99 protein-coding genes (1 of these 99 only partly in view) are annotated in these 115,343 nt (G+C 63.6%); 53 read left to right on the forward strand and 46 right to left on the reverse strand.

Annotation, left to right across the window (positions count from 1 at the left end):
* On the forward strand, window positions 1–368 hold the final stretch of the coding sequence (locus IGS61_RS09720) for a hypothetical protein (protein ID WP_230539399.1). The gene continues 985 nt to the left of window position 1, outside the view; only the last 368 of its 1,353 coding nucleotides appear in the window; its start codon lies off the left edge, out of view; it ends in the stop codon at window positions 366–368.
* A 70-nt stretch (window positions 369–438) separates the two neighbouring features.
* Here IGS61_RS09720 and IGS61_RS09725 read toward each other — a convergent pair whose 3' ends face one another.
* From IGS61_RS09725 to IGS61_RS09740, 4 genes are all read right to left on the reverse strand, one after another.
* Window positions 439–2,721, reverse strand: a complete 2,283-nt coding sequence (locus IGS61_RS09725) for a TonB-dependent receptor (protein WP_230539639.1) — start codon at window positions 2,719–2,721, stop codon at window positions 439–441.
* Window positions 2,722–3,159: 438 nt separating this feature from the next.
* A complete protein-coding gene (locus IGS61_RS09730; protein ID WP_230539400.1) occupies window positions 3,160–4,884 on the reverse strand; it encodes a methyl-accepting chemotaxis protein in 1,725 nt (574 codons plus the stop codon).
* A gap of 292 nt (window positions 4,885–5,176) precedes the next feature.
* Complete coding sequence (locus IGS61_RS09735) at window positions 5,177–5,578, reverse strand: nuclear transport factor 2 family protein (protein ID WP_230539401.1); 402 nt, start codon at window positions 5,576–5,578, stop codon at window positions 5,177–5,179.
* On the reverse strand, window positions 5,578–5,790 hold the full coding sequence (locus IGS61_RS09740; RefSeq protein WP_010399127.1) for a hypothetical protein: 213 nt from the start codon (window positions 5,788–5,790) through the stop codon (window positions 5,578–5,580). Before IGS61_RS09740 ends, IGS61_RS09735 begins: the two co-directional genes overlap by 1 nt.
* A 225-nt stretch (window positions 5,791–6,015) precedes the next feature.
* Here IGS61_RS09740 and IGS61_RS09745 point away from each other — a divergent pair, with 225 nt between their 5' ends.
* Entirely contained in the window at window positions 6,016–7,353 is a 1,338-nt protein-coding gene (locus IGS61_RS09745) for a hypothetical protein (protein ID WP_230539402.1), read from the forward strand.
* A 30-nt stretch (window positions 7,354–7,383) separates the two neighbouring features.
* Here the strand turns inward: IGS61_RS09745 and IGS61_RS09750 are convergent, their stop codons facing one another.
* Window positions 7,384–7,887, reverse strand: coding sequence for a DUF2939 domain-containing protein (locus IGS61_RS09750; protein WP_230539403.1), 504 nt, complete (start codon window positions 7,885–7,887; stop codon window positions 7,384–7,386).
* A gap of 124 nt (window positions 7,888–8,011) precedes the next feature.
* On the reverse strand, window positions 8,012–8,458 hold the full coding sequence (locus tag IGS61_RS09755; protein WP_230539404.1) for a DUF2939 domain-containing protein: 447 nt from the start codon (window positions 8,456–8,458) through the stop codon (window positions 8,012–8,014).
* 112 nt (window positions 8,459–8,570) lie between these two features.
* On the opposite strand from IGS61_RS09755, the gene IGS61_RS09760 reads away from it, so the two are divergent.
* Window positions 8,571–9,410: a hypothetical protein gene (locus tag IGS61_RS09760; RefSeq protein ID WP_230539405.1), complete on the forward strand. Its 840-nt coding sequence runs from the start codon at window positions 8,571–8,573 to the stop codon at window positions 9,408–9,410.
* A gap of 14 nt (window positions 9,411–9,424) precedes the next feature.
* Window positions 9,425–11,638, forward strand: coding sequence for an acylase (locus IGS61_RS09765; protein ID WP_230539406.1), 2,214 nt, complete (start codon window positions 9,425–9,427; stop codon window positions 11,636–11,638).
* A gap of 79 nt (window positions 11,639–11,717) precedes the next feature.
* Here the strand turns inward: IGS61_RS09765 and IGS61_RS09770 are convergent, their stop codons facing one another.
* Both IGS61_RS09770 and IGS61_RS09775 read right to left on the reverse strand, forming a co-directional pair.
* A complete protein-coding gene (locus tag IGS61_RS09770; RefSeq protein ID WP_230539407.1) occupies window positions 11,718–12,899 on the reverse strand; it encodes a trans-sulfuration enzyme family protein in 1,182 nt (393 codons plus the stop codon).
* Window positions 12,896–14,287: a pyridoxal-phosphate dependent enzyme gene (locus IGS61_RS09775; protein WP_442908048.1), complete on the reverse strand. Its 1,392-nt coding sequence runs from the start codon at window positions 14,285–14,287 to the stop codon at window positions 12,896–12,898. The genes IGS61_RS09770 and IGS61_RS09775 overlap by 4 nt, the downstream gene beginning before the upstream one ends.
* A gap of 282 nt (window positions 14,288–14,569) precedes the next feature.
* On the opposite strand from IGS61_RS09775, the gene IGS61_RS09780 reads away from it, so the two are divergent.
* On the forward strand, window positions 14,570–15,118 hold the full coding sequence (locus tag IGS61_RS09780; RefSeq protein WP_086144846.1) for a thymidine kinase: 549 nt from the start codon (window positions 14,570–14,572) through the stop codon (window positions 15,116–15,118).
* A gap of 23 nt (window positions 15,119–15,141) precedes the next feature.
* Here the strand turns inward: IGS61_RS09780 and IGS61_RS09785 are convergent, their stop codons facing one another.
* On the reverse strand, window positions 15,142–15,414 hold the full coding sequence (locus tag IGS61_RS09785; RefSeq protein ID WP_230539408.1) for a putative signal transducing protein: 273 nt from the start codon (window positions 15,412–15,414) through the stop codon (window positions 15,142–15,144).
* A gap of 63 nt (window positions 15,415–15,477) precedes the next feature.
* The gene (locus IGS61_RS09790) at window positions 15,478–17,448 is read right to left on the reverse strand and encodes a methyl-accepting chemotaxis protein (protein ID WP_230539409.1); all 1,971 of its coding nucleotides are present in this window, start codon (window positions 17,446–17,448) and stop codon (window positions 15,478–15,480) included.
* A gap of 518 nt (window positions 17,449–17,966) precedes the next feature.
* Between IGS61_RS09790 and IGS61_RS09795 the strand changes: the two genes are divergently transcribed.
* The 4 genes from IGS61_RS09795 to IGS61_RS09810 all read left to right on the forward strand — a co-directional run bounded on the left by IGS61_RS09795 (window position 17,967) and on the right by IGS61_RS09810 (window position 27,084).
* Window positions 17,967–20,234 (forward strand): carboxy terminal-processing peptidase, encoded by a 2,268-nt coding sequence (locus tag IGS61_RS09795; protein WP_230539410.1) that lies wholly within the window; start codon window positions 17,967–17,969, stop codon window positions 20,232–20,234.
* A 939-nt stretch (window positions 20,235–21,173) separates the two neighbouring features.
* Window positions 21,174–21,830, forward strand: coding sequence for a hypothetical protein (locus IGS61_RS09800; RefSeq protein WP_230539411.1), 657 nt, complete (start codon window positions 21,174–21,176; stop codon window positions 21,828–21,830).
* Window positions 21,831–22,184: 354 nt separating this feature from the next.
* Complete coding sequence (locus tag IGS61_RS09805) at window positions 22,185–22,916, forward strand: DUF1353 domain-containing protein (RefSeq protein ID WP_230539412.1); 732 nt, start codon at window positions 22,185–22,187, stop codon at window positions 22,914–22,916.
* A gap of 550 nt (window positions 22,917–23,466) precedes the next feature.
* Window positions 23,467–27,084, forward strand: coding sequence for an nSTAND1 domain-containing NTPase (locus IGS61_RS09810; RefSeq protein ID WP_230539413.1), 3,618 nt, complete (start codon window positions 23,467–23,469; stop codon window positions 27,082–27,084).
* A 96-nt stretch (window positions 27,085–27,180) separates the two neighbouring features.
* Here the strand turns inward: IGS61_RS09810 and IGS61_RS09815 are convergent, their stop codons facing one another.
* Window positions 27,181–28,104: a LysR family transcriptional regulator gene (locus IGS61_RS09815; protein WP_230539414.1), complete on the reverse strand. Its 924-nt coding sequence runs from the start codon at window positions 28,102–28,104 to the stop codon at window positions 27,181–27,183.
* Between the two features lie 120 nt (window positions 28,105–28,224).
* Here IGS61_RS09815 and IGS61_RS09820 point away from each other — a divergent pair, with 120 nt between their 5' ends.
* Entirely contained in the window at window positions 28,225–29,439 is a 1,215-nt protein-coding gene (locus IGS61_RS09820; RefSeq protein ID WP_230539415.1) for an MFS transporter, read from the forward strand.
* A gap of 164 nt (window positions 29,440–29,603) precedes the next feature.
* On the opposite strand, the gene IGS61_RS09825 is transcribed toward IGS61_RS09820, so the two are convergent.
* Complete coding sequence (locus IGS61_RS09825) at window positions 29,604–30,287, reverse strand: pentapeptide repeat-containing protein (RefSeq protein ID WP_442908049.1); 684 nt, start codon at window positions 30,285–30,287, stop codon at window positions 29,604–29,606.
* Between the two features lie 308 nt (window positions 30,288–30,595).
* Between IGS61_RS09825 and alaC the strand changes: the two genes are divergently transcribed.
* The 11 genes from alaC to IGS61_RS09880 all read left to right on the forward strand — a co-directional run bounded on the left by alaC (window position 30,596) and on the right by IGS61_RS09880 (window position 42,720).
* Entirely contained in the window at window positions 30,596–31,813 is a 1,218-nt protein-coding gene (alaC, locus tag IGS61_RS09830) for an alanine transaminase (protein ID WP_230539416.1), read from the forward strand.
* 263 nt (window positions 31,814–32,076) lie between these two features.
* Window positions 32,077–32,979: an HNH endonuclease gene (locus IGS61_RS09835; protein WP_219136559.1), complete on the forward strand. Its 903-nt coding sequence runs from the start codon at window positions 32,077–32,079 to the stop codon at window positions 32,977–32,979.
* A 399-nt stretch (window positions 32,980–33,378) separates the two neighbouring features.
* Complete coding sequence (metE, locus tag IGS61_RS09840) at window positions 33,379–35,667, forward strand: 5-methyltetrahydropteroyltriglutamate--homocysteine S-methyltransferase (protein ID WP_230539417.1); 2,289 nt, start codon at window positions 33,379–33,381, stop codon at window positions 35,665–35,667.
* Window positions 35,668–35,904: 237 nt separating this feature from the next.
* Window positions 35,905–36,399, forward strand: coding sequence for a hypothetical protein (locus tag IGS61_RS09845; protein ID WP_230539642.1), 495 nt, complete (start codon window positions 35,905–35,907; stop codon window positions 36,397–36,399).
* 243 nt (window positions 36,400–36,642) lie between these two features.
* Window positions 36,643–38,232, forward strand: coding sequence for an aspartate:alanine exchanger family transporter (locus IGS61_RS09850; RefSeq protein WP_230539418.1), 1,590 nt, complete (start codon window positions 36,643–36,645; stop codon window positions 38,230–38,232).
* Window positions 38,233–38,430: 198 nt separating this feature from the next.
* On the forward strand, window positions 38,431–38,646 hold the full coding sequence (locus IGS61_RS09855) for a hypothetical protein (RefSeq protein WP_230539419.1): 216 nt from the start codon (window positions 38,431–38,433) through the stop codon (window positions 38,644–38,646).
* A 169-nt stretch (window positions 38,647–38,815) separates the two neighbouring features.
* Complete coding sequence (locus IGS61_RS09860; protein ID WP_230539420.1) at window positions 38,816–39,196, forward strand: hypothetical protein; 381 nt, start codon at window positions 38,816–38,818, stop codon at window positions 39,194–39,196.
* A gap of 237 nt (window positions 39,197–39,433) precedes the next feature.
* On the forward strand, window positions 39,434–40,624 hold the full coding sequence (locus IGS61_RS09865; protein ID WP_230539421.1) for an acyl-CoA dehydrogenase family protein: 1,191 nt from the start codon (window positions 39,434–39,436) through the stop codon (window positions 40,622–40,624).
* A 17-nt stretch (window positions 40,625–40,641) separates the two neighbouring features.
* Window positions 40,642–41,787, forward strand: a complete 1,146-nt coding sequence (locus tag IGS61_RS09870; RefSeq protein WP_230539422.1) for an acyl-CoA dehydrogenase family protein — start codon at window positions 40,642–40,644, stop codon at window positions 41,785–41,787.
* Window positions 41,784–42,272 (forward strand): MaoC family dehydratase, encoded by a 489-nt coding sequence (locus tag IGS61_RS09875; protein ID WP_230539423.1) that lies wholly within the window; start codon window positions 41,784–41,786, stop codon window positions 42,270–42,272. The genes IGS61_RS09870 and IGS61_RS09875 overlap by 4 nt, the downstream gene beginning before the upstream one ends.
* Entirely contained in the window at window positions 42,265–42,720 is a 456-nt protein-coding gene (locus tag IGS61_RS09880) for a MaoC family dehydratase (RefSeq protein WP_230539424.1), read from the forward strand. Before IGS61_RS09875 ends, IGS61_RS09880 begins: the two co-directional genes overlap by 8 nt.
* A gap of 10 nt (window positions 42,721–42,730) precedes the next feature.
* Here the strand turns inward: IGS61_RS09880 and IGS61_RS09885 are convergent, their stop codons facing one another.
* The 17 genes from IGS61_RS09885 to IGS61_RS09965 all read right to left on the reverse strand — a co-directional run bounded on the left by IGS61_RS09885 (window position 42,731) and on the right by IGS61_RS09965 (window position 63,558).
* The gene (locus IGS61_RS09885) at window positions 42,731–43,657 is read right to left on the reverse strand and encodes a diguanylate cyclase domain-containing protein (protein WP_230539425.1); all 927 of its coding nucleotides are present in this window, start codon (window positions 43,655–43,657) and stop codon (window positions 42,731–42,733) included.
* On the reverse strand, window positions 43,654–48,150 hold the full coding sequence (locus IGS61_RS09890; protein ID WP_230539426.1) for a PAS domain-containing protein: 4,497 nt from the start codon (window positions 48,148–48,150) through the stop codon (window positions 43,654–43,656). The genes IGS61_RS09885 and IGS61_RS09890 overlap by 4 nt, the downstream gene beginning before the upstream one ends.
* A 232-nt stretch (window positions 48,151–48,382) precedes the next feature.
* Window positions 48,383–48,748, reverse strand: coding sequence for a YgiW/YdeI family stress tolerance OB fold protein (locus tag IGS61_RS09895; RefSeq protein ID WP_230539427.1), 366 nt, complete (start codon window positions 48,746–48,748; stop codon window positions 48,383–48,385).
* Window positions 48,749–48,775: 27 nt separating this feature from the next.
* Window positions 48,776–49,348, reverse strand: a complete 573-nt coding sequence (locus IGS61_RS09900) for a prepilin-type N-terminal cleavage/methylation domain-containing protein (RefSeq protein WP_230539428.1) — start codon at window positions 49,346–49,348, stop codon at window positions 48,776–48,778.
* Between the two features lie 88 nt (window positions 49,349–49,436).
* A complete protein-coding gene (locus tag IGS61_RS09905) occupies window positions 49,437–50,159 on the reverse strand; it encodes a hypothetical protein (RefSeq protein ID WP_230539429.1) in 723 nt (240 codons plus the stop codon).
* Window positions 50,159–50,926, reverse strand: coding sequence for an ABC transporter permease subunit (locus IGS61_RS09910; RefSeq protein WP_230539430.1), 768 nt, complete (start codon window positions 50,924–50,926; stop codon window positions 50,159–50,161). The genes IGS61_RS09905 and IGS61_RS09910 overlap by 1 nt, the downstream gene beginning before the upstream one ends.
* A 5-nt stretch (window positions 50,927–50,931) precedes the next feature.
* On the reverse strand, window positions 50,932–51,648 hold the full coding sequence (locus IGS61_RS09915) for a type II secretion system protein (RefSeq protein ID WP_230539431.1): 717 nt from the start codon (window positions 51,646–51,648) through the stop codon (window positions 50,932–50,934).
* Complete coding sequence (locus tag IGS61_RS09920; protein WP_230539432.1) at window positions 51,645–52,379, reverse strand: hypothetical protein; 735 nt, start codon at window positions 52,377–52,379, stop codon at window positions 51,645–51,647. Before IGS61_RS09920 ends, IGS61_RS09915 begins: the two co-directional genes overlap by 4 nt.
* Complete coding sequence (locus tag IGS61_RS09925; protein ID WP_230539433.1) at window positions 52,376–52,789, reverse strand: hypothetical protein; 414 nt, start codon at window positions 52,787–52,789, stop codon at window positions 52,376–52,378. Before IGS61_RS09925 ends, IGS61_RS09920 begins: the two co-directional genes overlap by 4 nt.
* On the reverse strand, window positions 52,786–53,463 hold the full coding sequence (locus IGS61_RS09930) for a hypothetical protein (protein WP_230539434.1): 678 nt from the start codon (window positions 53,461–53,463) through the stop codon (window positions 52,786–52,788). The genes IGS61_RS09925 and IGS61_RS09930 overlap by 4 nt, the downstream gene beginning before the upstream one ends.
* On the reverse strand, window positions 53,460–55,019 hold the full coding sequence (locus tag IGS61_RS09935) for a hypothetical protein (RefSeq protein ID WP_230539435.1): 1,560 nt from the start codon (window positions 55,017–55,019) through the stop codon (window positions 53,460–53,462). The genes IGS61_RS09930 and IGS61_RS09935 overlap by 4 nt, the downstream gene beginning before the upstream one ends.
* A 7-nt stretch (window positions 55,020–55,026) precedes the next feature.
* Window positions 55,027–56,232, reverse strand: a complete 1,206-nt coding sequence (locus IGS61_RS09940; protein WP_230539436.1) for a type II secretion system F family protein — start codon at window positions 56,230–56,232, stop codon at window positions 55,027–55,029.
* On the reverse strand, window positions 56,232–57,935 hold the full coding sequence (locus IGS61_RS09945; protein ID WP_230539437.1) for a GspE/PulE family protein: 1,704 nt from the start codon (window positions 57,933–57,935) through the stop codon (window positions 56,232–56,234). The genes IGS61_RS09940 and IGS61_RS09945 overlap by 1 nt, the downstream gene beginning before the upstream one ends.
* A 7-nt stretch (window positions 57,936–57,942) precedes the next feature.
* Window positions 57,943–59,352 carry a tetratricopeptide repeat protein gene (locus tag IGS61_RS09950; protein WP_230539438.1) on the reverse strand — a complete coding sequence of 470 codons (1,410 nt, stop codon included), beginning with the start codon at window positions 59,350–59,352 and terminating at the stop codon, window positions 57,943–57,945.
* The gene (locus IGS61_RS09955; protein ID WP_230539439.1) at window positions 59,349–61,304 is read right to left on the reverse strand and encodes a type II secretion system protein GspD; all 1,956 of its coding nucleotides are present in this window, start codon (window positions 61,302–61,304) and stop codon (window positions 59,349–59,351) included. The genes IGS61_RS09950 and IGS61_RS09955 overlap by 4 nt, the downstream gene beginning before the upstream one ends.
* A gap of 107 nt (window positions 61,305–61,411) precedes the next feature.
* The gene (locus IGS61_RS09960; RefSeq protein WP_230539440.1) at window positions 61,412–62,833 is read right to left on the reverse strand and encodes an ExeA family protein; all 1,422 of its coding nucleotides are present in this window, start codon (window positions 62,831–62,833) and stop codon (window positions 61,412–61,414) included.
* Entirely contained in the window at window positions 62,830–63,558 is a 729-nt protein-coding gene (locus IGS61_RS09965; RefSeq protein WP_230539441.1) for an ABC transporter ATP-binding protein, read from the reverse strand. Before IGS61_RS09965 ends, IGS61_RS09960 begins: the two co-directional genes overlap by 4 nt.
* 209 nt (window positions 63,559–63,767) lie before the next feature.
* Here IGS61_RS09965 and IGS61_RS09970 point away from each other — a divergent pair, with 209 nt between their 5' ends.
* From IGS61_RS09970 to IGS61_RS10045, 16 genes are all read left to right on the forward strand, one after another.
* Window positions 63,768–65,471, forward strand: coding sequence for a GspE/PulE family protein (locus tag IGS61_RS09970; RefSeq protein WP_230539442.1), 1,704 nt, complete (start codon window positions 63,768–63,770; stop codon window positions 65,469–65,471).
* Between the two features lies 1 nt (window position 65,472).
* Window positions 65,473–66,708: a type II secretion system F family protein gene (locus IGS61_RS09975; protein WP_230539443.1), complete on the forward strand. Its 1,236-nt coding sequence runs from the start codon at window positions 65,473–65,475 to the stop codon at window positions 66,706–66,708.
* Window positions 66,708–67,214 carry a type II secretion system protein gene (locus IGS61_RS09980; protein ID WP_230539444.1) on the forward strand — a complete coding sequence of 169 codons (507 nt, stop codon included), beginning with the start codon at window positions 66,708–66,710 and terminating at the stop codon, window positions 67,212–67,214. The genes IGS61_RS09975 and IGS61_RS09980 overlap by 1 nt, the downstream gene beginning before the upstream one ends.
* A 59-nt stretch (window positions 67,215–67,273) precedes the next feature.
* On the forward strand, window positions 67,274–67,732 hold the full coding sequence (locus tag IGS61_RS27945) for a type II secretion system protein (RefSeq protein WP_329958049.1): 459 nt from the start codon (window positions 67,274–67,276) through the stop codon (window positions 67,730–67,732).
* Between the two features lie 49 nt (window positions 67,733–67,781).
* On the forward strand, window positions 67,782–68,441 hold the full coding sequence (locus IGS61_RS09990) for a pilus assembly FimT family protein (RefSeq protein ID WP_230539445.1): 660 nt from the start codon (window positions 67,782–67,784) through the stop codon (window positions 68,439–68,441).
* A complete protein-coding gene (locus IGS61_RS09995) occupies window positions 68,431–68,988 on the forward strand; it encodes a type IV pilus modification PilV family protein (protein WP_230539446.1) in 558 nt (185 codons plus the stop codon). The genes IGS61_RS09990 and IGS61_RS09995 overlap by 11 nt, the downstream gene beginning before the upstream one ends.
* Entirely contained in the window at window positions 68,985–69,887 is a 903-nt protein-coding gene (locus IGS61_RS10000) for a prepilin-type N-terminal cleavage/methylation domain-containing protein (RefSeq protein ID WP_230539447.1), read from the forward strand. Before IGS61_RS09995 ends, IGS61_RS10000 begins: the two co-directional genes overlap by 4 nt.
* On the forward strand, window positions 69,884–70,336 hold the full coding sequence (locus IGS61_RS10005; RefSeq protein ID WP_230539448.1) for an agglutinin biogenesis protein MshP: 453 nt from the start codon (window positions 69,884–69,886) through the stop codon (window positions 70,334–70,336). Before IGS61_RS10000 ends, IGS61_RS10005 begins: the two co-directional genes overlap by 4 nt.
* Window positions 70,337–70,467: 131 nt before the next feature.
* On the forward strand, window positions 70,468–71,427 hold the full coding sequence (locus tag IGS61_RS10010) for an agglutinin biogenesis protein MshI (protein ID WP_230539449.1): 960 nt from the start codon (window positions 70,468–70,470) through the stop codon (window positions 71,425–71,427).
* Complete coding sequence (locus tag IGS61_RS10015) at window positions 71,424–72,092, forward strand: MSHA biogenesis protein MshI (RefSeq protein WP_230539450.1); 669 nt, start codon at window positions 71,424–71,426, stop codon at window positions 72,090–72,092. The genes IGS61_RS10010 and IGS61_RS10015 overlap by 4 nt, the downstream gene beginning before the upstream one ends.
* Window positions 72,092–72,775, forward strand: a complete 684-nt coding sequence (gspM, locus tag IGS61_RS10020; protein ID WP_230539451.1) for a type II secretion system protein GspM — start codon at window positions 72,092–72,094, stop codon at window positions 72,773–72,775. The genes IGS61_RS10015 and gspM overlap by 1 nt, the downstream gene beginning before the upstream one ends.
* The gene (locus IGS61_RS10025) at window positions 72,760–73,137 is read left to right on the forward strand and encodes an MSHA biogenesis protein MshK (protein WP_230539452.1); all 378 of its coding nucleotides are present in this window, start codon (window positions 72,760–72,762) and stop codon (window positions 73,135–73,137) included. Before gspM ends, IGS61_RS10025 begins: the two co-directional genes overlap by 16 nt.
* 38 nt (window positions 73,138–73,175) lie before the next feature.
* Window positions 73,176–74,960: a pilus (MSHA type) biogenesis protein MshL gene (gene mshL / locus IGS61_RS10030; protein WP_230539453.1), complete on the forward strand. Its 1,785-nt coding sequence runs from the start codon at window positions 73,176–73,178 to the stop codon at window positions 74,958–74,960.
* Window positions 74,961–75,863 (forward strand): ExeA family protein, encoded by a 903-nt coding sequence (locus tag IGS61_RS10035; protein ID WP_230539454.1) that lies wholly within the window; start codon window positions 74,961–74,963, stop codon window positions 75,861–75,863.
* A gap of 17 nt (window positions 75,864–75,880) precedes the next feature.
* Complete coding sequence (locus IGS61_RS10040; protein ID WP_230539455.1) at window positions 75,881–76,936, forward strand: tetratricopeptide repeat protein; 1,056 nt, start codon at window positions 75,881–75,883, stop codon at window positions 76,934–76,936.
* Between the two features lie 25 nt (window positions 76,937–76,961).
* Window positions 76,962–77,864 carry an alpha/beta hydrolase gene (locus tag IGS61_RS10045; RefSeq protein WP_230539456.1) on the forward strand — a complete coding sequence of 301 codons (903 nt, stop codon included), beginning with the start codon at window positions 76,962–76,964 and terminating at the stop codon, window positions 77,862–77,864.
* Between the two features lie 7 nt (window positions 77,865–77,871).
* On the opposite strand, the gene IGS61_RS10050 is transcribed toward IGS61_RS10045, so the two are convergent.
* Together IGS61_RS10050 and IGS61_RS10055 are read right to left on the reverse strand one after the other, a co-directional pair.
* Window positions 77,872–78,906 carry a serine hydrolase domain-containing protein gene (locus IGS61_RS10050; protein ID WP_230539457.1) on the reverse strand — a complete coding sequence of 345 codons (1,035 nt, stop codon included), beginning with the start codon at window positions 78,904–78,906 and terminating at the stop codon, window positions 77,872–77,874.
* 29 nt (window positions 78,907–78,935) lie between these two features.
* Entirely contained in the window at window positions 78,936–79,787 is an 852-nt protein-coding gene (locus tag IGS61_RS10055) for a helix-turn-helix transcriptional regulator (protein WP_230539458.1), read from the reverse strand.
* Between the two features lie 309 nt (window positions 79,788–80,096).
* Here IGS61_RS10055 and IGS61_RS10060 point away from each other — a divergent pair, with 309 nt between their 5' ends.
* On the forward strand, window positions 80,097–80,768 hold the full coding sequence (locus IGS61_RS10060; protein ID WP_230539459.1) for a DUF2625 family protein: 672 nt from the start codon (window positions 80,097–80,099) through the stop codon (window positions 80,766–80,768).
* A gap of 236 nt (window positions 80,769–81,004) precedes the next feature.
* Window positions 81,005–81,463, forward strand: a complete 459-nt coding sequence (locus IGS61_RS10065; RefSeq protein ID WP_230539460.1) for a nuclear transport factor 2 family protein — start codon at window positions 81,005–81,007, stop codon at window positions 81,461–81,463.
* 27 nt (window positions 81,464–81,490) lie between these two features.
* Here the strand turns inward: IGS61_RS10065 and IGS61_RS10070 are convergent, their stop codons facing one another.
* From IGS61_RS10070 to IGS61_RS10080, 3 genes are all read right to left on the reverse strand, one after another.
* Window positions 81,491–82,594 (reverse strand): HD-GYP domain-containing protein, encoded by a 1,104-nt coding sequence (locus IGS61_RS10070; RefSeq protein WP_230539461.1) that lies wholly within the window; start codon window positions 82,592–82,594, stop codon window positions 81,491–81,493.
* 47 nt (window positions 82,595–82,641) lie between these two features.
* Window positions 82,642–83,820 carry a pyridoxal phosphate-dependent aminotransferase gene (locus IGS61_RS10075; protein ID WP_230539462.1) on the reverse strand — a complete coding sequence of 393 codons (1,179 nt, stop codon included), beginning with the start codon at window positions 83,818–83,820 and terminating at the stop codon, window positions 82,642–82,644.
* Between the two features lie 83 nt (window positions 83,821–83,903).
* The gene (locus IGS61_RS10080) at window positions 83,904–84,338 is read right to left on the reverse strand and encodes a putative toxin-antitoxin system toxin component, PIN family (RefSeq protein ID WP_034755336.1); all 435 of its coding nucleotides are present in this window, start codon (window positions 84,336–84,338) and stop codon (window positions 83,904–83,906) included.
* A gap of 30 nt (window positions 84,339–84,368) precedes the next feature.
* Here IGS61_RS10080 and yaaA point away from each other — a divergent pair, with 30 nt between their 5' ends.
* On the forward strand, window positions 84,369–85,139 hold the full coding sequence (gene yaaA / locus IGS61_RS10085) for a peroxide stress protein YaaA (protein ID WP_099410140.1): 771 nt from the start codon (window positions 84,369–84,371) through the stop codon (window positions 85,137–85,139).
* A 35-nt stretch (window positions 85,140–85,174) separates the two neighbouring features.
* Here yaaA and IGS61_RS10090 read toward each other — a convergent pair whose 3' ends face one another.
* Entirely contained in the window at window positions 85,175–85,978 is an 804-nt protein-coding gene (locus IGS61_RS10090) for an outer membrane protein assembly factor BamD (RefSeq protein ID WP_070220227.1), read from the reverse strand.
* An 89-nt stretch (window positions 85,979–86,067) separates the two neighbouring features.
* On the opposite strand from IGS61_RS10090, the gene IGS61_RS10095 reads away from it, so the two are divergent.
* Window positions 86,068–87,093 carry an RluA family pseudouridine synthase gene (locus IGS61_RS10095; RefSeq protein WP_070220225.1) on the forward strand — a complete coding sequence of 342 codons (1,026 nt, stop codon included), beginning with the start codon at window positions 86,068–86,070 and terminating at the stop codon, window positions 87,091–87,093.
* On the forward strand, window positions 87,093–87,875 hold the full coding sequence (gene pgeF, locus IGS61_RS10100; protein WP_230539463.1) for a peptidoglycan editing factor PgeF: 783 nt from the start codon (window positions 87,093–87,095) through the stop codon (window positions 87,873–87,875). Before IGS61_RS10095 ends, pgeF begins: the two co-directional genes overlap by 1 nt.
* 16 nt (window positions 87,876–87,891) lie before the next feature.
* On the opposite strand, the gene IGS61_RS10105 is transcribed toward pgeF, so the two are convergent.
* Complete coding sequence (locus tag IGS61_RS10105; protein WP_227741988.1) at window positions 87,892–88,125, reverse strand: hypothetical protein; 234 nt, start codon at window positions 88,123–88,125, stop codon at window positions 87,892–87,894.
* Window positions 88,126–88,263: 138 nt separating this feature from the next.
* Here IGS61_RS10105 and phaC point away from each other — a divergent pair, with 138 nt between their 5' ends.
* The 4 genes from phaC to IGS61_RS10125 all read left to right on the forward strand — a co-directional run bounded on the left by phaC (window position 88,264) and on the right by IGS61_RS10125 (window position 93,617).
* A complete protein-coding gene (gene phaC / locus IGS61_RS10110) occupies window positions 88,264–90,000 on the forward strand; it encodes a class I poly(R)-hydroxyalkanoic acid synthase (protein WP_230539464.1) in 1,737 nt (578 codons plus the stop codon).
* Between the two features lie 224 nt (window positions 90,001–90,224).
* A complete protein-coding gene (gene phaR / locus IGS61_RS10115; RefSeq protein ID WP_219116002.1) occupies window positions 90,225–90,788 on the forward strand; it encodes a polyhydroxyalkanoate synthesis repressor PhaR in 564 nt (187 codons plus the stop codon).
* 194 nt (window positions 90,789–90,982) lie between these two features.
* The gene (rimO, locus tag IGS61_RS10120) at window positions 90,983–92,338 is read left to right on the forward strand and encodes a 30S ribosomal protein S12 methylthiotransferase RimO (RefSeq protein ID WP_230539643.1); all 1,356 of its coding nucleotides are present in this window, start codon (window positions 90,983–90,985) and stop codon (window positions 92,336–92,338) included.
* 112 nt (window positions 92,339–92,450) lie between these two features.
* Entirely contained in the window at window positions 92,451–93,617 is a 1,167-nt protein-coding gene (locus tag IGS61_RS10125; RefSeq protein ID WP_230539465.1) for a cystathionine beta-lyase, read from the forward strand.
* A gap of 38 nt (window positions 93,618–93,655) precedes the next feature.
* On the opposite strand, the gene IGS61_RS10130 is transcribed toward IGS61_RS10125, so the two are convergent.
* Complete coding sequence (locus IGS61_RS10130) at window positions 93,656–94,018, reverse strand: DUF4870 family protein (protein WP_230539466.1); 363 nt, start codon at window positions 94,016–94,018, stop codon at window positions 93,656–93,658.
* Between the two features lie 86 nt (window positions 94,019–94,104).
* Here IGS61_RS10130 and IGS61_RS10135 point away from each other — a divergent pair, with 86 nt between their 5' ends.
* Complete coding sequence (locus IGS61_RS10135) at window positions 94,105–95,982, forward strand: serine hydrolase domain-containing protein (protein WP_230539467.1); 1,878 nt, start codon at window positions 94,105–94,107, stop codon at window positions 95,980–95,982.
* 4 nt (window positions 95,983–95,986) lie between these two features.
* Here IGS61_RS10135 and IGS61_RS10140 read toward each other — a convergent pair whose 3' ends face one another.
* The 7 genes from IGS61_RS10140 to IGS61_RS10170 all read right to left on the reverse strand — a co-directional run bounded on the left by IGS61_RS10140 (window position 95,987) and on the right by IGS61_RS10170 (window position 104,204).
* On the reverse strand, window positions 95,987–96,253 hold the full coding sequence (locus IGS61_RS10140) for a hypothetical protein (protein WP_230539468.1): 267 nt from the start codon (window positions 96,251–96,253) through the stop codon (window positions 95,987–95,989).
* Complete coding sequence (locus IGS61_RS10145) at window positions 96,250–97,104, reverse strand: DUF692 domain-containing protein (protein ID WP_230539469.1); 855 nt, start codon at window positions 97,102–97,104, stop codon at window positions 96,250–96,252. Before IGS61_RS10145 ends, IGS61_RS10140 begins: the two co-directional genes overlap by 4 nt.
* The gene (locus IGS61_RS10150; RefSeq protein WP_230539470.1) at window positions 97,094–98,014 is read right to left on the reverse strand and encodes a TIGR04222 domain-containing membrane protein; all 921 of its coding nucleotides are present in this window, start codon (window positions 98,012–98,014) and stop codon (window positions 97,094–97,096) included. Before IGS61_RS10150 ends, IGS61_RS10145 begins: the two co-directional genes overlap by 11 nt.
* Window positions 98,011–98,739, reverse strand: coding sequence for a nucleotidyltransferase domain-containing protein (locus IGS61_RS10155; protein ID WP_230539471.1), 729 nt, complete (start codon window positions 98,737–98,739; stop codon window positions 98,011–98,013). The genes IGS61_RS10150 and IGS61_RS10155 overlap by 4 nt, the downstream gene beginning before the upstream one ends.
* A gap of 91 nt (window positions 98,740–98,830) precedes the next feature.
* The gene (gene serB / locus IGS61_RS10160) at window positions 98,831–99,673 is read right to left on the reverse strand and encodes a phosphoserine phosphatase SerB (RefSeq protein ID WP_230539644.1); all 843 of its coding nucleotides are present in this window, start codon (window positions 99,671–99,673) and stop codon (window positions 98,831–98,833) included.
* Window positions 99,674–99,728: 55 nt separating this feature from the next.
* Entirely contained in the window at window positions 99,729–103,172 is a 3,444-nt protein-coding gene (mfd, locus tag IGS61_RS10165) for a transcription-repair coupling factor (RefSeq protein WP_230539472.1), read from the reverse strand.
* A gap of 87 nt (window positions 103,173–103,259) precedes the next feature.
* A complete protein-coding gene (locus IGS61_RS10170; protein ID WP_230539473.1) occupies window positions 103,260–104,204 on the reverse strand; it encodes a 5'-nucleotidase in 945 nt (314 codons plus the stop codon).
* Between the two features lie 341 nt (window positions 104,205–104,545).
* On the opposite strand from IGS61_RS10170, the gene IGS61_RS10175 reads away from it, so the two are divergent.
* From IGS61_RS10175 to IGS61_RS10195, 4 genes are all read left to right on the forward strand, one after another.
* Window positions 104,546–106,309, forward strand: coding sequence for a methyl-accepting chemotaxis protein (locus IGS61_RS10175; RefSeq protein ID WP_230539474.1), 1,764 nt, complete (start codon window positions 104,546–104,548; stop codon window positions 106,307–106,309).
* A 344-nt stretch (window positions 106,310–106,653) separates the two neighbouring features.
* The gene (locus tag IGS61_RS27950; protein ID WP_329958050.1) at window positions 106,654–108,252 is read left to right on the forward strand and encodes a methyl-accepting chemotaxis protein; all 1,599 of its coding nucleotides are present in this window, start codon (window positions 106,654–106,656) and stop codon (window positions 108,250–108,252) included.
* Window positions 108,252–109,289 (forward strand): putative bifunctional diguanylate cyclase/phosphodiesterase, encoded by a 1,038-nt coding sequence (locus IGS61_RS10190; RefSeq protein ID WP_230539475.1) that lies wholly within the window; start codon window positions 108,252–108,254, stop codon window positions 109,287–109,289. The genes IGS61_RS27950 and IGS61_RS10190 overlap by 1 nt, the downstream gene beginning before the upstream one ends.
* 114 nt (window positions 109,290–109,403) lie before the next feature.
* Window positions 109,404–112,118 (forward strand): ATP-binding protein, encoded by a 2,715-nt coding sequence (locus tag IGS61_RS10195; protein ID WP_230539476.1) that lies wholly within the window; start codon window positions 109,404–109,406, stop codon window positions 112,116–112,118.
* 3 nt (window positions 112,119–112,121) lie between these two features.
* On the opposite strand, the gene IGS61_RS10200 is transcribed toward IGS61_RS10195, so the two are convergent.
* Together IGS61_RS10200 and IGS61_RS10205 are read right to left on the reverse strand one after the other, a co-directional pair.
* On the reverse strand, window positions 112,122–113,042 hold the full coding sequence (locus IGS61_RS10200; RefSeq protein WP_230539477.1) for a lipase secretion chaperone: 921 nt from the start codon (window positions 113,040–113,042) through the stop codon (window positions 112,122–112,124).
* A gap of 11 nt (window positions 113,043–113,053) precedes the next feature.
* Window positions 113,054–113,968, reverse strand: a complete 915-nt coding sequence (locus tag IGS61_RS10205) for a lipase family alpha/beta hydrolase (protein ID WP_230539478.1) — start codon at window positions 113,966–113,968, stop codon at window positions 113,054–113,056.
* A gap of 358 nt (window positions 113,969–114,326) precedes the next feature.
* Here IGS61_RS10205 and IGS61_RS10210 point away from each other — a divergent pair, with 358 nt between their 5' ends.
* Entirely contained in the window at window positions 114,327–114,980 is a 654-nt protein-coding gene (locus tag IGS61_RS10210) for a TetR/AcrR family transcriptional regulator (RefSeq protein WP_230539479.1), read from the forward strand.
* Window positions 114,981–115,154: 174 nt separating this feature from the next.
* Window positions 115,155–115,310: a hypothetical protein gene (locus tag IGS61_RS10215; protein ID WP_230539480.1), complete on the forward strand. Its 156-nt coding sequence runs from the start codon at window positions 115,155–115,157 to the stop codon at window positions 115,308–115,310.
* The last annotated feature ends 33 nt before the right edge of the window (window positions 115,311–115,343 follow it).

The following is a 115,343-nucleotide window of genomic DNA, read 5'->3' on the forward strand; positions in this document are numbered from 1 at the left end:
CAGCGACGGTGGTGGCGGCGGAAAAATCCGCAGACAGGATGGCGCAATGCCTGGCCGATGAAATGTTCTTTTTATTGGCGCATGAGCTTTCCCATGGCATGTTGAAGATCGGTTCGGAGGCGATAGCCGATTGCTCGGCGCGCGCGCTTGGCGCTTCGGTGGGACGGGAGAATCTGGGCCTGTTTGCCAGCCTGATTTTTCCGGTAGCCAATAGCCAGGATTTTTATCGGCTATTGGGCTTGAGCGCGGCTGGGCGCGAAGCGCTGCTATGTCGCGAACGGTCGCTGCAACAAACAAAGGTCTCGTTGATGACGCCCTTTGCGACTTCATTTCTGGCCTGCCTGGCCATGCATGACCCCTGCCCGTGAACAGGAGGGATGCCGGTCGGCTTGCATCGAGCGGCATCTTCGTTGCTTGGTATTCGCCAGCGTTTACCTATCAAAACACCGCCTTGAACTGCACCCCATACGTGCGCGGTTCGTTGATGATGCCCGTCAGGTTGTCGAAATCGATCGCGCCCAGCGACTGGATCTGGTTGGTGATGTTGCGGCCATACGCGGAGAGTTCGTATTTGTCCCATTTGTAGCCGACGCGCAAGCCGCCTTCCAGCAGTTCCTTGGCCTTGTATTCCTTCGCTTCATACAGGAAGAAGTTGTAGCTGGTGCGGTAGGCCCAGTCCGTGTAGGCGTAGAACTCGCCGTTGGCGAGGGGAATGCTGTATTTCAGGGTGAAGTTGGTTTGCCATTCCGGCGCGCGCGGCAGCGGGTTGCCGTCGATGTAGGCCGTGCCCTTGAACGGGCCCAGCGGGTCGGTGACGGTGCAGCCGCTGGCCGGGTTGTTTTGCGCGTTGCCGCAGCTTTGCACGAACAGCTTCTTGTCCTGGATTTCCGTGTGGTTGTAGCTGCCGCCCAGGGTCATGCTGAGCGAGTCGCTGAGGTTCGCCTGGAAGTCCAGCTCCACACCGCGGCCCGTGGCCTTGTCGGCGTTGATCAGCTGGTTCATGTTGACGGCGCCGCTGCCGGCCGTCAGCTGCTTGTCCTTCACGCGGTACTGGAACACTGCCAGGCTCAGGCGCGCGCGCTTGTCGAACAGGTCTTGCTTGATGCCCGCCTCGACGGACAGCGCTTTCTCGGCGCCGGCAAACGAGGGGCGGTCGGCCAGGCCGTTCAAGCGGCCCTGCATCGACGGCGCGCGGTAGCCGGTGGCGATGCGCGCGTAGGCATTCGTTGCCGGCGTGAGCACATAGGTGCCGCTCAAGTCCCAGCTGACGTTGTGCGAGGTGTCGTGCAAGTCGAAGGGACCGGCCGTGGTCGCTTCCACGCGCTTGGCCGAGAAATCCTTTTTGTCGCTCGTGTAGCGCAGGCCGGCGCGCAGTTTCAGGGCGTCCGAGACCGTGTAGTTGAGCGAGCCGAACGCCGCGTACGACTTCGAGCTCTGGTTTTGCGTGGCGTAGTTCGGGCTTTGCGGGTTGCCGGGCGCCAGGCTGTTGAAGCCGAAGCTGTCGATCTGGATATCTTCCTTGAAGTAGAACAGGCCGCCTATCCATTGCAGCGGGCCGCGGGCAGACGATTCGGCGCGGAATTCCTGCGAAATCTGCTTGTGGTTGGGGATCGCGTCGGCCGTTTCCACGACGAAAGGAATGAAGCCGGGGCCCATCGGCGGCGCGTACACGGCGCCATAGCCGCCGTCGACGTCGGCGCGGCTGTAGAAATCGAGTTTTTCGTAGCCGGTGATCGAATGCAGGGTGACGCCGGGCAAGTCCCATTTCAGGCGCATGCTGCCGCCCTTGGTTTTCAGGTGCTGGCGGTTGATGCCGTCGGTGGGGTAGTTGTCATAATCAAAGCCGTCGACCAGGTCGTTCGTGCCCTGCTTCAGGATATTGGCGCGGAACAGCGTGGCCGTGCCGTCGAGGTTGCGCGCATGCACGTTGAACAGGGCCGTGAAGTCGCGCGTGGGCTTGACCAGCACCTGCAGGCGGGCGGCGCTGTCTTCATAGCCTTCGAAGTCGCGGGTGCCGGTGGGGCGCGGGTTGTGCACGCGGTCGTCGCGGCGCTGCGTCTGGCCGGAAAAGCGCAGGGCGACCGTGTCGCTGACGGGCACGTTGTAGGCGCCTTCCAGGTTCTTCATGCCATCCTTGCCGAAACCGCCGCTCAGGTAGCCTTCCGTCTTGAAGACGGGCTTGGCGGAATCGAACTTGATCACGCCGGCCGGCGAGTTGCGGCCGAACAGGGTGCCTTGCGGGCCGCGCAGCACTTCGACCTGATCGACGTCAAACACGGGAAAACCTTTCAACATGGCGTTTTCCTGCACCACGTCATCCATCACCAGGCCCACCGGCTGCGAGGCGTTCAGGTCGAAGTCGGTATTGCCCAGGCCGCGAATGTAGAAGCGGGGGAAGGTGCGGCCGTAATCCGATTCGACGGACACGCTGGGCGAGCGGCTGTTGAGGAAGCGGATGTCGGCGCCGCCGGCCGTCAGGGTGTCGAGCTTGTCGCCCTTCAGGGTGGCGATGGACATGGGCACGTCCTTGATGTTTTCCGCGCGCCGCTGGGCAGTCACGATCACCGTTTCCAGCTGGCCAGGGCCGGCCTGCGCCGCTGGTGCGGCCGGCGCCGGCACGCTGTCCTGCGCCAATGCCTGCAGGGGAAAGGCGGCAGCGATTGCCACGGCTATCAGGGTGTGGCGTATGGTGCTGGCGTGTGTGCTGGCATGCGGTGTCATCATGAAACGGCTCCTGTCGGTCAAGGTTGTTCGAAAGGTCCAGGCAGGCGCAAGTCCGCTAGACGAAAAATCATGCTAGCACGGAAAGTTTTGGTATTCATGCCATTTTCCAGGCCAGACTATTTATATGCGTTTCGACTCAATACGTGAATAAAATCGTATTTGTCGTCAATATCGGGCGGGTGCATAGTGGAGTGCCGGCAGGCCTGCGCGGGCGCAAATGGGGCGGGACATGGTGATGGGGTTTCCTGCGGCCGCGCAAAAAAGCCGCGTGCATTCTGTCGTAGTGCCGGGCTCGGAACGCAGGAAATACAACAGTTGCTGCGGATTTTTGCTGTGAAGGCTTGTTGTTGCAACGCGACAGGGGGAGACCCGCTGTGGCTCTCCCCCTGTGCGTGTGACGCGGGGCATGCGTGGCCGCATGCCCGATCTGCTCAATTAAAACTCTTCCCAGTCGCCGGCCGTCACGGCTTCTGCCTGCACCGCGCGCTGTTTCGCGGGCGCGGCCTGGCGCTTCACGGGGCTGCTGGCGGGTGCCGGTACCAGGCGCAGCGGCTTGTGGCTGGCGCGCACTGGCGCTGGGGCGGGTGCCGCGACCTGGCCGTCGTGCGTCTTGAAGATGCTCACGGTTTGCACCAGGTGGCTGGCCTGGTCGCGCAGCGATTCGGCCGCCGCCGCCGCTTCTTCCACCAGCGAGGCGTTTTGCTGCGTGACGCTGTCCATCTGCGCCACCGCCTGATTGATCTGCTCGATCCCGGTGGACTGTTCCTGGCTGGCCATCGTGATGTCAGCGATGATGTTGCTGACGCGGGCGACACTGGCGACCACTTCCGACATAGTCGTGCCCGCCTGTGCCGCCAGCCTGGCGCCCGCGTCGACGCGGCTGACGGAGTCGTCGATCAGGGTCTTGATTTCCTTGGCCGCGCTGGCGCTGCGCTGCGCCAGGCCGCGCACTTCGGTCGCCACGACGGCGAAGCCGCGGCCCTGTTCGCCGGCACGCGCCGCTTCCACGGCGGCATTCAGGGCCAGGATGTTGGTCTGGAAGGCGATGCCGTCGATGACGCTGATGATGTCGACAATCTTGCGCGACGATTCGCTGATCAGGTCCATGGTGCCCATCACTTGCCCCACCACGGCGCCGCCCTTGCTGGCGACGTCCGATGCGGTCGTGGCCAGCAGATTGGCTTCGCGGGCATTTTCCGCATTCTTGCGCACGGTGCTGGTGAGTTCTTCCATCGAGGAAGCGGTTTCTTCCAGTGAACTGGCTTGTTGTTCCGTGCGCAGCGACAGGTCGCTGTTGCCGGTAGAAATTTCCGCGGCGGCAAGGGCAACCGTGTCGGAATCCTGGCGCACGGACGAGACTACCGAGGTCAGCGACACTTGCATGCGCTGCAGGGCCGACAGCACGCTGGCCGTATCGTTTGGCGCAACGATAAGCTTGCCTGTCAGGTCGCCAGCGGCCAGCAGGCTGACGGCGTCGCACAGCTGCTTCGGTTCGGCGCCCAGCGCCTTGAGCAGGCTGCGCGTGATGAGCCAGCCCGCCAGGGCCGCCAGTACGATGGAGAGCAAGCTGGCGCCGATGAGGATATTTCTGTTGAGAATGTATTCTTCGTTATCTTGCTGCAGGATGAGGGCGGAACGCTGATCCGTCAGGGCGAAATACTCATCGCTGGCGGCAACGAGGGCGGCCAGCAACGGACGGCATTCCTCGTTCATCTTGGCAATGGCTTGTTCGTTTTTCTTTTGCAGCGCCAGGTCCACGATGGCCAGTGCCACGGGGGCATAGCGTTTTTCGATGCCGTCGATCTTGTTGATGACGCCGCGCACATCGTCCGATACCTCGGGCTGCTGTGCCAGCTGCAGCAGATGCTGCATGTTCTTGACGACATCGGCGTGGGCCTGCAAGACGTGTTTACGTTCGATCTCCAGGTCTTCCGGCTTGGTGACGAGCACGAGGTTCCTGGCCGCCACGGCACGCATGTCGATCGCGTCACGCACGCGGTGCGCCGTATTGGCGCGGGCGGTGATGCCGTTGACATACTGGTCAAAACTGGCGTTGAAGTTGGAAAGGTTCCGCACGGACAGGATCGATATGCCGATGAGGAAAAAGACCAGCAGGCCGAAAGCCAGAGTGAGCTGGGTGCGAACGGTGAATTTATCCATGATGTCTCTCCCAAGATACGTGTTGACGATTAGAAAGGGGGCTTGCGTGGGCAGGTGGCAAGCGGGCCGTACCTACGCAGTGCTTCTCTATCCAGAACACGGATTCGTGGTGTGAGGATCGTTTTACTTAAAAACCGATTTCAATAATTTATTTGTTTTATTTATTAAAATCATTGTGGCACAGAAAATTCAGTAAATCAATGAGATTTTGCGTGCCAAAAAACAACTTTTCGGCATGGATGGCTGCTCCGGGCGCTGCTTGAGCGGCCCGGAAAGCGTCTGGCGGGGGGGATCAGCCGGGAACGGGCGTGCCCTGGTGGAAAAGCATTTGCCAGCGGCCGTCGCGCCATTTCCACAGCGAACTGCGCAAGCTGGCGCTGGCGGGCAGGGCGCCGCAGGCGTGCCGCAGCGAGCGGTAGGTAGCCAGCGCAACATCCTCGGCCAGCAAGCGGGCTTGAAAATCGTGGATGCTGCGTGGGCAAAAATCTTCTGCTGGCAAGTCCGCCAGGGTTGCCGCACGCGTCCAGAGATTGCCCGAGCTGCCGAATTCGACGAACTCGTCGGCCAGCAGGGCCGCCAGCCTGGCGCTGTCGGCGCGCACCGCCTGGCTTTGCAGCGCCGCTTCCAGCGCCTGCAGGTGCGCTGCCAGGCTGTCCTGCGTATTATCCTGCGCGTCGGCCATTGCCGAGGTCATCAGATGGGAAACGCGCCCGCGCCCGATACATTCAGGCAGGCGACCTTGTCGCTGGAAAAATACTTGATTTGTCCCAGGCCGATGGCGTAGCAGCCGTCGCTGAGCGGGGAAATCGGGCCGGTAAGTTTTTCACCGCTGATCAAGGTCACCACCCAGGGCGTGGTGGCCGGTTTGCCTGCGTGGGCCAGTGCGTGTTGTACCAGGTCTGACATGGAGCCTCCGATGGAAATCAAAGCCTGATGATAGCAGTGGCGCGCAGCCTTGGGCGCTGCCGTGATGGCCGGCCGCCATTGTTAATTTGCATAATGGCAATAAAGTGATATAGTTGACAAGCAATCCGGGCGAAGCAACCTGGTCAGCAATGTTTATTGATCCTTTTCTGCCGTGCCGCGTTGGTTCCGCCGGACGCCGCGCGCAGTCCTTTTGAAAGCCGTACCATGTCCAGCCAGTATCACGACGCATCGCCCCGCTTTTCCATGCCTCCGCCGCCGGTCACCCAGACGCCGCTGGAATTCATGCCCACGCACGACCTGTCCTTCTGGGACAGCGACGTGTCGCCAGGCTGCACGGTGTCGCTCGATGCCGCCATGTCGTTCAAGGACGGTTATCCGTCCCTGCGCGTGGATTTGCCGGCAGGGTTGCCTGCCGGTACGGTCGTGCGCGTGGGCACCTCGGGCGCCGAGGGCAAAGGCCAGCCGCGCATTCCCTTCGGCTGGGACTTGCGGCGCTTTTCCTTTGCCTTGCGCTCGACCAATGCCGCCATCATGCAGATCGGCGGCATGATTTACCTGGGCGATAGCGAATGGAGTAATTACTGGTATGGCGCCCTGAATGCCTTGCATTACGGCGGCTCGGCCGGCGCGGACACGGTGATGTTCATCGACAACGAGTGGTGGGTGCCCAAGCTGGACGCGCCGCTCGATTGCGAAGGCGTGCCGACGGCAGCGACCCTGTCGCGCGGCAAATTTACGGTGCAGCTGTCGGCGGCCACCACGCAGCCGGAAACGATCTGGCTGGGCATGTTTGCGGCATTGCCGAAGCGTAAAATGCCCACCGTGATCCTGTCCTTTGACGACGGCTTCGCTTCCTGGGATACGTATCTGATGGAGCGGCTGAAGTACTATGGCTTGCCCGCCTCGTTTGCCATCGTCACGTCCCTGCTGGATACGCCCGATTACATGTCGGCAGAACGCATGAAGCTGCGCTTCAACGACCCGTCGCGCCTGTTCGACTTCATCCTGCACCAGAGCGTGCACGACAATGTTGTGGTGCAGGGTTCCGCCAACTATGTGACGGCGCTGCAGGTGGGCCGCGACCAGATGCGCACGGCCGGCATCGGCGGCGATGGGCCATCGCACCATGCCTGGATCGAATCGCTGTGGACCGATACGGCCATCGATGCCATGCGCGCCGCCGGCTTCCTGTCGGCCCGCGCCGCCGGCTATACGGCGGAGAGCGGCTTTGACCAGGTATTTTTCACCGGCAAGGACAAGGCCGCTTTCATCCTGAACACGGCTGCCGTGAGCCTGACGAACGATGTCACCTTTGCGCAAGTGCAAGCGGCCATCGAGGCGGCGGCGGCCGACGGGAGCTTTGTGTTTGTCAACGGCCACGATATCGTCAGGACGCCCGAGTCGACGTATCAGACTTCGTATGCCGTTATCGATGAGTTGCTGGCCTGGCTGGCGGGGCAGGTGGCGGCCGGCGCGCTGCAAGTGGTGTCGCATAGCCGCTGGTTTGCCGATACGACGGGCAGGGTGACGGACCGGCGCTGATCGCCCCGGGAGCAAGGCCTGCCCCGCGCCTTACGCGTCGGCCAGCAAGTTCTTGGGCAGGGCGACCGATACCAGCTTCCAGCGCCACAGGCCGTCGCGCGCCAGGGTCAGCTCGCCGATGTGGCTTTTGCTGTGGGCGCGCTGCACCACGACGCTGTTCCACGAGGTGTAGCGCAGTTTATAGTCGGGCTTGGTATTGCGCTTGCGGCCGCTGATGTCGCTGACCTTGGCGATGGGCTTTTCGTAGCGGTCATTGAGCTTCATCAAGGCGACGATGCCTTCGGGCATCAGCATGGTATCGAGCAAGGGGTCGATGACGTCGGGGCTGATGTCGTCGGCCACTTCCGGCGCCGAGAACAGGGTGTGCAGTTGCTGCCCCAGGCTGCCGCGCAGCTGGGCCAGGTCGATCTGCGCAGCCAGCGCCTGCGTATCCTCGTCCATGGTGGCCGCGCGGATCTTGTTCATGGTGAAATACGGGCTGCCATAGAAGACGCCGGCCAGCGCGACCAGTACCGCTACAGCGAGAAGCATCATTCTTTTCATCTGCAATCTCTCGGATGCCTGGCGACCCGGTGCGCCTGAAGTGTTGGCATTCTACATAATATTTCCCAAAATCAACATAGCGGTTTAGGTAAGTGTTGTTTTAGATCAAGTTTCTTTAAAGTAATTCCGGCGGCAAGATAATGTCCGTCAGTTTCCAGTCCCAGATGCCATGCCGGCGCAGCAAAAACTGGCTGGCGGCGGGGCCGGCGCCGCTGCGCCGCAGCACCACTTCATTCCACGAACGGTACGCCATGCCGAAGTCGTGGCGCTTGCCGTCCGCTCCCTGCTTGCCGTGCAAGATCAATACCGTGATGCCGGGCGGCGAGACGATGGTGTCGAGCATTTCCTTGAAATCGTCTTCATTGGCCGTTTCGCCGCCCGCGCGCAGCTGGCGCGCCACGCTGGCGCGGATGGCGGGCAGGTCGGCCTGCTGCGCCAGCGTTTCCAGGCGCACGGATTTCGCCGCGATGCTGATGCGGTACATGGCGATGTAGGGGCTGACCCAGGTGAAGCCGATGGCGGCGACGCTAAAAATGATCGCGGTGGCGTACTTTCTTTTCATGGTCCGTGTTTTTGTATGAGCTGTGCCGCCGTGATTTTACCCGGCCAGGCACGGCGGATGGTGTAGCATTCGTGCCGGCGCGGACCATCGCGCCGCAATATTGAGGACAACCATGAATATCACTATCAATCAGGTGCTGCAGTCGTACATCGATCCGCTCACCGCCAGCGAGTACGCGGCGCTCGAGCGCAGCCTGCTGGCCGAAGGCTGCCGCGACGCGCTGGTGCTGTGGAACGACGTGCTGATCGACGGGCATAACCGCTACGCCATCTGCCGCCAGCACGGCATCGAATTCAAGACCATCCAGAACACCAGTTTTAGTTCGCTCGACGACGTCATGCTGTGGATGATCGACAATCACCTGGCGCGCCGCAGCGTGTCGGACTTCCAGCGCGGCGTGCTGGCCTTGCGCAAGAAGGAAATCGTCGCCGCGCGCAGCCCGGCGCCCGTCAGCGCCCAGGATGCGCCCGATGGCGAAAACGCGCCGAAACCGCCAATGAGCACGCGCGAGGAAGTGGCCAAGGCGGCCAGATTGAGCAGCAACCAGATCAGCCAGATCGAGAAGATCCAGAAAGCGGCCTCGCCGGAACTGGTGGAAGCCGTCCGTTCGGGCACGATCTCCATCAATGCGGCGGCCACCGTGGCGTCGCTGCCGCCGGAAGAACAGGTGGCGGCCGTCGCCGGCGGCAAGAAGTTGTTACGCCAGGCGGCCAAGGAAATCCGCGAACAGCGCGCCGCCACGCGCACGCCGCGCGAGCCGAAAGCGCCTCACGTTTCGCAGGACACGCCGGAAACGGGCAACGAACCGTGGGCCGAGAATGCAGCCCAGGCGCCGTCCGAAGCGGAGCGCCTGCGCAGCGAGATCGCCAGTTTGAAGCAGAAAGTGGCGCAGCTGCAGGCGGAAAATGTGGAACTCAACCAGCGGATTGCCACCCTCATCGACGCATCCTGATATTGGAGTAGTGCATGCCAGTTCGCCGTGCCCTGTTCGCCGCCATCGCCTGCGGCATCGTTGCCAGTGCTCCCGCGCTGGCGGCGCCCGCCGTTGCCGCCACGGACATGGCCCGCTGGCGGGCGCAGGCCGCCAACGTCAGCATCGCGCGCGACACCTGGGGCGTGCCCCACGTGACGGGCAAGACGGATGCCGATGCCGTCTTCGGCCTGATGTATGCGCAAGCCGAGGACGATTTCCCCCGCGTGGAATTGAACTATATCAATGCCATGGGGCGGCTGGCGGAGGTGGAGGGCGAGCGGGAACTGTACCGCGACCTGCGCATGAAGCTCTTCATCGATCCGCTTGAGCTACAGGCGCAGTACCGCGCCAGCCCGCCGTGGCTGCGCAAATTGATGGATGCGTTTGCCGACGGCCTGAATTTTTACCTGGCCACGCATCCGCACGTCAAACCGCGGCTGATCGCGCGTTTCGAACCGTGGATGGCCCTCAGTTTCAGCGAGGGCAGCATCGGCGGCGATATCGAATCCGTCAACCTGGCGCAGCTTGAAGCGTTTTATGGCCAGCAAACCGCGCCTGTGGCGCTGGCCAGCGTGGAAACCGGGTTGGCGTCAGGTCTGGAGCCGGAGCCCAGCGGCTCGAACGGCTTCGCCATCGCGCCCGCCATCACGAAAAATGGCCATGCGCTGCTGATGATCAACCCGCACACCTCGTTCTACTTCCGTCCCGAAGTGCAGGTCACCAGCGGCGAAGGCCTGAACGCCTACGGCGCCGTCACCTGGGGCCAGTTCTTCGTCTACCAGGGCTTCAATGAACGCCTGGGCTGGATGCATACCTCGGGCGGCGGCGACGTGATCGACGAATACCTGGAAAGCATCGTCGACCGGGACGGTGCCTGGTTCTACCGCTATGACGGCGGGCTGCGCCCCTTGAAAGCCATGCCGCTTACCGTGCCGTACAAGCTGGCGAACGGCGCCATGGGTTCGAAAACCATCACCGTCTATTACAGCCACCACGGCCCCATCGTGCGCGCGCAGGATGGTAAATGGGTGGCAGTACGGCTGATGAATGAACCCTTGAAGGCGCTCATGCAGTCGTACACGCGCACCAAGGCGCGCGATTATGCGGCGTTTTACAAGACCATGGAATTGCGCACGAATTCGTCGAACAACACCGTGTATGCGGACGCGGACGGCAATATCGCCTATTTTCACGGCAATTTCATCCCCGTGCGCGACCCGCGCTTCAACTGGAAGCAGCCCGTCGACGGCAGCGACCCGGCCACGGAATGGAAAGGGCTGCACACGGTGGCGCAAACCATCACCCTGTTCAATCCGAAGAATGGCTGGATCCAGAACACGAACAACTGGCCGTATTCGGCGGCCGGGGTCCACAGCCCGCGCCAGCAGGACTATCCCGCCTACATGTCGGTCTACGGCGAAAACGCGCGCGGCCTGCATGCCGTCAAGGTTTTTCAGAATAAAACAGGGTTCACGCTCGACAGCCTGATCGCCGCCTCCTACGACAGCGAACTGACGGCGTTCGAAGCGCTGCTGCCGCCGCTGTTCGCCGCCTACGATGCGCTGCCGGCGGGCGGCGCGCAAAGGCTGGCGCTGGCCGACAAGATCGCCTTGCTGCGGGCCTGGGACTGGCGCTATTCGCTGACGTCCACCGCCACCTCCCTGGCCGTGTTCTGGGGCCAGGAACTGGCCGAACTGGCGGGCAAGCAGGCGAGGGAGCAGGGCGTGCCCGTGGTCGACTTCATGGCGACGGACAAGGTGCATGGCGAACAGCGCCTGGCGGCGCTGGCGACGGCGGCCGATAAACTGCAGCGCGATTTCGGCAACTGGCAAACGCCGTGGGGCGAGATCAACCGCTTCCAGCGCCTGACGGGCGACATCGTGCAGCCGTTTGACGATGCGCAGCCCAGCTTGCCCGTGCCTTACGCGTCGGGCAACTGGGGCGCGCTGGCCGCGTATGGCCAGAGCAGCAAGAGCCGCACGAAGCGCATCTACGGCGAACGTGGCAACAGCTTCGTGGCAGTCGTGGAATTCGGTCCGCGCGTCAGGGCGAAAAGCATCCTCGCGGGCGGCCAGAGCGGCGACCCGAAGTCGCCCCACTTCCAGGACCAGGCGGCCATGTATGCGAGGGGCGAGTTCAAGGAGGTGCTGTTCTATCCGGAACAGGTGGAACGGCACCTGGAGCGCAGGTATCGGCCGGGGGAGTGAGGAAACCCCACAGCAAAAGCCGGGGTCGTACCCTCAGGGTACGACCCCAGTAGTTCTGGTCTTGGGTTGATTTGAAATATCAGATTGCGTCGAGCGCCGTGCGCAAGTCATGGCGCAAATCCTCGATATCCTCGATCCCCACCGACAGGCGGATCAAGCCATCGCCGATCCCCAGTGTTGCCCGCTGTTCGGCAGGGATGCTGGCATGCGTCATCAGGGCAGGGTGTTCGATCAGGCTTTCCACGCCGCCCAGGCTTTCTGCCAGGGCGAATACTTCGCAGCGCTCCAGGAAGCGGCGCGCACCCGCCAGGTCCGTGTCGAGGTCGATGGAAATGATGCCGCCGAAACCATCCATCTGGCGCTGCGCCAGCGCGTGCTGCGGGTGCGACGCCAGGCCCGGATAAAACACCTGTTTGACTTCCTTTTGCTGTTCCAGCCACTGCGCCAGCGACAGGGCGCTTGCGCAATGGCGCTGCATGCGGATGGCCAGCGTTTTCACGCCGCGCAAGGCTAAAAAGCTGTCGAATGGCCCTGCGATCGCCCCCACCGAGTTTTGCAAAAAGCCCAGCTGCTCGCGCCATTCCGCCTGGCGTTCTTCCGCGCCCACGATGGCGATGCCGCCGATGATGTCCGAGTGGCCGTTCAAATACTTGGTGGTCGAGTGCACGACGATGTCGAAACCATGTTCCAGGGGGCGCTGCACCAGCGGGCTGGCGAAGGTGTTGTCGGCCACGGCGATGATGCCCCGTTCGCGGCAGATGTCGGCAATCGCGCGCAAATCGGCCAGTTTCAGCATCGGGTTGGTCGGCGTTTCGACCCATACCATTTTCGTCTCGGGGCGCAGCGCGGCCAGCAGGTTTTCCGGATTCGTCAGGTCGACATACGTGAAGTCATGGCCGGCCGAGCGGCGGCGCACTCTTTCAAACAGTCGATATGTGCCGCCGTACATGTCGTCGCCGGCGACGATATGGCTGCCCGCGTCCAGCAATTCCAGCACGGACGAGATGGCGGCCAGGCCCGAGGCGAACGCGAACGCGGCGCTGCCGCCTTCCAGGTCGGCCACGCAGCGCTCGAGCGCCCAGCGCGTGGGATTTTGCGAGCGGCCGTAATCGAGGCCTTTGTGCACGCCGGGGCTGTCCTGCACGAAGGTCGAGGTGGCGTAAATGGGCGGCATGATGGCGCCCGTCGACGGGTCGGGCGACTGGCCGGCGTGGATGACGCGGGTGGCCAGATGGCTCTTGCGGGTGGTTTCTTTACTCAAGATAAAGTCCTGCGTAGGTGGTTGAGAAGGTCGAAGCGGGTGATCAGGCCATAGAAGCCGGTATCGTCGGCGACGACGGCCGTCAAGCCCCGGTCCAGCGTGGCGCGCAGGGCGGGCAAGCCGCTGGACGGCGCCAGCGTTTCGATCTGCGTCGTCATGGTGGCGCCCACCAGGCCCGTGAAATGGGCGGCGTCGCTCGACACATGCAGCAGCAGGTCCGATTCGTCGATAATGCCGACCAGCTGGCCGTTATCGATGACGGGCAGCTGGGCCAGGTCGCTGGCGCGCATGCGGTTGAACGCCGTGAGCAGGGTGTCGCCGGGCGCCACGCTGACGACGTCGCCTTCGTCGTAGCGGCGCCCGATCAGGTCGCGCAAGTCGCCCGAGAGTGCCCGCTGCAACAGACCCTGGTCGCGCATCCAGCCATCGTTGTAGACTTTAGATAAATAGCGCGTCCCCGTGTCGCAGACGAACGTGACGACGCGCTTCGGGCTAGTCTGTTCGCGGCAGTATTTGAGGGCGGCGGCCAGCAGGGTGCCGGTGGACGAACCGCCGAGGATGCCTTCGGCGCGCAAGAGGGCGCGCGCGGAATCGAAACTTTCCTGGTCGCTGATCGTGTAGGCCTTCGTGACGCTGTCCATGTCGGCAATCGACGGAATAAAATCTTCGCCGATGCCTTCCACGGCCCACGAGCCGCTCGTGTCGCTGACCTTGCCCGTGTCGATGTATTCGGTGAGGATGGAGCCTTGCGGGTCGGCCAGCACGAATTCCAGCTTCGGCTGCGCCTTGCGGAAGTAGCGCGTCAGGCCCGTCAGGGTGCCGGACGAACCGACGCCGACGACGATGGCGTCGACGTCATGCCCGCTTTGCTCCCAGATTTCGGGCGCCGTCGTCGTTTCGTGGGCCAGCGGGTTGGCGGGATTGTTGAACTGGTCGGCAAAGAAGGCGCCCGGCAGTTCGCGCGCCAGGCGCGCCGCGTAATCCTGGTAGTACTCGGGGTGGCCCTTGCCCACGTCCGAGCGCGTGGTGTGCACTTCGGCGCCCAGCGCCTTCAGATGCAGCACTTTTTCCGTCGACATCTTGTCGGGCACGACGAGAATCACGCGGTAGCCCTTGATGCGGCCCACCAGGGCCAGGCCGATGCCGGTATTGCCGGCCGTGGCCTCGACGATGGTGCCGCCCGGCTGCAGGCTGCCGTCGGCTTCTGCCGCCTCGATGATGGACAGGCCGATGCGGTCCTTGATGGAACCGCCGGGATTTTGCGATTCCAGTTTCAGGAACAGCTGGCACAGGCCCGTGTCGAGCCTGGTGACTTCGACCAGCGGGGTGTTGCCGATCAGCTTGTATAGCGCTGGCGGCTGGGAGGGGGATGGCATTCGATCATTCATGGTGGCTCCTGTCAGAGAAACAGCCGCTCAGGATCGTGTCCCGAGCCGCCTTCCGTGCCGCGCAGTGTAGGCGGGGGGACGAGTGCGGCGAACGAATGTTTTAATGCTTGCATATACGGCATTTGCATATGGGGAGAGGCTTGCATCGTCCCAGTATGCGCCGTTTTTTTGCGTCATGCCGCGCTGTCGGCGCATGTATTAAGCTGCCGCAATGCCGGCAAGGCGATTTATAATCACGCCTCGAAAATAGTATTGAAAATCAACCAGACAGGGCAGGCGGCAGTGGCAAAACTTTATTTCCGGTATTCCGCGATGAACGCGGGCAAGTCGACGGCCTTGTTGCAGGTCGCGCACAACTACGAAGAGCAGGGCCAGCAGGTGCGCCTGTACACGGCCGCCATCGACAGCCGCTACGGCGTGGGCCGGGTCACTTCGCGCCTGGGTCCGCAGCGCCAGGTCGATATCTTCCATGCCGACACGAATTTCCTCACCGATATTCCTCAGGTGGCGTGCCTGCTGGTTGATGAAGCGCAATTCCTCAGCACGGCACAAGTGCAACAATTGCACCAACTGGCGCAAGTGAAGGGCGTGCCCGTCATCTGCTACGGCTTGCGCACGGATTTCAAGGGCGAACCGTTCCCCGGCTCGGCCTACCTGCTGGCGCTGGCCGACGATATCGAAGAGTTGAAGAATATTTGTACGTGCGGCAAGAAGGCCACGATGAACATCCGCGTGGACGAACAGGGCCGCCGCATCAAGGAAGGCGAGCAGATCAGCATAGGCGGCAACGAGAGTTACCGCCAGGCTTGCGGGCGCTGTTTCTACTCGTAAGCTTATTCGTTATTCGTTATTCGTTATTCGGCGGCGGGCATTCCCACGTCCGCATCATCCGCCAGCGCCAGATCACCCCGCTCGAAGGCGGCGAGGATTTCATTGGCGCGCGGCACGTCGTGTTCGCGCACCATGACGCGGGCGCCGCCGATGGCGGCTGCCAGCAGCATGTCGGCCTGCATGTGCTGGTCGTCCGTCAGCAGCACGTCGATGCCGGCCGCTGCCAGGCAGCCGCGGATGACGTGCGCATCCGTGGGGATCATCAGGCGGGCAATTAAAACATAGTCGTCGTGCATCGTGTCTCCTGGCAAGGTGGATTCATCCCCATCTTAGCACCAGGCTGTTGTTTGTCGTTTGAATTACAGCTTGAACACGCCCACCACCTGGTTCAGCTCCTGCGCCTGCTCCTGCAAGGCGTCGGCGGCCGCGGCCGCTTCTTCCACCAGGGCCGCATTCTGCTGGGTTACCTGGTCCATCTGGGCGATGGCCTGGTTGACTTGCTCGATGCCGCTGCGCTGCTCGTCGCTCGCCTGCGCGATTTCCGCCATGATGGTGCTCACTTGCTGCACGCTGGCCACCACCGTGTCCATGGTGGCGCTGGCCTGGCTCACTTGCGCGTGGCCCAGGTCCACCGTGCCGGCGGATGCCTGGATCAGATCCTTGATGTCTTTCGCGGCGGCCGTCGAGCGCTGCGCCAGGGTGCGCACCTCGGTGGCGACGACGGCGAAGCCGCGTCCCTGTTCGCCGGCCCGGGCCGCTTCCACGGCCGCGTTCAAGGCCAGGATGTTGGTCTGGAAGGCGATGCCGTCGATGACGCCGATGATGTCGGCGATCTTGCCCGACGAGCTGCGGATGGCGTCCATGGTGCTGGCCACCTGCGCCACGGCCGCGCCGCCTTCGGCTGCCAGGCTGGCCGAGTCGTGCGCCAGCCGGCTTGCCTGCTGCGCGTGATCGACGTTCTGGCGCACGGTGGAACTGAGTTCTTCCATCGAGGCGGCCGTTTCTTCCAGCGAACTGGCTTGCTGTTCCGTCCGGCTCGACAAATCCAGGTTGCCGCTGGCGATTTCACCGGACGCCGTGGCGATTTGCCCGGCGCTGCCGCGCACCTTGCCGACCACTTGCGACAGGTTGTCGCTGATGCGGTTCATGGCGCGCAGCAGGCGGCCGATTTCGTCCAGGCTGCTGGTGTCGAGGTGCACCGTCAGGTCGCCGGCGGCAATTTGCGCGGCGGCCGTTTCGGCGGCGGCCAGCGGGCGCGAGACGAGGGTGCGCACCAGCCAGTACAGCAGCAGGGCGAAGACGAGCAGGGCGATGAAGCCGGAAATGGCCAGCTGGTTGCGCAGCTGGCGCGCCTCCAGGGTGATTTCGTCCGTGAACGTGCCGCCCGCGATGATCCATTGCCAATCCTTGAATTGACGGTAGTACAGCTGCTTTTCGCGCGCGCTGGCAGCCGTTTCGCCGGGCGCCGTCCACGTGTAGCGCATGGCGCCGTCTTTCTGCGCCAGCATTTCCTGGATGAACAGGCGGCCGTCGCTGGCCTTGAACTCGAGCGCGCTCTTGCCTTCGCTGTTCGGGTGCAGCACCATGTGGCCGTAATTGGCGCCGGGCGCCGTGTCGAGGATATAGATGTAGCCCGTCTGGCCGATCTTGACCTGGCGAATCTTGTCTTTCAACATGGCCAGATTCTTGCTGATATCGAGGCCGATGAACAGCACGCCTACCACCTTGCCAGCCGCATCGCGCACGGGGTCGTATTGCGTGATGTATTGCTTGCCAAACAAGGTTGCCATGCCGACGAAACGCTGGCCCGCGCGCAGGGGAGCATAGCTGGGGTGGTTGTGGTCGAGCTGGGTGCCGATGGCCCGTTCGCCATCCTGCTTTTTCAGCGACGTGCTGATGCGCACGAATTCATCGCCGTTGGCGGCAAAGATGGTGGCGATCACGCCCGTCTGCGCCGTGTAGCGGTCGACCACGGCCGTGTCGAGGTTGAGTACCTTGCCGCCATTGGCCAGGGCCGGCGTGGCCTTGCCGGCCACGGCTACCATGGCGCCCGTGTCGACCGTGAACGGGCCGGGGAATTCGGCCGCGAACAGGCGCGCGAAGCTGGCCGCCTCGTTGACCATGGCGGTATGAAACACTTCCGTGGTCGTCATGACGCTATTGAGTTCGCTGGTGACGGCCGCTTCGGCCCGCTGTTCCAGCACGCGCGAGGTGTTGATACTCATCAAGGCAGTCAGGCTGGCCAGGATCAGGCTGACCAGGGCAAACGTGAAGACGGTAATCTTGCCGCCGACACTCCAGTGGCGGGGGGAGAAAGAAATTGTAGGCATAGTGTGAGTCAGGCAAAGGGTAAACAGCTCGGCCATTCCTGGTCATGACATGACACGCGGGGAGGGGATCTGGTGGGGAATGCTGTTGAAACGGAGGCGCGCCGGCCTGTGGCCGCGCGCAGGCAAGCTGGATTTCAGGGCGCGATGATAGCATGTTGCTTGCCATTTGTTACTAAGTGTTTCCCAAAGGAATCATTTTTTCGCATAAAAACATCATCCAGATCAAGACTTGCCGCTTTAGCCTATTGACTTTTTGTGTTCCATTGGGCTTGTTGCTATTTGTTGCTGGCGAACGATGCGATTTTTGTCACGAATGTTTCAGTTTGTAATGAATGAGACGCAGCCTTTAATCCGCGTTTAAGCTTCCAGGAAGAAACTGATCTTCCATGGGAGACTGCCAGGCCGTATCCTGTAGAATAATATGCAGACCAGTCGTGTATTCCCCTTACTGTCTTGCTGGCTGGCGCATGAATAGCTGCGCCGCCTGGAATTGATTCAACTAATTTTCGGAGAAGCCGATGAAGAAGCAAATGATGCTGGTCACCCTGGTGCTTGCCCTGTCAGCCCACGCTGGCGCAGCCCAGACGGACAAGAGCGCCGCTCCTCCGCTCACCATGAAGCCGCTGGCCCAGCAAACGCAGGCCGCCTTGTGGGCATCGCGCGTCCTGACGCGCGTCCATTACAAGGCCATGCCGCTCGACGACGCCATGTCCGAGAAAATCTTTGACCGCTATTTCAAATCCCTGGACGCGGAGAAACTGTTCTTCGTGCAAGCCGACATCGACCGCTTCGCCCCCTTGCGCACCAAGCTGGACGACGCCATCGTCAACGAAGACCTGACGGCGCCGTTCGCCATCTACAACCTGTACCAGCAGCGCTTCGACGAGCGCATGGCATATGCGCGTGAGTTGCTGAAAACCAAATTCGACTTTACCGCCGACGAGAGCTACCAGATCGACCGCGAAAAGGCCGCCTGGCCGAAGAACGACGAGGAAGTGCGCGACCTGTGGCGCAAGCGCGTCAAGAACGACTGGCTGCGCCTGAAACTGGCGGGCAAGGAAGACAAGGCCATCCGCGAGACGCTGGACAAGCGCTATGAAAGCTACACGACCCGTTCGCGCAAGCTCAACAGCGAAGACGTGTTCCAGATCTTCATGAACGCCTACGCCATGTCGATCGAACCGCACACCAATTACCTGGGCCCGCGCGCTTCGGACAACTTCGACATCGCCATGCGGCTGTCGCTCGAAGGCATCGGCGCCGTGCTGCAGACGCGCGACGAATACACGGTGGTGCGCGAAGTCGTGCCGGGCAGCCCGGCCGGCTTGTCGGGCAAGCTGAAAGTGGGTGACCGCATCGTCGGCGTGGGGCAGGGCGAAAGCGGCCCCATCACCGAAGTACTGGGCATGCGCATCGACGACGTGGTGCAGCTGATCCGCGGCGCCAAGGATTCCGTCGTGCGCCTGGACATCCTGCCGGCCGACGCCGGCCCGGACGCCAAGCACGTCGTCTTGCCGCTGGTGCGCAAGAAAATCAGCATGGAAGAGCAGGCGGCGAAGAAATCGGTCATCGAAGTGCGCGACAACGGCGTCAAGCGCCGCATCGGCGTCATTTCCCTGCCGACCTTCTACCAGGACTTCGAAGCGCGCCGCCGTGGCGACAAGGATTTTAAAAGCGCCACGCGCGACGTCAGCCGTTTGCTGGCCGAGCTGAAGAAGGACAAGGTCGACAACGTCCTGATCGACTTGCGCAACAACGGCGGCGGTTCGCTGAACGAAGCCGTCGAACTGACGGGCCTGTTCATCGACAAGGGCCCGGTCGTGATGCAGCGCAATGCCGAAGGCAAGGTCGACGTGGAAAGCGATACCAATGCCGGCCTGGCCTGGGATGGCCCGATGGGCGTGCTGATCAACCGCGGCTCCGCTTCCGCTTCCGAAATTTTCGCCGCCGCCGTGCAGGATTATGGCCGTGGCGTCATCATCGGCGAAGGCAGCTTCGGCAAGGGCACCGTGCAGACGCTGTTTAACCTCGACCGTTTCGGCGGCAGCGAGAAAGCCCGTTTCGGCGAGCTGAAAATGACCATCGCCCAGTTTTTCCGCATCAATGGCGGCACCACGCAGTTGCGCGGCGTCACCCCCGACATCAAGCTGCCGGCCATGTCGGACACGGAAAACTTCGGTGAATCGAGCTATGACAATGCCTTGCCATGGGTGGCCATCAAGCCGGCGCCGTACATACCGACGGGCGACCTGAAGGATATCGTGCCGTTGCTGGACAAGAAGCATGAAGCGCGCGTGGCCAAGGACAAGGATTTCCAGTACTTGCTCGATGACATCGCTCTCGTCGTCAAGCAGCGCAAGGAAAACCAGATTTCGCTCAATGAAACCGTGCGCCGCAAGGAGCGCGATGCCCAGGAAGCGCGCGCCAAGGCCCGTGAAAAACGCCTGATCGCGCAAATTTCGAATCCGGCCGACGACTTGGTGGTGATTCCCGATCCGAAAGACGTGCTGAAGGGCGCGAAAGCGGCCAGCAAGACGGCCAAGCAGATCGCCGCCGTGAAGGGCGCCTTGCGCACCGACGATGGCTTGCAGGGCGACGAGCGCGCGCTGAGCGCCGAGCTGGACGCCGAAACGGCCGCCAAGAGCGCCAAGGACGTGCTGCTGAACGAAGCGGCGCGCATCCTGGCCGACGAAGTGGCGCTGATCAAGGCCGATACCCGTCTGGCATCGAAGGTCTTGCCATATGCCGCCGATGTGAAGGCGACGCCGGTGGCGGCAGCGAAGTAAGGCTTGTTGTTAGGTGAAAAACCGGCTCCTGGCGGAGCAATGCCGTTCAGTTAAGACTGAACGGCATTTTTATTTTCTGATTGTAAACCGTCCAATTCACTGTTAACCTGCGTCGCCATGTGTCATTTTCAGAAGACGACTGCACGTAACGTCAGGAGTCGGCGCACTCGTTGCTTGCAGGGCGAGGTATAGAGCCGCCATCTTGAGCAGTGCAGCAGCCCCGCGAATGTTCGGACATCTGGCCGATCGCATCATGGCAACTTGCCGGTTGAGCGGCTGAATTTGCGGCGGTTGCTGCTGCGTCGCGCAGTGTATGTGACTTCTGAGCCCCTCCGGTCTTTCGCGGCATTTCATGCATAGGACTTCTGACGTGTTACGTTCAGGAATCATATGCACACACGGCGGCCAGCCCAATGAACTGGTGCAGTCTTCTTCTTTAAACGACAGTTCCGGACACATCTCGACTAAGTTTTTCGCCAAAAGTCGAGGATTCGTGCAAGAATAGAAAATCTTGCCGATTTACTACTCGACGCAAAACGTATCGTTTGCGTCGGTACCAGCTCTCGATGGTGAGGTGGCCACTCTGGCTAGTGTCAAGTCAGAAACAGAGGTGGCTATTTCTTTTGGTTATCCTAAAGTCCCTCAGAGACTGACTGCTTGATCAGGGTTTTCGTTGAGGGAAAGTCTCTTAAAAATATTGACGGCGGAGACTTAATCCTTGGTCCAAGGGGCGAGTATTTATTTGCGTGGAAAAATCATTGGGGTGCAAGTGCCACAAGGGTTGCTCCCGATCGGAATTTTGGTGGCGAGCTGAAGATTGTCGCAAAATCCGGCTAACCCACCATTCAACCGGACCTGCGCAAAAACCGCGCAGGTCAGTGAGTTCAACCGTTAGCCGTCAAAGGCTGCATCCCGTTTTCACCACGAAAGGAAGAAACCATGACCGAACCCGAAAATCTCTCGCAAGTCGCTGCACATGTGCTAGTCCATAGCGGCAACGGCGACATTGTCTTCGATCAAGTGATTCAACCTCAATCCGAATTCAAGGTCAGTTTTTTCTTGCGAGATGGCAGTCCTGCGGTAGGGGTCCTGGACGTGATCCATCAAAATCCGACAGTGAGGGGGAAGGGAACGGCAAAAATAACGTGGAACGAATCTTTGGAATGGGGGCCAAGTCCCACGTCAACAGATGACTCTTGGCAAAAAGTCGTAACCATCAGCAATCTATCTCGATCACCGCAAGACGTAACTATTCGTCTTTTTGCTTTACAGCAACGGACGCCAGTTGCCGGATCAGTCTACGGCGACTCAATGGAAATTCAATTGGACCCAGCAGTCGATCAGGTAATTAGCTTTACAGTCAAGCCAAATTCAAAACTTGTTCTTTATCCAAACCCCGTATACAACAAGCAATTTGTAAGCCAGTTCATTCTGGTAGAACCCCAGGCGAAGAAGCACAGTGCTGTCGTGGGCACTATTAGCTGGGCGGAAGAATGGCACAAATTCGATAACGGAGGATGGGCCAGAGCAGAAGTCTTTTCCAATAGCACTGATCAGCCCCAAGATATAGTTGTAACATTTCGCATTACGCCTTAACGGTTGAGGGATCTTAAGAAACACACTTATAGAATAAATTTTTTATGATTTTTGGTTATATATAAGCGTGTTTCTTCGGCGCGATTTGCGGTACTCGGGCCGATTACTTCCTTAAGTCCTCGCTCAAGCCGGTACCGGCTCGAACGTTGGATGTCACCAAGATTCACTTCTATGCCACCCTCTGGGAAACACGGTGCTGGGCTTTTATGCTTATTCCGGGATTGCGGTTCCGGCCCGGCGTGTGAAAATTGGGAAATGAGCACGAAAACCCGACCCGGCACCGTAGACGCGCGCGTAGATTTTGCCCTAACGATTGCTGGATGAATGGAACGGCCCGAGAAAACAGGTAAGCCAATGAAGCAGAGATTCCTGATGGCAGTGTGCCTCGCGGCCATGTTCGTGACCAACGCGCGCGCCGAATTTGTCGGAAAGCTTGAGTTCAGTCCGCTGGGGTGCAAAAGCACCGGCGAATGCAAACTTGTTTTCGATTTCGGTTACATCGACCCCAGGGGCGTCGGTTGGCAGGCCAAGGCAGGCCTGCCAACCGATGGAGCGTCGATTCCGTCCTGGGCACAGCCCATCATCGGCGGCGCGTGGGAGGAGCAGTTCCTGCGGGCCGCCGTTATCCACGACCATTACTGCATCAGAACGGTAAGGACCCGGTCGTCGACCCACCGCATGTTTTACGATGCATTGATCGAGAGCGGCGTTAACCGATTCAAGGCTCTCGCAATGTACTACGCCGTAACGGTCGGCTCACACATGTGGATCAATCTGATGGAGGGCAATAGCTGTTCAGGCCTCAAGAATTGCGTTCAGAACATCAATGTGCCACAGACTATTCCCGGCTCGAGCATCAGAAAGAATGAAACCAACGAACTGCAAGCCTATCGGCCCGCGCGCTTCTCGGATCCTGCGGTGTCACGGGACATATCGGAAGCACAAATCATCATCGAAGGAGGGGCGATCAATTCGCCCGAAGATGTCGAGCGACTCGCGAAAAATCGTAACCCCAATGATTTCTTCCTGACCCATGGCGACAGTGTCAGCTACCAGGGGCCGACCAGCACCTTCCCCGACCGCTGAAACAAGCCGATCATCGTCAGCCTGACCTTGTGCGTCGAGCTGGCGTGGCGGTTGATGGTCATGCCAACATCGCTTCACCCCATGATGCCGCCGCCGAACCCCCAATATAACGTTCGGGTGCTAAAGAAAAATCCTTAACTGAACAGCATTACTCCTGGCTGAGCCGTTTTTTTTTGCCCTGATCAGTTATCTGTTTTGCGTATTTCTATCATTCCAACAATCAATTGGATTGATATGCCGCGATGCAGCATAATGCACTTGTCTCCTCTATTCTCCTCCAAGAAAATAGATTCAGCCCGCTCTCGCAGCGGGCTTTTTTTGTTCTTTTGCTATCCGGCAGAGGACGCTACTTAACAGCATAGGTTCATGATCGAGTCGCTAGATCCAGATCAAAACTGCCTGCATTAACCTTTCAGATTGCAGTCATTCGATTACAGTCAAGTGATCAGGTGATCCGGTGATCAGCGGCCACCCATTGACGGAGAGGGGCAAGGTTGCCCAGGAACCAGCACATATCCGACCGACAGCAGCTATTCGGTAGGGAGGGGCAATGGCCGAAGAGAGCGCGGAAAAGAAGCATGATGATGCGGTGCGCGAGTGGCTGTCGCGGTGGACTGAGCGTGTTGGTTTCTTGCTTCCCATACTGACGGCCTGGTTCGGAACCTTCCTTTCTGAGCGCCAGGCCAAGTTCTTCGCCTATCCCGGGGCGGCCACTCTTGCTGTTGCCTATGTTATCTTTCTTTATTGGCGAAGTCGTCATCGGCCGCCACTACTCCCGCCAGCGCCTCCGCAAACGCTGGATACTTCAATCTTGCGCTCCTTCCTGCCATTCGAACAAGGCGACACGCTGATCGGTCGTCGCAGCGACTGCACGGATGCAATGGCAATTTTGCAAGGCGCCGACTTTCGCTTTGGCGTGATATGGGGCGAATCGGGCTGTGGCAAGACCTCATTCTTGCGCGCTGGCCTGGTCGCGGAGTTGCACCGGCGTGGTCATGTTCCCATTTATCTGGGAAGGCCGACTGACGATCCCTGCACGGCGATCGAACGCGCGTTCAGCCAGTACGGCGGCACTGCGCGCTTGTTCGTCATCATTGACCAGTTTGAAGAATACTTTCTCACGCACCCCAGTCATAGTGCGAGCGGCGCGTTGGGAAACTGTATGCGGAAACTGCTCGACGAGCACCCGCACTGCTCACTGGTGATTGCCATCCGGCGCGATTTCTTTGCGCGATTGCAGAACTTCGCTCCCGACATTCCCGATCCAACGTCGCCGCGCACGACGTTCGAGTTGGCCAATTTGAGAACGCATTCTGCACGTCAAGTTCTGGCGCAAGCAGCTGCCGACGAGGCGGTCCAGTTCGAGGCTGCGCTTGTCGACGCCATTATCGAAGATCTGGAGAATAACGGCGAGGTTTGGCCCGTTGAGCTTCAACTGATCGGCACGCGTCTCAAGCGTGCGCACGTTCGGGAGAAGGCCGTGTATGTCGCGCTTGGACGCAAGGCTGGCGTGATTGGCACCTTTATCCGTGATGAGCTTGCGCGTCTTCCCAAGCCTGTTTTAGGCGAGATCGTATTGCGCAAACTCTGTGCTCCTGGCGGTATCGCAAAATCGCCTGTCGATATTACTTTAGATGCAATCGTCGAGGATGTCCGCGCGCGCGATGCTGCTTTTCTGGCTGGAACCGAACTCGCAACGTGCCTGAAGAAGTTACTGGAAGCGCGGCTCGTCATCCAGACCAGGCCCGATACGTTCAACTTGACCCATGATGCGCTGGCGCCCCTGATTCAGCGAGGAACCTCAGGCCTGCAAGGGGCGACCGAGGCGGCAGAGCGTTCCATGTCCTTCTATCTTGGCGCATTTCGCAACGATAATATGGTACGGATTCCGATCCGGACGCTTCTGCAAATCCGCCGCCACGCCACGCGCCAGACCCTCTCGGATAACTTTGTGAGGGAACTGATGGCCCGAAGCTGGCTCAGCGGGGCTTTTGCACTGAGCTGGCCAGCCGCCATGGCAGTCCTGATATTGGTGGCGGGCGGCTATGTCTTCGCTTTCAGTAGCTGGTCGATAGGTACTGTACCCGTGGCCTTTGCGTCGGCTCCGCCGGCGGTGGCCATACGCTTCAGCAATCCTTTCACGCGATTTCTGTCTGGAACGGATAAGGTTGCGGTGGAAACGTCGTTTGGTATAGATCAGATTGACCCAGCGAACACGATTGCCGTCACTCAGGTTATGCGCGGGGAAATTTGGGGTTTAGGCGGCACGCAGGAAGCAGTAAAACACCTCGCCGACGTCTTGGATCCAATCGAGAAAATCCGTTTTCTGCGTCTTGCTGGAAAACCGAAAGAGGCAGCGGCGGCGTTCGCCACCTTCAGCCGCAGGAAACAAAGCGCTCTTCGTTTGAAAGCGGCCTCCGATGCGATCGGATTAGCTGGCAGGACTAATGATGAAATGGGCACGGACGAAGTTGTGCAAGTGCTTTCCCGAATTCTGGGCGCCACACCGTCGGCGCCTGACTTGCAAAGCCGGCTGGCTGCAACTGCCGGCTTGTTGCGTATTGCCGAGACCCGGACTGGTGTTGCTGATCGAATGACGCTGAATTTGCAGCAATCTTTGAGGATTCTCAGACAGCAAAGCATCCGTCAGACTTTGGCTGAGATGCTCAAGCAGCAAAACATTCGTATTAATTGGACTGACTATGATGCGGAAACTTATCTCATTGAAGCGGCGATTAAGCAACTGCTGCTGAACGGCATATCGCAACCCACGGAAGGAGATCTTAAAATACTTGAAATGATCCTCAATGATTCAGAACTCGACCTTTTAGCGCGGAACAGAGCATTCAGTCTTCTGGAAAGTTATGCCGCTCGCAATGAAAATCTTGCCTTGCCAGCATTGAAATACTTGCTAAAGTTATCGATACGGCCGACCCATGGATTGCAATGGTTGAGGGCGGAAGCAGTAGACATCATACAGATCCTTCTTCGTAGCCACCCTCACGCGGCGCAGCACACATCAATAACAGAACTGCTGACGTCTGCGCAGTTAGATTTTTTAGAAATCAATAACCTTGAGTCTAATCCCCTTGGGTACTCCGTGATCGCTCTTAGCTTGTTCGGGGGCGAAGACAGGATCGCCTTCTCCACAAAATTGATGGAAATGCTGGAGGGGCGACTTGATAATCCAGGAGCAAGCATTCATACTCGTGAAATCGCGTTGGTCGCATGGTCCAATCTGGCGGCGGCCAAGCCTGGTCTTCAAGCTTCGCCAACGACGCGCCTGGTGGCCGATCTGTTGCATGAGACTGCGGCAACCGGTAGGAATCAGATTCAAGCTGAACCGCAGCCTATTATCTACGCTGCTGCCAAGCTCGCGGCATCGGGGCAACTTGATGCTGAATGCGCACAGCTTGCATTGAACTTATTGGGACGCATCCTGAATGATGATGATGCTTTCTATCTAGCTTTGCCTGACTATCCTCTTGATGTGGAACTGAAGGATCTGCTAGGCGCCGGCGCTCAATTGGCCCCTCAGACTATGGACGCCATTGTCAAAGCAATCGGATCGTCGTCCGACAGATTAAGGTTCGGCACCTATAATTTTCCCATTGCCAGATCGATCAGATCGTTGTGGGGGAGCGGAAGGCAATCTGCAGCGGCGCAGATATTGATCGCTATCGCCAGGACGCATCCCCAGGAGGTGCTGAGTCGGCAATCTACAGTTGACAAAGCAGTACTCGAGCAAAAGTTCGACCGTTCGGTTCGTCTTCAGGTTCTTGCTGCCTTCGGCCGGGCAGATGCCGCCACCGGTAGCAATGCAGAGCGCTTGGAGCGATGCAAGGCCCAGCTCGTATCGGGGGATAAGGCGGATGTTTGGCGAAGAGGCGCCTTTTGCGCGTTCTTCATTGCCCTCGATCATCCGATCGCGCGCACCCAATTGAATACTTATCTCGTGGGTATGTCCAAAGGCGGTGTCGGCGAACGCATGGCGGCGCGGATGGCGCTGGAGATGCTGGCCACTGCGCAGCGCGTCACAGAGGCAAAGAACAATCCAGCCCTTTTGCCTATGACGCGGGCAAGGCTACGATACGACCTGGGCGATCAGGAGGCGCATGTGGCAATCGCGGCACGGGCAGGCTTGCTGGCGCTCGATGGCACTCTCTAGGTACCTGTTCATCATTGGTGATCATTTCGAGATCAGCACACAGGCGCAATGCCCTCGTTTTGTCCTCGATTCGGCTGGCATGTATCGAGCAGGCTTTTATACCCGGCCTGCCGCCTGCACATCCGCATTTCCCGCCAGCAAGGCCGTGATCCAGCCGGCAAACGCCTGCAGCTTGGGCGTGGCCAGGCGGCCTTGCGGCGTCAGCAGCGACATCGGCATGGGCGTGGGCGGGTGGTCGGCCAGCACGGCGACCAGCGCGCCGCTGTCGAGGTGCTGGCGCACCTGGTACACGGCTGCCTGTGCCAGTCCCAGCCCCTGCAGCGCGCAAGCAACGCTGGCGTCCGCGTCGTTGACGGCGATGGGGCCGGCCATCTGTACGCGCAGCACTTCCTTGCCTTGCTGGAAATCCCACTCGAAGGCGCGGCCCGTGCGGCCCGAGTAATGCATGATGCCCTGGTGCGCGGCCAGGTCGGCCAGGGTGTGCGGCGTGCCGTGCCGCGCCAGGTAGGCGGGCGAGGCGCACGTAACGAAGCGCATCAGGCCGACCTGTTTGCCGATGAAGGCGGAATCTTGCAAGGTGCCCACGCGCAAGGCGCAATCGATGCCTTCCTGCGTCAGGTCGACCAGGCGGTCCGTCAGGCTCAGCTGCAATTGCACGTCCGGCCAGGCGGCGTGGAATTGCGCGATATGGGGGATGATCAGGCGCCGTCCCACCGTATTGGGTAGATTGATGCGCAGCAAGCCGCGCGGCTTTGTCGCGTCGGGGCCGCGAAACGCCAGTTCCGCCGTATCGACGGCTTTCAAAATATCAATGCAATGGCGAAAGTAATCTGCCCCTTCCGGCGTCAGCGACAAGCGGCGCGTGGTTCGTTGCAGCAATTGCGTGCCCAGGTAGGCTTCCAGCTTTTGCAGGGTGGCCGTCAGCGCGGCACGGGGCAAATTCAAGGTTTCGGCCGCCTTGGAAAAGCTGTTGGCTTCGACGATGCGCACGAAGGTCTGCATGGCCTTGATCTTGTCCATAGGATAGCTTCCATTCTCATTGTTCATTTTATGTGAAAAGTATAAGTGGATTATGCCCTGATTATCTTGGGCCCGGTTTTGCCTAGAATGGCAACATCCCTATCGAACCGAGGAAACAACATGAACAAGGCCTCATCTTCCGCTCCCCACGACATTGCGCCCGCCATGGTGCTGCTGCTGGCCATCGCTTCCGGCCTGATCGTGGCCAATCTGTACTACGCGCAAACCCTCGTCGGGCCCATCAGCGCCTCGACGGGCTTGTCGGCCAAGGCGGCCGGGCTGATCGTTACCCTGACGCAAGTCGGCTATACCCTGGGCCTGCTGTTTGTCGTGCCGCTGGGCGACCTGCTGGAAAACCGCCGCCTGATCGTCACGGCCTTGCTGGTGACGGCCACGGCCCTCGTGGCGGCGGCCCTCTCCACGGGCGCCATCGTCTTCCTCGCCGCCGCGCTGGCCATCGGCCTCGGTTCCGTGGCGGCGCAAGTGATCGTGCCGTTTGCCGCCCACCTGTCGCAGGAAGCGACGCGGGGGCAAACGGTGGGCAAGGTCGTCAGCGGCTTGCTGCTGGGCATCATGCTGGCCCGCCCCGTGGCCTCGCTGGTGGCCGCGCACGCCAGCTGGCACGTGGTGTTTGGCGGCGCCGCCGTGCTGATGGTGCTGCTGGCGCTGGTGCTGCGCCGCGCCTTGCCCATGCGTCAGCCCGTGTCCAGCATGAAATATCCTGCCCTGATGGCGTCATTGTGGCACTTGCTGCTGGGCACGCCCGTGCTGCGCCGCCGCGCCGCCTATCACGCGGGCCTGTTTGGCGCCTTCAGCCTGTTCTGGACCGTCACGCCGCTGGTGCTGGCCAGCCCCGCGTTCGGCCTGTCGCAAACGGGCATCGCGATCTTTGCCTTGGTGGGCATGGCGGGCGCCGTCGCTTCGCCCATCGCCGGCCGCTTGGCCGATGCGGGCCACAGCTTGCCGGCCACGGCCGCCGCGCTGGCGCTGGGCATCGCCGCGTTTGCCTTGCCGATGTTCGCGCCGGAGTCGAAACACGTGGCGCTGGGCTTGCTGGTGGCGGCGTCCATCGTGCTCGACATGGGCGTGGCGGCGAATCTTGTGCTGGGCCAGCGCGCCATCTTCAGCCTGGGCGCGGAAGTGCGGGGCCGCCTGAACGGCCTGTATTTCGCGCTGTTCTTCGCGGGCGGCGCGGCCGGCTCGGCCGTCGGCGCCTGGGTATATGCCAGCTATGGCTGGCAAGCAACATTGTTGACCGGTATGGCGTTTCCGGGCCTGGCCCTGCTGGTGTGGCTGGGCGAATTTTTACCGCTGGCCACGCGCCGCACGGCTTGAAACCCTGATGGGGCCTCATTATCACTGATGGATATTTCTATCATCATGAAGATAAAGTGGCGTGATATGCCGCGATGCCGCAAGATGCACTTGTCTCCTCTATCTCCTCCAAGGAAATAGATTCAGCCCGCTTCCATAGCGGGCTTTTTTTTTGTCTTTGCAGATTAAATCACCACCAGATCGAGCGCGCGCATGAAGTTGGCTGCCTGCGCATGCGTGATGACGGCGCCTTTCAGCAAGGATGCTTCGCTCAGCTTGAAACCGTCGATATCGGCGCCGCGCAAGTCCGCGCCCTGGAACTTCGCCAGCTTGATGGTGGCGTTGCGCAGGCTGCCGCCTTCGAAGACGGCCTCGCGGAAGTCGCAGCCGGCCAGGTAGGCGTCGGAAAAGTCCAGCTGTTTCAGTATTGCCTTGCGGAACGAGAAGCCGCGCAGGTCGGCGCCTACCAGCAGGCTGTCTTCGAACGTCAAGCCCAGGTGGGCCGCTTCCTCGAACGAGGCGCCCGTCAGCTTGCAGCCACGGTAGGTGGCCGATGCGAGCTTGGCGCGCCGCCATTTCGTGTTGTTCAGGTCGCAGCCTTCGAAAATGGCGTCGACGGCGTCGACGGATTCGAAATCGGCGCTGCCGGCGCGGCAGCGGCGCCAGGTGCTGCGCGCGAGTTTGCTGGCGAACAAGCTGGTGTCGGCAAAGGTGCAGCGTTCAAACGTACAGCCCTGCAAGTCGAGGCGCGACAGGTCTTCGCCATCGAAGGCGCAATCGATGAAGTGGCGCACCGGCAGGGCCAGTTGCTGCTCGATGCCGGCGCGGTCCAGGGTCATGCCAGTTACTGCGGTGTCGTGTGTTGCCATCCGTTTTATATTCCTAATCAAAGCAGGGGAGGGATGGCGCGGCGGGAAAATGCACGAACCAGAACACCTCCCCGGCTGGTGTAACAGCCAAGGGTCAGCGCCGTGGGTCCGCGTGGGCGGGAGCATGCCGGACGGTGCCGGGCACTTACCGGGTTACCAACCGGTGCGCTCATTTTCGATCAGCCTGCATTGTAACGACTCTGCAGCACCCTTGCCAGTGCTGGATAAACCGGGTTAGTATCGTTGCAGGCGCACCCATTGCGCCAACGTCGCTCGGACGGATCCGGGCGCTTACGTATAGAGATATCATGACCGACAGCCAAGCTCCGCGCAGCTTTTCTCGCATCAATCGCCTTCCCCCCTACGTTTTCAACATCACCGCCGAGCTCAAGATGGCCGCGCGCCGCCGTGGCGAGGACATCATCGACATGTCGATGGGCAATCCCGATGGCGCCACGCCGGCCCACATCGTGGACAAGCTGGTCGAGACGGTAAAACGCCCCGACACGCACGGCTATTCCGCCTCCAAGGGTATTCCCCGCCTGCGCCGCGCGATTGCACATTGGTACAAGAAGCGCTACGAGGTCGACATCGACCCGGACAGTGAAGCGATCGTCACCATCGGCTCGAAAGAGGGCCTGGCCCACCTGATGCTGGCAACGCTCGACCGTGGCGATACGGTGCTGGTGCCCAATCCCAGCTACCCGATCCACATCTGGGGCGCCGTGATCGCGGGCGCCGACATCCGCTCCGTGCGCATGGGGCCGGGCGTGGATTTCTTTGCCGAACTGGAACGGGCCATCCGCGAAAGCTACCCGAAACCGAAGATGATGGTGCTGGGTTTCCCGTCCAACCCCACGGCGCAATGCGTGGAGCTGGAATTCTTCGAGCGGGTCGTCGCGCTGGCGAAGCAGCACAATATTTTAGTCGTCCATGACCTGGCCTACGCCGACATCACCTTCGATGGCTGGAAGGCGCCGTCCATCATGCAAGTACCCGGCGCGCGCGACGTGGCCGTGGAATTTTTCACCATGTCGAAAAGCTACAACATGGCGGGCTGGCGCATCGGTTTCATGGTGGGCAACGCGGAACTGGTGGCGGCCCTGGCGCGCATCAAGAGCTACCACGACTATGGCAGTTTTACCCCGGTGCAAGTGGCGGCCATTGCCGCGCTGGAAGGCGACCAGAGCTGCGTGACGGAAATCTGCGCGCAGTATCAGCGCCGCCGCGACGTGCTGGTGAAAGGCTTGCATGAAGCGGGCTGGATGGTGGAAAAGCCGAAGGCCTCGATGTATATCTGGGCGCATATCCCCGAGGCCTATCGTCACCTGGGCTCGCTGGAATTTGCCAAGCTGTTGCTGCAAAAAGCCAAGGTCAGCGTGTCGCCCGGCATCGGCTTCGGCGAATACGGCGATGAATACGTGCGCTTCGCCCTGATCGAAAACGAGGCGCGGGTACGGCAAGCCTTGCGTGGCATCAAGAATATGTTGCGTTCCGGCGACGGGAAAGCGGAAGCGGCAGCATAAAAGTTGCCCCATGGAATTCTTCGTTGCCCTTAATATCACTGCTGCGTATTTCTGACATCACGAATATAAAGTGGTTTTATATGCTGCGACGCGGCATCATGCATCTGTCTCCTCTATCTCCTCCAAGGAAATAGATTCAGCCCGCTCCCGCAGCGGGCTTTTTTTTGCCTGGAAATGCATATTTGTTGTCTGAAGAGTATTTTGTGGACCTTGAATGGCAATGCATGTTTCAATGCGCGGCTATCCTCCTATGAAAGTCCGACATGGCACATGAAAATCTCAGCAAAGGACAGCAAAAAGTTCCTGAGGCGGACACGTTTTTCATCAATAGCGATGCAACGTCAAATAATGAGTTCAGTTTTCATAATGAATGGTTAGTCAGGGGCGTTGCGGTGACCAGTGGCGGCCCCGAGTTTCTGGAAAAGATCAAGCGGCCCAAGCGCGGTGACACCCTGCTGTTATGGGTAAACAAGATCGGTATTGTTGCTGCTGGCACGGTGCTCGATGACGCGCCAGTCATTGTGTATCGCGGCGGGGGAGTGGTCAGTCCGAATGAGCCAGAAGAGTATCACCGCATGATGCGCTGGTATGCGGATCTGCGCAGTACGCCTGTTTCCTCGGCCGAAGTCGTCGTTTTTCACGGCACCAATCCCCGCCAAGCTTTCGGGGCCTTGAACAAAGGGAAGGAAGCCATCCTCGCGTTGATCGCCAGCAGGGTGGAGCAAAATGATATCCATGATTTGCTTTCGAGGGGGAAGGGGCGATCAACGGAGATAGAAATACTGTGCCAGGCCCGGCTCGGCCAAGGCAGGTATCGGGACGAATTGCTCGCATTGTGGGATAGGAAATGTGCTGTCACGGGTTGCGATCTTGAGCCGGTTCTGCGTGCTTCGCATGCGCTGTCCTGGCAAGGAGCCACTGATCAGCAGCGGCTTGATCCCCATAACGGCTTGCCGCTGATCGCGACCCTGGATGCCTTGTTCGATCGGGGCCTGATCAGCTTTGCAGATGATGGCGCCATGCTGTGCTCCCCCTCGCTACTGGGGCGGCATCGCGAACTCATCGGTTTGCCTGCTCCGTTGCGCATCGTTTTGAAGGAAGAGCAGAAATATTATCTGCGCATGCATCGGCAACGCTTTGCGTTTTGTTCGCCGCCCCAGGATTGAACAATCATCGCTACGCTGCCCTGTATTTCTCTGTCGATGGCGCGGCATTTTTCGGTGTCCGTTTGAGATATGGATAATTCATATCTCCACTATCACAACATGTAATTGGATTGATATGCTGCAATGCGGCATCATGCATCTGTCTCCTCTATCTTCCTCCAAGAAAATAGATTCAGCCCGCTCCCGTAGCGGGCTTTTTTTTGCCTGTCGCCGTCACACAGTGTAGGTAGCCGATGCCGTCGTCCGTTTCAGCGGGTCAGGCGTGACCCGCGCAAGACGGCCAGATGCATTCGAGCATGATTTCACATGATCAGAATTCATGGATGTATAAAATATTATCATTATTTTTAATGGATGGAACCTTCTATGATGTGTGCATACTTCATAAGGAGCACCGCCATGACCGTCACGACACACAATCTGGGCTACCCGCGCATCGGCGCCAAACGCGAACTGAAATTCGCCCTGGAAGACTACTGGAAGGGCCAAAGCAGCCTGGACGCGCTGGAAGGCCAGGGCGCCGAATTGCGCCAGCGCCACTGGCAAGACCAGCACGCGCTGGACTTCGCGCCCGTGGGCGACTTTTCCTTCTACGATCAGGTGCTGGACCTGAGTTTTACGCTGGGCAACCTGCCGCAGCGCGTGCGCGGCCTGGAAGGTGCCGCGCTCGACAACTATTTCCGCGTGGCCCGCGGCCGCTCGGCCAGCGACAGCGATTGCAGCTGCGTCCACGCCGGCGAAATGACGAAATGGTTCGACACCAATTACCACTACATCGTGCCGGAATTTTCGGCCGAGACGCAATTCAAGCTCGACAGCAGCCGCCTGTTGCAGCAACTGGCGCAAGCGCGCCAGCTGGGCGTGAAAGCCAAGCCCGTACTGATCGGCCCCGTCACCTATTTGTGGCTGGGCAAGGCCAAGGATGATTCCGACAAGCTGGCGCTGCTGCAAGGCTTGCTACCCGTCTACGTGCAACTATTGCAGGAACTGGCCGCGCAAGGCGTGGAGTGGGTGCAGATCGATGAACCGATCCTCGTCACGGAACTCGACGGCGCCTGGCGGCAGGCGCTGGTGACGGCCTACGAGGCCTTGAGCAAGGTCAAGCACGTCAAATTGCTGCTGGCCACGTATTTTGGCAAGCTGCAAGACAACCTGGCACTGGCGTGCAAGCTGCCCGTGCAAGGCTTGCACCTGGACGCGATCAATGCCCGCGATGAGGTGGAGCAAGTGATCGCCCAATTGCCTGTCACCAGCGTGCTGTCGCTGGGCGTGGTGAATGGCCGCAATATCTGGAAGACGGATTTGAATGCAGTGCTGGCATGGCTGGAACCCGTGCATGCCAGCCTGCAATCGCGCCTGTGGATCGCGCCGTCGTGCTCGCTGCTGCACGTGCCCGTCGACCTGAACAGCGAACAAAAGCTCGATGCCGATATCCACTCCTGGCTGGCCTTCGCCCGCCAAAAGCTTGATGAAGTGCACACCATCGCCGGCGCCCTGAATAAGGGCCGCGCCGTCGTGCAGGCGGCGCTGGACGCCAATCATGCCGCCGTGCAAGCGCGCCAGCAGTCGACCCGCGTGCACAATCCGCACGTGAAAGCGGCCGTGGCGCGCATCGATGCGACGTTGGGCCAGCGCGCCAGCGGCTATGCCGAGCGTGCCGCCAAGCAAGCTGCGCTGCTGCAACTGCCGCTGTATCCGACGACGACCATCGGCTCCTTCCCGCAGACGGCGGAAATCCGCCAGGCGCGCAGCCAGTTCCGCAGCGGCCAGCTCGATGCAGCCGGCTACAAGCAGCTGATGCAGGCGGAAATCGCCCATTGCGTGCAGGAACAGGAAACTTTGGGCCTGGACGTCTTCGTGCATGGCGAAGCGGAACGCAACGACATGGTCGAATATTTTGGCGAACAGCTCGATGGCTACGCCTTCAGCCAGTTCGGCTGGGTGCAATCGTACGGTTCGCGCTGCGTCAAACCGCCCATCTTGTTTGGCGACATCAGCCGTCCGCGCGCCATGACGGTCGAGTGGAGCACCTATGCCCAGTCGCTGACGGACAAGCCGATGAAAGGCATGCTGACGGGCCCCGTCACCATCCTGAACTGGTCTTTCGTGCGCGACGACCAGCCCCGCAGCGTGTCGTGCTACCAGCTGGCGCTGGCCATGCGCGCCGAGGTGCAGGACCTGGAACGGGCCGGTATCCGCGTGATCCAGATCGACGAGGCGGCCTTGCGCGAAGGCTTGCCACTGCGCAAGTCGCAATGGGCCGAGTACCTGCGCTGGGCCGTGGAATCGTTCCGCATCACGGCCAATGGCGTGGCTGACGAAACGCAGATCCACACGCACATGTGCTATTCGGAATTCAACGACATCATCGCGCAGATCGCCGGCATGGATGCGGACGTCATCACCATTGAAACGTCGCGTTCCGACATGGAATTGCTCGACGCCTTCGATGATTTTAATTACCCGAACGCAATCGGCCCCGGCGTCTACGACATCCACTCGCCCAACATTCCAAGCCAGGAACAGATGGTGAGCCTGATGCGCAAGGCGGCCGAGCGCATTCCCGCCCAGCGCCTGTGGGTGAATCCCGATTGCGGCCTGAAGACGCGCGGCTGGAAGGAAGTGATTCCCGCGCTGGCGAATATGGTGGCGGCAGCGAAAACCTTGCGTGCCGATAACGTCGCCTGAGGACGGCAGGGGAAAGGGCAGATATAGGGAATAGCTATTTCTGTCATCACAACATGCAATTGGATTTATATGTTGCGACGCGGCATCATTCACCTGTCTCCTCTACTTCCTCACAGGAATTAGATTCAGCCCGCTCCCGCAGCGGGCTTTTTTTTGCCGTTGCACCTTATCGCGCGGGCCGCCACGGCTGCATCGCTTAAGATACCCTTGCTAAACCATGCACAAGGAGACAAGTTGATGACACCTTTGTTTTACGCAGCCGGCATGCTGGCGCTGATGGCGCTCGGCGCATGCTCGGAGGAGCGGCATCCGCTTGATCGCCACTTGGGCCAGTTGCGTCCGGAGACGGTCGCCGCGCTGCCTGATATGGGGTGGCCGCCCGGCACGCTGCTGTGCCCGCTGACCATGTATCAGAGCGAGCTGCCCGGTTCGGCGCCTCCTGCGGACAGGGTCAACGCCTTCCTTAAGCAAAAGCAATTCCTGGGGGATGAAGGCCTTTGGTCGCTCATCGTTGTCAAACCGATGCCCGAAGGGGACGCCGGCATCGAACAGTTGCTTTTCAAGCGCGCGGACTATGACGTGTTCAATGAGCCGGAAATGCTCAAGCGCGAAGGAGGGACATTGCCGACGGGGTTTGTGCCGCAGACTTGCGTATCGGTGGAACGCGCCCGCGTGCTGGTCACTCGCCCGCAAAGATCGGATCGAACGCTGATCGTTTTTGGAGCGGCCTGAACGAGATATTGATAGACGCTATTTCTGTCATCACAACATGCAATTGGATTTGTATGTTGCGATGCGGCATCATTGCACCTGTCTCCTCTACTTCCTCACAGGAATTAGATTCAGCCCGCTCCCGCAGCGGGCTTTTTTTTGCCCGTTTTTAAGGCGCAAACCTGCGCACGCTTGCTTGTCATCATCGCCATCGTGTTGCTTTTGTGCATGCTAAACTGGGCCTTCCCCAGACCAAGGTTTCTGATGCTTCAATTATTTCGCCACACGCTGGAGTCCACACCCATCCTCGCCCTGTTTCTTGTCATCGGCGCCGGTTATGCGCTGGGGCGCATCAGCGTGTTCGGTTTTTCGCTGGGCGTGGGCGGCGTGCTGTTCGCGGGGCTGGCGCTGGGCGCCTTTGCGCCCGGCTCCGTGCCGCCGCCCATGGTCGGCTCCATCGGCCTGCTGCTGTTCCTGTATGGCATAGGCGTGCAGTACGGCGTGCAGTTTTTCGCCGGCTTGCGCGGCGCGGGGCAGAAACACAACCTGATCGCCTTTGCCGCCGTCATGGGCGGCCTGGCCGTATCCGTCTGGGGCGGGCAGTGGATCGATATCTCGCTGCGCATGGCCAGCGGCGTGTTTGCCGGCGCCATGACCAGCACGGCCGCCCTGCAGGCGGCGCTGGAAGCGTCGCACGGCAATGGCGACGCGGCCGTCGGCTATGCGGTGGCGTATCCGTTCGGCGTCGTCGGCCCCATGCTGGGCCTGTACCTGGCCGGGCGGATACTAAAACCCGTGCTGACGCCGCCGCCGGCGCCCATCGTCGTGTCGGAAATTACCATCGACGAAGCGAAACTGGCGGGCGCGGCCCTGTCCGAGCTGGCCGATGGCCCGCTGGCGGGCGTGCAAGTGATCGGCGTGCGCCAGGGCCACCAGAACCGCTTGCCGGACCCGTCGCTGGTACTCGGCGTGGGCGATGCGCTGATGGTGTCTGGCACGGTGGCGGGCGTGGAAGCGGCGCGTACGGCGCTGGGCCACCTGGACCCGGGCCGGCTGATGAAGGACCGCAGCGCGTTCGACGGCACGGAAGTGTTCGTGTCGGACGCGGAAATCGTCGGCGTGCCCCTGGGCGAACTGAACCTGTCGAAAGACTTTCCATTGCAAATCGCCTTCATCCGGCGTGGCGACGCCATGATTCTGCCCCATCCTTTCCTGACGCTGGAATTCGGCGACCGGGTGATGGCCATTGCGCCAGCGAAACATGCGGCCGACGTGCGCAAGCTGTTCGGCAATTCCATCACGGCCACGGCCGAGTTCAGCTATGTCTCGCTGGGCATGGGCATGGTGCTGGGTGTGCTGCTGGGCCTGGTGCCGATACCCTTGCCGTGGATAGGTTCGTTCAGCCTGGGCCTGGCGGGCGGCCCGCTGGTGATGGCGCTGATCCTGGGACGCCTGGGCCGTGTCGGCAAGATCAGCTGGCGTTTGCCCCTGTCGGCCAACCTGGTGATGCGCAACTACGGCTTGACGATTTTCCTCGCTTCCGTCGGCATGGCCTCCGGCTTGCCGTTCGTGCAGCAGGTGGGCGCCGACGGCTTGCCCATGCTGGCGCTGGGGGCCGTGACGGTGCTGGTGGTGGTGGTCCTCGTGGTGATTTTGGGCAAGGTATTCCTGCGCCTGCCGTTTCCCGAGTTGCTCGGTATCGCGGCCGGTGCCACGGGCAACCCGGCCGTGCTGGTGTTCGCCAACCGCCTGGCCAGGTCGGACCGCCCGAACCTCGGCTATGCGATGATTTTCCCCAGCATGACCATTGTCAAGATCGTGGCCGTGCAGGTGTTGCTGCATTTGTATGGGTGATTGCGGCCTGGATTTTTATCTAAACTTCAGCTTACCCGCGTCTTTCAACACAATAGGCCAACAGCAGATATTCGCATCGATGTGACAATGTGTGAATTTTTCTTATTGGCAATTCGTTAAGCTCTGGGGGCGCATCCTGCCGAAGCCGCTCAAACAGGTGACCGCGCTGGTGGCGCTAATGAGACAGGAACGAATTTGATGAGCAATAATTTATGGTTGGGTACCGTTGTTTTGGTATCCTTCATTTCAGGATGTACCGAATCTCCGCCAGCGAAGAGCCCGGAAGAAATTGAAAAAATTGCGTTAGATTGTGGTGCGACAAAGCCACAAATTGAGGCATGGTTTGCAACGCATAAAACCGGTTGGGCGGAGCACGTCGCCGAAGGCGTGAAGTGCATTCAAGATCATCCTTAGGCTGCGAGAGAATATTCCCGCAATACCCATGTTTGCGATGATTTTTTCGGCTATCGATCGACAATAAAGCAGTAAATCCGACACACGTGGGCGAGGCTCCTTGGCGCTTCGACTAATGGCCAAAAGCAGGCTGTAATGAACACCTACTGAAGGAATAAATTTGCCACCGATGCGTTTCTTCATCTTCATTGTGGTTTCCTTGCTTGTATTCATCGGCATCCTGCGCTGGACCTTGCGCGCCAGGCCGGTCATGCCGACCGCTGGCCTGACTTGCGGCATTGCTTTCGTCGTCGTCGTTGTCGGCATGTGTTTTGCCAAGTTCGGTGCGACCGCCGGGTTTCCATGGCCGGTCTACTATGGCGTCCCGGCCGCCGCAACACTTGCGCTTCCTCCGCTGGCATTCCGCATGCAGCGCAGCGAGTTCGCCTGGTATGTGTTGCTGGCCTTTGCCTCGTCGCCGGCAATCCACGCAGTCTTCTCATTGTTCGTGGGTTGGCATGAGTACATGCCATTTTGGCCTATTCCTTCACTCTGGGAGATGCACTCCTGACTGTGTCGCGAAGCTATGGCGGCTGTGTCTGCCATTACATTCGGGCATGCACTCACTGGTAGCCGTCGGCGGCGGCTGGCCAATTCCAGTCAACTCCCTCTTCGCGCCAGCCCATGTAAAACCCCTGGCGCCGCTCCCAATCTGTTGTACAATCCTTGAGAACGGTCGTGCTTTTTTGTGCGCTGAGCTTCCTTGCGTGCAGTCATCACGGCAACCGACAAGAACAAGGAGACAGACATGGACTTGCATTACACGGCCGGGGAGACGGCTTTCCGCGACACGGTGCGCGCCTTCCTCGACACCCATCTGCCGGCGGACTTGCAGCGCAAGGTGCGCCAGCATTTGCGCCTGGTCAAGGACGATTATGTACGCTGGCACAAGATTGTCGCGCAACAAGGCTGGGCCGCGCCGGCCTGGCCCGTCGAATACGGCGGCACGGGCTGGACGTCCGTGCAGCGCCACATCTGGGAAGACGAGTGCGCGCGCGCCGCCACGCCGCCGATTTTGCCGTTTGGCATCAACATGGTGGCGCCCGTCATCATGGCCTTCGCCAACGCCGAACAAAAGGCATATTATCTGCCGCGCATCTTGAATTGCGACGACTGGTGGTGCCAGGGCTATTCGGAGCCCGGTGCCGGTTCCGACCTCGCCTCGCTGAAAACCACTGCCGAGCGCGACGGCGACCATTACATCGTCAACGGCCAGAAAACCTGGACCACCCTGGGCCAGCACGCGGACATGATCTTTTGCCTGGTGCGCACGGATAGCACGGTGCGCAAGCAGGAAGGCATCAGTTTCCTGTTGATCGACATGAAAACGCCGGGCATCACCGTGCGCCCCATCATCATGCTCGACGAAGAACATGAAGTGAACGAAGTCTTTTTCGACAACGTGCGCGTGCCCGTCAGCAATCTGGTCGGCCAGGAAAACAAGGGCTGGACCTACGCCAAGTATCTGCTGGGCCACGAGCGCACGGGCATCGCCGCCGTCGGCCGCTCGAAGCGCGAATTGACATTCCTCAAGCAGCTGGCCATGCAGCAGAGCAAACGCGGCGCGCCGCTGCTGCACGATCCCGCGTTTGCCGCCAAGGTCGCCACGCTGGAAATCGAATTGATGGCGCTGGAAATGACGGTCTTGCGCGTCATCAGCGAAGAGGGCAAGGGGCCGGGGCCGCAGGCATCGATGCTGAAGGTGCGCGGCTCCGAGTTACAGCAGCAGCTGACGGAACTGATGGTCGAAGCCATCGGCCCGCAAGCCTTGCCTTTCGATCCGGACTTCCTCGATGGCGGCGCGCCGCATTGCGCGGGCGGCGATGATCTGGCCGCGCCGCTGGCCGCGTATTACTTCAATTACCGCAAGACATCGATCTATGGCGGCTCGAATGAAATCCAGAAAAACATCATCACGCAGATGATCCTGGGCCTGTAAGGCGACAAGGAGACGACATGGACTTCCAATTCAATCAAGAACAGCAGCAATTCGCCGATGCGCTCAAGCGCTGGGTCGACAAGGATTACCCGTTTGAAACGCGGCAAAAAATCATCCATTCGGCCACGGGCACGTCCGATGCCGCCTGGGCCACCCTGGCCGAGCTGGGCATGACGGCCTTGCCGCTGCCGGCCAGCGCGGGCGGTTTCGACGGCACGGCCGTCGACATGCTGCTGGTGATGCAGGAACTGGGGCGTGGCCTGGTGGTCGAACCATACCTGGCCACCGTGCTTGGGGCGCGCTTTTTGACCCTGGCGGGCGGCCACGATGCCGTGCTGGAGCAAGTGGCCAGCGGCAGCCTGAAGCTCGCTTGCGCGCTGGGCGAGCGCCAGTCGCGCCATGACATGCACGATATCGCCACCACAGCCAACGCCAGCGGCGAAGGTTTCGTGCTCGACGGCGAGAAAACCGTCGTCATCCATGGCGCGCAGGCGGATTCTCTGATCGTCTCGGCGCGCAGCGGCGGCGGACAGATGGACACGGACGGCATTTCGCTGTTCCTCGTGCCCGTTGACGCGCCCGGCGTTTCCGTGCGCGACTACCGCACCATCGACGGCCAGCGCGCCGCCACTGTGACCCTCGTGCAAGTGGTGCTGGGCCACGACGCGCTGATCGGACAAAAGGGGCAGGGCTGGCCCGTGCTCGACGCGGCGCTCGACTATGGTGCCGCCTTGTTGTGCGCGGAAGCCGTGGGCGCCATGGATGCCATCTTTGCCGCCACGCTTGAATACTTAAAAACGCGCCAGCAGTTCGGCGCGCCGATCGGCAAGTTCCAGGCCTTGCAGCATCGCATGGCCGACATGTTCATCCACCTGGAGCAAGCCCGTTCGATGGCCATGCTGGCCGCCGCCAAGGCCGGCAGCGAGGATGCGGCGGAGCGCCGCCGCACCGTGTCCGCCGCCAAGGCGCGCGTGGGGCTGGCCGCCACCTTTGTCGGCCAGCAAGCCGTGCAATTGCATGGCGGCATGGGCGTTACCGATGAATTGCCTGCCGCACACCACTTCAAACGCCTCTCGATGATCGCCCTGACCCTGGGCGACGTGGACCATCACATCGAGCGCTTTATCGCCCAGCCGGGCTTTTTGCCGACGGAGACCGCATGACCGTATTGACCGAAATCAAACCCAAGCACTGGTATTTCGAAGACTTTACGCAGGGACTGGAAATCGACCTGGGCCAGCGCCACGTGACGGAGCGGGAAATCATCGCCTTCGCCACGGATTTCGACCCGCAGCCATTCCACGTCGACCATGCGGCGGCCGAAAAGACCATCTTCAAGGGTGTCATCGCCAGCGGCTGGCACACCTGCGGCATGATGATGCGCCTGGTGGTGGACAACCTGCTCAAGCATTCGTCCAGCATGGGCTCGCCCGGCCTGGACAGCATCCGCTGGCTCAAGCCCGTGCGCGCCGGCGACACCCTGCACCTGACCTACCAGGTCAAGGAAGTGCGGCCGTCGACGTCAAAGCCGGACCGCGGCATCGTCATTTCCGTGTGGAGCGTGCGCAACCAGCATGGCGAGGTGGTGACGACGGTGGAGGGCATGGGCATGTTCGGCCGCCGTCCTGCAGGAGAGCACCATGCGTGACATTGCTGGCATCGCCGGTTTCCAGGCCCTGGCGGGGCAGCACGTGGCCGTGTCCGACTGGCTGACCATCACCCAGCAGCGCATCGACACCTTTGCCGATGCCACGGACGACCACCAGTGGATTCACGTGGACGCGGAGCGCTGCGCGCGCGAGTCGCCGTACGGCGGCACCGTGGCGCACGGTTTCCTGACCTTGTCCTTGCTGCCCGCCATGCTTGCGGGTGCGCTGCACATGGCCGGCATCCGCATGGCCATCAACTATGGCCTCAATAAAGTGCGCTTTCCCGCCCCCGTGCCCGTCGGCAGCCGCCTGCGCGCGCGGCTCGACATCCTCTCCGTCGAGGACGTGCCGGAAGGGGCGCAAGTGAACTGGGCCGTGACCATGGAGAGGGAAGGCGACACGAAACCCGTGTGCGTGGCGGAGTTCTTGATGCGTTGCTATCCCTAGTTAGCCGGCTTCACTCTTCGCCCTCCGACGCGCAATACCTGTCCCGCCCCGTTTGCTTGGCGCGGTACAGCAGGGCGTCGGCGGCGCGGATCAGGGCGCTGGGGTCCATGCCTTCCGTGGGCATGACGCTGGCCATGCCCAGGCTGACGGTGACGTGGGGGCCGGCGCTCGATCTGGCGTGGGGAATTTGCAGCGCGCGCACTTCGTCGAGGATGCGCTGGGCCACCACTTCGGCGCCGTCGCGCGTTTCCTGCGGCAGCAGGATGATGAATTCCTCGCCGCCGTAGCGCGCCAGCAGGTCGGGCGGGCGCACGGCGCAGCGGCGCAGGGCGGCGCTCACCTGCTGCAGGCACAGGTCGCCCGCCTGGTGGCCATACGTGTCGTTGTAATCCTTGAAATGGTCGATATCGGCCATGATGAGGGCCATCGGCACGCCGTCGCGCGCGCAGCGCCGCCATTCGCTGTCCATGGCCTCGTTGAAGCTGCGCCGGTTGGCCACGCCCGTCAGCGAGTCCGTCAGCGACAGTTCGCGCATGGCATCGGCCTGCCGCTTGATGGTCAGCTGGCTGCGCACGCGGGCGCGCACGACGGCCGCGTTGAACGGCTTCGTGATGAAATCGACGGCGCCCGCTTCCAGCGCCCGCGTCTCGTCTTCTGGCTGGTTCAGGGCCGTGACGAAAATGACGGGAATGGCGCTGAGGATGGCCGATGCGCGCAGCGCGCTGCACACGGCATAGCCATCCATGCCGGGCATGACGGCGTCGAGCAGGATCAAATCCGGCAGCTGATTATGCGCAATTTCCAGCGCCTTTTCTCCGCTCAGGGCGAACAGCACGTCGTGTTCCTCGCGCAGCAGCTGGTGCAGGATCTGGATGTTTTCCATGGCGTCATCGACGATGAGGATGCGCCCGTTCATGGCAAGGTTAGTCCAGCTCACTTGTTTTCCTCTCGTTTCAGCTGATCGAGCACGAGTTTTTCCGCCTCGGCAAAATTCAGCGTTTCAATCGCATGTGCCATCGCCAGCGCCGCTTCCCGGTCTGACTGTTGCAGGGCGGGGTGCAGGGCGTGGAATTGCGCCAGCGCTTTCAGGTTGTTGTTGCGGATCAAGACGAGCAGCTCGGCCAGGCCGGCGTGCAGGTCGACCGGTGCGCTGCCGGCCGCGTCTGCCGCCGGCTGGCTGCGCCGCAGGGGCGAAGGCAGGGTGCGCGCCGCCACGATGACTTCCGCCATTGCCAGTTCCAGCTGTCCCAGCAAGGCGGCCGTGGCGTGCGCCTGTCCCGTTTTCAGCGCTTTTTCCGCCGCGCCGGCCAGGCTGGCGACGTGGGAGGCGCCCAGGTTGGCCGCCACGCCGCACACGCGGTGCAGCAACTGCGCCGCCTGCGGCGCCTGGCCGGCGTCCAGCAGGCGCCGTGTTTCCTCGACGGCGTCGCCTTGCGAATTCTCAAAGCGCTTGAGCAGCGCCAGGAAGGCGCCGTAGTCGCCGCCGAAGCGGTGCAGGGCCGCTGCCAGGTCGATGCCGGGTACCGCGGCAGGCAGATCCGGCGTGTGCGGGACGGCATTGCCGGCCTGCCCGTCGCTGCTGCCGCCATCCGCGGGCGCCGGCACCAGCCGGGTCAAGGTCTCGATCATTTCGTCGACATCGATGGGCTTGGCCACGTGCGCGTTCATGCCGCTGGCGATGGCGCGCAGGCGGTCTTCGTCCATGGCATTGGCCGTCATGGCGATGATGGGCAAGTCCGGCAAGCCCAGCGCGCGGATGGCCAGGGTGGCTTCATAGCCATTCATGACGGGCATCTGCAAATCCATCAGCACCACGTCCCAGGCGTCCGGTGTGCTCGTGAGCAAATCGACGGCCAGCCGGCCGTTGGCGGCCACGGCCACGCGCGCGCCCGAGTGCAGCAAAATGTATTGGGCCACTTCCTGGTTGATTTCATTGTCTTCCACCAGCAGCACGCGCATGCCGGCCAGCAAGCCCGACAGGGGCGTGGAAACGGGCAGCACGGATGGCGCGCTGCGGCCATTGCGTCCATCCCGCACGGCGGTCACGGCCGCCAGCAGGCGCGCCGGGGTGGCCGGTTTCGAGACGATGCCGGCCAGCATCAGGCTGTCGGCCAGGCGTTCGAGGTTTTCGCTGTCCTGGTCGGCCACCAGCATGATCACGGGCGGCAGCGCCAGGAGCGCATCGGCGCGCGCCTCGGTGAGCATGGAAATGCCGTCCATGCCGGGCATGGCCGCGTCGAGCAGCACCAGGTCTGCCGGCGGCAAGCCGTCCGGGCCACCGGCCTGGCGCAGCAAGGCCAGGCCGGCCGCGCCGCTGCCGGCGCTGCGGCTGTGCCAGCCCTGCGCCGCGCACCAGCCTTCCAGCATGGCGCGCACGCTGGCGTTGTCGTCGATGATCAGCAGCGACAGGGTTCTGGGTGCGCCCTTGGTCGGCGGCTCGGGCGGCGGCGCGACCTTGCCGAAGCGGCAGCTGAAGCGGAATTCCGAACCCTGGCCCAGAGCGCTAGTCACGCTGAGCTTGCCACCCATCAATTCCACCATGCGCCGGCAGATGGCCAGCCCCAGTCCCGTGCCGCCGTATTTGCGGCTGGTGCCGCTGTCGCCCTGGGAAAACGCGTCGAAGATGCGTTCCTGTTCGGCCGCGCCGATGCCGATGCCCGTGTCGCGCACGGAAAACTCCAGCGTGGCGCCGGCCGCATCCTCGGCCACCATGGCGATGGACAGCACCACTTCGCCCTGCTTGGTGAACTTGACGGCGTTGCCCACCAGGTTGATCAGGATCTGTTCCACGCGCAGGGCGTCGCCGATCAGTTCGTCCGGCACGCCCGGGTCGAGCACGAACACGGGTTCCACGCCGCGCGCCCAGGCGCTGCTGGCCAGCAAGACGCCTACGCTGCCCAGCATGCGTTCGAGCTGGAAGCGGCGCTGTTCCAGCACCATCTGTCCCGCCTCGATCTTGGAAAAATCGAGCACGTCATTGACGATATGGAGCAGCGACTGCGTGGCCATCTGGATCTTGCCGACATAGCTGCGCTCGCGCCGCTCCAGCGGCGACTCTTCCAGCAGGCGCGCCAGGCCGATGATGGCGTTCATCGGCGTGCGGATTTCATGGCTCATGTTGGCGACGAATTCGCTCTTCGCCGTGCTGGCCGCCTCGGCCTTGTCGCGCGCGCGCACCATTTGCTCGTTCAGCTCGTGCAGGCGCAATTCCGTGCGTTTGAGTTCGGAAACGTCCGAGGCCAGCACGAAGAAGCCGCGCACGCCGCCGCTGTCGTCGACGTCGGGGATGTAGTTGGTCCACGTGTGGCATACCTGGCCGCCGGGATCGAGCAGGTCGCGCTCGAAGCTTTGCGGCCGGCCCGCCAGCACGCCTTCGACGTGGGGCGCATACACGTCGAACAGTTCCTGCCCCAGCAATTCGCTCATGTGGATGCCGGCCAGCTCGGCGCTGCTGCGGCCAAACCATTCGTTATAGAATTTATTTGCAAAGCGGCAACGCAAATCGGCGCCCCAGTACGACACCATGCCGGGCAGGTTGTCGGTGACGGTGCGGATGAAGCGCTCGTTCTGCTCCAGGCGCCAGGTGGCGGCGTGCAGCACCTCGGTGGCGCGCTTGCGTTCCGTGATATCGATCGATACCCCCAGCACATGGCTGGCGCGTCCCGCATCGTCGCGCAAGACCACCTTGCGCGTGGTGAAGTGGCGCGTGGTGCCGTCGGCCGTATTGATCGCCTCCTGTTCGATTTCCACCATCTGCCCCGTGGCCAGCAGCTTGCGGTCGGCGCTGACGAAGGCTGCCGCCTGCTGCGGCGGGAAGAAATCGTGGTCGGTCTTGCCCAGCAACTGCTCGCGCGAGCGTCCCAGGGTCAGTTCCGCGTGGCGGTTGACCATTTCAAAGCTCAGCTTGTCGGCGCGCTTGACGAAGACCATGGCCGGGATGTTTTCGATGATGGTGCCGAACAGGTGCTTCGAACGGCGGAATTCCGCTTCGCTGCGCTTGCGATCGCTGATATCGAGCCACAGGCCCGACACGCCCAGCAACTCCTGCTCGGGACCGAAAATCGGGTGATACGAGACGATCCAGTGGCTCAGCTGCTCGCGCTGCCGGCCGCTGTGGCCCTTCAGTTCGATGTCGACGATGGGAGTGCCCGTTTCCAGCACCTGGCGCACGCAGCGTTCCACGTCCGCGCGCACGGCATCGTCGAACAGCATGGCGCCCACGGGACGGCCCAGGTGCTGCGCCACGCTGGCCCCGTTGATGGCGGCCAGGTAGTGGTTGATCATGACGATGCGCAAGTCCAGGCCCAGGAACAGCATGCCGATCGGCGCCGTCGCGTAGACGGTTTCCAGCAGGCGCGTGGATTTTTCCAGGGCCAGCGTGCGTTCGGCCACCAGGCTTTCCAGTTGCGTGCGGTGGCGCCGCAGGTCGCGTTCCAGCGCGCCCAGGGCGCTGGCCATGTCAGCCGATTCGCGGTCCGCGTGCTTGTTCGACAGCAAGGGTTTGTCCTGCGCCAGCGCCTGTATCTGCTGTGTCAGTTCCTGCAGGGTGCGGGCCAGGCGGCCGCCCACGCGCCAGGCCAGGGCGAAGCCGGCGGCCAGCAGCAGGGCCAGGATGACGGAACCCGTGACTACCGAGCGCAGCAGGGCATCGGCCACCGTGCTGGTGCGTATGGTGACGGCCACCGTCCAGGCGGCGTCCGGGGCGCGGCGAAAGCCCGTATACACGTCGATGCCTTCCAGCGTGGCATGGCGCACCACGCCTTCGCGCGCCCGGCGTATCTGTTCCAGCAGGGGCGCCGCGCTGCGCTGGCCCACATAGCGCTGCGGCGCCAGGGTGCGCGCCACGTTGATGCCGTCGGCATTGATGATGGCCGCGCCCAGGTAGGCTGGCAAGTGCAGCTCGCGCAGCAGCACGGGCAGGTAGTCGGGCGGGTATAGGGCCGTCAGAACATAGGCGGCGCCCGCCGCGTCCGGATGGCGCGGCAGCGGCAGGTTCAGGGCCAGTTGCGGCACGCTGTCGGGCGCCGTGGCCAGGCTGGTCAGGCGCGGCTTGCCGTAGTCGCGCGTGCGTTCCATGCTGGCCGCCCATTTTTGCGGCAAGGGCGGCGGCGCCTGGCTGGCGGGCAGGGTCGTATTGACCAGCTGGCGGCCCTTGGCGTCGGACACGATGAAGGCACTGACGGCCTGGCCAGGCTGCAGCAGGCTGGCGGCCAGGATCCGCAGGGCGCCGATGTCCCCGGCTTGCAGGGCGGGCGAGTCGGCCAGGATGCGCGCGGCCATCTGGGCGCCGCTCAGGTCGCGTTCGACGGCGGCGGAGACGGCGCGCGCCGCCTGTGCCGTTTCGCTGACGACGTGGTCGCGTTCGCGCGTATAGCTTTGCGCCACGAGCAAGAGAAACACGAGCGCCGTCGGAATGACCCAGGCGAGCACCAGCCATGAAATTCTTGAGCGTATCGAAGGCAAATCTTGCACCCGGAAAGCTCCCAGAATGGATGAGTCGACAGGCAGGCTTGCGCTGGCGCTGGCTGACCTTGAATGAAAAGATGCTAGACGAAATTGATTGTTCTGACAAGCCTAGTTTCCGGAATGGAAAAAAGGTTGCGCAAGGCATACAGAGGAGGGGGATGCCCCTCCCGCCGTGGCGGCGGGAGGGCAAGGCAGCTTACGGCACTACGGTCAGCACGTCGACATCGATTTCCGGGCTTTCCAAGAAATCCTTTTCCACTTCGCCGCGGATTTCCACCAGTGTTTTGGCGTCGATCTTGCGGTTCATGAAGACCTTGTCGTCGATGTCCACGCGGATTTCCGCCGTGCCGTCGGAGAAGGTGTATTTTTCCTTGCCCACCTTGCGCAGCAAATGGCCGCGCAGCACGACGGCCTGGTCGTCGACGGGATTTTTCAGGATGGCGGCCACATTGCCGGGTGCGCTGGGGCCGGCCGTCGGACCCACGTATTGGGCGTGCGCGCCACCGGCCAGCAAGGCGCAGGCGGCGGCCAGGGAGACGATGAATTTACGGTGCAATGGCATGGTATTCCTTCGATAGTAACTTGCGGCTCAGAAAAACACGGCGGTGCGGGGAATGATAGCACCGGTATTGCCGTAGGGTACGTTCGCCCGGACGCTGCCCGTGCTGGCCACTCCATCGTCGAGTTTGCTGTCGATCTGCTCCGCGTAGCTCTCGGGCAGGTTGTCGAAACGGATGCCGTTGCCGGCGCGGCCGCCCACTTCATCGTTGTACAGGTAGACGGCGCCGCCCTGGGCGCTGGTCATGAATTGCGAAGTGCCGTTGTAGGAGCCCGTGATGAAGCCGCCCAGCGCCAGGTGCTGCGGCGCCAGCGTGAATTCGCGCGGCTGGCCGTCGCCGATCTGGCCGTCGCCATTGCCGTTGCCGGCCGAATTGGGCACGTGGGTGGTGCCCTGGATATCGTCGCCGGGCAGGGCGCGGAACTTGTCCTGGTAGGCGTTGACGGCGGCCGTCAGCGCATTCGACTGCTGGATGATGTTTTTCACCTTGGCGCTGTCGATCAAGCCTTGCCCCTTGAGCACGCCGCCGAGCAGCAAGCCGATGATGACCAGGACGATGGCGATTTCTACGAGCGTAAAGCCGTGCTGGCGGCGTGGGGGCATGGGGAATTCCTTGGGAAAAAGTGCAGGGGTCTGGGATGGCAGTTTACTGCAAATGTTGTCGGGCGGGCATGGCATTTCGGATGGCGGCTCATGGCGCCGCCTTTGCTTTCTTTTGGGCAAGTTCGTCGAGCCGGCGCGCGAGGAAAGCCAGCTCGTGCGGGTCGCTGATCTGTCCGCTGGCGATCAGGCCGCCGGTCACCAGGCGGGCGCTGTCGAGCTGGTCCATGTCTTCCAGGATGAACGCTTCCATCTCGCGCACCCAGGCTGGCACGTGCGGCCCCGTCGCCAGCCGGCGCAGCTGCCGTGCATAGGCGAGCGCCAGCGGCAGGTCGTGCAGCTGGTGTTTTGCCACCAGCACGGCCTGCGCCATGGCGGGCCAGCGGCGCTGCGGGTCGGCGGCGAAGCTGGCGGCGACAAAATCGAGCATGCGGCGCGCGCGTTGCGGATCGGCCACGCCCGCGTACACCTCGCCGGCGGCCACCAGCGGGTACTGGCTGCGCGGGTCCAGCGTTTGCGCCGTCTCCAGCCAGCTAGCCAGGCGCTCATAGTCGAGCTCGCGCCACGGCAGGCTGACGCCGGGCTGGTCTTCGAACGCTTGCAGGTACAGCAGCATGGCCTTGGCCATGGCCAGCGGCTCGCCCAGGCTGGCCAGGCGCGCCACGGCTGCCGGCGGCGCGGCTGGCAGGGGCTGCGCCTGCGCCGGGGCGTGCTGCTGCGCCAGGCGCCAGCCCAGCTGCAGCAGCAGGCAGGCCGCCAGCAGCCAGCACAGGGGGCGCGGCACGCTGGTCCACGGACGCTGGGCGGCCGCCATCAGATGTTCCTGCGGTAAAAGTCGCACAGCGCGCAGCTGGCCAGCAAGCCGACATAGATGGCCGTTTGCGCCGCCACGCCGGCCAGGGCTTGCCAGTCGCCGGTGCCGTACAGCAGCCACTCCGTGCGCGCAAAGGCGTCGAGGCGGGGCAAGAGCAGGGCCAGCACGTCGATGGCGCCTGCCGTGGCCCGTTGCACCAGGGAATCGCCCGCCTGCGGGCCGTGCGCGAGTAACTGCAGGCTGCCCAGCATGCGCGCCAGCACATAGAAACCGCCAGTCGCGGCCAGCGCGGGCAAGGCCTGCTGCAGGCTGGCCGCGCACAGCAGGCTGAAGGCGGCGACGATCCACAATTCTCCCAGCAGCGACAGCGCCCACAGCGCGCTGTGGGCGGGCGCGGCGAACAGCGCCATCAGCAGGCCGAACAGCATGGCGGGCACGGCCGCCAGCGCTGCATAGCCCAGCAGTTTGCCCAGCAGGTAGGCGGCGCGCGGCATGGGCAAGGCCAGCAGCAATTCCAGGCCCCGGTCGGCCGCCTCGCGCGCCATGCTGGTGATGATAAAAGTGGCCAGCAGGAAGACGCCGGCCAGGCGCAAGGCGGCCGCCAGCAGCGCCGCCTGCACGGCGCCGCTTTCCGTCAGCGCCAGTTGCTGCAGGAAGCCGGCCAGGCCGGCGCCGGCGCAGGCGGCCAGCACGAACAGCCACGGCAGGCGGCTGCGCAGCGCTTCGAGCAGCGTGTAGCGGGCGATGGTGAGGGCGGGACGGAACATGGCCATCAGCGGGGCAGCCTTTGCGCCGCCACCATGCGGTTGAACAGGATGTTCGGCGACAGCCAGGCGACGATGTCGTCGTACTCGCCGCCGGGCTGCTGCGGGCCGCTGGCGGCGCGGCTGATGAAGGTGGTGGCGTTCGATGCATTGTTGCGCTCGTCGACATTGTTGCTGAAAGGCACAGCCTGGCGCTGGCCCTGCACGCTGGTGGCGCCAAAGCCGTTCTTGCCGTGCGACATGATCATCGCGGGGATGTCCTGCAACGCCGTTGCCTGCAGCAGCGTGCCGCCATTGCGCGTGACGATGCTGATGTCGCGCGGCGTGGACAGGCTGAAAAGCTGGCCGCTGTCGCTGAAGGCCGGCGTCACGCTGTAGCGGAACAGATTGTTCCAGCTGTCGCCCTGGCGCAGCCCCAGGGTGGCCCAGGGCAGGAAACCGGCGCGCTTTTCGCCCGTGCAGCGCGTGCCGCGCCGGTCTTCCAGGCCATTGGCGGCGGAAATGGCGGGACACGGCAGGTAGCCGTAGCGCAAGGCGTAGCCCGTCAGCGCTTCCTTCGCTTCATTGAGCGCCTGTTGCGTCTCGGCCACCTTGCGCTGTTCCAGCTGCACCGTCAAGGGCGTGACCAGGCCGCCTATCATCAGGCCCACGATGACGAGCACGATGGCGATCTCGATCAGGGAAAAACCGCGCTGGCGGCGCGAAGGGTGCGGGCGGGGGCTCATGGCAGGTTGCGCGCGGCGCGCATGCGTTGATACAGGGTGGGCAAGGTAATCCAGGTGAGCATGTCGTCAAAGGCGCCACCGGGCGGCGCGGCAAGGTCGGTGGCGGGGCGGTTAATGAAGCGGCGGCTGGCGCTGTCGTTGGCCGCCTCGTCGATATTGCCGCGCGCCGTGTTGATCTGCGCCACGCCGCTGGCGGCCGTGCCGTAGTGATCCTTACCTTGCGAGAACAGCACGACGGGCAGGCATTGGGCGCTGACGTCGCACTGGTCCTGTCCCGCCACGTAGGCGAATGCGCCGCGGCCGTCGCGCGTGAGCACGACTCTGTTGGCGACAGCGGAAAACGAGACGATGGGCGCGCGCGCCATTTCCGGCGTGACGCTGTAGCGCAGCAGCTTGCCCCAGGCGTCGACGCCGTCCACGCCCAGCGCCACCCACGGCAAGAAGCCGCTGCATTCGGCGTCGCCGGCGCAGTCGGCGGCCCGCTCGCGCCCGTCGAGGGCGGAAGCGGCCGGACGGGGCAGGCGGCCATTGGCCGCCGCAAAACCCAGCAAGGCGTCGCGCGCCTGCGCCAGGGTGGCCAGGGTGCGCTGCTGGCGTTCGGCCTCGCCCGTGTTGCGCCCGAAGGCGCCGATCAGCAGGCTGGCCGCGCCCAGGCCCAGCACGGCGACCAGCAGCAACAGGGCCGCGCCGCGCTGGCGTCGATGTTGACAATGAGCTTGCCGTGGCGTCATGGCTGCGCCTCCTGCGCTTCGGCGACCGTGCCGCTGGCCGGGTCGTAGCGCTGGCCGGGTTGCAGCAGCACCACCTGGCCGTTCGACAGGCGCAAGGTCAGTGTGCCGGGTTTGCCACGCGCAAGGCGGTTGTGCGGCTCGTTCTGCGCTTCCTGGTTCAGCCAGACGGTGGAGCGGCCGCTGCTGCGCAGCACCAGGCCATTCAATTCCACGGGCGGGGCGGGAGGCGGCGGTGGCTGGGGCGCAGCCAGGGCGGGATCGGGCGGTGGCGGCCCGTAGCGCTGCGCGTCGAGCTGGGCGCGCTGTGCGGGCGACAGGAACAAGCGCCCCAGCTGCGGTGCCGGTGCTTGTGCCTGGGCCGTGAGCACAGTGCCGGCCAGGGACAGGCACAGGACGAGGGTGCGCATCATGGCCGCCCCAGCACGGGCACGCTGTTGACGGTCAGCCACAGCAGCTCGCATTCGGCGCCCAGGGCGGGCGCTTGCGCGCTGCCGGCCGCGCCCGTTGCATGGCGCTTGAGCGTGCATTCCTGCACGGCGAAATAGCCGGCCTGGCGCAAATCGTCCAGCAGGTTCAGCAAATCCATCTCGTGCAGCAAATCCATCTGCAGGCGCATGCGGCTGCCGCGCAGGTGATATTGTCCCATCACCATGGGCAACGGCACTGGCAGCGCTTGCTGCGGGCTGATGTCATAGCTGATCGGCAGCAATTTGCGCTGTTCCTGGCTGCGGCGGATGGCGTCGATCCAGGCCAGGCGGTTTTCTTCGCCGATCAGGCCGCGCTGGCGCAGGGCGAGAAATTGCGGTTCGTAGGCGCGGATTTCCTGTTTTTCCGCTTCCACGTGGTTGAACAAGGTGGCCGCCGCCGCGCGTGTGTGCCGGGCCAGTTCCAGCGTTTGCGCTGCGCGCGTGCGATAAGCGGCGCTCAGGCTGAGCAGCACCACGCTGGCCAGCAGGGTCAGGGCAAAGCACAGCAGGGCGCCGCGCACCAGGTGCAATTCTCCCAGCCAGGCGGGCAGGGTGCGCGCGGGCGTGGCAGTCCGCTGCATGCCGGGCAGGGGCGGCTGCTTGACGGGGCCGCTCATGGCTGCCACGCGAGCAAGAGGGTAAAGCGGGCCTGGCTGTCCGGCGCCGGCGCGGCGCTCTTGCCGGACAGGGCCGCGCTGGAACGCAAGTCGAGCGGCGTTTCCTCGATCGTCACCTGCATGCCCGGCTGGCGCGCCAGGGTTTGCGCGAAGGCCGTGATGGCGGCCAGGGCGGCGCGGTAATCGTTGTTCGGCATGGCCACGTCCGCTTCCAGGCGCAGCGCCTGCGGCGGCGCTGTCGGAATGCCGGCCAGGGCGCTGCCGGGCGGCGCCGCATTTTGCTGCTGCGCTGGCTGGCCGCCGGCCGCGCGCGCGGGCGCCTGGCCCGCGCGCCAGTGCAGCTGGCCCAGCGCAACCTGCGGCGCCTGGTCCAGCGCGGCGCTCAGCATGCCCAGCAACCGGCCCGGTTCCGGCGCCTGGGTGGCGATCATCTGGCCCAGGGTCACGGCCACTTTCATGTTCTGCGTCTTGGCCGGCGCTGGCGGCTGTGTCGACATGACGCTGCGGTAGCGTTCCTGGTAGGACGCCGTTTCCTGCGCCAGGCGCTGCGTGCTGGCGCCATCGGTAATGCCTCCGAGCAAGTTGATCGCGCACCACAGGGCTGCCGACGTGCCGATCAGCGCGCTGGCGCCGTACAGCGTCTTGCGCGCGCGCTGGAAGTGGTAGTAGCGGGCCAGCGCGCCGGGCGGATAGTGGCTGGGCGGCGGATGCTTGCCCAGCAAAGTCAGCAGCAATTCGTCGGCCAGCGCCGGCGTCTGCTTCAAGCCCACGCGTGCGCCGGCCAGCTGCAGGTCGATGAAGTGGTAAGCCACTTCCAGTCCGTTGTCGCACAGCAATTCGAGCTTGGCGATCTGCGCGGCCGGCGCCAGGATGACGGTATTCAAGACATCGCCGCGCGCCAGCATGCGCGTGCTGGTGAGAAATTGCCGCGTCTTTTCCGTTTCCAGGGCGATATTCACGGCTACGCCGTCGAGCGCGATGGTCGCCGTCTGGCGCGAAAAGCGCAACTGGCCCTTTTCGTAGTAGCTTTGCCTCAAGCCGCCCGATTGCTGCGTCACCAGCAGCAGGTGTTCGTGCGCGATCGACAGCTTTCTGACCAGCGCGATACTGAGCAGGCTGGTCGAATAGATGCCGGCCACGGGCACGCGCAAGTGTTCGAGCGCCTCCGTCCATGGCTGCAGCAAGGTGGGGTTGGTCAGGGCGAAAAACAGCACCTGGTCGTCATGCCGGCCTTCGCTTTCGCGGCCCAGCAGGGTGCTGCCCCGGTAGGGCGTGTCGCGGTGCAATTGCTGCTTGCGCCGTTCCAGCAGTGCGCGGCCCGCCTTGCCGCGCACGTGGGGCAGCAGCTGGCGCTGGAAATCTTCTTCGATGAGGTCGGTCAACAGGTAGGCGGGCACGCCCGACCGCTGCGCCTGCGGGTCTTCCAGCCACGCGGCGAAATCGTCCAGCCCGGCCGCGCTGGCGGGGAAGACGTGGCCCTGGCCCAGCACGCCGTGGTCCCAGTCGTAGGCGCACAGGGCGTCGCTGGTGATGTAGAGTAATTGTTTGCGGAACACGGCGGCCTCAGGTCTTGAGTGTGCTGATGGTGTCGTAGATCGGCCCCAGCACCGACAGCATGATCCAGCCCAGCAGCAAGCCCAGGATGACCGTCATGGCCGGCTCGATCATGGCTTGCACTTTTTCAATCAATTCCTTCACTTCGCGGTTGTAAAAGTAACTGACATTGCGCAAGGCCGTGTCCAGCGAGCCCGTCGCTTCGCCCACCTTCAGCATGCGGATGACCAGCGGCGGGAAGATGCCCGTGTACTGGAAAGCGGCCGTCACGCCATGGCCTTCGCTGATCAGCTGCGCGGCGCGGCGCAGGCCGGCCGCCACCACCTGGTTGCCGGCGATGCCTTCGGACAGGCGGATGCATTCGAGGATCGTGATGCCGGAAGCATACATCAGGGCAAAAAACGTGGCGAAGCGGGCCAGGATGATCTTGTGCAGCACGGGGCCGACCAGCCACAGGCGCAGCTTCAGGCCATCCCAGGCATAGCGGGCCGCGCCGCTCCTGCGGATCAGCGCGCGCAAGCCGAAAAACAGCAGCACGGGCAAGGCCAGCAGCCCATACCAGTAATCGATGAAGACATTCGACACGGCAATCAACACGCGCGTGTGCAGCGGCAACTCGCCGCCCATGTTGCGGATGAAGGCCGTCAGCTGGGGTACTAAATAGATCATCAGGAAAAACGACACGCCCGCCACGACGATGGCGACGATGATGGGGTACATGACGATCTTGCGCGTCTGCGAGGCCAGCTCGTCCTGCCATTTTAAACTTTCGGACAGGTTCTTGAACACCTCGGCGATCCTGCCGCTTTGTTCCCCCGCAAGGATCAGGCTGGTAAACGTGGCATCGAAGATGTCGCCATGCTGGGCCAGCGCGCCCGACAGGGGCAGGCCGCCCTCGATGCTTTCAATCAGGTCCGTGACGACTTCGCGCAGACGCGGGTGGTCCGTGCTTTCGCGCAAGTCGTTCAAGCCTTCCAGGATGGGCACGCCTGCGCCCGTCAATTGTTCCATGTGGAAACAAAAGTTGATCAGGTCGCGGCGGTGGATGACCCGCTTGCCCAGCAGCACCAGATACTGGCCCGTGATCTTGCAATCGATCAAGTCGAGCTGCATGCGGTGCAAGCGCGCTTCCAGGTCCGGCACGTTGGCCGCTTCCATGCTGCCGGGAATCAGGGCGCCGGCGGCATCCATGGCGCGGTAGACATATTGCGGCATCAGGCCAGCCTTTCCGTCAGGTCGACCACGCGGCCCACTTCTTCCAGCGTGGTCACGCCTTCCAGCACGCGGCGCATGCCGTCGTCGACGATGGCCTTGAAGCCGGCCGCGCGCGCGGCGGCCTTGAGTTCGCGCACACCGGCGCGGCGGGCCGTCAATTCATCGAGTTCGGCCGTCATCTTGAGGATTTCCATGATGGCCAGCCGGCCCCTGTAACCCTGGTGCGCGCAGCGCTCGCAGCCGACGGCGCGGCAAATGGACACGGGCGCGGCGTCTGCCGCCAGGCCCAGCAGGCGGCGCTCGACGTCGTCGGCGATCACGGTTTCCTTGCAATGCGGACACAAACGGCGCACCAGGCGCTGCGCCACGATGCCGATGATGTTGCCGGCCATGATGTCGGGCAAGATGCCGATGTCGAGCAGGCGCGCCACGGAGCCGATGGCCGAGCTCGTATGCAGGGTGGAATACACCTGGTGGCCCGTCATGGCGGCGGCAAACGCCATTTCCGCCGTTTCGCGGTCGCGGATCTCGCCCACTAAAATAATGTCCGGGTCTTGCCGCATCATCGAGCGGATGCCGTCGGCAAAGCCCAGCTTGACGGATTCGTTGACCGAGGTCTGGCGTATCATGTTCATCGGATACTCGACCGGGTCCTCCAGGGTCATGATGTTGACGCTTTCCGTATTGATATGGTTGAGTATCGAATACAGGGTGGTGGTCTTGCCGCTGCCCGTCGGGCCCGTCACGAGGATCACGCCATCGGGCCGCGCGATCATGAGTTTCAACAAGTTCAATTCCGCCTCGGCCAGGCCCAGCGCATCGAGCGGGACGATGCCTTTTTGCCGGTCCAGCACGCGCAGCACGACGTTTTCGCCATGCGTGGTGGGTTGCGCCGAGGCGCGGAAGTCGATTTGCCGCCCGGAAAACTTGATGCTGATGCGCCCATCCTGCGGCGCGCGCGCCTCGGCGATATTCATGTTCGACATCACCTTCAGGCGCACGGCCATGGCCGGCCAGTACGATTTGTGCAGGCTGCGGATTTGCCGCAGGATGCCGTCGATGCGGTAGCGGATGCGCAGGAACGACTGTTCCGGCTCAAAATGGATGTCCGAGGCGCCGTTCTGCACGGCGTCGGCCAGCAGCGCGTCGATCAGGCGCACCATGGGCTGGCTGTACTCGTCCGACGGCGAGGCCATGCTCTGATAGCTGACTTCGCCCGTTTCGATCTCGTGCAGGATGCCGTCGATCGACAATTCGAAGCCATAGTACTGGTCGATGGCGCGTGAAATGTCCGATTCGTTGACGAGCACGGTGGAAATCGTGATGCCCTTGACCAGCATGGCGCTGATTTGATCGAGCGCAACGATGTTGCTGGTGTCGGCCATGGCCAGGATCAGATTGTCCGCCTGCCGCTCGTAGACGATGGGAAACACGCGGTAGCGCTTGGCCACGTCCTTCGGGATCAGTTTTAAGGCAATGGCATCGACCACCAGGCTGGACAGATCCGCGCTGACCTGTTTCAGGTTTTCGCTGAGCGCCTCGCGCACGGTCGCTTCCGTGACGAAACCCAGGGTGATCAGCAGCTTGCCCAGCGGTTCGCTGCTGCGCCGCTGCTCGATCAGGGCGATGCGCAACTGGTCTTCGCTGATCACGCCTTTCTGGATCAATAGCTTGCCCAGCGGAAGTTTTGCCTGTTCTGCCATGTAGCGCTTATTCCTGACGGGGTGGAATGGTGGCCGGCTCGGCCGCGGCCGGCGCTGCTGGCGCGGGGGCCGCCAGTTCGCGCAAACGCGCTTGCGCCACGGCCTGGTCGAAGGCGGCCGGCGTGGCTTGCGCCAAGGTCAAGGCGCGCTGGTAATACGTGGCGGCCAGACGGGGCTGGTTCAGCCGGTCCAGGCCCACGGCTAGGTTGAAGGCATAGTCGGGATTGCCGGGCGCGGCGCCATAGGCGCGGAAAAATTGCTGCTGTGCTTCGTTCCAGCGGCGCTGCTTGGCATACACATTGCCCAGTGCAAACAGCACGGGGCCGCTGTCGGGGTTGCGCGCCAGGATGGCCTTCAGTTTTGCCTCGCTCTGCACCACGTCGCCCTGGCGCAGACCGATCAGGCCGGCCAACGCCTCGCCATCATCGGGATTGATTTCCAGCAAACGCACGTACAGGGCCGCCGCCTGCGCGCCCTGGTTCTCGCGCAGGGCCACGGCCGCCAGGCCCAGCAGCGCGTCGCGGTTGTTCGCATCCTGCCGCAGCACGGTTTCATATTGCTGACGAGCAAGGCCCAGCTGGCCCCCGTTGTAAGCCTGGTAGGCTTGCTGCACGCCGGGGTTGATTTGCGGCGCGGCAATGCTGCGCTGCACCTGGATCTGGCTATTCTCGGGCGCGGCCACGGGCGGCAGGCTGGGCGGCGCGGGCGGCGCCATGTGCGCCAGCTGCGCCGCTACGGCGGCCTGGGCCGCCGCTTGTATCATGGCTTGCTGGTCCGGTGCCGCCGCCGGCTGGCGCGCGTCGCGCGGATAGTCGGGCGGCAAGGTCGCGGGCGAGGGCAGGGCGTCCTGTGGCGCGGCCCCCGTTGCCGGCAGCACCACGACGGGACCGGCAACGCCGGCCGTGCCCGGGGCATCCGTCAGCGGCATGGGCACGCCGGGCAGGCTGGCGCCCGCGCCGGGACTGGTGCTGGCGCGCCAGTACCAGTACGCCATGGAAGCGGCCACCAGCAGCAGGATCGCCAGCAGCACGGCCAGGCGCACGGTGGCCGGATCGATGCTGATGGGGCCAGCAGGACCTTTCGGCGGCGGATTGCTGCGGCTGGCGCGGGGCCGGGCGGGTGGCGGTTCCGGTGGCGCGCGCGGCGGCTCGGGAGGCGGGCCGGATGGTGGGCCTGGCTGCGCTGCGCTGGGCGCCGGTTGCGGCGCGGGCGCGTCCGCCAGCGGCTCCAGGCGCAAGCTGCCTGGCGGCTGCACGGGCGCCGCTGCGGCGGGCGCGGGACGGGGCGGCAGGGCGTCGGCCGGCGCCAGTTCCAGCACCTGGTCGTAGGCTTCGGACGGCTTTTCCAGTTCCTCGTCGGAAAGGCTGTTCTGCTTGGCGCGCTCGGCCTTCTTGAGCGCCTGCATCAGCAAGCTCATGGGAAGTCTCCCTGCAGGCGCGCCTGCGGCGGAACGGCCGGCGCAGGCGCGCCATCCGTGTACGGCTGGGTGTTGAGCGGCGCCTGGCCGGGCAGCAGGTAGCGGTAGTCGCGGTAATCGCCGTCGACGCTGGCGTCCTTGACCACCACGGGGCGCATGAAGATCACCAGCTCCGTCTTGCTGCTCGCCTCATTGCGATAGGTAAACAAATTGCCTACCACGGGCAGGCTGGACAGTCCCGGCACGCCATCCCTGGCATTGTCGATGGAATCCTGCATCAGGCCGCCCATCACGGCGATCTGGCCATTGCCCACTTTCATGATCGATTCCAGCTCGCGCGCCTGGATCACGGGTACGCGGCTTTGCACGTTCGCCGTGGCCAGGGCCGGATTCGGGTCTTGCACGTAGCCGACGATGCGCGTGATGGTGGGGCGCACGTTCAGGGTCACTTCATCGCTGTCGGAAATCTGCGGCGTGACGCTCATGACAAAGCCGACGGGCACCGTTTCCAGTTTCGATTCATACGTGGCCGGCGTGGTGATGGTGCCCGTCGAGCTGATCACGGCGGGCGTGACCTTGATGGTAAAGAAGACATTGTTGTCGACCACTTTCAACATGGCCGTCTGATTGTTGAGTACGCTGATCTTCGGGCTGGACAGCACTTTCACCTTGCCGAACGATTCAAGCAGCTGGATGGTGGTGGAAAAACTGTCTTTCAGATAATTGAGCAGGAAGATGCCGGGCGTGGCGTTCGGCGCGACGCCGCTGGACAGGCCTGCCGTGCCCACTTGCCCCTGCCGCAGCTGCAGGCTGCCCGTCAGGCGCGACCAGTTGATGCCTTGCTGATATTCATTGCTCAGGCGCACTTCGATGATGGTCGCCTCGATCAGCACTTGCCGCTTGGCGCTATGCAACACCGCGTCGAGGAAGGCGGCGATCTTTTCATGCTGGCGCCCCGTGGCCCGCACGGCGATCAGCCCGCCCTCGACGTTGACGACGACGGACGAGGGGCTGCCCTTGTTGGCCAGTTTCAGCAGCGGCATGCCGTTCGCGTCCAGCGGCTGGGCCGGATTCGCGCTCTGGGCGGGCGCTGGCTGGCCTGGCGCAAACTGGCCGCCATTCGGATTGCCATATTGCATCGGCGCCTGGGCGCCGTACTGGCCCGTTGCGCCGGCGGCCGGGACATTGCCGGCCTGGTTCTGCGGCTGCCCTGGCTGCCCCTGCTGGCCTGGCAGGCTCGTCAATTGCTGGTTCAGCTGCGCCAGCGGGTCCACCTGCACGTCGTTGAGCGTGGTCTCGCGCAGCAGGTCGCGGATATTCTTTTCCAGGCTGTACCAGAAGTTATTTTCCGAACGATTCACGACCAGCGTGGTCGAATTGTTGTTGCCATTGCCGCCGCTGCCTTGCGTGTTGCCGACGGGGTTGCTGGCGTTCGACCCGCCGCCCGCCGTGGAAATTTGCGTGGCGATATTGACGCTGCTGTTGGTGCTGCGCGCCATGTTGACGTAATCGACCTTGTAATTGCGCCACACGGGCGCGTCGGGCAGCACCGTCAGGTTCTTGCCATCGATTTCGTAGCGCATGTCGACTTGCTTGCCGATACGCGCCAGCAGTTGCGGCAGGGTCTGGTTCAGCGCATTCAGGGTGACGCTGCCTTCGATTTGCGGGTGGATGTCGATATTCATGCCCGCATCGCGCGCCAGCGCAAACAGCAGCGATTGCACGGGTACCTTGTGCACGGTGACGCTGTAGGTTTCCTGCTTGGGCGCGGGCAGGGGCGCGGCCAGCGCGCTGCTTTGCTGCACCGGTTCGGGAATGACGCCGGCAGGCGGCGGCGCGGTATTCAGGTGGGCCGGCGACAGCGGCGTTTGATGCGTGGCGCAGCCGGCCAGCATGGTGCTGCAGGCGAGGGCGACCCAAGAGGCCAGCACAGGAATAGGGTGTTGAGTCATGAAAAGTTCGCCCTTGGAGTCGTGTTGTGCTTTTGTAATTTTACCCAGCATGATCGCTTAAAAGCAATCGGCTGTGCAGGCTTGGGAGGCAATATGCCGAAATAAAGTCAGGGGGCGCCACGCCCCGGTTTTGCCGGTGCCATGGCTTTTATTTCTGTGCGGATACTGTCTATGTCGCTCAGCAATATTTTCTGCGGCGACGCCGGGGCCAGCCTGGCCCACACGGCTTCGGCGCTGGCCTGGTCGGCAAAGCTGCCATAGACGACGAGCAGGCGCGCGGCGGAGGCCGTGGGCGGCGTATTGGGGGATGCGGGCGCGGTTGCGGGGGCGGCGCCGGGCAGGCGAAACACGTGGAGGTCGTGCAGGCCGGTGGCTTGCTGCGCCTGCCGCAGGAAGGTTTCCGCCGCAACTGTCTCGGTGGCGGGCAGGCTGGCGATGTGCAGCACCAGTTGCCGCGGCCCTTGCCGCGCCAGCCAGTCGCGCGATTCGGCCAGCTTGCTGTCGAGTAGCGTGGATGGCGCTGGCGCGCGGGCATCGGCGTGCGCGGTAGCGCGCGACGGGGGGCTGGACGGCGGCGCCAGCCATTGCCACAGCAGTGCGGCGGCCAGCAGCAGCATCAGCGCGCTCAAGGCGCCGGCCAGCAGCTTGCCCGCATGCCAGGGCGGGCGGTGGAAGGGGCTGTCGGCAATGGCCAGGCGCACGTGGCGCGCGCCGATTGCCTGCGCATCGTCGGCAAACGCGGCCAGCAAGGCCTTGTCGGCGAGGATATTGATCCTGCGCACGATACCCTGCGCGGCGCGCGCCAGCCGGCGCAGCGCGGCCGGCGTAAACATCAGCGGCGCCGTGCGGCCGGCGGCGGCCAGGCGGCACGCCAGATAGTCGTTCAGCAAGGCTTGCGGCAGGCGCGGCACGGTAAAACTGTGGGTGATGCGCTCCTTCAATTGGCGGAACTGGGGCAAGTCCAGCGTGTGCTGCAATTCCGGCTGGCCGAACAGGACGATTTGCAGCAGCTTGTGGCTGGCCGTTTCCAGGTTCGTCAGCAGGCGCAGCGCTTCCAGCGTGGCGCCCGGCATGGCTTGGGCCTCTTCGGCCAGCAGCACCACCTGGCGCCCGGCCGCATGCCTGGCGATCAGCTCGCCGTGCAGGGCGCGCAGCACGGCGTCGGCGCGGCAGCCGTCCAGTTCCAGGCCCAGTTCGGCGGCGATGGCGTGCAGGACGTCGTCCGGCTCCAGGCGGGGATTGAGCAGGTACACCACATCGACCCGGGGCGGCAGGCGCTCGGCCAGCATGCGGCACAGCATGGTCTTGCCGCTGCCCACTTCGCCCGTCAGCTTGATGATGCCTTCGCCCTGCGTGACGGCGTACAGCAGCGCATCGAGCAGTTCGCCCCGCGTATTGCCCGTATAAAAGAAGGCCGGGTCCGGCGTGATGCCGAACGGGGCCGTGCGCAAGCCGAAATGGCGCAGATACATGCCGTGCGGCGAGGGCGTGTAAGGCCGCCCGGGCGGCGCCTGATCGCGGTTGTTCATGCCGCGATGCAATTGAGGAAAGCCTGTTCCAGGCTGGCGTCTTGCGCACCGCCATGGCGGGCGCGGCATTCGGCTGGCGTGCCCGCAAACACGATGCGGCCCCCATGCAGGATGGCCATGCGGTCGCACAGCTCTTCCACGTCGGCCAGCGCATGCGAGGTGAGCAGCGCGCCGCGTCCCTGCGCGCGCGCTTGCCGCAGCACTTGCTTGAACTGCGCGCGCGCCTTCGGGTCGAGTCCGCTCATCGGTTCGTCCAGCAGCAGTTGCGGCTTGCCCGACAGCAAGCAGGCGGCCAGCCCCAGTTTCTGCATCATGCCCTTCGAATACGCGCGCGCCGGGCGCAGCAGGGCGTCCGGGGGCAGGTCCAGCGCATCCAGTGTTTGCTGCACGGCTTGCGCATCGGGCCGCACATCGTGCAGGCGCGCCAGGTAGCGCAGGAAGTCGCCGCCCGTCAGGTAGTAGGGCGCCTGGAAGCGTTCCGGCAGAAACGACAGGGGCTGGCGCGCCGCGCCTTGCCGGTGCGGCTGGCCGAAGATGGCGATGTCGCCGCGCTCGGGCGTGCAAAAGTCCAGCAGGCATTTCAGCAGGGAAGTCTTGCCCGCGCCATTCACGCCGACCAGGCCAAACAGTTCTCCCGCGCGCACCTGCAGGTCGACGCCGCGCAGCACGGCGCTGCCCGCCAGCTGCAGATGCACGTTGTGGAACTCGATGGCGCAGGCGTTCATAGGGGCAAGGGTTGGCAGGCAAGACGGGGTACGGCCGCCATTATTGCCATGGGCGCCGGCGGGCGGCAAGTCTTTCCTTGCAGAGTGTGGAAATGCGCGAAAATCAAGCTGCGGAATGTATTTTCTTTAAGAAACAACAGGTTCTGGAATAAAATACCCCTCGCGCGCCGCTGGCGTGCATCGTCTGATGAATCTGTCGAGGAGCAAGCATGGCAAGGCCAGAGAAAGTCCGGCTCGGTGAAATTTTGGTGCAGCAGAAATTGCTGACGGAAGAACAGTTGGGCCAGGCCTTGACGGAACAGAAGCGCTCGGGGCGCAAGCTGGGCCGCGTTTTTGTCGAGCACGGCTTTGTCACGGAAGAGCAGATTTCGGGCGCGCTGGCGCGCCAGCTCGACATTCCCTACATCAATCTGAAGTTTTTCAACATCAATCCCGAACTGGTGCGGCTGCTGCCGGAAACCCAGGCGCGGCGCTTCCGCGCGCTGGTGCTGGAAGACCGCCGCGAGGGCTTGCTGGTCGGCATGTCCGATCCGACGGACCTGTTCGCGTACGATGAAATTGCGCGCCTGGTCAAGCGCCACATCGAGCTGGCCGTCGTCAATGAAACGGAAGTGCTGGCCGCCATCGACCGCATCTACCGCCGCACGGAAGATATTTCCACCCTGACGCGCGAGCTGGAGCAGGACCTGGGCGACGTGTCCGTCGACTTTGGCGCGCTGGCCGCCAATCCGGGCCTGGAAGAGGCGCCCATCGTCAAGCTGCTGCAATCGGTGTTCGAGGATGCCACGCAGGTGCGCGCCTCGGACATCCACATCGAACCGCAGGAAGGCCGGCTGCAGATCCGTTTCCGCATCGACGGCGTGCTGCACCTGCAGACGGAAGCGGACAGCAAGATCGCCAGCTCGCTGGCGCTGCGTTTAAAGCTGATGTCGGACCTCGATATTTCCGAAAAGCGCCTGCCGCAGGATGGCCGTTTCGCCATCCGCGTGAAAAACCAGCGCATCGACGTGCGTATTTCCACCATGCCGACGCAGTACGGCGAATCGGTGGTGATGCGCTTGCTGAACCAGGGCGGCACGACCTTGCGCCTGGACGCCATCGGCATGCCGCCCAAGCTGGTGCAGCAGTTCCGCGCCATCGTCAGCCGCCCGAACGGCCTGGTGCTGGTGACGGGGCCGACCGGCAGCGGCAAGACGACGACTTTGTACTGCGCCTTGTCCGAACTCAATTCGGTGGAAAAAAAGCTGATTACGGTGGAAGATCCGGTCGAATACCGCTTGCCCGGCATTAACCAGGTGCAAGTCAACGACAAGATCGAGCTGAACTTTGCCAGGGTGCTGCGCTCGGCCTTGCGGCAAGATCCCGATATCGTGCTCGTCGGCGAGATGCGCGACCAGGAAACGGCGCAGATCGGCTTGCGCGCCGCCATGACGGGCCATCTGGTGCTGTCGACCCTGCATACCAACGACGCCATCAGCACGCCGCTGCGCCTGATGGACATGGGCGTGCCCCGCTACATGGTGGGCAGCTCGCTGCAAGCCGTGCTGGCGCAGCGCCTGGTGCGCGTGATCTGCGAAAGCTGCAGCACGCCCTACCAGCCCACGCCGAACGAATACGAATGGCTGCGCCTGGAACTGGGCGAGCTGGTCGAGCGCAACCAGTATTTCCACGGCAAGGGCTGTTCGCATTGCAATGGCATGGGTTACCGGGGCCGCACGGGCGTGTACGAATTGCTGGAAATCACGCGTGCCGTGGCCGACGCCGCCAACCATGCCGATCCATCGCACTTCATGAAGGTGGCGACGGCGCAGATGGCGGGCGACACCCTGCGCCGCCACGCCGTGCAGCTGGTGGTCCAGGGCCGCACGACGGTGATGGAAGCGATGCGCATCAGCAACCAGAGCGAGGATTGAGGTGCCGTTTTTCTACTACAAGGCGCGCAGCGCCAGTGGCGAACTGCTGACCGGCGTGATGGAAGGCGCCGACAGCGGCGCCGTGGCCGACCAGTTGATGGCGGGCGGCAGCACGCCCGTCGACATCAGCGTGACCAAACAGACGGTGACGAAGGCCGGCGCCAACCAGCTGGGCTGGTGGGACAAGCTGACCGAGAAAAAGGTCACGCCCATGGACGTGCAGCTGTTCAGCCGCCAGCTGTACACCCTGCTGAAAGCGGGCGTGCCCATCATGCGCGGCCTGGCCGGCTTGCAGGAGTCCGCCATCAGCCCCGCGTTCGGGCGCATCATCAAGGATGTGCGCGAATCGCTCGATGCGGGGCGCGAACTGTCGGCCGCCATGGCGCGCCATCCCGCCATCTTCACGCCGTTCTACCTGTCGATGGTGCGCGTGGGCGAAATGACGGGGCGCCTCGACGAAGTGTTCTTGCGCCTGTTCAACCACCTGGAATTCGACCGCGACATGCGCGCGCGCGTGAAAACGGCGACGCGCTACCCCACCTTCGTCGTCTTTGCCATGCTCGCCGCCATGATCGTGGTGAATATCTTCGTCATTCCCCAGTTCGAGAAGGTGTTCGCCAGTTTCCATGCGGAACTGCCCTTGATGACGCGCATCCTGATCGGCACCTCGCGCTTTACGGTGGCGTACTGGCCCATCTTGCTGCTGCTGGGCGTGGGCGGCTTTTTCGGCTGGCGCGCCTGGCTGCGCACGAAAGAGGGTCTATATAAGTGGGACCGCGCCAAGCTGCGCCTGCCGATCGCCGGCAAGATCATCCTGAAGGGCACGATGGCCCGCTTCGCGCGCAGCTTTGCCCTGTCGAGCACCAGCGGCGTGCCCATCGTGCAGGCGCTGACGGTGGTGTCGCAAACGGTGGACAACACGTATCTGAGCGCGCGCGTGGAGCAGATGCGCGATGGCGTGGAGCGGGGCGAAAGCATCTTGCGCACCTCGGTGGCGGCCGGCGTCTTCACGCCCGTGGTGCTGCAGATGATCGCCGTGGGCGAGGAATCCGGTTCGCTCGACGACCTGATGGACGAGATCGCGGACATGTACGAGCGCGAAGTCGATTACGAGCTGAAGACCCTGTCGGCGCAGATCGAGCCGATTTTGATCGTTTTCCTGGGCGCCATGGTGCTGGTGCTGGCGCTGGGCATCTTCCTGCCGATCTGGGACCTGGGCCGGGCGGCCCTGCACTGATGGCAAAGCCGCTTCGCCAGCGCGGTTTCACCCTGTTCGAGCTGGCCGTGGTGGCGAGCGTGTTTGCCGTCCTGATGGCGGTATTTCTGAACCGGGTCGGCTATTACCAGCAACAGGCGCAGCAGGTGGCCGTGGCGCAGATGCTGGGCGTCTTGCGCACCAGCTTGCGGGTGCAGGTGCTGCACCTGTACCTGGCGGACCGGCGCGACCAGTTGCCGGCGCTGGCAGGGCAAAACCCGTTCGACTGGCTGACCGACAAGCCGGCCAACTACCTGGGCGAGTTCGTGCAGCCGGACCTGGAAAAATTGCCGACGGGGAATTGGTTGTACGATAAAAAAGAGCAAAAAATCATCTATTTGTTTAGTAATGGCAATATTTTTCCCAGTAAAGGGGGTGATGCAGTGAAATTTAAGGTAACCTTGCCAAGTGCAGACGCCGATCTTGACAAGCTCGCCCAGGAACCCGATATTGTGGTGTGGAAATCGCCGGACTCGGCAGTAAAGTGAGTGCCGTGGAGCAGCAGTTTTGGTTTTGATGTTTTTATTTGATTTTGGAGAAAGCAAGAATGAACAAGTCTTTACGTAGTATGAAAAGCGGCGCCCAGGCAGGTTTCACCCTGATCGAACTGATCGTCGTCATCGTGATCCTCGGCATCCTGGCCGCGACGGCGATTCCTAAATTTATCGACATGTCGACCGATGCGCGCATCGCCAAGATGAACGCGGCGGTAGGCGCCATGAAGGCTGGTGCGGCGCTGTACCATGCGCAGTGGCTGGTCAAGGGCTCCGTCGATACGCCGAAAGTGCAGATGGAAGGCAAGGATATCGACGGTGCATTTGGCTACCCGACAACTGCCGGTATCATTGAGGCGGCAGGCTTGACCGATCCTGATTACAAGTTTTCTGGTGGTGTAGTGACACCCGATGCAACGCGCACGAAGTGCACCGTCACCTATGTCGCCCCGACCGCTGCCGGTGGCGCGCCGGTCATCACGCCTGCTTTAAGCCCAGATGATTGCAAGTAAATTGCATTGATCGGCAAGGAAGGCCAGGTCAAGTCATTCCCGGCCTTCCTTGCGCACCACCAGCCCAACCCCAGGCGCCAGCCCGTTGGGCTTTTTTACGGGCCATCCATTGCCGCAGCCACCGACAGACTTTCCGCATCCGTATCGCCAGGCAGGGCCGCCAGGGTCGCTGCGGCGTACGCCTGCGCGCGGCTTCACCTTGATCGAACTGGTGGCCGTGCTGGTGCTGGCGGGCTTGCTGGCGACCTTTGCCGTCAGCCGGTTTTTCCAGCGCGACACGTTTGACGCGCGCAGTTTTGCCGACCAGGTGACGAATATCGTGCGCTACGGGCAAAAGCTGGCGGTGGCGCAAAACCGTGCCGTCTTTGTGAGCATCGATGCGAACAGCGTGGCGCTGTGCTTCGATGCCGTCTGCAGCGATGAGCAGAAGGTGCTGCCGCCCACGGGCAGGAACAGCGGCAGCAAGGACACCTTGAAGTATTGCTCGGTGACCAACTGGCTGTGCGAAGGCCGTCCGTCCGGCGTCACCCTGTCCACCAATCCCGTCAATACGGCGGGCTTTTATTTCGACGCGCTGGGCCAGCCGTATGCGAAGGGCGATGTGTTTCCTGCCGTATCGACCTTCCCGGCACAGCTGCAAATCAGTATCCGGGGCGACGGCCTGACGCGCAACGTCACGGTCGAAGGGGAGACGGGCTATGTCCATTAGCCAGCGGCGCCGGCGTGAGCGCGGCGTGACCCTGATCGAACTGGTGCTGTTCATCGTCATCGTCGGCCTGGCCTCGGCCGCCATCCTGGGCGTGATGAGCCTGACGACGCAACACAGCGCCGACCCGCAACTGCGCAAGCAGGCACTGGCGATTGCCGAAGGCATGCTGGAAGAGATCCAGCTGGCGCGGTTTACCTATTGCGACCCGCAAGACCCGGCCGCGCAAACGGCCACCAGTCCGGCCGGCTGCGCCATTCCGGAAGGGCCGGGGGAGGAGCCTAACGGCGCGGGGCGGCCTTTCGACAACGTCAACGACTACGTGAGCGCGTACGGCACGGCCACGCAGTACAAGACGGATGCCCAGGGCACCGTATGGGCTGCCGGTTCTCCCCAGGAATATATTGCCTCGGTGGTCATCACCCAGGCGGCACTGAACGGCTTGCCCGCCACGGAAAGCCTGCGTATCCAGGTGACGGTGCCGTATGCCGACCAGAAGATCGTGCTCGACGGCTATCGCGTGCGCTATGCGCCGAACAGCATTCCATGAAAACTATCCTCAACATCAGGCGCCGCCCGCGCGGCTTTACCCTCGTCGAGATGGTCATCGTGATCGTCATCACGGGCATCATCGGCGCCATGGTCGCCGTCTTCATCCGCGTTCCCGTGCAGGGGTATGTCGATACCGCCGCGCGCGCCGCGCTGGCCGACACGGCCGATACGGCGGCGCGCCGCCTGACGCGCGACGTGCGCCTGGCCCTGCCCAACAGCGTGCGCGTGTCGAACGACGGCCTGTTCCTGGAATTGCTGCTGACCAAGACGGGCGGGCGCTACCTGAGCGACAGCGATGCGGCCGCGCCGGGCAATGTGCTGAGCTTCGAGACCCCTCCCGACCCCAGCCTTCCATTGAACTTTACCGTCGTCGGCGCCATGCCCGCCAACGCGCTGGGCGCGCGCCAGGCGATCAGCGTGGGCGACCAGATCGTCGTCTACAACCTGGGCACGGATTACGCGCCGAACAATGCGTATGCGTGCAGCGCGGCGACCGGCTGCAACCGCGCGCCTGTGACGGCCGTGTCCGGCACTGTCGTCACCTTGGGCAGCTATCCTTTCACGACGGCGCCGGCGCCGCTGCCATCGCCATCGAACCGCTTCCAGGTGGTGTCGACGCCCGTCACCTATGCGTGCAATCTGACGACCGGCACCCTGACCCGCTACGCCGGCTATGCCATCGTGGCCAGCCAGCCGGTGGCGGAGGACGCCGCGCCGCTGGCCGCGGCAAAAGGCGCCCAGCTGGCGCGCCAGGTGGCGGCGTGCCGTTTCAGCTATGGCGTGCTGGCCAACGTGCAGCGGGGCCTGGTGAATATCGACCTGAGCCTGGGTGTGGCGAACAGCAATACGGGCCTGCTGCGCCTGGTGCAGCAGGTACAGGCGAGGAATACGCCATGACGCGCTTGCCACGCCGCCGCACGGGCCGCATGCGCGGTTTCAGCCTCGTCACGGCCATTTTCCTGCTGGTGGTGCTGGCCGCGCTGGCGGCCGTGATGGTGAATATTTCCACCTTCCAGCAGACGGAATCGGCGATGGACGTGCAGGGCGTGCGCGCCGAGCAGGCCGCCCGCGCCGGTCTCGAGTGGGGGCTGCAGCGGCAGATCAGCGCCGGCTTGAGTGCCGGCGCGGCGTGCATCGGCCCGGCCACGTTCAGCTTGCCGGCAGGCACGACGCTGTCGTCGTTCAGCGTCAGCGTGCAATGCAGCACGGCCACGAGGCCCGGCACCTTGACCAGCTGGACCATCACGGCCACGGCCTGCAACCAGCCGGGAGCGGCCGGCTGTCCGAATCCGGGCAACAACCCCGACTATGTCCAGCGCCGCCTGCAAGCCGTGCTGTCGCAGTAAGGTCAACGGGGTGAAAAAAAGATCGCTAATTTATTGTTTTTACACAATAAAGTTGGCTTCATGAATTAAAATTGGCTGGATGCATTAACTGCGCGACAAGATCGGGCAGGCACTTACACTGGACAGGTCGCATGGGTTTATTCGCAAGAGCAAAGAAATATGATGGCTGGCTGGCCACGGCGTTTGGCCGCGAAGGCGTCAGCGCTGTCGTTGTCGAACGTCCCGCCGACGGCATGCCGCGCGTGCGCGGCGCCAGCTACCAGGCGGCCGCGCGGCCGGCGCCGGCCGAGGTGCTGGAAAAACTGGGCAAGGAGCTGCACGCGGCAGCGCGCCACTGCACCACCGTGCTGGCCGGCGGCGATTACCAGCTGCTGTCGCTGGAAGCGCCGGCCGTGCCGCGCGAAGAATTGAAGACGGCCGTGGGCTGGCGCCTGAAGGATATGCTGGACTTTCCCCTGGCCGAAGCCACCATCGACGTGTTCGACATCCCCGGCGACCCGAACGGCACGCAGCGGGGCAGCAGCGTGTTTGCCGTCGCCGCGCGCAACAGCGCCGTGTCGCGCCGTCAGGCGCTGTATGCCGAATGCAAGATCGGCCTGTCCGTGATCGACATCCCCGAAATGGCGCAGCGCAATATCGCCACCTTGCTGGAAACGCCGGGACGCGGCATCGCCGTGCTGTTCTTCGATGGCGACGGCGGCTTGCTCACCATGAGCTTCAATGGCGAGCTGTACCAGGCACGCCGCATCGACGTGACCCTGGCGCAGTTGCAGTCGCCCGACGCCAGCCAGTACTATGACCGCGTCACCCTGGAACTGCAGCGCTCGTTCGACCATTTCGACCGCCAGTTCCATTTCATTTCGCTGGCGCGCCTGATGCTGATGACGGGCGCGGCCGATGGCTTGCACGCGTATCTGGCCGACAACCTTTACATGCCGGTGGAGCAGCTGGACCTGGCCACGGTGCTGGACTTTTCCCAGGCCGCCGAGCTGCGCGCGCCCGCCATGCAGGCGCGCTACTTCCTGGCCATCGGCGCCGCCTTGCGCGAAGTCGGCCTGCCTGCGGGCAAGCACGAAGGGAAGGGCGCATGAGCCAGCAAATCAACCTGTTCAATCCCCAGTTTGAACTGAAACAACACCATATGTCGGCGCGCACGGCCGGCCTGGGCCTGGGCGCGCTGGCGCTGCTCTTGCTGGCCGTGGGCGTGCTGGCCCAGCGGGCCACGGCGGACCTGGAACAGCGCGAAGCGGGCGTCAAGGCGGCGCTGGCGCAAGTCGAGGCGAAGCGCGACCAGGTATTGCGCGATTTTCCTCCACGCAAGAAAGATCCGGCGCTGGCGCAGGAACTGGAGGCCGTCGAGGCGCAGCGCCAGTTGCTGCAGGACGCTTCGGCCGTGCTGGACAGCGGCAAGCTGGGCAATACCCTTGGCTATGCCGGCTATTTCCGCGCGCTGGCGCAGGCCAGGGTCGAGGGCGTATGGCTGACGGGCGTGGACATCGCCGGCGCCGGCAATGATTTCGGTTTGCAGGGCCGCGCCTTGCACGCCTCGCTGCTGCCTGCGTACATCACGCGCCTGGGCCAGCAGGAAGTACTGAAAGGCAAGACCTTCGCCAGCCTCGACATCGGCCAGCCGGCGCAGCCGGCCGTGGCCGAGGGCAAGGCGGCCAGCCTGCCGTATATCGCGTTCAGCCTGCAGTCGGCCGACCGCGCCGCCGGCGCCACGCCGCCCAAAGCTGTTGCGGGAGGAACGCGCTGATGCTGCCCTTGCTGAAGAAATGGGCCACCGCCTTCGATGCCCTCAGCCTGCGCGAGCGGCTGATGGTGTTCGGCGCCGGCGCGGCCGCCATCGTGTTCGTGTTTTATTTCATGAGCTTCAATCCCCTGCTGGCGAAACGCGCCGCGCTGGAGGCGAGCATTGCGCAAAAGCAAAGCCTGCTGAGCGCGACGAACAAGGAAATCGAGCTGAGCATGCTCGCCCATGCCACCGATCCCGACCGGGAAGCGCGCACGCGCCTGGTGGCCTTGCAGGCGGAAACGGCGTCCCTGGCGCGGGCGCTGCGCGAGAAACAGCACGGCCTGGTGGCGCCCGAGCGCATGGTCACCTTGCTCGAACACCTGCTGCGCCGGCACGCCGGGCTGCGCGTGGTGTCGCTGAAAACCTTGCCTGCCAGCGCCGTGGGCGCGCACCAGGCCGATAGCGCGAACGGCGACGCCTCCGCCAAGGCGGCGGCCCCGGCACCGTTGCTGCACCAGCACGGCGTGGAAGTGGTGCTGCAAGGCAGTTATGCGGACATGGTGCAATACATGCAGGCGCTGCAAGCGATGCCGACGCGCGTCTTCTGGGGCGCCGCCCACCTCGATGCGGCCAGCTACCCGGGCGCCACCCTGACCCTGACCTTACATACCCTCAGCATGGACGATACATGGATCGCACTTTGACCTTTGCTCCCGCACTGCTGGCGCCTGTCTTGATGCTGAGCCTGGCATGGCCGGGCGCGCAGGCACAGGCGCTCGATGATCCGACGCGTCCGCCGGCAGCCCTGTGGGCGCCCGCCAGTGCCGCACCCGTTGTCGCGGCCCGGCCGCAGCTGCAATCGGTGCTCATTTCCACCCAGCCGGGCGGACGCCGCCTGGCCGTCATCGATGGCCAGACGGTCAGGGTCGGCAGCAAGGTGGGTGACGCCGTGGTGACGGAGATACACGACACGGCCGTTCTGTTGCGGCGTGGAAAATCCCTGGAAACCTTCAAGCTGTACCCGAGCAGCAAGACCGACAATAAGACCGACCGCAAGCAGGAGTAGAAGAAGTGGCCAAGCAACTCAATCAACACAAGGCGAGCATGTTCAAGATCAGTACGATGGCGGCTGTCATCAGCGTCAGCCTGGGCCTGGGCGGCTGCAACGTCGCGCCCGTCAAGCGCGACACCTATAATGCGATCACCGATGCCGTCAAGGGCGCGGCGGCCACCACGGCGCCAGCGTCCCAGCCGGACGCCGTGGAAGCGGCGCTGCTGCCGCCCGTGGCGGCCCTGGCCCAGCAATTGCCGAAGGCCCGCGCCGCGCTCGACGAGCGCTTCAACGTGGCTTTCAACAATGTGCCGGCGCGCCAGTTCTTCACCTCCATCGTGGCCGGCACACGCTACAACATGCTGGTCCATCCCGACATCGGCGGCACGATTTCCGCCAATCTGAAGGACGTGACCCTGTTCCAGGCGCTCGACGCCGTGCGCGAGCTGTATGGCTACGACTACAAGGTCGAGGGCACGCAGATCTATATCAAGCCCTTGACCATGCAGACGCGTTTGTTCCACGTCAATTACCTGACGGGCGCGCGCCGCGGCAGTTCCAACCTGCGCGTGTCGTCGACGTCGGTGGGTTCGGTCGGCTCGACCAATTCGGGCGGCTCGGGCAACAGCGGCAATAACAACCAGGGCAATAACCAGAACAACGAGCAGAACCAGCAGACGAACGGCGGCCAGGGCGGCCGCACCCTGGACAGCAGCAACCTGACGACCTCGTCGACGGCGGATTTCTGGCCGGAACTGAGGGCGGCGCTGGAAGCCATCGTCGGCAGCAGCGACGGCGGCCGGCAAGTGGTGCTCAGCCCGCAGTCGGGCGTGATCGTCATCCGCGCCATGCCGGAAGAGCTGCGCAATGTCGACATGTATTTGAAGGCCACGCAGCTGTCCGTCGACCGCCAGGTGATCCTGGAAGCAAAAATCCTCGAAGTCGAGCTCAACGACAACACGCAGACGGGCATCAACTGGGCCTCGTTCGCCTCGATCAAGAGCGGCCACACGAACCGCATCTCGACGGGCTTCATCCAGCCTGGCGGCACGCTGGCGCCGCTGCCGTTCAATGGCGGCCAGCCGCCCAACATGACAACTGGCAACGGCCTGACGGCCAGCAGCGGCTTTGGCCTCAGTTCGGCGGCAAATGCGGCCGGTTCCATGTTCGGCCTGGCCTTCCAGACGGCCAATTTCGCCGCCATGATTTCCTTCCTGGAATCGCAAGGGTCCGTGCACGTGCTGTCGAGTCCGCGCATCGCCACCATGAACAACCAGAAGGCCGTGCTGAAGATCGGCACGGACGAGTTTTACGTGACGGGCGTGTCGACCACGACGAATACGACGGCCAGCGGCGCCACCACCAGCCCCAACGTGACCTTGCAGCCGTTCTTTTCCGGCGTGGTGCTGGACGTGACGCCGCAGATCGATGCGGATGGCAACATCATCCTGCACGTGCACCCGTCCGTCAGCCAGGTGTCGACCATCAGCAAGGAAATCGACCTGGGCAGCGCCGGTTCGCTGAAACTGCCGCTGGCCGCCTCCAGCACGTCCGAAATGGACAGCATGGTGCGCAGCCAGGATGGCCGCATCGTCGCCATCGGCGGCCTGATGCGCCAGGCGACGACGGCGGACCGCTCGCAAGTGCCGGGCGCGGGCGACCTTCCCGTGCTGGGCGCGCTGTTCCGCAACACGGGGCAGGTGATCCAGAAGCGCGAGCTGGTGGTGCTGATCAAGCCGACCATCGTCGATGGCGCCAACAGCTGGAACGAGGACTTGCTCGATTCGGGCAAGCGCATCGAGGCGCTCGACCCGCGCCGTCCGTCGGAGCGGCGCTAAATGTACCAGGCCCATTTCGGCTTGCGCGAGGCGCCGTTCGGCCTCACGCCCGATACCAGTTTCTTCTTCAACGGCCCGCAGTCGCAAAAGGCGCTCAACACCCTGCTGGTGGCGGCGCGCAACGGCGAGGGCTTCATCAAGATCACTGGCGAAGTGGGGACTGGTAAAACCTTTTTGTGCCGCAAGTTCATGCAATCCTTGGGGCCGGACTTCGTCACGGCCTACATTCCGAATCCGAACCTGCCGCCCCGTTCGCTGATCCTGGCCCTGGCCGACGACCTTGATGTGTTGCTGGAGAAAGATGCTGATCAGCATCAACTACTCAAGTCGCTCAACTTGCGTTTGCTCAACCTGGCGGCGCAGGGCAAGCGCGTGCTGCTGTGCCTGGATGAAGCGCAGGCGATTCCCGTCGACAGCCTGGAAGCCTTGCGCCTGCTGACGAATCTGGAAACGGAAAAGCGCAAGCTGCTGCAGATCGTGCTGTTCGGCCAGCCGGAACTGGACGTCAAGCTGGCCTTGCCGGAAATCCGCCAGCTGGCGCAGCGCATCACCTTTCACTACCACCTGGGGCCGTTGTCGCGCGACGACGTGGATTTTTATGTGGCGCACCGTTTGCGCGTGGCCGGCTTCGACGGCGCGCGCCTGTTCAGCCGTGGCGGCGTGAACAAGCTGTACAAGGCTTCCGGCGGCATTCCGCGCCTGATCAACATCATGGCGCACAAGGCGCTGATGGTGGCGTATGGCGAAGGGCGGCAGCAGGTGAGCGGGCGCCACGTGGCGCTGGCCGCCAGCGATACCCTGGCCAGCAAGCCGCGCCCCTTCTGGCAGCGGCCGTGGCCGTGGCTGGCGGGCGCCGGCGTGCTGGCCGCCTGCGGCGTGAGCTGGACTTTATTGAACCGATGACGAAGATGAGCCTGTAGATGAGCCTGATTAACAAGATGTTGCAAGACCTCGATGCCCGCGGCACCCCCGATGGACGCGGCGACGCGGCCGGCATCCGCTCCGTGCCCGAACGCGAGCGGGGCGTGTCGCGCGCGCTGGTCTTCGGCAGCGCGGCCGGCCTGACGGCGGCCGCCATCGCCCTGGGCTGGGTCTACCTGAAACGGCCGCCCGTGCCGCCCGTGCTGGTGAATGTGGCCAGCAACGCGGTTCCGGTTCCGGCGCCGGTGCCAGTCCCTGTGCCTGTCGCCGTAGCGCCTGTGGCGGCGGCCCCGGCGGCGGAACCCGAGCCCGTGTTCCAGGCTGCGGAGACGGTCGCGCCAGCCAGCCTGCGCGCTGAGGATATGCGCCGCATGACTGCAAAGCCGGCCAAGCCTGCCGTGGCGCCCGTGGTGAAGACGGCAGTGCCTGTCGCCAGCGAACGCATCATTGATGGAAAACAAGTCACGCCGCAGCAGCGCGTGGAGAATGAATACCGGCGTGCGCTGGCACAGTTGCAGGATGGCCGCGTCTCCGACGCCATGCTGGCCTTGCAGCAGACCCTGCAGCTCGATCCGCGCCACCAGGGCGCGCGCGAAACCCTGGTGCGCCTGTTGCTCGAAGCGCAGCGTCCCGACGAGGCGGCCCGCCAGTTGCAGCTGAGCCTGGCGCTGGACCCGAAACAGCCGGCGCAGGCGATGATGCTGGCCCGTTTGCAGCTGGACAAGGCCAATGGCGGCGCGGCGGCCCTCGATACCCTGATGCGCAGCTTGCCTTACGCCAGCGACAGCGGCGAATACCACGCCTTCCTGGCCGGCGTGCTGCAGCGCGAACAGCGCTACCGCGAGGCGTCCGAGCACTACCAGCAGGCCCTGCAGACGGCGCCCGACAACGGCGTCTGGTGGATGGGTCTCGGCATCGCCTTGCAAGCGGACAACCACCCGGCCCAGGCGCGCCAGGCGTTCGAGCGGGCCAAGGGCTTGCAAACCCTGTCGCCGCAGCTGCAGGCGTTTGTCGAGCGCAAGCTGGTGCAGCTGACGGCGGCTGCGGCGAAGTAATTTTGACCTCAATGAAAGAAACAGCTTGAAGCCTCTCAGCCTGCTCCTCGTCCTGTGCTGCCTGGCCAACAGCGCCCAGGCCGCTCCCGCCAGCGCGCCTGCCAGCTACGTTCTTGAGAATACGCAAGTGCGCGACATCCGCGCGCAAGCCCTGAAACGCGACTACCAGCTGTATGTCGCCTTGCCCGATTCCTATCGGCAGGGCAATAAGCGCTATCCGGTGCTGTTCGTCGTCGATGCCAATTATTCATTTGCCATCGTGCGCAATATCGCGCAGCGCCTGAACAAGCATGCGGGGATGGAAGAAGTCATCGTGGTCGGCTTGTCGTACGCCAACGGCGATGGCGGGGTGTACAGCCGCCGCCGCGACTACACGCCCACCACGCCGCGCAAGCACGATTACCGCTCGGACATGCCGGGGCGCCAGCCGGCGTTCGGCGAAGCGAAAGCGTATGGCCAGTTCATCGCGGGCGAGGTGTTTCCCTTTATCGCCAGTAACTATCGCGCGAACATGCAGCGCAAGGTGTTTATCGGCCATTCCTACGGCAGCCTGCTGGGCCTGCAATTTTTGCTGACGGAACCGCGCACCTTCGAGCACTACATCCTCGGCAGTCCGTCGCTGTGGTACGACGCCGGCGTCATGTTCGACCGCGAACAGGCGTATGCGGCCAGCCACAAGGACTTGCCCGCGTCCGTGTTCTTCGGCATCGGCGGCCTGGAAAAGTTGGCGGCGGGCAAGAAACGTTCGCGTGCGGAGGAAGACGCCGACATGCTGGCCGATTTGCGCGAGTTCGATGGAAAGTTGAAATCGCGCAAGTTTCCCGGCCTGAAAACCCGTTTGCGCGTCTTCGAGGACGAAGACCACGCGAGCGTGTTTCCCTTTGTGCTCACGCATGGCTTGCGCGCGTATCTGGCGTCCTCGAAATGAAGGGCGTTCAGGGGCGCATCAATGCCGGGAGGATCAGCTTGGTCAGCAATTTTTCGCTGAGTCCATGGGCGTCGCGCACCTGGAAGTTGGTCGTGGTGATGACGACCACGGCATCGAGTTCCGGCAATACCAGCACTTTATTGCCGCCCGAACCGGCCATGCCATAGCTTGGCACCGTGCGGCCATTGGCCGTGAACGGCTGCAGCCACCACAGGTAACCGTAGTCCATGCCTTCGCGCGCGTTGGCATGGGGCGCGATCGAGCGCCTGACCCAGTCGGCGGGCACCACCTGCTTGCCATGCCAGCGCCCGCCGTCAAGGTAGAGCTGGCCCAGCTTCAGCAGGTCCACGCTGCGCAACTGCAAGCCGCCGCCCGTCATGGCGCTGCCCTTGGGTTGAAATTGCCATTTGACCTTGTCGATGCCAAGCGGCTGGAACAGGCTGGCGGCGGCGAAGTCGGGCACGCTCTGGCCGCTCACTTTTTCCAGCAGCGGTCCCAGCAGGGTTACGCCCGCCGTGCAATAGCTCCAGGCGCGGCCATACGGCGATTGCTCGGGGCGGGGCTGCCATTCGGGAAAGCCGCGGATCGGCAAGTCGGCCACGAAGCGGCTCCAGTCTTCCACCAGATACATGCGCTCTTCGTTGCCGCGCGAATGCTGGTTGTCGTCGTCGCATTCGAGCAGCGAGCTCATGGTCAGGAAATCCTCGACCGTGATCCTGTCCTTGCGCGGGTCGGCGTAGGCCAGCGGGCGCAGTTCCGGAAAGTAGGGCAGCACGGGGGTGTCGGCGCGCAAGAGCTTGCGCTCGATGGCCAGGCCGACCAGCATGCCCGCCACCGTCTTGCCCACCGAGCGCGTGTTGCGCAGGCTTTCCGCGCCGTCCTTGTCGAAGTAGTGTTCGTAGAGCAACTTGCCACGCTGCGCCACCACGACGCTGGTGACCTGCTTGAAGTCGCCCGCTTCGATGGCGGTGGTGATGCCGTCCAGCTCGCCCGCGTGGACGCTGCTGCCGAAGGCCAGAAGTAGGGGTAGATATCGCAACATGGTGTACTCCGAGGTTGGAAAAGTGCAGTCTAGTCTTGCAAATCGGGCATTGTCTTGGACGTTTGAAACATTTGGCGGCGATAGTTGCTGGGCGTCATACCGTAACGGGCCTGGAAGGCGCGGGTCATGTGGCTCTGGTCGGCGAAGCCCACGCTCAGCGCCACCTCGGCCATACTCAGTTCCGGCCGGCGCAGCAGGCCGCCGGCTTGCTCGACGCGGCGCCAGCGCAGCAGGTCGCCCGGCGAGCAGCCCCAGGCCTGGCGGAAGACGCGGGCCAGGTGCACGGGATGCACGTCCAGGGCGGCGGCCACGTCGGCGATGCGCAGATGCGTGTCATTGGCCAGGTCCATCACGGCCGCATAGGCCTGGTGCGCCCAGCCGGGCAGGGACGGGCGCGCCTCCCGGGGCGACCTGTGCAGGCTGGCCAGCATTTCCCACGCGCCCGCTTCCATCAAGGCGCCATCGCCGCCGCGGCCGATTTCGCGCGCCAGCCGGAACGCGGCGGCCGCGCTGGCCGTATCGCGCAGCACGGTGGCGCACTCCTGGGCCGTTTGCAATTCCTCGGCGCCCGACAGCAGGGCCGGGTCGAGCGATACCGTCATGAAACTGCCCTTGCCATCGACGAAGCGGTCGCGGTGCGTCGTGCCGGCCGGATTGAAGACGAGGGTGGGCGAAGGCGCGCGCGGCGGGGCGTGCAGGGCGCTGGAAATATAGGTGCCGGACAGAACGAAGACGAAATGGGCATCGTCATGCCGGTGCGTTTCGACTTCATCCTCGCCGCGCGTGGCCTTCAGGCGGCGGATATCGAAGATGCTGCCGCGCGCGCCGTGATGCACGTCGCCATAGAACTGGCCGGACTTGAACTGGAGTGGAGTGGTCATATTGGCATGGTATGTGCGGCCGCCAGGCCAGGCCAGCGCGGGCCGACGAATGGCGCCAGGCGCAGGATGAACGGTCGATACAGGGGAATGCACGGGAGTTGCGCGGCATCAAGCCGGCTTGCCGTGGCAAGCGTGCGGCCGTGCAGCGGGGTATCTGTGTAAAATTTGCAAAGTGTCCAGGTTGCGTCATTGATACCGGATCACGCCATGGGCAAGCGGCTGGCATGCCTGGCGGTGCCCGCCAGACAGTACCCGCTTCGTCATGCACTCACCGGCCGCTGCAAGCGGTCATCGATAAGGTCAGATTACATGCGTACATTGAATGAATTACTCGATAGTGAAGACCCGGCGTTTCCGCTGATCAAGCAATGGGCCAGCGAGGCCGACTTGCCGGTGGAATTGCTGCCACCGTCGGCCGGCAGGGAGGATGTGCTGCTGAGCCTGCAGGTCACCACGCGTTCGCCCCTGGGCGCGCTAGCCTATGAAACGGGGGGCATCCTGGTGGATGACGGCTGGCTGCGCATACTGGGGTCGGGCCACGCCAGGCTGGGGCGGGATATTGCTACGTGGAATGAAGGGAAGGCCGACGGTTTTCTGCTGGTCGCCGACGACGTGCTGGGCGGCTTTTTTGCCATCAACGGCGGCGCACTCGGGGACGACCAGGGCAATATGTATTATCTGGCTCCCGAGACGCTGGAGTGGGAAGCGCTGGAAATCGGTTTCACGACGTTCGTCGAGTGGGCCTTTACCAGCCAGCTGCGGCAGTTTTACGGGCGGCAGCCTGGCGGCGCGGAGGGCTTTGACGAATTGCCCGAATTGCCCTTGCCCGGCGAGCAATGCCTGAATTTTTATCCATTTCTGTGGACGCAAGAGGGTTCCCTCAAGACCAGTTCGCGGCGCGCCATTCCCGTGCAAGAGCAGTGGGCGCTCAACCTTGATCTGAAACAGAAGTTGCTGGCTGCGCCTGCGGACGCGCGCTGAGGCAGGGCTTGCGGGGCATCTCTGAAAGCATCGCCATGCGCATCCTGCGCCGGCGAAATGGCATTTCAATCCACCAATCCAGCGGTTTGTCGCAATGGCATGTGCCGGAAAATGGCAAGGCGATAGCATGCAGTGGGTTACTCACGATGGGCTGCCCGCAAGCGGGTGTTCGATGCTGACGGTAGCGCAGTCAGCAGCGGACGCTTCTCCATGACTTCGACCAGGATGACATACGCATGAAATTGACCCTGCCACATATTCTTTCCACCTGCCTGCTTGGCACCTTGGGCGCGATCGGTGGCGCGCAGGCGGCTCCCGCCGACGCCGAACTGGTGGCTTTGGTGCAGCGCCATGCGCAGGCCCAGAGCAGCTTCGACCAAGCCGCCTTGAAAGCCGTCACGGCCGAGAATTATGTGGAAATATCGCCCGTCGGCGAAGTGGATGTGCGTGAAAAAATGCTGTCCTTCTACGCGCCCGAGCAGAAGCGGCCGGGTCCGCAAGTCCAGGTCGATGAGCCGGCGGTGCGCCTCTTCGGCGATACGGCGCTCATCTCGGCGCGGCTGTCCTACCGGCTCGACCAGGAAGGGGCGGCCCGCACCTTCGCCATGCGCGCCGGCTATGTCGCCCGGCTTGTCGACAAGCAATGGCTGCTCGTCAGCGCACAGTACACGGGCATCCGTCCGCCGAAACCGTGACGTGACAGGGGGCCTTGCCCGGCGAGGCTACAGCCGCGCCTCGTCGCCCCACACGTGCCGCATGCTGAAATGCACGCCGGCATCGTCTTCATGCAGCGACGAAACGATGGCGAACTGGCTGTCGCCCGTGTCGCGCGGCGCCATCTGCGATAGTTCGGCGGCGGCCAGCGGCGCGCCCAGCGGGTCGCTGAGCGGGTGGACCAGGGCGGCGCCCCGCTGCGTGACAACGCCCAGTTCGCCGCTGCGCAGGCGGACCAGGGTGCCGGGTGGATATTTGCCCAGCAGCTTGACGAACTGTTCGCCCAGCAGCGGGTCGATGGGCAGGCCCTGGTCGAGGAAAATGTGCTGCAGCGCCTGGTCGGGCACGATGGAGCGCCGGTAGTTGCGCGCCGAAACGCGCGCGCAATAGCGGTCAGCCAGGCCGATCAGCTTGGCGTTTTGCAGGATTTCATCGGCCGTGCGCCCCTGCGGGTAGCCGCTGCCGTCGTCGTTTTCATGGTGCAGCAGCACGCAACTGAGCCATTCCTCGTCGTCGACGCCGGCGCAGCGCAGCAATTCCGTGCTTTCCTGCGGATGCAGGCGCACGATGCGCATTTCCTCGTCGTTCAGGGGGCCGCGCCGGTCCTGGAAACTGTCGTGGTGGCGCAGCATGCCCACGTTCATCGTCAGCGCGGCCGCGCCGATCAATAAGAGTTCATCGTGGGATTTGTGCATGCTGCGGCCCACCAGCATGGCCAGCAGCGCCGTTTCGATGCAGTGGCGCACGGCGTAGCTGCCGGCGATCTGGTTCAGCAGGATGCTGGCCAGGGCGATGTCGGCGTCGTGTTCGAGCGCGCGCAGCAGTTCGCGGGCGATGTCGCGCACGTCGCGCTCGGCATTGCTTTCGCTGCGCATGTCCAGCAGCAGCCGCTCCAGGCGCTGCGCCGCCTCATTGAGCAGGCGCAAGACGGAGGGCTGGTCCGGCGCGCCCACGTACAGGCCCAGCTGCAGCAAACGGCCCAGCTGGGCGCCGTCCGTGATGATCTGCCCCTTGCGTAGTTGTGGGCCGGCACTATGGTCGGCCAGAAACAAATCCCAGGGCAGGGGTTCGCCGGGAACCAGGTCGGCCGGGCCGATGCGACGCTGTACCATGCTGTCATCCTTTGCCCCGCCGGGGCGGAGCCGTGCTCAGTGCTCGGTTATATGCTGCGCAGGCGCTCCAGCGCCAGGCGCAAGGTGTCATCTTTCTTGGCAAAGCAGAAACGCACGATGCCCGACTCCTTGCCCTGCGCGTAAAACGCGGACACGGGAATGGCGGCCACCTTGATTTCGGCCGTCAGCCATTCGGCGAACTGCGCTTCGGTTTCTTGCGAAATGGCATCGTAGCGCACGCACTGGAAATACGTGCCGTCGGCCGGCAGCAGGGTAAAGCGGCTGCCCGCCAGGCCGTCGCGGAACAAATCGCGCTTGCGCTGGTAAAACGCGGGCAGGTCCAGGCAGGGCTGCGGGTTCGCCATGTAGCCGGCAATGCCGTGCTGCATCGGCGTGTTGACAGTAAAGACGTTGTACTGGTGCACCTTGCGAAACTCCGCCGTCAGGGCCGCGGGCGCTGCCACATAGCCGACCTTCCAGCCCGTCACGTGATACGTCTTGCCGAAGCTGGACACGATGAAGCTGCGCGCCGCCAGTTCCGGGTGGCGGGCGAGCGACTCATGCGGCACGCCGTCGTACACCATGTGCTCGTACACTTCGTCGGATAAAATCAAAATTTGCGTGCCGCGCACGATGTCGGCCAGCGCCGCCACGTCGGCCTGGCGCAGGATCGTGCCCGTCGGATTGTGCGGCGTATTGATGATGATCAAGCGCGTCTTGCTGCTGACGGCGGCCGCCAGCTTGTCCCACGGCACGCTGTAGCCCTGTTCGCTCACCTGCATGGACACCAGCACGGGCACGCCGCCGGCCAGCGCGATGGCGGGCAGGTAGCTGTCGTAGGCCGGTTCGATGACGATGACTTCGTCGCCCGGATGCACGCAGCACAGAATCGCCGTGGTCAGCGCCTGCGTGGCGCCGGCCGTAACGGTGATTTCCGTGCCCGCATCGTAGCCGTGGCCGTACAGGCTGGCGATCTTCGCGGCAATCGCCTCGCGCAGGGGCGCGGCGCCCGTCATCATCGGATACTGGTTGTGGCCGGCGCGCATGGCGTCGCCGACGAGCTCGACCAGGGCCGGGTCGCAATCGAAGTCGGGAAAGCCCTGGCCCAGGTTGACGGCGCCATGCTGGGCCGCCAGGCTGGACATGCGGGTAAACACGGTGGTGCCGACAGCGGGCAAACGGGTGGCCAGTGCGGGAGTCAGGTGGGGCAGGGACGGGCTGTTCATGAACGGTAGGGTCGCGGTGCGGAAAGTGGAATCGTTTCCCATTCTAGCGCAGCGCGCCCCGTCGCGTGCGGGGCTTTGGCTGCTCAGCCCGGCAATGCCCAGCCTTCCGGCACCATGATCTTGAACATGCCGGCCTTGGCCGTCTTGCGGGCCAGTTTCAGCAGCGCCTTGTCCTTGGTGATGAGGATGTCGGCGTTGGCGTCGCGCGCCAGTTCGAGGAATTTCTGGTCATCCTTGTCCGTGCAGACGGGCAGGCGCACGCCGGAGACGGGCGGCGCCACCACCGTGATGTGGGCGTCGAAGCGGGCGGCGGCGACGGCGCGGCTGGCTTCATCGAGCGGCAAATGCTTGTAATGCAGCACGACCAGATATTCCGCGCGGCAATCTTCGCGCGTGATGGCGTGCACGGCGCCGCTTTCCATGGCCGCCAGCAGGCCCGCCCAGCGCGGGTCGTTGAAGACGAACAGGTCGAGGCAAACGTTGGTGTCGAGGACGAGTTTTTGTGGAGCAGGTATCATGTCGGCAATTCTATTCTGTAGTGATAATTTATGTTGATCGTGCTTTCGCCCGCCAAGAGTCTCGACCTGGAGACGCCGCCAACAACCTCGTTGCACAGCACCCCCGATTTTCTCGACCATTCTGCCCAGCTCATAGCCCGCATGCGCCAGTTTTCGCCCGCCGAAGTGGGCAGCCTGATGGGCATTTCCGACGCCTTGTCCGCCCTCAACGTGGCCCGCTACGCGTCCTGGACGCCGCAGCTGGAGGAGGCGCGCCAGGCCATCATGGCTTTCAATGGCGACGTGTATGCCGGTTTCGAGGCGCGCAGCCTGCAGCCGGCCCAGCTCGACTATGCCCAGTCGCGCGTGCGCATTTTATCTGGCCTGTACGGCTTGCTGCGCCCGCTGGACCTGATCCACCCGCACCGCCTGGAAATGGGCACGCGCCTGTCCACCACGCGCGGCAAGGATTTGTATGCGTTCTGGGGCGATACCATCACCAACGGCCTGAACCGCACAGCGAAGGAGCAGGGCGCGCAAGTGCTGGTAAATCTTGCTTCCGAAGAATATTTCAAATCCGTCAAGCCGCGCCAGCTGGACGTGCCCGTCATCGCGCCCGTGTTCGAGGACTGGAAGAACGGCAAATATAAAATCATCTCGTTCTACGCCAAGCGCGCGCGCGGCATGCTGGCCCGCTATGCGGCCGTCCACAATATCCGCGATCCGCAGCAGCTCAAGCAGTTCGACGTGGACGGCTACGGTTTCGTGCCGGAAGCGTCGAACGACACCAGCTGGGTGTTCCGGCGCAAGGTCGGCGAATAAGTAAAAAAACCGGGCTAGCCCGGTTTTTTCTTATTTTACTGCCAGAATTTCCACCACTTGCGTTCCTTGTTCACCCCTTCCGGGCTGAGGAATGCCGTGTTCGGGTAGTTCTTGGTCAGCACGCGCAAGGTATCGTCGCGCAGGTCGGTCAAGCCCAGCTTGTCGTACGAGCGGTACATGATGAACAGCGCTTCTTCGATGGCGGGCGAGGCGGCAAAGTCCTTGACCGTCGTTTGCGCGCGGTTGGCGGCGGCCAGGTAGGCGCCGCGGCGGTAGTAATAGCGCGCCACGTGCACTTCGTATTTCGCCATGGCATCGATCAAATAGTTCATGCGGGCCAGCGAATCGGGCGCGTATTTGCTATTTGGGAACTTGTCGACCAGTTGCTTGAAGGCCGCAAACGCTTCGCGCGTGGCTTTCGGATCGCGCTCGGTCGGATCTTGCTCGTACAGGAAGTTCAGGAAGCTGATCTGGTCGTTAAAGCTGATCAGGCCCCGCAAGTAGTACATATAGTCTACATTGGCGTGGTTCGGATGCAACTTGATGAAGCGTTCGACGGCAGCCAAAGCCTGTGCCTGGTCTCCCGACTTATAATACGCGTAAGCGATCTCCATCTGCGCTTGCAGAGCATAGTTGCCGAAAGGATAGTTAGCCTCCAGCTTCTGGAACAGGCCGATTGCAGCTTCATAGTGCTGCCCGGCCATTTCTTCACGCGCCTCCGAGTATAATTTCGTAACGGACCAGTTTTTGGTCTCATCCACTTTTTCAGGCAACAAGCTGCAAGCGGACATGCCGAGCAGAACGACTGAAGCGACTACCAACGATAATTTTTTTTGCATGACGTTTTGCAAGAAGGTTTTAACCAAGATTTTACAATAGGCTGATTATAGCCGATGGGAATGCTGTGATATTAACTCCGAAGCCTAATTTGGCTGACCCCGCGTTTGACTCCCTTTCTGACCATGCCGCCGAAGAGGCGTTTGACGGCGATTTTGCCGCCGACGACGTCTTCGAGGAAATGGCCCCGATTACATTGGAACTGACGCCGGACGCCTGCGGCCACCGCCTCGATAAAGTCATCGCCCAGCTGGTGCCACAATACTCGCGCAGCCGCTTGCAATTGTGGCTGGAAGCCGGTTTCGTGACCGTCGATGGAAAAGTTGCCAAACGCAACATGACCGCCTATGGCGACGAGAAGATCGTCATTCTGCCGCAAAGCGCGCCGGAAGACGAGGCTTTTAAGCCGGAAGCGATGGAATTGAACATCGTGCACGAAGATGAGCATATCATCGTCATCAACAAACCGGCCGGACTGGTCGTGCATCCGGGCCCCGGCAACTGGTCGGGCACCCTGCTCAACGGCTTGCTGCACCACTGCCCGCAACTGGCCGGCGTGCCGCGCGCCGGCATCGTGCACCGCCTGGACAAGGATACGAGCGGCCTGATGGTGGTCGGCAAGACGCTGGCTTCGCAAACGGACTTGGTGCGCCAGTTGCAGGCGCGCACCGTCAAGCGCGAATATTTCGCGCTGGTGTGGGGCACGCCGAAAATGGCAGGCACCATCGATGCGTCCATCGCGCGCCACCCGCGCGACCGGGTCAAGATGGCCGTGTCGGAGAATTTCACCGCCAAGCCCGCCATCACGCACTATGAATTGATCGGCAGCGGCGAACTCGACCGCCGTCCCGTGAGCCTGATGCAATGCCGTCTGGAAACAGGCCGCACGCACCAGATCCGCGTGCACATGCAGCACCTGGGCTTTGCGCTGGTCGGTGATTCCGTGTACGGCAAGCAGCACCTGGTGTCCGTGTTCTCGCGCCAGGCGCTGCAGGCGCGCCGCCTGGGCCTCGTGCATCCGGGCACCCTGGAAGCGTGCGAATGGATCGTGCCGCTGGCCGATGATTTCGCGCAATTGATCGCCACGGCCGGCATTCCCGAGCCGGAACAGGTCTGATGACGTCGCCGTTGCCTTGCATTGTTCCCCATTGGCCCGGCCTGCCCGCCAACGTGGGCGCGCTGGCGACCGTGCGCGCGGGCGGCGTCAGCCAGGGGCCATATGGTGACGGGCAGGGCGCCGGCTTGAACCTGGGCACGCACGTGGGCGATGACCCTGACCATGTGGCGGCCAACCGCGCGCGGCTGGCAGCCATCCTGCCTGCCGAGCCGGCCTGGCTGTCGCAGGTGCATGGCGTGGCCGTTGCCGATGCTGGCAAGCTGGACGGCCACGTGCCCGACGCCGACGCCAGCATCGCCACGCAGGCGGGCGCCGTGTGCGTGGTAATGACGGCCGATTGCCTGCCCGTGCTGTTCAGTTCGACCGATGGCCTGGTCGTCGGCGCGGCCCACGCGGGCTGGCGCGGCCTGGCCAACGGCGTCTTGCAGCGCACGGTGGACAGCATGCGCGCGCAGGGCGCGACGGAGATCCTCGCCTGGCTGGGGCCAGCCATTGGTCCGCAGCAATTCGAAGTGGGGCAGGACGTGCTGCAGGCGTTCCGCGACGGCGCGCGCGATGACGTCGAGCGGCAAGTGTTGTCGGATGCGTTCGCCGCCATCGCAGGCAAGCCTGGCAAGTATCTGGCGAATATTTATGCGCTGGCGCGTACTATGCTGCTGCGCGATGGCGTGGCGCAAGTGGCGGGCGGGGAATATTGCACCGTCAGCGATGCGGTGCAGTTTTACTCGTACAGGCGCGACGGCGTCACGGGAAGACAGGCCAGTTTGATCTGGCGCAAATAATCTGCACGGCAGACACTTATGTGTCTGCCGTTTTTGTTTTATCGTCTGCTGAGGCGAGCGCGCGGGCGTTCAGTTCAGCGATACGCGCCGCCTTGCGTTTGCGTCGCCGCGAGCCCGTCAGATAGAATAGGATGGACAGCGGGATGACGCAGTACAGCACGAAGGTCATCACCCCGGCGACGATGGACGGTTCCGTCAGCGCCATGAGGCCGACGACATAGATCCAGGCAACAGCGGTCATGAGCATCATGAGTAGTGGCAGTCAGTAAGAGTTTGCATGCTTTGATCCAGAAGTATTTATTTTTGACGACGTTTGCGACGCCTGACAAAACCGACGCGCAGCAGGTTTTGTTCGGCGTCCCTCAATCTTGAATGGACTTAACTATCTATGAATATGCCCGATCCTCAAGCGATGACCAAGGAATGGATGGCGCAGATCAGCAATCCTGAGCAGTGGAAGACGTGGTTCAACATGGTGCCGCAGCCCCAGGGCAATCCGATTGCCGGTATTTTGCAGGATGCGGGCGCCAGCATCAAGCCGGAAGCGATCGAGCAACTGAAAAATGCCTATGTGGCCAAGCTGACGGGCTTGTGGGCCGACTTTATGGCCGGCAAGTCGCCGGAGCTGAAAGACCGCCGCTTCGCCGCGCCCGCCTGGCATGCCAGCCCCCTGTCGGCCTTCAACGCGGCCACCTACCTGCTGAACGCGGAGTTTCTCACCGCCATGGCTGATGCCGTGGAAGCGACGCCGCACCAGAAGCAAAAGATTGCCTTTGCGGTACAGCAAATCGTTGACGCCATGTCGCCCGCCAACTTTCTTGCCACCAATCCTGACGCCCAGCAAACCCTGATCGAAACCAAGGGAGAGAGCCTGGCCAAGGGCTTGACGAACATGCTGGCCGACATGCAGAAGGGCCGCATTTCGCAGTCGGACGAATCGGCCTTCGAGGTGGGCCGCAACGTGGCCACCACGCCGGGCACGGTGGTGTTTGAAAACGCCTTGTTCCAGCTGATCCAGTACACGCCAAGCACCGCCACGGTACACCAGCGGCCCCTGTTGATGGTGCCGCCATGCATCAATAAATTCTATATCCTTGACTTGCAGCCAGAAAATTCGCTCGTGCGCTATGCGGTGGAGCAGGGCAATACCGTGTTTCTCATGTCCTGGCGCAATCCGGACCTGAGCATGCAGCACCTGACGTGGGACGATTACGTGGAGCAAGGCGTGATCGAAGCCATCCGGGTCACGCAGGATATTTCCGGCCAGGACAAGCTGAACATGTTCGGCTTTTGCGTGGGCGGCACCATCGTCTCGACGGCGCTGGCCGTGCTCAAGGCGCGCGGCGAGAATCCGGCCGCCAGCCTGACACTGCTGACCACCTTCCTCGATTTCTGCGATACGGGCGCGCTCGACGTCTTTATTGACGAACCGCAAGTGGCGCTGCGCGAGCAAACGCTGGCCAAGGGCGGCCTGATGTCCGGGCGCGACCTGGGCAGCACCTTTTCCAGCCTGCGGCCGAACGACCTCGTGTGGAATTACGTGCAGTCGAATTACCTGAAAGGCAAGGAACCGCCCGCGTTCGACTTGCTGTACTGGAATGGCGACGGCACGGGCTTGCCAGGCCCCATGTTCTGCTGGTATTTGCGCAATACTTACCTGGAAAACAGCCTGAAAGTGCCGGGCAAGCTGACGGTGGCAGGCGAAAAGGTCGACCTGAGCAGCATCGATGCGCCCGCTTTCATCTACGGTTCGCGCGAAGACCATATCGTGCCCTGGGGCGCGGCCTACGCCAGCACGGCTTTGCTGAACCCGAAAAAACCGAAAGCCAACCGTTTTATCCTCGGCGCCTCGGGCCACATCGCCGGCGTGATCAATCCGGCGTCGAAGAAAAAGCGCAGCTACTGGAGCAACGACAAGCCTCGCACGGCGAAATCCAGGCCCTTGACTGCCGAGCAATGGATGGAAGGCGCGACCGAACACGTGGGCAGCTGGTGGCCCGAATGGGCGGCCTTCCTGGCCGAACACGGCGGCGCGCAGGTGAAGGCGCCGGGCAAGCCGGGCAACAAGCGCCACGCGGCAATCGAGCCCGCGCCGGGGCGGTATGTTAAAGTCAGGGCGGATTAAGTCACAAAGCGTTTTGCCGGGCAAGACCGGGGTAAACTCCGGTCTTGTCAGGAATCTACTTTTAGTTGCGTTGCAATAAATGCGGGAATCTACTACCCTGATGTGCAATGGAGCCGTTTTCCACTCTATAATGGAAAACGTAGGCAGGTGCGAAAGCGGACCCACGTTCGCTTTTTTTTCGGATTAACTCAGTATGCGCTGCGGCGCAATAAGTGGAACTTGTGATGAGTAGTGCAAAAAAAAGTATAGACCGCCTGATTAAAAAATATCCCAACCGCCGTCTGTACGACACGCAAACCAGTTCCTACATCACCTTGACGGACGTCAAGCAGCTGGTGTTGGACAATGAGGTGTTTACCGTCGTCGATGCCAAATCCAATGAAGATTTGACGCGCAGCATCTTGCTGCAGATCATTTTGGAAGAGGAAGCGAACGGCGCGCCCATGTTCTCGAGCAGCGTGTTGTCGCAGATCATCCGCTACTATGGCCACGCCATGCAGGGCATGATGGGATCCTACCTGGAAAAGAACGTGCAGGCGTTCACCGATATCCAGCACAAATTCACGGGCACCTCGGCCGGCAGTTTCGAAGGCAAGCCATTCAGCCCGGAAATGTGGACCCAGTTCATGAATGTCCAGGGCCCGATGATGCAAGGCATGATGAACAACTACATCGACCAGAGCAAGAGCCTGTTCGTGCAGATGCAGGAACAGATGCAAAGCCAGAGCAAGAACCTGTTCGGCACCTTCCCGTTTGTGCCGCCGGTTCCTCCAAGCGACAAGAAGTAATCAATGCCACATGCTCACCGGGTGATTCGATCGCCCGGGAGTTGTATCTGCGTCATCAAAACAGCATAGTTCTGTCAGCAAGGGGCGGCTCGGGGTACAATAGCCGATTCGCCTCACCATATTACTAGCTGCCAACTATGTCTGAAATTCACCGTATTCCCGTTCCTTCCGCCCAGCCCGAGGCCATGCTGGCCATGCCAGGTGCGGCGCCGAAAGTGGGCTTTGTCTCGCTCGGCTGCCCGAAAGCGCTGGTCGACTCCGAGCAAATCCTGACCCAGCTGCGCGCCGAAGGCTACGAAACGGCGAAATCCTATGCTGGCGCCGATCTGGTGATCGTCAATACCTGCGGTTTCATCGATGCTGCCGTGCAAGAGTCGCTCGACGCCATCGGCGAAGCGCTGGCGGAAAACGGCAAAGTGATCGTGACCGGCTGCCTGGGCGCCAAGAAAGATGCTGCCGGCGACGACATCATCATGAAGGTGCACCCGAAAGTACTGTCCGTCACGGGCCCGCACGCGCTGGCCGAAGTGATGGATTCCGTCCACTTGCACCTGCCGAAACCGCATGCGCCGTTCCTCGACCTGGTGCCGCCGCAAGGCGTCAAGCTGACGCCGAAGCACTACGCGTATCTGAAAATTTCCGAAGGCTGCAACCACCGGTGCAGTTTCTGCATCATCCCGTCCATGCGCGGCGACCTCGTTTCGCGCCCGATCGGCGAACTGATGATGGAAGCGGAAAACCTGTTCAAGTCGGGCGTCAAGGAATTGCTGGTGATTTCGCAAGATACCTCGGCGTATGGCGTGGACGTGAAATTCCGCTCCGGCTTCTGGAACGGCCGTCCCGTGAAGACCCACATGACGCAGCTGACGGAAGCGTTGGGCGAGCTGGCCAAGTCCTACGGCGCCTGGGTGCGCCTGCACTACGTGTATCCGTACCCGCACGTGGACCAGATCATCCCGATGATGAGCGGCGGCCATATCCTGCCCTACCTCGACATCCCGATGCAGCATGCGCATCCTGACGTATTGAAGCGCATGAAGCGCCCGGCCAGCGGCGAGAAAAACCTCGACCGCATCCAGGCCTGGCGCGCCATCAACCCGGACCTGACCATCCGCTCGACCTTCATCGCCGGTTTCCCTGGCGAAACGGAAGCGGAATTCGAGTATCTGCTCGACTTCCTCAAGGAAGCGCAGATCGACCGCCTCGGCTGCTTCGCCTATTCGCCCGTCGAAGGCGCGACGGCCAATGCCATCGCCAATCCCGTGCCGGAAGAGCTGCGCGAAGAGCGCCGCGGCCGCGTGATGCTGCTGCAGGAAGAAATTTCCAAGAAACGCCTGCAAGCCAAGGTCGGCAAGACCGTGCGCGTGCTGATCGATGAAGTCACCCGCTCGGGCGGCGTGGGCCGCTCGTCCGCCGACGCGCCGGAAATCGACGGCGTCGTGTATGTAAAACCGCCGTTCGAACCGCACCGCAAGCTGGCGGTCGGTCAATTCGTCGACGTGACCATCACGTCCGCGGATGCGCATGACCTGTGGGGCGCCGCAGAATAAAAATTTTATGCAGGTGTAACACTCTGTCATACGTACGGCAGGCAAGGGCATAAGCCCTTACAATCAAGGCGGATCAGCACAGGCTGATCCGCCTTTTTTATTTCCTGACGCCATGACCACACCCAAATCTCCGCAAACCGCGCTGATCCACAGCGATTACCAGGCGCCGCAAGGCTTTGCTGCCTTTCCCAACGCCATCCATCACGCGTCGACCGTGCTGTTCAAGGACGTGGCGGCCATGCGCTCGGGCGACTGGAAAGAGAAGAACGCCTACACCTACGGCTTGCACGGCACGCCCACCACGTTCACGCTGGAAGCGCGGCTGGCCGGGATCGAAGGGGGGAATCACTGCCTGCTGGCGCCGTCGGGCCTGGCGGCCATCGCCATGGCGGATTTCGCCTTGCTCAAAACGGGCGACGATGTCTTGCTTCCCGAAAACATCTACAACCCGAACCGCGAACTGGGCCGCTGGCTGTCGCAGGATTTCGGCATCACGGCCCGCTATTACGATCCGCTCATCGGCGCCGGCATCGCCGGCTTGATCCAGCACAATACCAAGCTCATCTGGACTGAAGCACCGGGCTCCGTGACGATGGAAGTGCCGGACTTGCCCGCCATCTGCGCGGCAGCCCATGCGCGCGGCGTGCTGGTGGCTTTGGACAATACCTGGTCGGCCGGCCTGGCCCTGCGTGGCTTCGACCTGGGCGTGGACATCATCATGCAGGCGCTGACGAAATACCAGTCGGGCGGCTCCGATGTGCTGATGGGCGCCCTGATCACGCGCGAGCGGGCGCTGCACGACCGCCTGGCGCAGGCGCACATGCGTCTGGGCATGGGCGTGGGGGCGGACGACGCCTATCTGGTGCTGCGCGGCTTGCCGACGATGAAGCTGCGCTTCGACGCCCACGACAGGGGTGCGCGCGCGGTGGCCGCCTGGCTCAAGGGCCGGCCGGAGATTGCCACGGTGCTGCATCCGGCATTCGAAGATTGCCCGGGCCACGCCATCTGGCAGCGCGATTTCACGGGCGCGGGCGGCCTGTTTTCCGTGCTGTTCGATGCCCGCTACACGGAGCAGCAGACGGACCGCTTCGTCGATGCCTTGCAGTTGTTCAAGATTGGCTACAGCTGGGGCGGCGCGAACAGCCTGGTGATGCCGTACCGCATCGCCGCCATGCGCAAGGGCTGGCAGTTGCCGGGCCAGCTCGTGCGCCTGAACGTGGGGCTGGAAGATCCGCAAGACCTGATCGCCGATATCGAACGGGCGTTCGCGGCGATGTAGCGGCAGCGGGGCAAGCACGATGGCTTGCCCGCAAGTCCTTACATGGGCACGGGCGTGTTGTTGTTCAGGTCGATGAAGCCGCGCAGCAAGCGATACGCTTTCCATAGCCAGGCCACGCCCCACACGAGGAAGGCCAGCGGAATGCCGATGATGGTGACCCACAGGATGGCGCCGACGACGATCCAGGCTACATACCACCAGAAGGAACGGATCATCCAGCTGTGATGGCTATAGACGAAGGTCCCGGCCGCCGTGTCCCGCTTCACGTAATTGATGATGAGCGGAATGAAGGAAAACGCGCCCAGCGAAAACACAAAGCTGGCGCCATGTATCAGGTACAACCACCAGGCCAGGTTTTTGGTTTGCTGGAGTTGGGTATCCAAAACAATATCTTGTGACATGAAATCTCCCGCCGTTGCTCAATTTTTAATTGTAACAAGCAAAGCGGCGCGGGAGCGCAGTCCATGCAAAAAGGCAGAATACATTGTTGAAACGAAATCAATATGCCACCCTGGCCGCGCGGGCCAGGTCCTGGCTGCGGCGCGCCGCGCCGGCCTTGCTGCTGTGCGCCACGGTGGCCCATGCCGCCGGCGACAGCCTGGAGGCGGAGTTTGCCGCCGGCTTGAAGGAAGAGGGCCTGACGGGCGCCGTCTGGAGCGAAGTCTTGCCCGATGGCACAGTCAAAGTCGGCGCGTCCGGCCTGCGCGATACCGCCAAGCAAGTACCGATGCAGGCGGACACCCGCATGCAGGTGGGTTCCGTGGGCAAGGTGGCGCTGGCGCTGGGCGTCTTGCGCCTCGTCAGCGAAGACAAGCTCACGCTCGACACGCCCCTGCAGCAGGTGCTGCCCGAGCTGGCGCTGAACAACCCGTGGCAGGCCAGCGACCCCGTGCGCATCCGCCACCTGCTGGCGCACACGTCCGGCCTCGATAATGTGCGCTTCTGGCAGGCATTCAGCCTGAATCCGGCGCCGCAGACCCCGCTGGCCGCCGCTTTTGACGGCGGACGCAAGCTGCTGCGCGTGCGCGCCCGGCCCGGCAGCCGCTACGCGTACTCGAACATGGGCTATGGCTTGCTGGGCATGGTGATCGAGAAGGTCACGGGCCAGCCGTATGAACGCTATCTCGATGCGCAGCTGCTGCAGCCGCTGGGTATGGCGGACAGCACGTTTACCTTTGTCACCCAAATGAGCACGCAGGCGGGCGCGCAGGCGGACCCGCGCCTGGCGATGGGCCACTTCGAGCATGGCGTGGCGCAGCCGGCCGTGCCCCAGTACTTGCGTCCGGCCGCGCAATTTACCACCACGGCGGCCGACATGGCCAAGCTGGCGCAATTTTTAATGGGCGACGGCAAGCTGCAGGGCAAGCGCTTCATCGACCTGGCGCTGATGGGCGCCTTGTCCGAGCCGGCCGGCACGGATGCGGCGCAGGCGGGACTGGCAACGGGCCACGGCCTGGCGCTGGCCGTGCGCGACCGCCACAATGTGGTGGGCGCCTGCCACCCCGGCACGGCCGTGGGTTTCCGCGCCATGCTGTGCCTTTATCCTGAACAGAAAAGCGCCTTCTTCGTGGCCTTCAATACGGATGCGGAAGCAGCCGACTATGAACGCTTCAACCGCCTGCTGCTGCGCGACCTGGAGCTGCCCCTGCGCGCGCCGGCCCCGCAGGGCACGCCCGCGCCCACGGTGGAAAACTGGCAGGGCGTCTACGTGCCGTCGCCCAGTCCCATGGCCAGCATGGCCTGGGTCGATGCCGTCTTCGGTTTTACGCGCGTCAAATGGGATGGCGAATCGCTGTTCCTGATCCCGTTCCAGGGCGAGCCGAAGGAGCTGGAACCGGTGGGCGGCTTGCTGTTCCGCGCCAGCGACCGCAGCACGCCGTCGCACGTGCTGATGCAAGAGGATGGCAAGCATGTGCTCAGCGACGGCTTGCGCAGCTATGAGCGGGTATCGATGCTGCGCATGCTGGTGCTGTGGGGCAGCCTGGCCCTGGGCGCCGCCGGCTTGCTGTACGTGCTGGTGGTGGGTGTCTGGCGCGCCGCGCTGCGCAGCCTGGGACGGGGCGACCATCTGTTCGCGCCCCTGCTGTCGCTGCTGGCGCTGCTCCTGCCGCTGCCGTTTTTCTATTTCCAGTCCTACCTGCGTCTGGGCGACGCCACCATCGCCAGCGTGCTGCTGGCAATGGTGACGGGCGCGCTGCCGCTGGCCACGGCATTCGGCCTGGCGCGCTGCTGGCGCAGCCGCGGTACGGCGGCCGAGGCGGGGTTGTGGGCGAAATGGGATTGGGTGGCCTTGCTGGCGGCCCTGCAACTGCTGCTGGTGCTGGCCTGGTGGGGCTTGCTGCCGCTGCGGCTATGGCAGTTGTAGAGCGTCAGATCCAGCCTGCCAGCAGCCGGCGCCACCAGCGCTGCGCCGGCCGGGCCTGGCGGCCATGTCCGGCGCGCCCGGCGCGCTTGGCGCGATAGCTGGCCGCCGCCATTTGCAGGCCGACGCGGTCCATCGCCGCCATCGCCTCCGCTTCCTGCGGCGACAAGCCGTGCAGCAAGGCTTGCGCATGCGGCGCGAGCAGGAAGGCGCCAAGCACGGCGTCGTCCGTGTACAGCCTGGCCAGATAGGTTTCCAGCGCGGGAGAACTCATGCGCTGCGCCCCGCGCGCAAGGCCGCGCGCGCCAGCTCCAGCTGGCCCAGCACGTGCTCGAACGACGGGTAATTGCCGTCGCGTTCGACGATCACCGTCAGGGGCTGGGGCGCATGGCGCGCCAGCAGGGTCAATAAAGCGAACACTTCGGGCGGCACATCGTGCAGATGGTCGTCCAGCAGGCGCTGGCCGCCGCCCGGCGCAGCTATCCAGTGGCCGCCGCTCAGGTGCACGGCGCCCACCCTGTCCAGGGGCAGGCGCAGCAGCAGTGCCGGCGGCGACTCGCCCGCATTGACGGCATTCGCATACAGATTATGCAGGTCCAGCAGCAGCGGCACTTGCGCGCCGTCAAGAATGCGCGTCAGCCACTGCGCTTCGTCCAAGGTGCTGGCGGGCGGCTGCACCAGGGTGGCGATGTTTTCCATCAGCGGCGCGCTGCCGACGATGCGCGTGGCCAGCCCGATATTGGCGATGGCGCCGGCGGCGCTGTGCGGCGTGCGCGGCGGCGCCGCCAGGTGGCCGATCTCGACGCCGCCGGCGCGCACGAAACTCAGGTGCTCGGACCACGATTCCGCCTGCACCTGTTTCATCAGGCGCGCCATCGCCTGCAGGCGGCGCGGGTCGGCGGGTATCGTCGAGGCCAGCCCCATGCCCACGCCGTGCAGGCTGACGGGCACCTGGCGCGCCAGGCTGCACAGGGCGGCGATGCCGGCGCGCGAGGCATGGTAATAATCGTCGGCGATCACTTCCAGCACGTCGATCCGCGCCAGGTGGGACAGGATGCCGGCAGCCAGCTCGCCGCGCCAGCCCAGGCCGACACGGTCGCGCGCTGCCCCCAACTCAACTGCCACAGCCGCCGCCACCGCCGCAACCGCCGCAGCCGCTGCCGCCGCCATCGCCGCCGCCATCACCGCCGCCCGATGACGAGTCGCCCGTGCCGCCGGACGACGAGTCCCTGCCCGTACCTTGCCGGGGCGCCGGGTACAGCTCGGCGACATACGCGTACACCGACGGCGGCAGGGCGCCCATGCCGAAGATGGCCGCCAGCAGCGCCATGTCGGCGCTGTTGCTGCCCGCCTGCAGGCGCGATGCGCGCATGTTCAGGCGGCCAAACAGCATGCGCAGGTCGGTCAGCAGCCGCTGCGCGCTCCAGCTGGTCGCGTGGGTGCGCAAGCCGCGCAGCATGAGGAGAAAAATCGCCAGCAGCAGCGCCAGGAACAGCAGGTTGTAGTGCTGGCGGCTGATGGCGATGACGGCCTTGACGCCGGCTACCGTCACCAGCAGCCAGTGTGCGGCCCAGGTGAGGCGTTCGCGCCGGCGCAGCAGCGGCGGGCCGACCAGCAATTCCTGCTGCGTCAAGGTGTCGTGGTAGGCGCGGCACGATGGCAGCATCTCGGCCTGCACGGCCAGTTCCCTGCTGTGGCCCTGGCGGCCCAGGTACAGCCGCAGCACGTCGCGTTCGATGTCATGGCTGGCGAAGCGCAGGCTGTCGGCGCTGGCCGTTTCCAGCAGCGGGCCGTCGGCGCGCAGCAAGCCGCGGTCGACCAGCACGATGGCGGCGATCTTCACGGCTTCGAGGGCGCCGCCGCGCAAGAAGGCGATGCGGTAGGGATCGTCGGCCAGCGACAGCTGGGCGTGCGGATTGCGCAATTCCTGGCGGATCAGCAGCTCGCGCACGCCGTAGTACACGAGCGTGCCGAAGACCAGGTAGGCCAGCAGGAACCACGGCCCGCTCCAGTCGAACGGATTGACGCCGTTCACCGCATGGTCTCCGCGTGCTCGCGCAGGCGTTCGGTAATCGTCATCAGGCCCGTGAAGGCGGGCAGGGCTTGCCCCGGCGCCAGGCGCGCCGTTTCGCGCGCCTTTGACATGGCTTGCAGGGCGGCGTGCAGGGCCGGTTCGCCCAGCTGGTCGACAAACGCTTCGAGCGCCTGCTTGCCGGACAGCGCAGATTTGCCCTCGAGCTGCGCCAGCGAGGCGGCGGCCGAGCGCAGGGGGCCGGCCGCGTCGGCGATGGCGCCGGCCAGCTGTTCTTCGTTCACGCTCAGGAGCAGATAGCGTTCGCGCATGCGCAGCTGCTGGTTCAGCAGCACTTGCCGCAGCCGGCGCAGCATGGCGTCGCGGCTGGTGCGCAGGCTGGCGAAAGGGTCATTGCCCAGCAAGACCCGGTGGCGCGCGATGATGTCGGCAAACTTCACGGCGAAGGCGTCGGCGGCATCGGCCAGTTCGTTTTCTTGCAGGAACATCACCTGCAAATCGATGGCGGCGTGCGCCAGGCGCAAGGGGCTGCGCAGCGCGTCGGCCGCCTGCGGAGTGAAGCGCTTGAGCAGCAACAGCAGGTTGACGTCGGACGTGGCGCGCAACTGGCCGTCCGCGGCCGAGCCAAACAGTACGGCGGCGGCCAGGTCGGCGCCAAAGGCGTTTTGCGCGGCAGCAACAAACAAGTCCAGGTGGCGTTGTATCTCTTCGGGCAACGAGGGCGGCATGCGGTGTTCTTTCACGGTGGGCTGGCGGGATGCGCGTAAGTTTGCAATATAGCAAACTTATGCCATCGTGCGCGCACCGCCTGGCACCGGCTCAGGACAAGACGTTGAGCAAGCCGTCGAGGCCCACGAAGTTCAGCGCCACGTCCGCCTGCGAGCGCACCACGGGCTTGGCGCGGAAGGCCACGGACAGGCCGGCGATGCCCATCATCTTCAAATCGTTGGCGCCGTCGCCCATGACGATGGCTTGCGATGGCGCAATACCCATCTCGGCGCACACGCGTTCCACCGTGCGCTGCTTTTCCTCGGCGTCGACGATGCCGCCAATTACTTTGCCCGTCAGCTTGCCGTCGACGATTTCCAGTTCGTTCGCGTGCGTGTAGTCGAGGCCCAGGCGTTCCTTCAGGCGCTCGGTGAAGAAGGTAAAGCCGCCCGACACCAGCAGCGTTTTCAGGCCGGCCTTCTGCACGGCCGCCAGCATGGTTTCCGCGCCCGGCGACAGTTTTAACCGTTCATCGTAGACGCGCTGCAGGGCCGACGCATCGAGGCCTTCGAGCAGGGCCACGCGCTGCTTCAGGCTGGCCGCGAAATCGAGTTCGCCGCGCATGGCCGCTTCCGTGATGGCCGCCACTTGCGGTTTGAGGCCCTGCATGTCGGCGATTTCATCGATGCACTCGATGGTGATCAGGGTCGAATCCATGTCCATCGCCACCAGCTTGAATTCACTGAGTTCGCGCTGTCCCATCATGTAGGTGGCGTCCAGCTGCGCCGCCTGGGCCGCCACTTCGATGGTGGGGCGCAGCGCGGGCGAATAGGCGATCTGCTCGCAGCGCACGGCGTTTGGACCCAGGCGCGTGACGGACGTGGGCGCGGCCAGCGCGGCGATACGCTCGAGACGGGCGCTGTCGCCGTCCAGGCCCTGCAGGATCAGGTTCATGGTGATGGTCTTGGTATTGGTCATGGGTCAGGCCTGCATAAATGGTCGAAATGGTCTACACCGTCAATTGCTTGATGGTGGTCTTGATCTGCGTCACGCGCGCGGCCAGGTCCGGCATGGCGGCCGTGATTTTCAGCTTGTCCTGGCCATGCAGCTTGATGTGGCGGTTTTTCTGGATCAGGTCGATGATGCGCATCGGGTCGATGGGCGGCTTGGCCATGAATTGCAGGGTGGCCGCCTCGCCATGCACGTCGATCTTGACGATGCCCACGGTTTTCGCGGCGATGCGCAGGCGGTGCGTCTCGACCAGGGCCTTGACGGCGTCGGGCAGCTTGCCGAAGCGGTCGATCAGCTCTTCCTGGATATCGTCGATCTTTTCCTGCGTGGCGCAGTTGGCCAGGCGTTTATAGATCGACAGGCGCTCGTGCACGTCGCCGCAGAAGTCCGCCGGCAGCAGGGCCGGCACGTGCAGGTTGATCTCCGTCGTCGACGCCAGCGGCGCGGCCAGGTCCGGCTCCTTGCCCGCTTTCAGCGAGCGCACGGCTTCGTTGAGCATGTCCGAATACAGCTGGAAGCCGATTTCCGTCATCTCGCCCGACTGGCTCTCGCCCAGCACTTCGCCGGCGCCGCGGATTTCCAGGTCGTGCATGGCCAGGTAAAAGCCGCTGCCCAGTTCTTCCATCTGCTGGATGGCGTCCAGGCGGCGCTGCGCCAGTTTCGTCAGGCCCTGCACGTCGTGCACCAGCAGGTAGGCGTAGGCCTGGTGATGCGAGCGGCCCACCCGTCCCCGCAGCTGGTGCAGCTGCGCCAGGCCGAACTTGTCGGCGCGGTGCATGATGATGGTGTTCGCCGTCGGCACGTCGATGCCCGTCTCGATGATGGTCGTGCACAGCAAAATATTGAAGCGCTGGGCGACGAAGTCGCGCATGACCTTTTCCAGGTCGCGCTCGTGCATCTGGCCGTGCGCCACGGCGATGCGCGCCTCGGGCAGCAGTTCCGTCAGCATGGCCAGGCGGTTCTGGATGGTTTCCACCTCGTTGTGCAGGAAGTAGATCTGGCCACCGCGTTTGAGTTCGCGCAAACATGCTTCGCGGATGATGGCTTCGCCCTCGCTGCGCACGAACGTCTTGATGGCCAGGCGCTTTTGCGGCGCCGTGGCGATGATGGAAAAGTCGCGCAAGCCTTCCAGCGCCATGCCCAGGGTGCGGGGGATCGGCGTGGCCGTCAGGGTCAGCACGTCCACCTCCGCGCGCAAGGCCTTTAATGCTTCCTTCTGGCGCACGCCGAACCTGTGTTCTTCGTCAATGATGACGAGGCCCAGACGGGTAAACTTCACGTCATCGGACAGCAGTTTATGCGTGCCGATGACGATGTCGATGGTGCCGTCGGCCATGCCCTTGAACGCTTGCGTGATCTCCTTGCCGGTGCGGAAGCGCGACAATTCCGCGATGCGCACGGGCCAGTCGGCGAAGCGGTCGGCGAAGGTTTGCGCATGCTGTTCGGCCAGCAGGGTGGTGGGCGCCAGTATCGCTACCTGCTTGCCGCCCATGACGGCGATGAAGGCGGCGCGCAGCGCTACTTCCGTCTTGCCGAAGCCGACGTCGCCGCACACGAGGCGGTCCATCGGTTTGCCGGACGTCATGTCCTTGATGACGTTGTGGATGGCTTCGGCCTGGTCCGGCGTTTCGTCGAAGCCGAAGCTGTCGGCGAAGCGCTGGTAGTCGTGCGACGAGAATTCGAACGAGTGGCCCTGGCGCAGCGCGCGGCGGGCGTACAGGTTGAGCAGCTCGGCAGCCGTGTCGCGCACCTGTTCGGCCGCGCGTTTTTTGGCTTTTTCCCACTGGCCCGAGCCGAGCGAGTGCAGCGGGGCGTCTTCCGGCGAGGCGCCCGAATAGCGCGAGATCACATGCAGCTGCGACACGGGCACGTACAGTTTCGTGTCCTTGGCGTATTCGAGGTGCAAAAATTCCGTCTCGCCTTCGCCCAGGTCCATGCTGGTCAGGCCCATGTAGCGCCCGATGCCGTGGTTGATGTGCACGACGGGGTCGCCGATTTTCAGCTCGGACAGGTCGCGCACCATCGACTCGACCTGCGTCACGCCTTCCTGTTTCTTGCTGCCGACGCGGCGGCCGGAGCCGGCATACAGTTCGGTTTCCGTGATGAAGGCCAGATTGCCCTCGGGCCGGAACAATTCGAAGCCCGCGTGCAGCGGCGCCACGCCCAGCATCAGCTTGGCATCGGACTGCAAAAAGCCGTCGCTGCCTTCCACGGGTGTCAGGTGCAGATCGTATTCGGCGAAGTACTGCTGCAGGGTTTCGCGGCGGCCGTTCGATTCGGCGCAGATCATCACGCGGCGGCCCGCTTGCAGCAGATAGCTGCGCAGGTTGGCCAGCGGGTCGTCGGCGCGGCGGTTGACGGCGATGTTGGGAATCGGCGCCGACAGTTCGGACGCCAGCGCGTCGTTCGACTTCGCAATCGCCAGGCGCGGATACGGCTTGGCCAGGCCGAAGAACTGCTCGTCGGACAGGAACAGCGCTTCGGGCGGCAAAATCGGCCGCTCGCGGTCGGCCTTCAAAAAGCGGTAGCGCGACTGGGTATCGGTCCAGAAGCGGCTGATGGCAGCGTCGATCTCGCCCACCAGGGCCAGCGAGGCGTCGGGCGGCAGGTAGTCGAACAGGGTGGCCGTCTGTTCGAAGAACAGGGGCAGATAGTATTCGATGCCGGCCGAGGCGATGCCGCTGCTGATGTCCTTGTAGACGACGGAGCGCGACGGGTCGCCCTCGAACTGTTCGCGCCAGCGGTTGCGGAAGGTGGTGCGCGCCGCTTCATCCATGGGGAATTCGCGCCCCGGCAGCAGCCGCACTTCATGCACGGGATACAGCGAGCGCTGGGTGTCGGCATCAAACGTGCGGATGGTCTCGATGGTGTCGCCGAACAGGTCGAGCCGGTAGGGCAGGGCCGAGCCCATGGGGAACAGGTCGAGCAGGCCGCCGCGCACCGAGTATTCGCCGGGCGACATCACTTGCGACACATGGCTGTAGCCGGCCAGCGTCAGCTGCGACTTCAGGCGCGCTTCGTCCAGCGTTTCGCCCTTCTTGAAGAAGAAGGTGTAGGCGGCCAAAAAGGACGGCGGCGCCAGGCGCACCAGCGCCGTGGTGGCCGGCACGATCAAGACGTCGCACTGGCGCGTCTGGATTTCGTGCAGGGTGGCCAGGCGCTCGGAGACCAGGTCCTGGTGCGGCGAGAAGGCGTCGTAGGGCAGGGTTTCCCAGTCCGGCAGCAGGTGGCAGCGCAGTTCCTTGCCGCCAAACCAGGGGATTTCATCGAGCAGGCGCTGGCCGTCGCTGGCCTGCGCCACCACCACGGCCAGCATCTGGCCCCGCGCTTTCAATGCCAGCGCGGCCAGCGCCAGGGCATAGGCGTCGGATGAACCATACAGGGCGGGCAGCGCGTAGCGGTTGCCGGGCTTGGGGAGGGCTTTTGTTAAGTCTAAGGACATGCAGGCGATGACACTAGTGGCAGAGGCAGTTGAGTGGGACAGCTGTGATGCGCGCCGCGCCGCCAGTGACGGCGCTGACAGGCGAGATTATAGACCATCGCCCGCACGGATATTTGCAATCCCGAACGGTACATGCACCATCGGGATGGTTCCGCCCGCCGATTTGAGGTGGCTCAACTGGTCGTCGAAGAAGATATGCGGCTTGAACACGGCCAGCACGCGCGATTTGTCCATGCCGCCGAGGAAAAACGTCTCGTCGGCCGCCACGCCCCAGCTTTTCAGGGTCGTCACGACGCGCTCGTGCGAGGGCGCGTTGCGCGCCGTGATGATGGCGATGCGCAGGATCTTTCTGTAGCCGGGGTCGCGCCGCTGTGCCTTTTCTTCCAGGCGCTGCATGGTGGCCAGCTTCTGGAACAGGTCGGCCAGTGGGCCGGGGCGGTGCGGCGTGCCCACGTTCAGGGTTTCATGGGCGTGGAATTCATCGACGTCATTGTTGCGCTTGAACACGGTTTCCGCTTCGTCGTCGGCGATCACGCCGTCGAAATCGAAGGCAACGCGCAGTTCCTCGTCGTTTTCATCGTCTTCCGTGCGCGACGGCAGCACCAGGCCGGCCGGATAGTCGCAGGCCAGGGCGCTGCGCACGTCGTCCTCGTTCGCGCTGAGGAAGAGCGAGGCGTTGAAGGCGGGCAGGTAGGGGTAGGGCGACTTGCCCGTCATGAAGGCGGCGCGCGAGATATCGAGGCCGTAGTGCGCGATCGAGTGCATGACGCGCAAGCCCGTTTCCGGCGAATTGCGCGAAAACAGCACCACTTCCACGGGCGACTGGCGCGGATAGTGCTTGTTGATGTTCAGGAAACGGCGGATGAAGGGGAAGGCCATGCCGCGCGGCAAGACCGTGTCGATATGCGTTTCCTGGTACTTGCGGTATTCCTCGGGGCCGTTGTCGAGGTAGACCTGGTGCGATTCGGCCAGGTCGAACAGGGCGCTGGAAGCGACCCCGATCACCAGTTTGTGTTCGATAGGATAAGCCATGGTCTGCCTGTTGTTTGCTTGTTGCTCATCTTATACGACTATCAACTGCGTAGCCAATAGTGCTACATGGGGATTTTTTTGCACCAAAACGGGGCGCCGGGCCTTTTTTTTTCGCTGCTGTGCAACACGCGCCACAGTAAAGAAATAAATCTTGTCTTGTATCAAGTATGTAGCAGCCAGCGCGTGTATTTTCCACTATGCTTCCCCTTATGAATTCTCGCCAATTGTAACGAAGCGTACGCCCTATCCCCGCCACCTTTATACAAGTGTCAGCTGTTTTACTCGAACATGCCAGCCCCAACCTCGCCAGCAGTCGTCGTGACTTTATAAAGGACCTAGCCATGTTTAAGAATTTACTGATCAAATGGAAGCTGGCGACGCTCGTCGCCGTGATGATGGTGGCCTTGCTGGTGGTGGGCATCAGCGGCTACACGGGCATCGCCACCGTGGGCAACGCCGTCAATGAAATCGGCGTGGTGCGCCTGCCGTCGATCCAGGGCCTGATGATGATGAACGAAGGCCAGACGGCCGTCGCCGCCGCCACCCTGACGGCCGCCATCTATGAAAACAATTACCAGGCACAGGACAAGTTCGCGGAAGCGCTGCAGCTGCGCACCAAGGCCTGGACGAATATCGAGGCGGGCCGCAAGCTGTACGAGCCGCTGCCGCAAACGCCCGAGGAAGCCGTGCTGTGGAAGCGCTTCCTGGAGGAGTGGGCCGCCTGGAAGGGCGATGACGACAAGGTGCGCGCCATCCTGCGCCAGCTGGCCGACAACCGCGACGAGCCGCGGCAGAAGGAGCTGTTCGTCGCCTTCTACAAGCAGTACCAGGATTCGCGCAGCCTGTTCAGCAAGGCCGAAGCGACCCTCAACGAGATCATCAAGCTCAATAACGGCGTGGCCGACGCCAGCGTCAAGGAAGGCAGCGCGGCCGTGATCCGCTCGGAAAGCCTGATGGTCATCCTGGGCTTGCTGGCTTCGGCCGTGGGCATGGGCTGCGCCGCCTACATCACGCGCGCCATCACGCAGCCGATCAATTCGGCCGTGAAAGTGGCGCAAACGGTGGCGTCAGGCGACCTGACGAGCCATATCGAGGTGCACACGACGGAAGAAACGGGCCAGCTGCTGCAGGCGCTGAAAGACATGAATTCCAGCCTGGTCAACATCGTCAGCCAGGTGCGCGGCGGCACGGAGACCATCGCCACGGCGTCGTCGGAAATTGCCAGCGGCAACCTGGACCTGTCCTCGCGCACGGAAGAGCAGGCCAGTTCGCTGGAAGAGACGGCGTCGTCGATGGAAGAGCTGACCTCCACCGTGCGGCAGAATGCCGACAACGCCCAGCAAGCGAACCAGCTGGCGCTCTCCGCCTCGGGCGTGGCCGTGAAGGGCGGCGCCGTGGTGGGCAAGGTGGTCGAGACCATGGACGCCATCAACGACTCCTCGCGCAAGATCGTCGACATCATTTCCGTCATCGACGGCATCGCGTTCCAGACGAATATCCTGGCCCTGAACGCGGCAGTCGAGGCGGCGCGCGCGGGCGAGCAGGGGCGCGGCTTTGCCGTCGTGGCGACGGAAGTGCGCAATCTTGCCCAAAGATCCGCTGGCGCAGCGAAAGAAATCAAGACCCTGATCGGCGACTCCGTGGTGGCCGTCGATGCGGGCAGCAAGCTGGTGGCCGAAGCGGGCAGCACGATGGCCGAAATCGTCTCCAGCGTGCAGCGCGTGACGGACATCATGGCGGAAATCAGCCTGGCCACGCAGGAGCAAAGCTCGGGCATCGACCAGATCAACCAGGCCATCGGCCAGATGGACCAGGTGACGCAGCAAAACGCGGCCCTGGTGGAAGAAGCGGCGGCCGCGGCCGAATCGCTGCAGGAGCAATCGGGCCAGCTGGCCCAGGTGGTCAGCGTCTTCAAGCTCGATGGTGCGCAGGCGCCGGCCGCGCGCGCTAACGCGAACGCCAGGCCGGCCGCGCCGCGCGCCGCGGTGGCCAGCGCGGCGCCGAAGCGTCCTGCATCACGCCCCACGGCGGGCCGCCCGGCCCTGCATGCCGTGCCGTCCGCGCGCCAGAGCGCGCCGCGCGACGACGAGTGGGAAGTGTTCTGACGGATTGACGGCGCCAGCGCACCCTTTCGGACGGCCGCCTTGCGCGGCCGTTCTTGCATGCGCGCACAGGCGCGCACTGCGGTTTCTACTTATTAAAAAAACAGCGTTATATAAATAGCTGTTTTGCCATCTAAGCAAATCTTTTCAAAACTTAACGCGACATTGCTTGTGAGATAACTCACACTGCCTGCCGTACCGCCCTTGTTCCCGCCTCGGCCACACCCCGGCTGACCCCTCCGCCTGCTGCGTCCGGCCATTCGTGGCAGGCGGCAGCCATTGCCGTCAGCCTTGCATGCGAGCCCGGCGCGATCACCGATGCACCACACTGAAGGATGCGAATAAAGATGGCAAATATGAAAATCGGCACGCGCCTGCGCTGCTCCTTTGCATTGTTGACCTTGCTGCTGCTGGCGACTGCCGCGCTGGGCATGCTGCGCCTGTCCAGCCTGGAGCTGCGCATGCGCGACGTGATCGATGATAAATATCCGAAAACCGTGCTGGCCAACGACATCATCAAGAATGTCAACATCATCGCGCGCTCCTCGCGCAACCTGCTGCTGATGACGGAACCGCAGCAGCTGGCGCAGGAACGCGCCACCATCGCCCAGGCGGGCGGCGAAACGGAAAAGGGCCTGGCGCAGCTGGAAAAGGTGGTGCTGTCGCCGCAGGGCCGCGCGCTGATGGCGGCCGTGACGCAGGCGCGCGCCGCGTTCAACGGCGGGCGCGACAAGGTGCTGGCCCTGCTGGAAGAGGGCGCGCGCGACGAAGCGACGGCGCTGCTGCTCGGTACGGTGCGCGGCGACCAGCTGCGCTACATGGCGGCGCTGGAAAGCCTGATCACACACCAGCACGACCTGATGGAGGAGGCGGGCGCCCAGGTGCGCCATGAGTACGCCACGGCGCGCAACATGATGCTGGCGCTGAGCGCGCTGGCCGTGTTCTTTTCGCTCGTCACGGCCTGGCTGGTCACGCGCAGCATCGTCGATCCGCTGCGCCATGCCCTGACGGTGGCGCAGACCGTGGCCGCCGGCGACCTGACTTCGGTCTTCGGCCGCCACGGCGGCGATGAAACGGGCAAACTGCTCGACGCGCTGTGCATCATGAACGGCAACCTGCTCGACATCGTGCAGCGGGTGCGCAGCGGCACCGACACCATCGCCACGGCCTCGTCGCAGATCGCGGCCGGCAATAGCGACCTGTCCTCGCGCACGGAGGAGCAGGCCAGTTCGCTCGAACAGACCGCGTCGGCCATGGAGGAACTCAGCTCCACCGTGCAGCAGAACGCGGACAATGCGCGCCATGCCAGCGTGCTTGCCGTCGAAGCGGCGAACATCGCCGGCGCGGGCGGGCACGCCGTGGGGCAGGTGATCCACACGATGGACGCCATCAGCGCCTCGTCGGCGCAGATTGCCGACATCATCGGCGTGATCGACATGCTGGCCTTCCAGACGAATATCCTGGCCCTGAATGCGGCCGTGGAAGCGGCGCGCGCGGGCGAGCAGGGGCGCGGCTTTGCCGTCGTGGCGACGGAAGTGCGCAGCCTGGCGCAGCGCAGCGCGGCGGCGGCGCGCGATATCCGCGCCCTGATCGCCAATTCCACCCGGCAGGTCGACGCGGGCGCGGCCCTCGTCGCGCAGGCCGGCGCCACCATGCAGGACGTGGTGGCGGCCGTGGGGCGCGTGAGCCAGATGGTGGCCGACATCACGGCCGCCAGCGCCGAGCAAAGCACGGGCATCGGCCAGGTCAGCCAGGCGGTGGTGCAGATGGACGAAGTGACGCAGCAGAATGCCGCCCTGGTGGAGGAAGCGGCGGCCGCCTCGCAGTCGCTGGAAGGCGAGGCGGCGAACCTGCTGCGGGTGGTCAGCGTATTCCGGCTGCGCCAGGGGCCGGCTGACGCCTTGCCGCGCCGGAGCGCGCCGGCCGTGCCGCGCCTGCTGGCCTAGTGGCGCGCCTGGCAAGGTTCTGGCACGGCCCGCGCGCGCGGGCGCTGCTGTGCGCTGTGCTGGCCGCCTGCTTGCTGCTGGGCATCTGGCTGGACGGGGCGCAGCCGCGTCACGTGCTGCAGGTGGCACTGGCGGCGCTGGCGCTGGGCTGCGCCGTGCTGTGGCGGGCGCGGGATGGGCGCGGCGGCAAGCCGATGGCATCGGCGCGCGGCCGGGAATTGCAGGCGCGCCTGGACGGCGCCATCGCCGGCGGCGAATTCCGCTTTCACTACCAGGGCAAGTTCGATACGGCGCAGCTGCGCCTGGTCGGCCTGGAAGCGCTGCTGCGCTGGGAGCATCCGCGCCACGGCCTGGTCTATCCGAACGAATTCATCGGCCTGGCCGAGCAGACTGACGCCATCGTCGCGCTGGGCAACTGGGGCATCGACGCGGCTTGCCGCCAGCTGGCGCAGTGGCGCGCGGCGGACCTACCTTTGGTGCCTGTCGCGGTGAATATCTCGGCGCGCCAGCTGTGCCAGCCGCACTTGCCGGACTTCGTGCTGGGCTGCCTGCGGCGCCACGCCATCGCGCCCGGCCTGCTGGAACTGGAAGTGACGGAAAGCTGCTGCATCGACGATATGGCGCAGGCAACGCAGGTATTGCGCCAGTTGCGCGCGCTGGGCCTGGCCATATCGCTCGACGACTATGGCACCGGCCATTCGGGGCTCAGCCACGTCAGGATGCTGCCGATTCACACCATCAAGATCGACCGCTGCTTCATCGGCGACCTGGGCAGCGCAGATAGTGACACTGTGATCGTCGCCTCGACCATTGCGCTGGCGCGCGGCCTGGGTTTGCAGGTACTGGCCGAAGGCGTGGAAAACGCCCGGCAGCTGGCGCGGCTGCGGCGGCTGGGTTGCCCGCAGGTGCAGGGCTTTTACCTGCACCGCCCGGCGTGCGCGTCCGACGTGGCCGCACTGCTGGCCGCCGGCGTGCCGGCCGGCCATGTAACAGCGCCGAAACATGGCGCCATGCGGCCTGGCGTGGATGCTCAGTAGAATATGGCCACTGCAAGCCGCATGCTTTAACACTTTCTCCCCCACGCAAGAATGATAAACAGTCCCGTCCCGGCCTATGTATTCGGCCCGTTTCGCCTTTTGCCGCTAGAACGCGTGCTATTCGAGGGCGATCGCGCGCTGCGCCTGGGCAGCCGGGCCATGGACTTGCTGCTGGCCCTGCTGGAACGCGCCGGCGACATCGTCGACAAGCATGAACTGGTGAGCATCGTCTGGCCCAATGCCGTGGTCGACGACGCGACCTTGCGCGTGCACCTGGCGGCGCTGCGCAAGGCGCTGGGCGATGGCCGCGACGGCCAGCGCTACATCACCACCATCCCCGGGCGCGGCTACGGCTTCCTGGCGCCGCTGGCGCACACGGGCCGGCCGGCGCCCGGTGCGGCGGGCGCCGAGCCGCGGCATAACCTGCCCGTCATGCTGACGCGCATGCTGGGCCGCGCCGAGGTGCTGCAAACGATGGCCAACCAGCTGCTGCAATTGCGCCTGTTGTGCATTGCCGGTCCGGGCGGCATCGGCAAGACCACCCTGGCCGTCGCCCTGGCCACGCGCGTGCTGCGCCGCTATGCCGACGGCGTGTGTTTCGTCGACCTGTCGCCGCTGGACGAGGGCCGCCTGGTGCCGCTGGCGCTGGCCACGGCGCTGGGGATGGCGGTGCCGGCCGGCGACGCCATGCCGGTCTTGCTGGCCTATTTGCGCCCGCGCCACATGCTGATCGTGCTCGATAACTGCGAGCACGTGATCGGCGCGGCCGCCACGCTGGCCGACGCCTTGCTCAAGGGCGCGCCGCTGCTGCACGTGCTGGCCACCAGCCGCGAGCCGCTGCGCATCACCAGCGAGCAGCTGCAGCGCCTGCCCGCGCTGGAATTGCCGCCTGCCGATGCCGTGCCCGATGCGGCGGCGGCCCGCCATTTCGCCGCGGTGCAGCTGTTTTGCGAACGCTGCGCGGCCGTCGACGATGCTTTCGTGCTGGCCGACGCCGATGTGCCGGAGGTGGTGGACATCTGCCGGCGCCTCGACGGCATCCCGCTGGCGCTGGAGCTGGCGGCCGGGCGCATCGGCCATTTCGGCTTGCACGAATTGCGCCGCCAGCTCGACGACCGCTTTCGCCTGCTCACGCGCGGCGCGCGCAACATGCCCTTGCGCCACCAGACCCTGCGCGCCACGCTGGACTGGAGCTACGGCCTGCTCGACGCGCAAGAGCGCCAGGTGCTGCAGGCGCTGAGCGTGTTCAAGAGCCGCTTCCGCCTGGAGTCGGCCAGCGCCGTGGCGGGCTGCGACATATTCGACACGCTGGCCGACCTGGCGGCCAAGTCCCTCGTCAGCATCGAATTTTGCCGCCAGCACGTGTATTACCGGCTGCTCGACACCACGCGCGCGTATGCTAGCGCGCAGCTGGCGGCGGGCGGGGATGCCGGCGCCGTGCTGCTGCGCCATGCGCGCCATTGCCTGGGCCTGGCCGGACGCATCGCCGCCGACTGGGAAAACATGCCGCCGGCCCACTGGAGCGCGCGCTACGGCCGCCATGTCGATGATTTGCGCGCCGCTATCGACTGGGCCTTCGGCGAGGAGGGCGACGTGGCGCTGGGCGTGGCGCTGACCCTGGCTGCGCAAACCCTGTTCTATCAGCTGTCGCTGATGGATGAATACCGCGTGCGCGTCGAGCGGGCGCTCGAGCGCATGGCCGCGCATGCGCTGGACGACCCCGGCAGCGAGATGCAGCTGCATGCGTCGCTGGCGCACCTGCTGCTGCATACGCAGGGCGTCACCGGCACCATGCTGCGTTCGTTTCAGCGCGGTTATGCGCTGGCCATGCGCATGGACGATGACAGCCGCCGCTTTGATGCGATTTGCGGCATGTGGGTCTGCAGCCTGAAGCTGGCCGATTTCCAGCGCGCCGACGGTTACGTGGAGCAGCTGGCCGTCCTGTGCGAAGCGCGCGACGATATGGCAATGCGCCTGGTGCTGGCGCGCATGCGTTCGGCGGGCGAGTACTTGCGCGGACGGTACGCGGAGTCGGCGGCGCTGGCGCGCATGGTGCTCGCGCATCCCGAAGGCGCCGGACAGCTCGGCTTCAACAATGCCTTGCTGGCCGATCACCAGGTCTGCCTGCGCGGCACGCTGGCGCGTTGCCTGTGGATGCAGGGCTGCCCCGACGACGCCCTGGCGCTGGCGCGCGAGGCGGTGACGGTGGGCTTCGGGCACAATGGCGTCACGCTGTGCGTGGCGCTGGCCATCAATGCCATTCCCGTCGCCCTGTGGTGCGGGCAGCGGGGGCTGGCGCATGCCTGGACCTGCCTGCTGTGCGAGCATGCGGCCCGCTATGGTTTGCTGTACTGGAGCGCCTGGGGCGCCGCCTACCAGCGGCTGCTCGACGCGGGCGATACGGTGACGGAGTTTCCCTGGCCTTCGGTGCGCAGCTGGCCAATACAGATCGATCTGATGGCCACCCTGCACGACGCGGCCGCCGATAGTCAGGCGCTGCGGCGCGCGCGCACGGGCCTGGCGCCATGGAGCGCGCCGGAAGTGCTGCGCCGCGATGCGCACCACCGCTGGCGGGCGCTGGCGCAAGACGATGCGGCCGGCCTGGAAGCGGTGCGCGTGCAGCTGGAAGAAGCGCTGCTGCTGGCCCGGGGCCAGCAGGCGCCGGGCTGGGAGCTGCGCTGCGCCACCAGCCTGGCTGCCGTGATGCAGGCGCAGGGCCGCGCCGCCGCTGCGCATGCCGTGCTGGCCCCGATCCATGCCGGCTACCGCCAGGGACGCGACACCACGGACGTGATGGCGGCGGCAGCTTTGCTGGCGCGGCTGGCTTGAACGCTATTCGTAGGCACCCAGCCGGCGCTGCTCCTCCGGCGTGAAACTGGCGTCGCGCAATTGCTGCAGGGCCGCCGCATCCTGCGCCCCGCCGGGCAGGCCGGCCTGCTGCGCCTTCTGTGCCTGGTAAGCGATGATGCGCTGCTGCCACTGCGATTCCTCGCGGTCCAGTTCCGCCAGGCGCGCCGCCGCCGCCGGCGTGAAGGTGGCCGCGCGCAGGCGGTAGACTTCATTCTCGCCGCCGCCCTGGGCGCGCAAGGCCTTGACCGAGGCGTCCAGCTGCGCCACCCTGGCCGGTGCGTCGCGCGCATCGCGCTGGGCCGGTGACAGCTTCTGGTCCAGCGCGGCCAGTTGCGCCTGGCGCTGCGCCTCGTCGAGCGAACTGTCGCCGAGGATGGCCATGCGCGCCACGGCGTCGTCGTCATACGCGTCGCTGGCGCCGAACAGGCCAGCGCTTTCCTCCGCCGTAAAATAATTGCCGCGCAGGGCGCGCATCGCTTGCAGGCGCGCGCGCGCCGCCAGGGCGGGATCGGCTTGCGCCGGCAAGGCCTGTTCCGCGCCGGCCAGCGCCTGCTTGTAGGCCAGATAAGCGCCCAGCAGGCGCTTCGCTTCGCGGGCGGGGACGGGCGCCAGGCGCTTGTCGAGTTCCGCCTCGATCTGGCTGCGGATGGCGGCCAGCGGCTTTTCGCCGAGGCCCGCCAGGTAGTAGTCGAACAGGTGGCCCAGTTCCGCGTCGACCACCAGCTTGTCGCCGGCGGCCACCGTCACGTTGCCGTCGGGCCGCGTGCCTTGCATCGAGCGCACGAACGCGAACAGGTCCGGTTCCGCCTTTTCGGGCGGCGGGGCGGGCGGCTCTCCGGGGCGCAGCGCCAGGTACAGGGCCAGGGCCGCCAGGCTGCCGCCGATGATCCATTTCGCGTGCATGCGCTGCTCCTTTACAGTCCCAGGCCTTGCAGGCGGTTGGCTTGCTGGCGGAAGACCGTGACGGGGTTCGTCTCGAACAGGTTGACGATGCCGACGAACTGGTTGACTTCATCGAGGTGGTTCATGGCGTAGTCGTCGCGGATCACCTTGCCCAGGTGGCTGGAGCAGCTGCTGACCAGGCCATCGTTCTTGACGCCGCCGAAGGCCAGGCTGATGGCCGCCAGGGCCGGGTCGCCCACGTCGAGCACATTCGTGTACGGTTGCGCGCCGCTCCACGAAAAGTAGTACACGCCTTGCACCTGGTAGGCGCCTTCGCCGCAGGCGGAGGTGGGCACGCCTTGCGGGTGGCGGCTGTTGAAGGCCAGCGAGCCGGCCGTGGACAGCGACGCGAGCGAGGCGCCCGCGTTTTGCGGTAAGCCCTTGTTGCCCGACAAAATGCCGATCAGGGAAGCGAGCGCGTTGCCCAGCGCGCTACTGGTATTGGGAATGGCGCCGCTGAGGATATCGGCCACTTTCGAGCCCTTGTTGACGCCGGCCACGCTGGTGACGGACGCCACCAGGTCAGGCCGTACGGACGCGACATAGCGGGCCGTGGGACCGCCGTGGCTGTGGCCGATCAAATTGACCTTGGCCGCTCCCGTGGCGGCGAGGATTTGCCGCACCTGCGACAGCAGCTGCTCGCCGCGCACTTCCGTGCTGTTGGCGGCCGAGACGGTGGTCACATACACTTGCGCGCCGCCGCTGCGCAGGGCGTCGGGCACGCCATAGAAGTATTCGACGGGCCCCAGCTTGTCGAAGCCGAACAGGCCGTGCACGAGCACGATCGGGTATTTCGTTTGCGTGTAGCCGGCGGCGCCGGCGCTGCCGGGCAGGATGGCGAGGGTGAGGAGTAGGGTGGATAGCAGTTGCCAGAAGCGAGTCTTCATTTTGTCTCCGTTATTTGAATAATATGGAAATGTCGATGCTGTAGCGATGAACCGTGCGCTCCTGTACATTCTCGATGCATTAAAAATAGCGAGCGCTCGGTTTCTTGAATGTAGCATTGCTGGATTTAAATTGCAGTGAATTGCATGATGCAGCGCAATAACTGTGGGAATTTGGCGTTGCTTATGCGCCCATTGCATAGTTGAAAAGTCAAATAGTTGTTTTCCTGAGCTATAATCGGCCCGGCATCCGCCGTCCCGCCGTCTTGCAGCGCCGACCAGGCGCTGTCTTACATTGCTCATACACCGTTACTTGGGAATGCACTTGTCGACCCATTTTAATTTTGAACAGTTTCAGCAGATGACGCCTTTAAATGGCGAAAACATCTGGGAATATATTCTTGACCGCCACGCGGAACGCATCGGCGTCAAGCGCCGCAAGCCGGCGCTGGAAAATCTTGAGCGCATCTTCGTCGCCACCTTCCGCCTGGCCAATGACGTGGGTTTCCGCGCCATGAGCTTGCGCGACCTGTGCCGCGAGACGGGGCTGTCGATGGGCGGCCTGTATGGCTACATCACCAGCAAGGATCAGTTGGCCGAGATGATCGAGGACGTGGTGCGCCACGCCACGCAAGCCTTGCCGCTGCTGTTTGCGGACGTGAAGTCGCCGCTGGACCGCCTGGAGGCGATGATACGCTCGTCGATCTACCTGTCCGAAGTGCTGCAGCCGTGGTTTTATTTTGTCTTCATGGATTCGCGCGTGCTGCAGGTGGAGCAGCGCAGCATGGCGAAGAATTCGGAACTGTATGTGCAGACCCTGATCGCCGCCACCATCGCCGAAATCGCGCCGAAGCCGCAGGGCGACCCCACCTTGCTGGCCGCGCACTGCCTGGCCCTGTTCCAGGACTGGTACGTGAAACGCTGGAAGTACCGCGCGGCGAAGGTCAATGTCGACGATTTTGCCGATAGCGTTGTCAGTACGGTACGCGGGTATTTGAGCATGAGCGGCGTTTAGCGCAACGTCCCCGCATGGCTCCGGCAGCGGCGCGTATCGGCAGGGCATGGCCCCGTTGCGGGCCTTGTCTGCATCAAGCTGCCGCTGCTCGCTGTGGCGCAGCCTTGCCCTCGGCTGGCCTGCTTCTCCTATTTTCCTGAAAGTAATGCCGCTGCCTCGGAACGCGGCTGCCTGATGGCCGCCGGTACGCCGATGCGTTCGGCGGATCTGGTCGTGCGTGACATTAAAAATGTGAAAGTTTTTATTCCGCATGCCTTATCTCGAATGGCCGCCATGCTCAAAAATACTCCGCGCTGCGAATTTGACTGGTATCAAAATATATTTTCATGATCCGGGATAAAGTCGAATGGTCGGGTGTGGATT

Source organism: Janthinobacterium sp. FW305-129 (genome assembly GCF_020858115.1).
In the GTDB taxonomy this organism is placed as follows: domain Bacteria; phylum Pseudomonadota; class Gammaproteobacteria; order Burkholderiales; family Burkholderiaceae_D; genus Janthinobacterium.

Coding starts and splice junctions, on each gene's coding strand:
- IGS61_RS09800 (WP_230539411.1), top strand. CDS start 21,174: ATGACCGAACCCGAAAATCTCTCGCAAGTCGCTGCACATGTGCTAGTC.
- metE (WP_230539417.1), top strand. CDS start 33,379: ATGACCGTCACGACACACAATCTGGGCTACCCGCGCATCGGCGCCAAA.
- IGS61_RS10080 (WP_034755336.1), bottom strand. CDS start 84,338: ATGATACCTGCTCCACAAAAACTCGTCCTCGACACCAACGTTTGCCTC.
- IGS61_RS10035 (WP_230539454.1), top strand. CDS start 74,961: ATGTACCAGGCCCATTTCGGCTTGCGCGAGGCGCCGTTCGGCCTCACG.
- IGS61_RS09825 (WP_442908049.1), bottom strand. CDS start 30,287: ATGGCAACACACGACACCGCAGTAACTGGCATGACCCTGGACCGCGCC.
- IGS61_RS10060 (WP_230539459.1), top strand. CDS start 80,097: ATGCGTACATTGAATGAATTACTCGATAGTGAAGACCCGGCGTTTCCG.
- IGS61_RS10055 (WP_230539458.1), bottom strand. CDS start 79,787: ATGACCACTCCACTCCAGTTCAAGTCCGGCCAGTTCTATGGCGACGTG.
- IGS61_RS09735 (WP_230539401.1), bottom strand. CDS start 5,578: ATGACCTCGGCAATGGCCGACGCGCAGGATAATACGCAGGACAGCCTG.
- IGS61_RS09755 (WP_230539404.1), bottom strand. CDS start 8,458: ATGAAAAGAAAGTACGCCACCGCGATCATTTTTAGCGTCGCCGCCATC.
- IGS61_RS10170 (WP_230539473.1), bottom strand. CDS start 104,204: ATGGCTTATCCTATCGAACACAAACTGGTGATCGGGGTCGCTTCCAGC.
- IGS61_RS09790 (WP_230539409.1), bottom strand. CDS start 17,448: ATGCCTACAATTTCTTTCTCCCCCCGCCACTGGAGTGTCGGCGGCAAG.
- IGS61_RS09850 (WP_230539418.1), top strand. CDS start 36,643: ATGCTTCAATTATTTCGCCACACGCTGGAGTCCACACCCATCCTCGCC.
- IGS61_RS09920 (WP_230539432.1), bottom strand. CDS start 52,379: ATGACGCCACGGCAAGCTCATTGTCAACATCGACGCCAGCGCGGCGCG.
- IGS61_RS10090 (WP_070220227.1), bottom strand. CDS start 85,978: ATGCAAAAAAAATTATCGTTGGTAGTCGCTTCAGTCGTTCTGCTCGGC.
- IGS61_RS09750 (WP_230539403.1), bottom strand. CDS start 7,887: ATGATGCTTCTCGCTGTAGCGGTACTGGTCGCGCTGGCCGGCGTCTTC.
- IGS61_RS10015 (WP_230539450.1), top strand. CDS start 71,424: ATGAGCCAGCAAATCAACCTGTTCAATCCCCAGTTTGAACTGAAACAA.
- IGS61_RS09835 (WP_219136559.1), top strand. CDS start 32,077: ATGGCACATGAAAATCTCAGCAAAGGACAGCAAAAAGTTCCTGAGGCG.
- yaaA (WP_099410140.1), top strand. CDS start 84,369: ATGTTGATCGTGCTTTCGCCCGCCAAGAGTCTCGACCTGGAGACGCCG.
- IGS61_RS09905 (WP_230539429.1), bottom strand. CDS start 50,159: ATGGCGGCCGCCCAGCGTCCGTGGACCAGCGTGCCGCGCCCCCTGTGC.
- IGS61_RS10205 (WP_230539478.1), bottom strand. CDS start 113,968: ATGAAGACTCGCTTCTGGCAACTGCTATCCACCCTACTCCTCACCCTC.
- IGS61_RS09910 (WP_230539430.1), bottom strand. CDS start 50,926: ATGTTCCGTCCCGCCCTCACCATCGCCCGCTACACGCTGCTCGAAGCG.
- IGS61_RS09960 (WP_230539440.1), bottom strand. CDS start 62,833: ATGAACAACCGCGATCAGGCGCCGCCCGGGCGGCCTTACACGCCCTCG.
- IGS61_RS09805 (WP_230539412.1), top strand. CDS start 22,185: ATGAAGCAGAGATTCCTGATGGCAGTGTGCCTCGCGGCCATGTTCGTG.
- IGS61_RS10175 (WP_230539474.1), top strand. CDS start 104,546: ATGTTTAAGAATTTACTGATCAAATGGAAGCTGGCGACGCTCGTCGCC.
- IGS61_RS09895 (WP_230539427.1), bottom strand. CDS start 48,748: ATGCCATTGCACCGTAAATTCATCGTCTCCCTGGCCGCCGCCTGCGCC.
- mshL (WP_230539453.1), top strand. CDS start 73,176: ATGTTCAAGATCAGTACGATGGCGGCTGTCATCAGCGTCAGCCTGGGC.
- IGS61_RS09955 (WP_230539439.1), bottom strand. CDS start 61,304: ATGACTCAACACCCTATTCCTGTGCTGGCCTCTTGGGTCGCCCTCGCC.
- rimO (WP_230539643.1), top strand. CDS start 90,983: ATGCCAGGTGCGGCGCCGAAAGTGGGCTTTGTCTCGCTCGGCTGCCCG.
- IGS61_RS09815 (WP_230539414.1), bottom strand. CDS start 28,104: ATGGACAAGATCAAGGCCATGCAGACCTTCGTGCGCATCGTCGAAGCC.
- IGS61_RS09760 (WP_230539405.1), top strand. CDS start 8,571: ATGAATATCACTATCAATCAGGTGCTGCAGTCGTACATCGATCCGCTC.
- IGS61_RS10125 (WP_230539465.1), top strand. CDS start 92,451: ATGACCACACCCAAATCTCCGCAAACCGCGCTGATCCACAGCGATTAC.
- IGS61_RS09810 (WP_230539413.1), top strand. CDS start 23,467: ATGGCCGAAGAGAGCGCGGAAAAGAAGCATGATGATGCGGTGCGCGAG.
- serB (WP_230539644.1), bottom strand. CDS start 99,673: ATGAACCTGATCCTGCAGGGCCTGGACGGCGACAGCGCCCGTCTCGAG.
- IGS61_RS09745 (WP_230539402.1), top strand. CDS start 6,016: ATGTCCAGCCAGTATCACGACGCATCGCCCCGCTTTTCCATGCCTCCG.
- IGS61_RS27950 (WP_329958050.1), top strand. CDS start 106,654: ATGGCAAATATGAAAATCGGCACGCGCCTGCGCTGCTCCTTTGCATTG.
- IGS61_RS10200 (WP_230539477.1), bottom strand. CDS start 113,042: ATGCACGCGAAATGGATCATCGGCGGCAGCCTGGCGGCCCTGGCCCTG.
- IGS61_RS10040 (WP_230539455.1), top strand. CDS start 75,881: ATGAGCCTGATTAACAAGATGTTGCAAGACCTCGATGCCCGCGGCACC.
- IGS61_RS10155 (WP_230539471.1), bottom strand. CDS start 98,739: ATGCCGCCCTCGTTGCCCGAAGAGATACAACGCCACCTGGACTTGTTT.
- IGS61_RS09775 (WP_442908048.1), bottom strand. CDS start 14,287: ATGAATGATCGAATGCCATCCCCCTCCCAGCCGCCAGCGCTATACAAG.
- IGS61_RS09875 (WP_230539423.1), top strand. CDS start 41,784: ATGACCGTATTGACCGAAATCAAACCCAAGCACTGGTATTTCGAAGAC.
- IGS61_RS09930 (WP_230539434.1), bottom strand. CDS start 53,463: ATGAGCGGCCCCGTCAAGCAGCCGCCCCTGCCCGGCATGCAGCGGACT.
- IGS61_RS09765 (WP_230539406.1), top strand. CDS start 9,425: ATGCCAGTTCGCCGTGCCCTGTTCGCCGCCATCGCCTGCGGCATCGTT.
- phaR (WP_219116002.1), top strand. CDS start 90,225: ATGAGTAGTGCAAAAAAAAGTATAGACCGCCTGATTAAAAAATATCCC.
- IGS61_RS09725 (WP_230539639.1), bottom strand. CDS start 2,721: ATGACACCGCATGCCAGCACACACGCCAGCACCATACGCCACACCCTG.
- IGS61_RS09965 (WP_230539441.1), bottom strand. CDS start 63,558: ATGAACGCCTGCGCCATCGAGTTCCACAACGTGCATCTGCAGCTGGCG.
- IGS61_RS09865 (WP_230539421.1), top strand. CDS start 39,434: ATGGACTTGCATTACACGGCCGGGGAGACGGCTTTCCGCGACACGGTG.
- IGS61_RS09970 (WP_230539442.1), top strand. CDS start 63,768: ATGGCAAGGCCAGAGAAAGTCCGGCTCGGTGAAATTTTGGTGCAGCAG.
- pgeF (WP_230539463.1), top strand. CDS start 87,093: ATGACGTCGCCGTTGCCTTGCATTGTTCCCCATTGGCCCGGCCTGCCC.
- IGS61_RS09740 (WP_010399127.1), bottom strand. CDS start 5,790: ATGTCAGACCTGGTACAACACGCACTGGCCCACGCAGGCAAACCGGCC.
- IGS61_RS09995 (WP_230539446.1), top strand. CDS start 68,431: ATGTCCATTAGCCAGCGGCGCCGGCGTGAGCGCGGCGTGACCCTGATC.
- IGS61_RS09785 (WP_230539408.1), bottom strand. CDS start 15,414: ATGCACGACGACTATGTTTTAATTGCCCGCCTGATGATCCCCACGGAT.
- IGS61_RS09795 (WP_230539410.1), top strand. CDS start 17,967: ATGAAGAAGCAAATGATGCTGGTCACCCTGGTGCTTGCCCTGTCAGCC.
- alaC (WP_230539416.1), top strand. CDS start 30,596: ATGACCGACAGCCAAGCTCCGCGCAGCTTTTCTCGCATCAATCGCCTT.
- IGS61_RS10210 (WP_230539479.1), top strand. CDS start 114,327: ATGACGCCTTTAAATGGCGAAAACATCTGGGAATATATTCTTGACCGC.
- IGS61_RS10065 (WP_230539460.1), top strand. CDS start 81,005: ATGAAATTGACCCTGCCACATATTCTTTCCACCTGCCTGCTTGGCACC.
- IGS61_RS10075 (WP_230539462.1), bottom strand. CDS start 83,820: ATGAACAGCCCGTCCCTGCCCCACCTGACTCCCGCACTGGCCACCCGT.
- IGS61_RS09820 (WP_230539415.1), top strand. CDS start 28,225: ATGAACAAGGCCTCATCTTCCGCTCCCCACGACATTGCGCCCGCCATG.
- IGS61_RS10050 (WP_230539457.1), bottom strand. CDS start 78,906: ATGTTGCGATATCTACCCCTACTTCTGGCCTTCGGCAGCAGCGTCCAC.
- phaC (WP_230539464.1), top strand. CDS start 88,264: ATGAATATGCCCGATCCTCAAGCGATGACCAAGGAATGGATGGCGCAG.
- IGS61_RS10005 (WP_230539448.1), top strand. CDS start 69,884: ATGACGCGCTTGCCACGCCGCCGCACGGGCCGCATGCGCGGTTTCAGC.
- mfd (WP_230539472.1), bottom strand. CDS start 103,172: ATGTCCTTAGACTTAACAAAAGCCCTCCCCAAGCCCGGCAACCGCTAC.
- IGS61_RS09900 (WP_230539428.1), bottom strand. CDS start 49,348: ATGCCCCCACGCCGCCAGCACGGCTTTACGCTCGTAGAAATCGCCATC.
- IGS61_RS09855 (WP_230539419.1), top strand. CDS start 38,431: ATGAGCAATAATTTATGGTTGGGTACCGTTGTTTTGGTATCCTTCATT.
- IGS61_RS09950 (WP_230539438.1), bottom strand. CDS start 59,352: ATGAGCTTGCTGATGCAGGCGCTCAAGAAGGCCGAGCGCGCCAAGCAG.
- IGS61_RS10140 (WP_230539468.1), bottom strand. CDS start 96,253: ATGAGTTCTCCCGCGCTGGAAACCTATCTGGCCAGGCTGTACACGGAC.
- IGS61_RS27945 (WP_329958049.1), top strand. CDS start 67,274: ATGAACAAGTCTTTACGTAGTATGAAAAGCGGCGCCCAGGCAGGTTTC.
- IGS61_RS09980 (WP_230539444.1), top strand. CDS start 66,708: ATGGCAAAGCCGCTTCGCCAGCGCGGTTTCACCCTGTTCGAGCTGGCC.
- IGS61_RS10130 (WP_230539466.1), bottom strand. CDS start 94,018: ATGTCACAAGATATTGTTTTGGATACCCAACTCCAGCAAACCAAAAAC.
- IGS61_RS10010 (WP_230539449.1), top strand. CDS start 70,468: ATGGGTTTATTCGCAAGAGCAAAGAAATATGATGGCTGGCTGGCCACG.
- IGS61_RS10105 (WP_227741988.1), bottom strand. CDS start 88,125: ATGATGCTCATGACCGCTGTTGCCTGGATCTATGTCGTCGGCCTCATG.
- IGS61_RS09845 (WP_230539642.1), top strand. CDS start 35,905: ATGACACCTTTGTTTTACGCAGCCGGCATGCTGGCGCTGATGGCGCTC.
- IGS61_RS09880 (WP_230539424.1), top strand. CDS start 42,265: ATGCGTGACATTGCTGGCATCGCCGGTTTCCAGGCCCTGGCGGGGCAG.
- IGS61_RS10000 (WP_230539447.1), top strand. CDS start 68,985: ATGAAAACTATCCTCAACATCAGGCGCCGCCCGCGCGGCTTTACCCTC.
- IGS61_RS09915 (WP_230539431.1), bottom strand. CDS start 51,648: ATGAGCCCCCGCCCGCACCCTTCGCGCCGCCAGCGCGGTTTTTCCCTG.
- IGS61_RS09870 (WP_230539422.1), top strand. CDS start 40,642: ATGGACTTCCAATTCAATCAAGAACAGCAGCAATTCGCCGATGCGCTC.
- IGS61_RS09730 (WP_230539400.1), bottom strand. CDS start 4,884: ATGGATAAATTCACCGTTCGCACCCAGCTCACTCTGGCTTTCGGCCTG.
- IGS61_RS09925 (WP_230539433.1), bottom strand. CDS start 52,789: ATGATGCGCACCCTCGTCCTGTGCCTGTCCCTGGCCGGCACTGTGCTC.
- gspM (WP_230539451.1), top strand. CDS start 72,092: ATGCTGCCCTTGCTGAAGAAATGGGCCACCGCCTTCGATGCCCTCAGC.
- IGS61_RS10215 (WP_230539480.1), top strand. CDS start 115,155: ATGGCCGCCGGTACGCCGATGCGTTCGGCGGATCTGGTCGTGCGTGAC.
- IGS61_RS10025 (WP_230539452.1), top strand. CDS start 72,760: ATGGATCGCACTTTGACCTTTGCTCCCGCACTGCTGGCGCCTGTCTTG.
- IGS61_RS10070 (WP_230539461.1), bottom strand. CDS start 82,594: ATGGTACAGCGTCGCATCGGCCCGGCCGACCTGGTTCCCGGCGAACCC.
- IGS61_RS09860 (WP_230539420.1), top strand. CDS start 38,816: ATGCGTTTCTTCATCTTCATTGTGGTTTCCTTGCTTGTATTCATCGGC.
- IGS61_RS09940 (WP_230539436.1), bottom strand. CDS start 56,232: ATGCCGCAATATGTCTACCGCGCCATGGATGCCGCCGGCGCCCTGATT.
- IGS61_RS09945 (WP_230539437.1), bottom strand. CDS start 57,935: ATGGCAGAACAGGCAAAACTTCCGCTGGGCAAGCTATTGATCCAGAAA.